General features: G+C 71.4%; 108 protein-coding genes and 1 tRNA gene (2 of these 109 running past the window's edge). 65 read left to right on the plus strand and 44 right to left on the minus strand.

Going from position 1 to position 111,778, the window contains the following annotated elements; genetic code table 11:
- Positions 1–681, minus strand: partial view of an HpcH/HpaI aldolase/citrate lyase family protein gene (locus ACLJQE_RS05215; protein WP_410637790.1) — the 5' portion only. The gene continues 171 nt to the left of window position 1, outside the view; only the first 681 of its 852 coding nucleotides appear in the window; it begins with the start codon at positions 679–681; the stop codon falls past the left edge of the window.
- Positions 678–1,748 (minus strand): HpcH/HpaI aldolase/citrate lyase family protein, encoded by a 1,071-nt coding sequence (locus tag ACLJQE_RS05220; RefSeq protein WP_410637791.1) that lies wholly within the window; start codon positions 1,746–1,748, stop codon positions 678–680. The genes ACLJQE_RS05215 and ACLJQE_RS05220 overlap by 4 nt, the downstream gene beginning before the upstream one ends.
- Before the next feature lie 422 nt (positions 1,749–2,170).
- Here ACLJQE_RS05220 and ACLJQE_RS05225 point away from each other — a divergent pair, with 422 nt between their 5' ends.
- From ACLJQE_RS05225 to ACLJQE_RS05235, 3 genes are read left to right on the plus strand one after another with little or no spacing between them, the layout of a single operon-like run.
- The gene (locus tag ACLJQE_RS05225) at positions 2,171–2,824 is read left to right on the plus strand and encodes a hypothetical protein (protein WP_410637792.1); all 654 of its coding nucleotides are present in this window, start codon (positions 2,171–2,173) and stop codon (positions 2,822–2,824) included.
- 32 nt (positions 2,825–2,856) lie between these two features.
- Positions 2,857–3,507 carry an SDR family oxidoreductase gene (locus tag ACLJQE_RS05230; protein WP_410637793.1) on the plus strand — a complete coding sequence of 217 codons (651 nt, stop codon included), beginning with the start codon at positions 2,857–2,859 and terminating at the stop codon, positions 3,505–3,507.
- Positions 3,504–4,451: a ribose-phosphate diphosphokinase gene (locus ACLJQE_RS05235; protein ID WP_410637794.1), complete on the plus strand. Its 948-nt coding sequence runs from the start codon at positions 3,504–3,506 to the stop codon at positions 4,449–4,451. Before ACLJQE_RS05230 ends, ACLJQE_RS05235 begins: the two co-directional genes overlap by 4 nt.
- Here ACLJQE_RS05235 and ACLJQE_RS05240 read toward each other — a convergent pair.
- Positions 4,448–5,743 (minus strand): D-arabinono-1,4-lactone oxidase, encoded by a 1,296-nt coding sequence (locus tag ACLJQE_RS05240; protein ID WP_410637795.1) that lies wholly within the window; start codon positions 5,741–5,743, stop codon positions 4,448–4,450. The two genes, ACLJQE_RS05235 and ACLJQE_RS05240, sit on opposite strands and share 4 nt — an antisense overlap.
- Before the next feature lie 85 nt (positions 5,744–5,828).
- Here ACLJQE_RS05240 and ACLJQE_RS05245 point away from each other — a divergent pair, with 85 nt between their 5' ends.
- Entirely contained in the window at positions 5,829–7,013 is a 1,185-nt protein-coding gene (locus ACLJQE_RS05245; RefSeq protein WP_410637796.1) for an amino acid deaminase/aldolase, read from the plus strand.
- A gap of 217 nt (positions 7,014–7,230) precedes the next feature.
- On the opposite strand, the gene ACLJQE_RS05250 is transcribed toward ACLJQE_RS05245, so the two are convergent.
- Complete coding sequence (locus ACLJQE_RS05250; protein ID WP_410637797.1) at positions 7,231–7,878, minus strand: TetR/AcrR family transcriptional regulator; 648 nt, start codon at positions 7,876–7,878, stop codon at positions 7,231–7,233.
- 130 nt (positions 7,879–8,008) lie between these two features.
- Between ACLJQE_RS05250 and ACLJQE_RS05255 the strand changes: the two genes are divergently transcribed.
- The gene (locus ACLJQE_RS05255; protein WP_410637798.1) at positions 8,009–9,325 is read left to right on the plus strand and encodes a GH1 family beta-glucosidase; all 1,317 of its coding nucleotides are present in this window, start codon (positions 8,009–8,011) and stop codon (positions 9,323–9,325) included.
- Positions 9,318–10,577 (plus strand): MFS transporter, encoded by a 1,260-nt coding sequence (locus ACLJQE_RS05260; RefSeq protein ID WP_410637799.1) that lies wholly within the window; start codon positions 9,318–9,320, stop codon positions 10,575–10,577. The genes ACLJQE_RS05255 and ACLJQE_RS05260 overlap by 8 nt, the downstream gene beginning before the upstream one ends.
- A 410-nt stretch (positions 10,578–10,987) precedes the next feature.
- Here the strand turns inward: ACLJQE_RS05260 and ACLJQE_RS05265 are convergent, their stop codons facing one another.
- Entirely contained in the window at positions 10,988–11,395 is a 408-nt protein-coding gene (locus ACLJQE_RS05265; RefSeq protein ID WP_410637800.1) for a hypothetical protein, read from the minus strand.
- A 12-nt stretch (positions 11,396–11,407) separates the two neighbouring features.
- Entirely contained in the window at positions 11,408–11,746 is a 339-nt protein-coding gene (locus ACLJQE_RS05270; protein ID WP_410637801.1) for a hypothetical protein, read from the minus strand.
- 318 nt (positions 11,747–12,064) lie between these two features.
- Between ACLJQE_RS05270 and ACLJQE_RS05275 the strand changes: the two genes are divergently transcribed.
- Both ACLJQE_RS05275 and ACLJQE_RS05280 read left to right on the plus strand, forming a co-directional pair.
- Positions 12,065–13,450 carry a tetratricopeptide repeat protein gene (locus ACLJQE_RS05275; RefSeq protein WP_410637802.1) on the plus strand — a complete coding sequence of 462 codons (1,386 nt, stop codon included), beginning with the start codon at positions 12,065–12,067 and terminating at the stop codon, positions 13,448–13,450.
- 22 nt (positions 13,451–13,472) lie between these two features.
- Positions 13,473–14,360, plus strand: a complete 888-nt coding sequence (locus tag ACLJQE_RS05280; protein ID WP_410638322.1) for a phosphotransferase family protein — start codon at positions 13,473–13,475, stop codon at positions 14,358–14,360.
- A 212-nt stretch (positions 14,361–14,572) separates the two neighbouring features.
- Here ACLJQE_RS05280 and ACLJQE_RS05285 read toward each other — a convergent pair whose 3' ends face one another.
- From ACLJQE_RS05285 to ACLJQE_RS05300, 4 genes are all read right to left on the minus strand, one after another.
- On the minus strand, positions 14,573–15,601 hold the full coding sequence (locus tag ACLJQE_RS05285) for a copper resistance D family protein (protein WP_410637803.1): 1,029 nt from the start codon (positions 15,599–15,601) through the stop codon (positions 14,573–14,575).
- 5 nt (positions 15,602–15,606) lie between these two features.
- Positions 15,607–16,173: a copper resistance protein CopC gene (locus ACLJQE_RS05290; protein WP_410637804.1), complete on the minus strand. Its 567-nt coding sequence runs from the start codon at positions 16,171–16,173 to the stop codon at positions 15,607–15,609.
- Positions 16,174–16,923, minus strand: coding sequence for a YcnI family protein (locus ACLJQE_RS05295; protein WP_410637805.1), 750 nt, complete (start codon positions 16,921–16,923; stop codon positions 16,174–16,176). It abuts the gene before it with no gap.
- A 127-nt stretch (positions 16,924–17,050) separates the two neighbouring features.
- Positions 17,051–17,545, minus strand: a complete 495-nt coding sequence (locus ACLJQE_RS05300; protein ID WP_410638323.1) for a hypothetical protein — start codon at positions 17,543–17,545, stop codon at positions 17,051–17,053.
- A gap of 291 nt (positions 17,546–17,836) precedes the next feature.
- Between ACLJQE_RS05300 and ACLJQE_RS05305 the strand changes: the two genes are divergently transcribed.
- Genes ACLJQE_RS05305 through ACLJQE_RS05320 form a run of 4 tightly spaced genes read left to right on the plus strand, consistent with a single transcriptional unit; the run spans position 17,837 to position 21,375 of the window.
- A complete protein-coding gene (locus ACLJQE_RS05305) occupies positions 17,837–18,484 on the plus strand; it encodes an ABC transporter permease (RefSeq protein ID WP_329053357.1) in 648 nt (215 codons plus the stop codon).
- Entirely contained in the window at positions 18,477–19,643 is a 1,167-nt protein-coding gene (locus ACLJQE_RS05310) for an ATP-binding cassette domain-containing protein (protein WP_410637806.1), read from the plus strand. Before ACLJQE_RS05305 ends, ACLJQE_RS05310 begins: the two co-directional genes overlap by 8 nt.
- On the plus strand, positions 19,640–20,419 hold the full coding sequence (locus ACLJQE_RS05315; RefSeq protein WP_410637807.1) for an ABC transporter permease: 780 nt from the start codon (positions 19,640–19,642) through the stop codon (positions 20,417–20,419). Before ACLJQE_RS05310 ends, ACLJQE_RS05315 begins: the two co-directional genes overlap by 4 nt.
- Positions 20,416–21,375 (plus strand): glycine betaine ABC transporter substrate-binding protein, encoded by a 960-nt coding sequence (locus tag ACLJQE_RS05320; protein ID WP_410637808.1) that lies wholly within the window; start codon positions 20,416–20,418, stop codon positions 21,373–21,375. Before ACLJQE_RS05315 ends, ACLJQE_RS05320 begins: the two co-directional genes overlap by 4 nt.
- Positions 21,376–21,533: 158 nt before the next feature.
- Here the strand turns inward: ACLJQE_RS05320 and ACLJQE_RS05325 are convergent, their stop codons facing one another.
- Positions 21,534–21,995, minus strand: coding sequence for a DUF6474 family protein (locus ACLJQE_RS05325; RefSeq protein WP_410637809.1), 462 nt, complete (start codon positions 21,993–21,995; stop codon positions 21,534–21,536).
- Between the two features lie 90 nt (positions 21,996–22,085).
- Here ACLJQE_RS05325 and ACLJQE_RS05330 point away from each other — a divergent pair, with 90 nt between their 5' ends.
- From ACLJQE_RS05330 to ACLJQE_RS05340, 3 genes are all read left to right on the plus strand, one after another.
- The gene (locus ACLJQE_RS05330) at positions 22,086–23,726 is read left to right on the plus strand and encodes a TM0106 family RecB-like putative nuclease (protein ID WP_410637811.1); all 1,641 of its coding nucleotides are present in this window, start codon (positions 22,086–22,088) and stop codon (positions 23,724–23,726) included.
- A gap of 94 nt (positions 23,727–23,820) precedes the next feature.
- Entirely contained in the window at positions 23,821–24,453 is a 633-nt protein-coding gene (locus ACLJQE_RS05335; protein WP_410637813.1) for a PadR family transcriptional regulator, read from the plus strand.
- A gap of 133 nt (positions 24,454–24,586) precedes the next feature.
- Positions 24,587–25,246 carry a class I SAM-dependent methyltransferase gene (locus ACLJQE_RS05340; protein WP_410637815.1) on the plus strand — a complete coding sequence of 220 codons (660 nt, stop codon included), beginning with the start codon at positions 24,587–24,589 and terminating at the stop codon, positions 25,244–25,246.
- Positions 25,247–25,324: 78 nt separating this feature from the next.
- Here ACLJQE_RS05340 and ACLJQE_RS05345 read toward each other — a convergent pair whose 3' ends face one another.
- Positions 25,325–26,083: an SDR family NAD(P)-dependent oxidoreductase gene (locus tag ACLJQE_RS05345; protein ID WP_410637817.1), complete on the minus strand. Its 759-nt coding sequence runs from the start codon at positions 26,081–26,083 to the stop codon at positions 25,325–25,327.
- A gap of 203 nt (positions 26,084–26,286) precedes the next feature.
- Between ACLJQE_RS05345 and ACLJQE_RS05350 the strand changes: the two genes are divergently transcribed.
- The 4 genes from ACLJQE_RS05350 (at position 26,287) to ACLJQE_RS05365 (ending at position 31,758) form a co-directional block, all read left to right on the plus strand.
- Complete coding sequence (locus ACLJQE_RS05350) at positions 26,287–27,591, plus strand: UDP-glucose dehydrogenase family protein (protein WP_410637819.1); 1,305 nt, start codon at positions 26,287–26,289, stop codon at positions 27,589–27,591.
- A gap of 139 nt (positions 27,592–27,730) precedes the next feature.
- Complete coding sequence (locus tag ACLJQE_RS05355; RefSeq protein ID WP_410637820.1) at positions 27,731–28,123, plus strand: VOC family protein; 393 nt, start codon at positions 27,731–27,733, stop codon at positions 28,121–28,123.
- 58 nt (positions 28,124–28,181) lie between these two features.
- Positions 28,182–29,948: a gamma-glutamyltransferase family protein gene (locus ACLJQE_RS05360; RefSeq protein WP_410637822.1), complete on the plus strand. Its 1,767-nt coding sequence runs from the start codon at positions 28,182–28,184 to the stop codon at positions 29,946–29,948.
- Between the two features lie 55 nt (positions 29,949–30,003).
- Positions 30,004–31,758 carry a hypothetical protein gene (locus ACLJQE_RS05365; protein WP_410637824.1) on the plus strand — a complete coding sequence of 585 codons (1,755 nt, stop codon included), beginning with the start codon at positions 30,004–30,006 and terminating at the stop codon, positions 31,756–31,758.
- Here the strand turns inward: ACLJQE_RS05365 and ACLJQE_RS05370 are convergent, their stop codons facing one another.
- Genes ACLJQE_RS05370 through ACLJQE_RS05380 form a run of 3 tightly spaced genes read right to left on the minus strand, consistent with a single transcriptional unit; the run spans position 31,759 to position 34,631 of the window.
- Entirely contained in the window at positions 31,759–32,637 is an 879-nt protein-coding gene (locus ACLJQE_RS05370; RefSeq protein WP_410637825.1) for a VOC family protein, read from the minus strand. It abuts the gene before it with no gap.
- Entirely contained in the window at positions 32,630–33,154 is a 525-nt protein-coding gene (locus ACLJQE_RS05375; RefSeq protein WP_410637827.1) for an RNA polymerase sigma factor, read from the minus strand. Before ACLJQE_RS05375 ends, ACLJQE_RS05370 begins: the two co-directional genes overlap by 8 nt.
- Positions 33,155–33,206: 52 nt before the next feature.
- On the minus strand, positions 33,207–34,631 hold the full coding sequence (locus tag ACLJQE_RS05380) for an MFS transporter (RefSeq protein WP_410637829.1): 1,425 nt from the start codon (positions 34,629–34,631) through the stop codon (positions 33,207–33,209).
- Positions 34,632–34,733: 102 nt separating this feature from the next.
- Between ACLJQE_RS05380 and ACLJQE_RS05385 the strand changes: the two genes are divergently transcribed.
- The 4 genes from ACLJQE_RS05385 to ACLJQE_RS05400 all read left to right on the plus strand — a co-directional run bounded on the left by ACLJQE_RS05385 (position 34,734) and on the right by ACLJQE_RS05400 (position 38,533).
- Positions 34,734–35,567 (plus strand): helix-turn-helix transcriptional regulator, encoded by an 834-nt coding sequence (locus tag ACLJQE_RS05385; RefSeq protein ID WP_410637831.1) that lies wholly within the window; start codon positions 34,734–34,736, stop codon positions 35,565–35,567.
- A gap of 94 nt (positions 35,568–35,661) precedes the next feature.
- A complete protein-coding gene (locus tag ACLJQE_RS05390) occupies positions 35,662–36,741 on the plus strand; it encodes a sensor histidine kinase (RefSeq protein WP_410637833.1) in 1,080 nt (359 codons plus the stop codon).
- Positions 36,738–37,406: a response regulator gene (locus tag ACLJQE_RS05395; RefSeq protein ID WP_410637834.1), complete on the plus strand. Its 669-nt coding sequence runs from the start codon at positions 36,738–36,740 to the stop codon at positions 37,404–37,406. Before ACLJQE_RS05390 ends, ACLJQE_RS05395 begins: the two co-directional genes overlap by 4 nt.
- Before the next feature lie 197 nt (positions 37,407–37,603).
- A complete protein-coding gene (locus ACLJQE_RS05400; RefSeq protein ID WP_410637836.1) occupies positions 37,604–38,533 on the plus strand; it encodes an FkbM family methyltransferase in 930 nt (309 codons plus the stop codon).
- Positions 38,534–38,633: 100 nt separating this feature from the next.
- On the opposite strand, the gene ACLJQE_RS05405 is transcribed toward ACLJQE_RS05400, so the two are convergent.
- From ACLJQE_RS05405 to ACLJQE_RS05430, 6 genes are all read right to left on the minus strand, one after another.
- Positions 38,634–41,018, minus strand: a complete 2,385-nt coding sequence (locus ACLJQE_RS05405) for a glycosyltransferase family 4 protein (protein ID WP_410637838.1) — start codon at positions 41,016–41,018, stop codon at positions 38,634–38,636.
- Positions 40,997–42,115 carry a hypothetical protein gene (locus tag ACLJQE_RS05410; RefSeq protein ID WP_410637839.1) on the minus strand — a complete coding sequence of 373 codons (1,119 nt, stop codon included), beginning with the start codon at positions 42,113–42,115 and terminating at the stop codon, positions 40,997–40,999. Before ACLJQE_RS05410 ends, ACLJQE_RS05405 begins: the two co-directional genes overlap by 22 nt.
- A gap of 24 nt (positions 42,116–42,139) precedes the next feature.
- On the minus strand, positions 42,140–43,408 hold the full coding sequence (locus tag ACLJQE_RS05415; protein ID WP_410637840.1) for an alginate O-acetyltransferase AlgX-related protein: 1,269 nt from the start codon (positions 43,406–43,408) through the stop codon (positions 42,140–42,142).
- The gene (locus ACLJQE_RS05420; RefSeq protein ID WP_410637841.1) at positions 43,405–45,741 is read right to left on the minus strand and encodes a glycosyltransferase; all 2,337 of its coding nucleotides are present in this window, start codon (positions 45,739–45,741) and stop codon (positions 43,405–43,407) included. The genes ACLJQE_RS05415 and ACLJQE_RS05420 overlap by 4 nt, the downstream gene beginning before the upstream one ends.
- Before the next feature lies 1 nt (position 45,742).
- Positions 45,743–46,963: a hypothetical protein gene (locus ACLJQE_RS05425; protein ID WP_410637842.1), complete on the minus strand. Its 1,221-nt coding sequence runs from the start codon at positions 46,961–46,963 to the stop codon at positions 45,743–45,745.
- 108 nt (positions 46,964–47,071) lie between these two features.
- Positions 47,072–48,220: a hypothetical protein gene (locus ACLJQE_RS05430; protein WP_410637843.1), complete on the minus strand. Its 1,149-nt coding sequence runs from the start codon at positions 48,218–48,220 to the stop codon at positions 47,072–47,074.
- Between the two features lie 284 nt (positions 48,221–48,504).
- Between ACLJQE_RS05430 and ACLJQE_RS05435 the strand changes: the two genes are divergently transcribed.
- From ACLJQE_RS05435 to ACLJQE_RS05445, 3 genes are all read left to right on the plus strand, one after another.
- Entirely contained in the window at positions 48,505–49,110 is a 606-nt protein-coding gene (locus ACLJQE_RS05435; protein ID WP_410638324.1) for a hypothetical protein, read from the plus strand.
- Between the two features lie 197 nt (positions 49,111–49,307).
- The gene (locus ACLJQE_RS05440) at positions 49,308–49,847 is read left to right on the plus strand and encodes a DUF2716 domain-containing protein (RefSeq protein ID WP_410637844.1); all 540 of its coding nucleotides are present in this window, start codon (positions 49,308–49,310) and stop codon (positions 49,845–49,847) included.
- Between the two features lie 33 nt (positions 49,848–49,880).
- Positions 49,881–50,282, plus strand: coding sequence for an immunity 7 family protein (locus tag ACLJQE_RS05445; protein WP_410637845.1), 402 nt, complete (start codon positions 49,881–49,883; stop codon positions 50,280–50,282).
- A 177-nt stretch (positions 50,283–50,459) separates the two neighbouring features.
- Here the strand turns inward: ACLJQE_RS05445 and ACLJQE_RS05450 are convergent.
- Positions 50,460–50,532: transfer RNA gene (locus ACLJQE_RS05450), tRNA-Gly, on the minus strand.
- Between the two features lie 187 nt (positions 50,533–50,719).
- Between ACLJQE_RS05450 and ACLJQE_RS05455 the strand changes: the two genes are divergently transcribed.
- The 11 genes from ACLJQE_RS05455 (at position 50,720) to ACLJQE_RS05505 (ending at position 62,312) form a co-directional block, all read left to right on the plus strand.
- Positions 50,720–52,306 (plus strand): sigma-70 family RNA polymerase sigma factor, encoded by a 1,587-nt coding sequence (locus ACLJQE_RS05455; RefSeq protein ID WP_410637846.1) that lies wholly within the window; start codon positions 50,720–50,722, stop codon positions 52,304–52,306.
- Positions 52,307–52,419: 113 nt separating this feature from the next.
- Complete coding sequence (locus ACLJQE_RS05460) at positions 52,420–52,860, plus strand: DUF983 domain-containing protein (RefSeq protein WP_206784122.1); 441 nt, start codon at positions 52,420–52,422, stop codon at positions 52,858–52,860.
- Positions 52,861–52,872: 12 nt separating this feature from the next.
- Positions 52,873–53,733, plus strand: a complete 861-nt coding sequence (locus ACLJQE_RS05465; protein WP_410637847.1) for an Fpg/Nei family DNA glycosylase — start codon at positions 52,873–52,875, stop codon at positions 53,731–53,733.
- Positions 53,734–53,832: 99 nt separating this feature from the next.
- A complete protein-coding gene (locus ACLJQE_RS05470; protein WP_410637848.1) occupies positions 53,833–55,158 on the plus strand; it encodes a histidine kinase in 1,326 nt (441 codons plus the stop codon).
- Positions 55,159–55,177: 19 nt separating this feature from the next.
- A complete protein-coding gene (locus ACLJQE_RS05475; protein ID WP_410637849.1) occupies positions 55,178–56,023 on the plus strand; it encodes a S49 family peptidase in 846 nt (281 codons plus the stop codon).
- A gap of 166 nt (positions 56,024–56,189) precedes the next feature.
- Positions 56,190–57,581, plus strand: coding sequence for a carbohydrate-binding protein (locus tag ACLJQE_RS05480; protein WP_410637850.1), 1,392 nt, complete (start codon positions 56,190–56,192; stop codon positions 57,579–57,581).
- A gap of 90 nt (positions 57,582–57,671) precedes the next feature.
- Positions 57,672–58,505, plus strand: a complete 834-nt coding sequence (locus ACLJQE_RS05485; protein ID WP_310968230.1) for a LytTR family DNA-binding domain-containing protein — start codon at positions 57,672–57,674, stop codon at positions 58,503–58,505.
- Between the two features lie 14 nt (positions 58,506–58,519).
- Positions 58,520–59,050, plus strand: a complete 531-nt coding sequence (locus tag ACLJQE_RS05490) for a hypothetical protein (protein WP_410637851.1) — start codon at positions 58,520–58,522, stop codon at positions 59,048–59,050.
- 31 nt (positions 59,051–59,081) lie between these two features.
- A complete protein-coding gene (locus ACLJQE_RS05495; RefSeq protein ID WP_410637852.1) occupies positions 59,082–60,872 on the plus strand; it encodes a cation acetate symporter in 1,791 nt (596 codons plus the stop codon).
- Positions 60,873–60,913: 41 nt separating this feature from the next.
- A complete protein-coding gene (locus tag ACLJQE_RS05500; RefSeq protein WP_410637854.1) occupies positions 60,914–61,273 on the plus strand; it encodes a rhodanese-like domain-containing protein in 360 nt (119 codons plus the stop codon).
- 1 nt (position 61,274) lies between these two features.
- Entirely contained in the window at positions 61,275–62,312 is a 1,038-nt protein-coding gene (locus tag ACLJQE_RS05505) for a DUF4328 domain-containing protein (RefSeq protein ID WP_410637855.1), read from the plus strand.
- Between the two features lie 8 nt (positions 62,313–62,320).
- Here the strand turns inward: ACLJQE_RS05505 and ACLJQE_RS05510 are convergent, their stop codons facing one another.
- The gene (locus ACLJQE_RS05510; protein ID WP_410637856.1) at positions 62,321–62,911 is read right to left on the minus strand and encodes a TetR/AcrR family transcriptional regulator; all 591 of its coding nucleotides are present in this window, start codon (positions 62,909–62,911) and stop codon (positions 62,321–62,323) included.
- Between the two features lie 97 nt (positions 62,912–63,008).
- Between ACLJQE_RS05510 and ACLJQE_RS05515 the strand changes: the two genes are divergently transcribed.
- The gene (locus ACLJQE_RS05515; protein WP_410637857.1) at positions 63,009–64,355 is read left to right on the plus strand and encodes a DHA2 family efflux MFS transporter permease subunit; all 1,347 of its coding nucleotides are present in this window, start codon (positions 63,009–63,011) and stop codon (positions 64,353–64,355) included.
- Positions 64,352–65,188, plus strand: coding sequence for a mycothiol conjugate amidase Mca (mca, locus tag ACLJQE_RS05520; RefSeq protein ID WP_410637858.1), 837 nt, complete (start codon positions 64,352–64,354; stop codon positions 65,186–65,188). The genes ACLJQE_RS05515 and mca overlap by 4 nt, the downstream gene beginning before the upstream one ends.
- Before the next feature lie 174 nt (positions 65,189–65,362).
- Here the strand turns inward: mca and ACLJQE_RS05525 are convergent, their stop codons facing one another.
- Positions 65,363–66,529 carry a cytochrome P450 gene (locus ACLJQE_RS05525; protein WP_410637859.1) on the minus strand — a complete coding sequence of 389 codons (1,167 nt, stop codon included), beginning with the start codon at positions 66,527–66,529 and terminating at the stop codon, positions 65,363–65,365.
- Positions 66,530–66,582: 53 nt separating this feature from the next.
- Here ACLJQE_RS05525 and ACLJQE_RS05530 point away from each other — a divergent pair, with 53 nt between their 5' ends.
- From ACLJQE_RS05530 to ACLJQE_RS05545, 4 genes are all read left to right on the plus strand, one after another.
- Positions 66,583–67,464 (plus strand): DUF5926 family protein, encoded by an 882-nt coding sequence (locus ACLJQE_RS05530; RefSeq protein WP_086839504.1) that lies wholly within the window; start codon positions 66,583–66,585, stop codon positions 67,462–67,464.
- Positions 67,465–67,596: 132 nt separating this feature from the next.
- Positions 67,597–67,950, plus strand: a complete 354-nt coding sequence (locus ACLJQE_RS05535; protein ID WP_410637860.1) for a DUF952 domain-containing protein — start codon at positions 67,597–67,599, stop codon at positions 67,948–67,950.
- Positions 67,951–68,161: 211 nt separating this feature from the next.
- The gene (locus ACLJQE_RS05540) at positions 68,162–68,674 is read left to right on the plus strand and encodes a SigE family RNA polymerase sigma factor (RefSeq protein WP_410637861.1); all 513 of its coding nucleotides are present in this window, start codon (positions 68,162–68,164) and stop codon (positions 68,672–68,674) included.
- Positions 68,671–69,489, plus strand: a complete 819-nt coding sequence (locus ACLJQE_RS05545) for a hypothetical protein (RefSeq protein ID WP_410637862.1) — start codon at positions 68,671–68,673, stop codon at positions 69,487–69,489. Before ACLJQE_RS05540 ends, ACLJQE_RS05545 begins: the two co-directional genes overlap by 4 nt.
- A gap of 69 nt (positions 69,490–69,558) precedes the next feature.
- On the opposite strand, the gene ACLJQE_RS05550 is transcribed toward ACLJQE_RS05545, so the two are convergent.
- From ACLJQE_RS05550 to ACLJQE_RS05560, 3 genes are all read right to left on the minus strand, one after another.
- Positions 69,559–70,113 carry a ferritin gene (locus ACLJQE_RS05550; protein ID WP_410637863.1) on the minus strand — a complete coding sequence of 185 codons (555 nt, stop codon included), beginning with the start codon at positions 70,111–70,113 and terminating at the stop codon, positions 69,559–69,561.
- A gap of 144 nt (positions 70,114–70,257) precedes the next feature.
- Complete coding sequence (locus ACLJQE_RS05555; protein ID WP_410638325.1) at positions 70,258–71,442, minus strand: arginine deiminase; 1,185 nt, start codon at positions 71,440–71,442, stop codon at positions 70,258–70,260.
- A gap of 40 nt (positions 71,443–71,482) precedes the next feature.
- On the minus strand, positions 71,483–72,295 hold the full coding sequence (locus ACLJQE_RS05560) for a CPBP family intramembrane glutamic endopeptidase (RefSeq protein WP_410637864.1): 813 nt from the start codon (positions 72,293–72,295) through the stop codon (positions 71,483–71,485).
- A 22-nt stretch (positions 72,296–72,317) separates the two neighbouring features.
- Between ACLJQE_RS05560 and ACLJQE_RS05565 the strand changes: the two genes are divergently transcribed.
- On the plus strand, positions 72,318–72,779 hold the full coding sequence (locus ACLJQE_RS05565; RefSeq protein ID WP_410637865.1) for a PPOX class F420-dependent oxidoreductase: 462 nt from the start codon (positions 72,318–72,320) through the stop codon (positions 72,777–72,779).
- Here ACLJQE_RS05565 and ACLJQE_RS05570 read toward each other — a convergent pair.
- Complete coding sequence (locus tag ACLJQE_RS05570) at positions 72,771–73,565, minus strand: DUF2470 domain-containing protein (protein WP_410637866.1); 795 nt, start codon at positions 73,563–73,565, stop codon at positions 72,771–72,773. The two genes, ACLJQE_RS05565 and ACLJQE_RS05570, sit on opposite strands and share 9 nt — an antisense overlap.
- 151 nt (positions 73,566–73,716) lie before the next feature.
- Between ACLJQE_RS05570 and ACLJQE_RS05575 the strand changes: the two genes are divergently transcribed.
- The gene (locus ACLJQE_RS05575) at positions 73,717–74,745 is read left to right on the plus strand and encodes a hypothetical protein (RefSeq protein ID WP_410637867.1); all 1,029 of its coding nucleotides are present in this window, start codon (positions 73,717–73,719) and stop codon (positions 74,743–74,745) included.
- Here the strand turns inward: ACLJQE_RS05575 and ACLJQE_RS05580 are convergent.
- On the minus strand, positions 74,712–75,638 hold the full coding sequence (locus ACLJQE_RS05580) for a LysR family transcriptional regulator (protein ID WP_410637868.1): 927 nt from the start codon (positions 75,636–75,638) through the stop codon (positions 74,712–74,714). The genes ACLJQE_RS05575 and ACLJQE_RS05580 overlap by 34 nt on opposite strands.
- 93 nt (positions 75,639–75,731) lie before the next feature.
- Between ACLJQE_RS05580 and ACLJQE_RS05585 the strand changes: the two genes are divergently transcribed.
- Complete coding sequence (locus tag ACLJQE_RS05585; RefSeq protein WP_410637869.1) at positions 75,732–76,946, plus strand: MFS transporter; 1,215 nt, start codon at positions 75,732–75,734, stop codon at positions 76,944–76,946.
- On the opposite strand, the gene ACLJQE_RS05590 is transcribed toward ACLJQE_RS05585, so the two are convergent.
- The 3 genes from ACLJQE_RS05590 to ACLJQE_RS05600 all read right to left on the minus strand — a co-directional run bounded on the left by ACLJQE_RS05590 (position 76,943) and on the right by ACLJQE_RS05600 (position 81,104).
- Positions 76,943–77,680 carry a hypothetical protein gene (locus ACLJQE_RS05590; protein WP_410637871.1) on the minus strand — a complete coding sequence of 246 codons (738 nt, stop codon included), beginning with the start codon at positions 77,678–77,680 and terminating at the stop codon, positions 76,943–76,945. The two genes, ACLJQE_RS05585 and ACLJQE_RS05590, sit on opposite strands and share 4 nt — an antisense overlap.
- Complete coding sequence (locus tag ACLJQE_RS05595; protein WP_410637872.1) at positions 77,680–79,488, minus strand: substrate-binding and VWA domain-containing protein; 1,809 nt, start codon at positions 79,486–79,488, stop codon at positions 77,680–77,682. Before ACLJQE_RS05595 ends, ACLJQE_RS05590 begins: the two co-directional genes overlap by 1 nt.
- Before the next feature lie 149 nt (positions 79,489–79,637).
- Entirely contained in the window at positions 79,638–81,104 is a 1,467-nt protein-coding gene (locus ACLJQE_RS05600) for a hypothetical protein (protein WP_410637874.1), read from the minus strand.
- A 323-nt stretch (positions 81,105–81,427) separates the two neighbouring features.
- Between ACLJQE_RS05600 and ACLJQE_RS05605 the strand changes: the two genes are divergently transcribed.
- Positions 81,428–81,793 carry a hypothetical protein gene (locus ACLJQE_RS05605; protein WP_410637875.1) on the plus strand — a complete coding sequence of 122 codons (366 nt, stop codon included), beginning with the start codon at positions 81,428–81,430 and terminating at the stop codon, positions 81,791–81,793.
- Between the two features lie 53 nt (positions 81,794–81,846).
- Here the strand turns inward: ACLJQE_RS05605 and ACLJQE_RS05610 are convergent, their stop codons facing one another.
- A complete protein-coding gene (locus ACLJQE_RS05610; protein WP_410637876.1) occupies positions 81,847–83,019 on the minus strand; it encodes a homogentisate 1,2-dioxygenase in 1,173 nt (390 codons plus the stop codon).
- An 85-nt stretch (positions 83,020–83,104) separates the two neighbouring features.
- On the opposite strand from ACLJQE_RS05610, the gene ACLJQE_RS05615 reads away from it, so the two are divergent.
- Together ACLJQE_RS05615 and ACLJQE_RS05620 are read left to right on the plus strand one after the other, a co-directional pair.
- The gene (locus tag ACLJQE_RS05615) at positions 83,105–83,959 is read left to right on the plus strand and encodes a hypothetical protein (RefSeq protein ID WP_410638326.1); all 855 of its coding nucleotides are present in this window, start codon (positions 83,105–83,107) and stop codon (positions 83,957–83,959) included.
- Complete coding sequence (locus ACLJQE_RS05620) at positions 83,956–84,597, plus strand: IclR family transcriptional regulator (RefSeq protein ID WP_410637878.1); 642 nt, start codon at positions 83,956–83,958, stop codon at positions 84,595–84,597. Before ACLJQE_RS05615 ends, ACLJQE_RS05620 begins: the two co-directional genes overlap by 4 nt.
- Here ACLJQE_RS05620 and ACLJQE_RS05625 read toward each other — a convergent pair.
- Both ACLJQE_RS05625 and ACLJQE_RS05630 read right to left on the minus strand, forming a co-directional pair.
- Entirely contained in the window at positions 84,594–85,244 is a 651-nt protein-coding gene (locus ACLJQE_RS05625) for a DUF998 domain-containing protein (RefSeq protein WP_410637880.1), read from the minus strand. The genes ACLJQE_RS05620 and ACLJQE_RS05625 overlap by 4 nt on opposite strands.
- Positions 85,245–85,300: 56 nt before the next feature.
- Positions 85,301–85,888, minus strand: a complete 588-nt coding sequence (locus tag ACLJQE_RS05630; protein WP_410638327.1) for a TMEM165/GDT1 family protein — start codon at positions 85,886–85,888, stop codon at positions 85,301–85,303.
- A gap of 184 nt (positions 85,889–86,072) precedes the next feature.
- Between ACLJQE_RS05630 and ACLJQE_RS05635 the strand changes: the two genes are divergently transcribed.
- The 5 genes from ACLJQE_RS05635 to ACLJQE_RS05655 all read left to right on the plus strand — a co-directional run bounded on the left by ACLJQE_RS05635 (position 86,073) and on the right by ACLJQE_RS05655 (position 94,434).
- Entirely contained in the window at positions 86,073–87,032 is a 960-nt protein-coding gene (locus ACLJQE_RS05635; RefSeq protein ID WP_410637881.1) for a S41 family peptidase, read from the plus strand.
- Positions 87,033–87,103: 71 nt separating this feature from the next.
- On the plus strand, positions 87,104–88,579 hold the full coding sequence (locus ACLJQE_RS05640; RefSeq protein WP_410637882.1) for a cytochrome ubiquinol oxidase subunit I: 1,476 nt from the start codon (positions 87,104–87,106) through the stop codon (positions 88,577–88,579).
- A gap of 229 nt (positions 88,580–88,808) precedes the next feature.
- Entirely contained in the window at positions 88,809–89,816 is a 1,008-nt protein-coding gene (cydB, locus tag ACLJQE_RS05645; RefSeq protein ID WP_410637883.1) for a cytochrome d ubiquinol oxidase subunit II, read from the plus strand.
- 59 nt (positions 89,817–89,875) lie between these two features.
- Entirely contained in the window at positions 89,876–93,043 is a 3,168-nt protein-coding gene (cydD, locus tag ACLJQE_RS05650) for a thiol reductant ABC exporter subunit CydD (RefSeq protein ID WP_410637884.1), read from the plus strand.
- A 59-nt stretch (positions 93,044–93,102) separates the two neighbouring features.
- Positions 93,103–94,434 (plus strand): GAF domain-containing protein, encoded by a 1,332-nt coding sequence (locus tag ACLJQE_RS05655; RefSeq protein WP_410637885.1) that lies wholly within the window; start codon positions 93,103–93,105, stop codon positions 94,432–94,434.
- Between the two features lie 194 nt (positions 94,435–94,628).
- On the opposite strand, the gene ACLJQE_RS05660 is transcribed toward ACLJQE_RS05655, so the two are convergent.
- On the minus strand, positions 94,629–95,255 hold the full coding sequence (locus tag ACLJQE_RS05660) for a response regulator (protein ID WP_410637886.1): 627 nt from the start codon (positions 95,253–95,255) through the stop codon (positions 94,629–94,631).
- A gap of 286 nt (positions 95,256–95,541) precedes the next feature.
- Between ACLJQE_RS05660 and ACLJQE_RS05665 the strand changes: the two genes are divergently transcribed.
- Positions 95,542–96,006, plus strand: coding sequence for an excalibur calcium-binding domain-containing protein (locus tag ACLJQE_RS05665; protein ID WP_410637887.1), 465 nt, complete (start codon positions 95,542–95,544; stop codon positions 96,004–96,006).
- Positions 96,003–96,653 (plus strand): class F sortase, encoded by a 651-nt coding sequence (locus ACLJQE_RS05670; protein WP_410637888.1) that lies wholly within the window; start codon positions 96,003–96,005, stop codon positions 96,651–96,653. Before ACLJQE_RS05665 ends, ACLJQE_RS05670 begins: the two co-directional genes overlap by 4 nt.
- On the opposite strand, the gene ACLJQE_RS05675 is transcribed toward ACLJQE_RS05670, so the two are convergent.
- Both ACLJQE_RS05675 and ACLJQE_RS05680 read right to left on the minus strand, forming a co-directional pair.
- A complete protein-coding gene (locus ACLJQE_RS05675; protein ID WP_410637889.1) occupies positions 96,623–98,902 on the minus strand; it encodes a helicase-associated domain-containing protein in 2,280 nt (759 codons plus the stop codon). The genes ACLJQE_RS05670 and ACLJQE_RS05675 overlap by 31 nt on opposite strands.
- A gap of 14 nt (positions 98,903–98,916) precedes the next feature.
- Positions 98,917–99,726, minus strand: a complete 810-nt coding sequence (locus ACLJQE_RS05680) for an excalibur calcium-binding domain-containing protein (protein WP_410637890.1) — start codon at positions 99,724–99,726, stop codon at positions 98,917–98,919.
- Positions 99,727–99,916: 190 nt separating this feature from the next.
- Here ACLJQE_RS05680 and ACLJQE_RS05685 point away from each other — a divergent pair, with 190 nt between their 5' ends.
- Genes ACLJQE_RS05685 through ACLJQE_RS05695 form a run of 3 tightly spaced genes read left to right on the plus strand, consistent with a single transcriptional unit; the run spans position 99,917 to position 102,234 of the window.
- Complete coding sequence (locus ACLJQE_RS05685; RefSeq protein ID WP_410637891.1) at positions 99,917–101,314, plus strand: exonuclease domain-containing protein; 1,398 nt, start codon at positions 99,917–99,919, stop codon at positions 101,312–101,314.
- 10 nt (positions 101,315–101,324) lie between these two features.
- Positions 101,325–101,876 (plus strand): AAA family ATPase, encoded by a 552-nt coding sequence (locus ACLJQE_RS05690; RefSeq protein WP_410637892.1) that lies wholly within the window; start codon positions 101,325–101,327, stop codon positions 101,874–101,876.
- A gap of 22 nt (positions 101,877–101,898) precedes the next feature.
- Positions 101,899–102,234, plus strand: coding sequence for a DUF3024 domain-containing protein (locus ACLJQE_RS05695; RefSeq protein ID WP_410637893.1), 336 nt, complete (start codon positions 101,899–101,901; stop codon positions 102,232–102,234).
- On the opposite strand, the gene ACLJQE_RS05700 is transcribed toward ACLJQE_RS05695, so the two are convergent.
- Positions 102,231–102,548 carry a nucleotide pyrophosphohydrolase gene (locus tag ACLJQE_RS05700; protein ID WP_410637894.1) on the minus strand — a complete coding sequence of 106 codons (318 nt, stop codon included), beginning with the start codon at positions 102,546–102,548 and terminating at the stop codon, positions 102,231–102,233. The genes ACLJQE_RS05695 and ACLJQE_RS05700 overlap by 4 nt on opposite strands.
- A 134-nt stretch (positions 102,549–102,682) precedes the next feature.
- Between ACLJQE_RS05700 and ACLJQE_RS05705 the strand changes: the two genes are divergently transcribed.
- The 3 genes from ACLJQE_RS05705 to ACLJQE_RS05715 all read left to right on the plus strand — a co-directional run bounded on the left by ACLJQE_RS05705 (position 102,683) and on the right by ACLJQE_RS05715 (position 106,692).
- On the plus strand, positions 102,683–103,603 hold the full coding sequence (locus ACLJQE_RS05705) for a nitrate- and nitrite sensing domain-containing protein (RefSeq protein WP_410637895.1): 921 nt from the start codon (positions 102,683–102,685) through the stop codon (positions 103,601–103,603).
- 88 nt (positions 103,604–103,691) lie between these two features.
- Positions 103,692–105,017, plus strand: coding sequence for a DUF6880 family protein (locus tag ACLJQE_RS05710; protein WP_410637897.1), 1,326 nt, complete (start codon positions 103,692–103,694; stop codon positions 105,015–105,017).
- A 166-nt stretch (positions 105,018–105,183) separates the two neighbouring features.
- Positions 105,184–106,692 (plus strand): hypothetical protein, encoded by a 1,509-nt coding sequence (locus tag ACLJQE_RS05715; protein WP_410637898.1) that lies wholly within the window; start codon positions 105,184–105,186, stop codon positions 106,690–106,692.
- A gap of 3 nt (positions 106,693–106,695) precedes the next feature.
- Here ACLJQE_RS05715 and ACLJQE_RS05720 read toward each other — a convergent pair whose 3' ends face one another.
- From ACLJQE_RS05720 to ACLJQE_RS05730, 3 genes are all read right to left on the minus strand, one after another.
- On the minus strand, positions 106,696–106,851 hold the full coding sequence (locus ACLJQE_RS05720) for a hypothetical protein (protein ID WP_410637899.1): 156 nt from the start codon (positions 106,849–106,851) through the stop codon (positions 106,696–106,698).
- Between the two features lie 226 nt (positions 106,852–107,077).
- The gene (gene coaA / locus ACLJQE_RS05725; protein ID WP_410637900.1) at positions 107,078–108,010 is read right to left on the minus strand and encodes a type I pantothenate kinase; all 933 of its coding nucleotides are present in this window, start codon (positions 108,008–108,010) and stop codon (positions 107,078–107,080) included.
- A 115-nt stretch (positions 108,011–108,125) separates the two neighbouring features.
- On the minus strand, positions 108,126–108,746 hold the full coding sequence (locus ACLJQE_RS05730) for a macro domain-containing protein (protein WP_410637902.1): 621 nt from the start codon (positions 108,744–108,746) through the stop codon (positions 108,126–108,128).
- A gap of 98 nt (positions 108,747–108,844) precedes the next feature.
- Between ACLJQE_RS05730 and pheA the strand changes: the two genes are divergently transcribed.
- The 3 genes from pheA to ACLJQE_RS05745 all read left to right on the plus strand — a co-directional run bounded on the left by pheA (position 108,845) and on the right by ACLJQE_RS05745 (position 111,121).
- The gene (gene pheA, locus ACLJQE_RS05735; protein WP_410637903.1) at positions 108,845–109,753 is read left to right on the plus strand and encodes a prephenate dehydratase; all 909 of its coding nucleotides are present in this window, start codon (positions 108,845–108,847) and stop codon (positions 109,751–109,753) included.
- Positions 109,750–110,367, plus strand: coding sequence for a histidine phosphatase family protein (locus ACLJQE_RS05740; protein ID WP_410637905.1), 618 nt, complete (start codon positions 109,750–109,752; stop codon positions 110,365–110,367). Before pheA ends, ACLJQE_RS05740 begins: the two co-directional genes overlap by 4 nt.
- A 115-nt stretch (positions 110,368–110,482) precedes the next feature.
- A complete protein-coding gene (locus ACLJQE_RS05745) occupies positions 110,483–111,121 on the plus strand; it encodes a DUF4232 domain-containing protein (protein WP_410638328.1) in 639 nt (212 codons plus the stop codon).
- Between the two features lie 13 nt (positions 111,122–111,134).
- Here ACLJQE_RS05745 and ACLJQE_RS05750 read toward each other — a convergent pair whose 3' ends face one another.
- Both ACLJQE_RS05750 and ACLJQE_RS05755 read right to left on the minus strand, forming a co-directional pair.
- Positions 111,135–111,605 (minus strand): hypothetical protein, encoded by a 471-nt coding sequence (locus ACLJQE_RS05750; RefSeq protein ID WP_410637906.1) that lies wholly within the window; start codon positions 111,603–111,605, stop codon positions 111,135–111,137.
- Between the two features lie 39 nt (positions 111,606–111,644).
- Positions 111,645–111,778, minus strand: the final stretch of a protein-coding gene (locus ACLJQE_RS05755) for an MFS transporter (protein ID WP_410637907.1). It continues 1,114 nt past the right edge of the window; the window shows 134 of its 1,248 coding nt (coding positions 1,115–1,248); its start codon lies beyond the right edge, outside the window; its stop codon occupies positions 111,645–111,647.

A 111,778-nucleotide genomic window follows, 5' to 3' on the forward strand; every position in this document is an offset into this window, starting at 1 on the left:
GATCCGGTTGCACGGCTCCACCTGCGCCGGGTGGATCAGCGTCTTGCCGTCGAAGCCGTACTGACGGCCCTGCTCGCACTCGGCCTCGAAACCTTCAAGGTCCTTCACGTCGTTGTAGACGCCGTCCAGGATGACCTTGCCGGTCGCCCGTGCGGCCAGCAGGCACAGCGAGAGGCCGCCGAGCAGCGGGCCACGGCCGGGCACGAACTCCGCGTGCAGCTCCTTGGCCAGGTCGTTCGTGCCCATCACCAGCACGGTGAGCCGCTCAGACGCTGCCGCGATCTCTTCGGCGTGCAGCATCGCGACCGGCGTCTCGACCATCGCCCAGATCTTCGTGTGGTCCGGCGCCCCGCCGAGCTCCAGCGCGCGCTCGATGTTGTGCACCTCGGCCGCCGAGTTCACCTTCGGCACGACCACCGCGGCCGGGCCCGCGGCCGCGGCCGCGCGCAGGTCGGCGTCGTGCCACTCGGTGTCGAGGCCGTTGACCCGGATCGTCACCTCGCGGGCGCCGTACGAACCGACCGCGGCACACACCCGCTCGCGCGCGGCTTCCTTGGCGTCGGGGGAGACGGCGTCCTCGAGGTCGAGGATCAGCGCGTCCGCCGGGATCGTCTTGGCCTTCTCCAGCGCGCGCTCGTTCGCGCCGGGCATGTAGAGGACAGAGCGCCGGGGCGTGGTCATCCGAGGGCCTCCTTGGTGGCGGCGTCGTAGGCCGCGGCGAGTTCGGGGTCGTCGGCCGCCAGTGCGTCAGCCAGTTCGGCGACCACGCGGCACTGCTTCACCGACGCGTCGTCCTGCATCTTGCCGTCGATCATCACCGCGCCCGTGCCGTCACCCATCTCGGCGATCACCCGGCGCGCCCAGGCCACATCGGACGGCGACGGCGAGAACACCTTCTTCGCGATGTCGATCTGCACCGGGTGCAGGCTCCACGCGCCCACGCAGCCGAGCAGGAACGCGTTGCGGAACTGGTCCTCGCACGCGACGACGTCGCGGATGTCCCCGAACGGCCCGTAGTACGGCAGGATCCCGTGCATCGCGCAGGCGTCGACCATCCGCGCCACCGTGTAGTGCCAGAGGTCCTGCTGGTAGGTCGTCCGGCCCTCGGTCAGGTCGTCGCCCGTCGGATCGGTCCGCACCAGGTAGCCCGGGTGGCCGCCGCCGACGCGGGTCGTCTTCATCCGGCGGCTCGCGGCCAGGTCGGCCGGGCCGAGCGAGATGCCCTGCATGCGCGGGCTCGCGCCGGCGATCTGCTCCACATTGGCCACCCCGCTCGCCGTTTCGAGGATGGCGTGCACCAGCAACGGCTTCGTCAGCCCGGCGCGCGCCTCGAGCTGGGCCAGCAGCCGGTCGACGTAGTGGATGTCCTGCGCGCCTTCGACCTTCGGCACCATGATGACGTCGAGCTTGTCGCCGATTTCGGTGACGAGCGTGATCAGGTCGTCGAGCACCCACGGCGAGTCCAGGCTGTTGACGCGCGTCCACAGCTGCGTCTTCCCGAAGTCGTTCGCCTTGGCGATCGCGACCAGGCCGGCCCGCGCGGCCTCCTTGCGGTCGGCGCGGACGGCGTCCTCGAGGTTCCCGAGCAGGACGTCGACCTTCTTCGCGATGTCCGGCACCTTCGCCGCCATCTTCTCGTTGCCGGGGTCGAAGAAGTGGATCATCCGGGACGGCGTCACCGGGATCTCCCGCACGGGTACGGGCGCGCCCAGGGCGAGCGGGGCGAAGAAGTCCTTCGGGGAGCGCATCGGTCCTCCACGGCGGCGGCTAAGTGACTGGTGGGTAACTTTAGTCCCGCGCGCCCGGCGCCGCTGCGGTGCAAGTCACCGCCGGGTGGGTGACGGCGGACATCCGCAGCTCAGCGGCCCGCGTCCACTGTGGATCCGGCCGTGGTTGCGCCGAACGGGCTAGCCGGACGGGTTTGGCCGATTCTGCCCCGGGTAATCGCCCGTAGCCGGACCGTAATGCCACTCACCCCCGCGATCACTCGGTTGGCCGCACCGTTCGACCGAAGTCCGATGACCGCCTACCGACCGGTCATCGATCGCTGGGCGCCGTCGATCGCAGCCACTCGCACTACCCGGCGACGCCGCGCCGCCGCGCTGTTAGACAAGTGAGGTGCCGGTTTCCCCCGGTCACGAAGCGGTGCAGGTTAGAAGGAGGCGGACTCGTGGCGGCTACACCTCAGAACACCGAGCGCTCGACGGTCGCCGGTGGCGCGAAGCGCAGCCGGTCGATGCCGAGCCGCGTGGTGCCGCCGATCGAGCTCCCCGCGAGCGTCGACGAGCTCGCCCGCGCCGCGGCCGCCCAGCTGGGCTGGAACGGCATCGTCCTGCCCGAGACCACCATCCTCGGCCGCAAGGTCTGCGTGGTCGCCAAGCTTCGCACCGACGTGCACGCCGAACGCATCGCGATGGGTGCCGGCCCGGTGGCCGACCGCGCCACCGTCGACACCTGGACCTGGCCGGAGCTGGCCGGAACCGCCCCCGCCCCGGCCGCCGAGATCGTCGGCGTCCTGGCCGTCGCGCGCCACTGGCGCACCGCGATGGCCTCCGCGGTTCCGTTCGCCCGCTACGGCGAGGCCGCGATGGTGCTCCCGTCGCCGGTCATCCTCACCGAGGACTACGTCGGCAACTGCCTGCCGCGTGCCCGCGCGTACGGCCTCGCCGTCGTGACCGCCGACCCGAACGCGGTCGTCGACCTCGACCTCGAGGGCCGCACCGAGCGCGTCGTGCTGGCCGAGGACCCGGTCTCCCGCCTGGTCAACGAGCTGGTCTACGACCACCTGCTGCGCACCGCCGAGGTCCCCGCGTCGCTCGACTGACGGGCTTGATCCCACCGGGATAGGGTCGGCTCATGCGCGTCGTCATTGCAGGTGGACACGGTCAGATCGCCCTTCGGCTGGAGCGGCTGCTCGCCGCGCGCGGTGACGAAGCGGTCGGGATCATCCGCAACCCCGCCCACGTGGCGGACGTCGAAGCCGCCGGCGCCCAGGCCGTCGTGCTCGACCTGGAGAACTCCGACGTGGACGCCGTCGCCGAAGCCTTGAAGGGTGCCGACGCCGCGGTGTTCTCGGCCGGCGCGGGCCCGGGCAGCGGCACCGCCCGCAAGGACACTGTGGACCGTGGCGCGGCGGCGTTGTTCGCCGAAGCGGCCGAGCGCGCGGGCGTCCGACGGCACGTCCAGGTCGGTTCGATGGGCGCCGACAACCCGGACAACCCCGACGTCAGCGCGGAATTCCGGCACTACCTGCACGCCAAGCGCGCCGCGGAGGACGACCTCAAGGCCCGCGACCTCGACTGGACGATCCTCCGGCCGGGACAGCTCACCGACGATCCCGGCACCGGCCTGGTCCTGCTGGCCGAGAAGACCGGCCGCGGCCCGGTGCCGCGCGCCGACGTCGCCGCCGTGCTCGCCGGCCTGCTCGAGACGCCCGCTTCGATCCACCGCACCCTCGAGCTGATCTCCGGTGAAGCCGCGATCGGCGAGGCGATCTCCGCACTGTGAACGAAACATCGAGAGAGATCGCCGTCTTCAGCGGCAGTGCGCACCCCGAGCTGGCCGAAGAGATCTGCGCGCACCTCGGCGTGCCGCTGCGGCCGGTCGAGATCCAGCGGTTCGCCAACGACTGCCTCGAGGTGCAGCTGCAGGCGAACTGCCGCGAGCGGGACGTCTTCATCATCCAGCCGCTGGTGAAGCCGGTGCAGGAGCACCTCGTCGAACTGCTGCTGATGCTCGACGCGGCGCGCGGCGCGTCGGCGTCCCGCATCACCGCCGTGATGCCGCACTACTCCTACGCGCGCTCGGACAAGAAGGACGCGCCGCGCATCTCCATCGGCGGCCGGCTGGTCGCCGACCTGCTGGTGACGGCCGGGGCGAGCCGGGTGCTCGCGATGACCCTGCACTCGCCGCAGGTGCACGGCTTCTTCAGCGTCCCGGTGGATCACCTGCACGCACTGCAGGAGCTGGCCAAGCACTTCCGGCAGTACGACCTTTCGCGCACCACCGTCGTCTCGCCCGACCTGGGCAACGCGAAGGAGGCGTCGCACTTCGCGCGGCTCCTCGGCGCCCAGGTCGCGGCCGGTGCGAAGGAGCGCTTCCCCGACGACCGCGTCCAGATCACCTCCGTGATCGGCGAGATCACCGGCCGGGACGTGATCGTGCTCGACGACGAGATCGCCAAGGGCAGCACGGTGCTCGAACTGCTGGACCGGCTGGCCGAGCTGCAGCCGCGCTCGATCCGCGTCGCGTGCACGCACGGGCTGTTCGCCGCGAAGGCCATCGAGCGCATCGGCAGCCGGCCGGAGGTGCTGGAAATCGTCTGCACCAACACGGTCCCGGTGCCCGAGGACGAGCGCACCGAGAAGCTGAAGATCCTTTCGATCGCGCCGGCGATGGCCGAAGCGATCCGCCGGATCCACAACGGCGAATCGGTGTCGGCGCTGTTCTAAGCCGGCCCCAGCACCCGGTCCAGATGGGTGTTGCGGAAGACACCACTTGGATCGGTTTCCTTGCGCACGCGCAGGAAGTCGTCGAAGTGCGGGTAGCGCGAGCGGAGGACACCGGCGTCGAGGTCGTGCATCTTGCCCCAGTGCGGGCGGCCGCCGACGGCGCCGGCGATCTTCTCGAACGCGCCGAAGTACTCGCGGTACGGCATGCCGGTGAACTGGTGGATGGCGATGTAGGCGGAGTCGCGGCCCTGCGCGGTCGACAGCCAGATGTCGTCGGCCGCGGCGACCCGCACCTCGACCGGGAACATCACCGGGTGCTTCAGCGTCGGCACCACGGCGCGTAGTTCGGCGAGCACGTCCAGCACTGATTCACGTGGAACAGCGTATTCCGTCTCGGTGAACCGAACGTTGCGCGCGGTGACGAAAACGCGGTGCGAGACGTCGCTGTACTCACGCGCGCTCAGGACGTTGGAGGCGAAGCGGCCGAGTGACGGCCCGAGCTTCGGCATCAGCCGTCCGGCCCGGCACAGGCCGCCGAAGGCGACGTTCTCCATGACCCGGTAGTCGACGAACTCGCGGACCTTGCTCAGCGGCTGCGCCGACTCGGTCCGGTTGTTGCGCTTGACCAGGGCGTTCTTGCCGTAGGGGAACCAGTAGAACTCGAAGTGCTCGTTCTCGTCGGCGAAGTCGTGGAAGCCTTCGAGGACCTGTTCCAGCGGCTCCGGCCGTTCCTGCGCGCGCAGGATGAAGGACGGTTCGCACTTGAGCGTCACCGTGGTGATGACGCCGAGCGCGCCGAGCCCGACGCGGGCGGCGGCGAAGAGGTCGGGCTTTTCGCCGGCCGAGCAGGTGACGATGGAGCCGTCGGCGAGGACGAGTTCGAGCGCGACGACCTGAGTGGCGAGCCCGCCGATCTTCGCGCCGGTTCCGTGGGTGCCGGTGGAAATCGCGCCGGCGACGGTCTGCGCGTCGATGTCCCCGAGGTTGGTCATGGCCAGCCCGAGCGCGTCGAGGGCGGCGTTGAGCTCCCGGAGCGTCGTGCCCGCGCGGACGGTGACGTGCCCGGTCTCCAGGTCGGCCCGTTCGATCCCGGTCCAGTGCCGCAGGTCGAGCGCGTCGGAGTCGGGGGCGGCGATGGCGGTGAAGGAGTGCCCGCTGCCCAGCGGGCGCACGGTGCGCCCGGCCGCGGCGATGCGCTCGATCGTCGCCGCGATTTCCGCCGGGTTGCGCGGCAGGTGAACGTGCTGCGGCGACGCGGACGCCGTGCCCGCCCAGTTGGTCCACCGGGTCATGCGTGCGCACCCTTCAGCCGTGAGTGCCGAAACAGTAAGTGAATAGTATTCGCGTTTCAAGCCCTCATGTCGTACTTTAGACCTCGTGACCAGTGCGACGGTGTACGACTTGGCGACCAAGGACCTCGATCCACCCTTGGCCGTGGTCGACTTGGCGGCGTTCGACGCGAACGCCGCCGACCTCCGCCGTCGCGCGGCGGGCAAGCCGATCCGCATCGTCAGCAAGTCGGTCCGCTGCCGCGCGCTGCTGGAGCGGGCGCTGACGATGCCGGGCTTCGAGGGCCTGATGTGCTATTCGCTGGCGGAAGCGGTCTGGCACGTGGAGCAGGGCACGACCGATGACATCGTCGTCGCCTACCCGACGGCCGACCACGAAGCCCTCCGCAGCCTGGCCACTTCCGAAAAGGCACGCGCCGCGATCGCGATCATGGTGGATTCGCCGGAGCACCTCGACCTGGTGGACGCCGCCCTCGGCCACGGCCACCCGGAGATCCGGGTGTGCCTGGAGCTGGACGCGTCGTGGCGCCCGGCGCCGGGAATCCACGTCGGCACCCGGCGCTCGCCGCTGTTCACCCCGAAGCAGGCATCGGCGTTCGCCCGCGAAATCGTCGCCCGCCCGGGCTTCCGCTTGGTGGGCGTGATGGCGTACGAAGGTCAGATAGCGGGCCTCGGCGACGCGGCCGGCCACCGCCTGAACCGGGCACTGGTGGGCTGGATGCAACGCCGATCGGCGGCCGAGCTGACCCGCCGCCGCGGCGAAGCGGTCCGAGCGGTCCAGGCGGTGACGCCCCTGGAGTTCGTCAACGGAGGCGGAACGGGCAGCCTCGAGTCCACGGGCGCCGACGCGGTCGTAACGGAAATAGCGGCGGGCTCAGGCTTGATCGGCCCAACACTCTTCGACGGGTACACCCGTTTCAAGCCCCGCCCGGCGGCGTTGTTCGCCCTGCCGGTGGTCCGCCGCCCCACCCGCAAGATCGCCACCCTCTTTTCGGGCGGCTACATCGCCTCGGGCCCCACCGGCCCGTCCCGCCAGCCGAAGCCGTACCTGCCAACGGGTTTGAAGTTCCTCGGCTTCGAGGGAGCGGGCGAGGTCCAGACCCCGGTAACGGGCCGAGCAGCCCGAACCCTGAAACCGGGTGACCGGGTATGGCTGCGCCACGCAAAGGCAGGCGAGCTGGCCGAAAGATTCACCCACTACCACCTGGTCCTGGGCGACCGAGTGGAGCGAACAGTCCCGACCTACCGCGGCGAGCACCAAAACTTCGGCTGACCAGCCACTGTGTGCCCCCGGGGAGACTCCCGGACAGCCCCCCACCCTCCCGGGGGCGTCCCCAAGTCCAGTCTATCGGCCCCCACCGACAACCCACCCCGAAACCACCACGTTGTCCACAGGTGTGCATACCTGTGGACAACTTCTGTGGACAGCGTGGACAGCTTCAGCGTGCGGGGCGGTCACCCCGGCGGACGCGATTGACCCGGCCGAGCCTCTAAGACCGCTCCCCGAACCGAGCCGCCAAGTACCCCTTCACCACGTACTTCGCCTCGGCCACGATCTTCTCGTCCCCGCTCGGCTCCCGCCGGAACGCCAGCTTCATCAGCGCGTCAGCCACTTCGTTCGCGATCGTGATCGCGAACCGCAGGTCCTCGACCGGCCGGTCCACCTGCATGGCCACCAGGTCCGTCAGGGAATCGACGATCACCGCGTTGTTGTCGCGGGTCTCGTCCAGCAGCTGGCGGTCGATGATGTCGCCGAAGTGGACCTTCGAAAATCCCGGTACCGTCCGGTGCATCTCCAGGTAGATGTCGAGGATCGAGTCCACGACGTCCCACCAGTGCTCCGGGCCCAGCTGCTTCAGCCGCTCGTTCACCGCGCCCACGAAGCGTTCCAGATTCCGCGCGGTGAGCGCCTGGACGACCGCGCGCTTGTCCGGGAAGAACTGGTACAGCGAACCGACGGCGACGCCGGCTCGCTTGGCGATCAACGTCGTCGTCAGCGCGTCGTAGCCGAGTTCGTCGATCAACGCCGCGCTCGCGTCGAGCATTTGCTCGACTCGCTTCGCGCTTCGTTGCTGGACCGGCTGACGGCGTAAGGGGGTGGCTTCTGCCGGCACCTTCGCGGCCTGGATGTCGGACACGGCACTCCTCCTCGTCTGATCTGGGACTTTATCGTGCCGACGGGCTTCCCCACGGACGAGTGAAGACCTAGTATATGAGAACTTTTCATGTTCACCCGTATGGGTGCCCTGACGAAGGGGTCAGCAGCCGGTGCAGAACCCGATCTTCCCGCCCGACTTCCTCTGGGGTGTTTCGACATCGGCGTTCCAGATCGAAGGTGCCACCAGCGAAGGTGGGCGCGGACCGTCCATCTGGGACACGTTCACCGCGACCGAGGGCAAGATCGCCCGCGGTGAACAAGCCAACGTAGCCGCCGACCACTACCACCGCTACCCCGAAGACATCGCGTTGATGGCGGAACTCGGCGTCGGGGCCTACCGGATGTCCATTGCCTGGCCGCGCATCCAGCCCGACGGGAAGGGCGCGCCCAACCCCGAAGGCCTCGGCTTCTACGACAAGCTCATCGACGCCGTCTGCGAGGCCGGCATCGCTCCCGCCGTCACGCTCTACCACTGGGACACCCCGCAGGCCGTCGAAGACGAGGGCGGCTGGCTCTCCCGGGCGACCGCTGAGCGCTTCGCCGAGTACGCCCGGATCCTCGGCGACCGCTTCGCCGATCGGGTGAAAATGTGGATTCCGCTCAACGAGCCGATGGTCATGTCCATCTTCGGCTACGGGATCGGCGAGTACGCGCCCGGCAAGGTCCTGCTGCTGGACGCCATTCCCACCGCGCACCACCAGAACCTCGCGCACGGCCTCGCCGTCCAGGCCCTCCGCGCGGCGGGGGCGACGAACATCGGCACGGCCAACAACCACTCGCCGATCTGGCCCGCGGACGACGACGCCGGAGACGCGGCCGTGTGGCTCGACGCCCTGCTCAACCGGATGTACGCCGATCCGATGCTGCTCGGCAGCTACCCCGAAGAGCTGCACCAGCACCTGCCCGCCGGGTTCGCCGACGACCTGCCCACCATCGCGCAGCCGCTCGACTTCTACGGCATCAACTACTACGAGCCGCAAGGGGTCGCGATGCCCGGCCCCGGCAATCCGCTGCCCTTCGAGCTGCGCGACGTCGAGGGCTACCCGATGACGACCAACGACTCGCCGATCGTCCCGCACGCCCTGCGCGAACTGCTGCTGGACTTCCACCACCGCTACCGCGAACAGCTGCCGCCGATCCAGATCACCGAAAACGGCTGCAGCTTCGCCGACGAAGTCGCCGAAGACGGCGGTGTCCACGACCCCGAACGGATCGACTTCCTGCACAGTCACCTCGTCGCGCTGCGCGAGGCGATGGACGCCGGCGTCGACGTCCGCGGCTACTTCTGCTGGTCCCTGATGGACAATTTCGAGTGGTCCAAGGGCTACGCGCCGCGCTTCGGCCTGGTGCACGTCGACTACGAGACCCTGCGGCGGACGCCGAAGGACTCGTTCCACTGGTACCGGAAGCTGGTGCGGAATGAGTGAAGCGACCCAGGCGCTCCCGGAAGCGCTGGCCGAACCCGTCGTACGGGTGCGGCCCGGCTGGATGAGCCTGCTGTTCTTCGCGAACATCGCGCTCTGGCTGGGCATCTACGCGCCGATCCAGGTGCTGCTGCCGCAGCAGGCCGAGCTGCTCGACCAGGTGAACAAGGAGCTCGTGCTCGGCCTGGTCATGGGGGTCGGCGCGGTCGTGGCGCTGATCGTCAACCCGGCGGTCGGGCTGCTGTCGGACCGGACGTGCTCGCGGTTCGGCCGTCGCCACCCGTGGACGGTGGCCGGCGCGGTGGTCGCCGCCGTCGGGCTGCTGGTGCTGGCGTTCGCTCCGGACGTCGCGCTGATGATCACCGGCTGGTGCCTGGTCCAGGCCGGGCTCAACGGCATGCTCGCGACCCTGATGTCCGCCATCGCCGACCGCGTCCCGGTCGGGCAGCGCGCGCAGGTCGGCGGGCTGGTCGGGATCGCGCAGATGCTCGGCACCGTGCTGGGCGCGGTCGTGGTCGTCGTCATGCTCGGCATCGCCGGGCTGCCGCTGGCCTACTCGGCCTGCGCCGGGATCGTCCTGGTCGGCGCCGCGTTCTTCGTCCTGCGGACGCCGGACGCGCGCCTGCCGGTCGAGTTCCGCCCGTCGTCCCAGGCCGGCGAGGTCATCCGGAACCTGTGGGTTTCGCCGCGGCGGTTCCCGGACTTCGCGTGGGCGTGGTCGTGCCACTTCATGATCAACCTCGGCAACGCGTTCGGCACGCTCTACCTGCTGTTCTTCCTCAAGGACGCCGTGCACTACCCGGACCCGGACACCGGGCTGCTCATCATGATGGCGTTCTACGGCGTCGCGCTCGTGATCGGCGCGCTGCTCGCGGGCCACTTCTCCGACAAGTCCGGACGGCGCAAGCCGTACGTCCTGGTGGCCTCCGGAGTGATGGCGCTGGCCGCTTTGCTGCTGGTCGTCTGGCCGAGCTGGCCGGTCGCGCTCGTGGCGTCCCCGCTGCTCGGCGTCGGGTTCGGCGCGTACATGGCGGTCGCGCTGGCGATGCTGACGCAGGTGCTGCCGACGGCGCAGGACCGCGCCAAGGACCTGGGTGTCATCAACATCGCGAACTCGCTGCCGCAGGTGGTCGCACCGCTGGTGACGCCGCTGGTGCTCGCCCACCTCGGCGGTTACCCCGGGCTCTTCGCGGCTTCGGCGGTCGCGACGCTCTCGGCCGCGGTGCTCGTGCTGCGCGTGAAGGCGGTTCGCTAGCGCCCCAATGTGGCCTTCGGTGCGTTCAACGCACCGAAGGCCACATTGGGTGCGTTCAACGCACCCAAGGCCACATTGGGGCGGACGTGGAACCGCGGGCCGGTGCCGGTCGGGGGAGGGGAGTGCAACGGCACCGGCCCGCGGAATTCGGGGGCCGCTCTGAGGCGGGGTGACAGCAGGATCAGACCCTTGATCCACGCTGTCTTCGATGATCAATCTAGCGGGCGATTACCGCCTGGGCTAGGCCTAACGCGGATATTTTTCGATTAATCGCGGTGGGGACCGGGGGGTGTTGGCCGAGGACTGGTTCGCGCTGCTCGGGGGTGCGGGCGAAACAGTCCTCGGCCGAGGCGAGTGCAGACGCGGGTCCGATGGGGCGATCGGCCGGCCGCGGCTCGCCTGTCCAGGGGTCAGGCCGTGACCGCTCGGCGCGGGTTCACCAGCGCGTGGCGACCGGTGGTCTCGGCCGCGGTGGGCGCGGGGTGCGTCGGGACCGGGCTCTTGCGGCGGCCCAGCAGGCGGCTGTCCGAGGACTGCTGCGGGGCCAGGCCGCCGGCCACCAGGTGTTCGTGCGCGACCTGCCAGACGGAGCACGGCGCCTTGCAGCGGTGCCACCGGGTCGAGCAGGTCGGGCAGTCACCGCGTTCGTCGGGCTCGTGCATCTTCAGCATCGCGCGCCACGCCTCGGTCAACCGGGGCAGTTCGGAGCGCGCGACCGAGACGAGCGATTGGGCGTCGGCGCGGTTCGCCAGGTCGGTCAGCATGTCGAGGCGCTCCCAGACCGCATTGCGGAGGACCTGCCCGAGTACCTGATCCATGTCAGCTCACCGTTACCTTTCCGCCATCTTGGCGGCTTCGTTGAGCGCGGCGCGCAGCTGGCCGAGCTGGCCGGACGTCAGCCGCGCGGTCTCGCCGGGAGGCGAGACCAGTACCACCTGGTTGTCTTCCACGAACACCGTCACGGCCCGCTCGCGGCTGATGAGGTCGCCGCACTGCACGCGCCACACGAGCTGACCGCCCTCGTAGTGCCGGACGCTCGCGGTGCGGGGGTCCACCGCGGCGGCGGGGGTGACGGGGCGGACGGCAGGGACGGGAGAGACCGTCGCCGGCCGCACGGCGCGGGTTGCCGTGCCGGCATGTCCCCCTGCGAACGAGTCCACGAACTCCACGCCCTTCTCCGCTCTGTCGAAAGTGTCCGAAGATGCCTTCTGCAACATCGCCTTGTCACAACGCTGCGGTTTTCGTAGCTCTCCGTGATCGCTACCGGTGTGCGGCCGGTGACGAAGATCTGACAACTACAGTGAGGTGAAACCGAGTGCGATAGAAGGTGGGATCGGCGTCATAGCGGTGACTGGGGCCGGTTCCACGGTAAGCGGTCAGCGGACTTCGCCCCGACCGATCAGGGCGCCAGTTCGGCTGTTCACACGGTTCCACAGGTTTGCCTACGCTGTTTCACAGACGCCCGACCGGACAGTGGAGGGGGCGCGATGGACGCCAGTAACGGTGGCAGTGCCGACGCCCGGCAGAGCCACGCAGTTCCCGCTGACGCGTGGGAGCAGCCGGAGATGAGAGCGGCTCTCGCGTCCCGCGAGATCAGCTCCGTCTACCGGCTCCTGCGCAAGCACGGTGTCTCGCAGCGCCAGATCGCCGCGATGACCGGCCAGTCCCAGTCCGAGGTGTCGGAGATCCTCAAGGGTCGCCAGGTCATGGCCTACGACGTGCTCACGAGGATCGCCGACGGCCTGGGTGTCCCCCGTGGATACATGGGCCTCGCCTACGACGAGGCCACGGCGATACGGGTCGTCGGCTCCGCCGACGGCCGGCAGGCTGAGGAGGACGAGTCCGTGAAGCGACGGAGGTTCCTCGCGCACGCTGCCCAGGTCACGATGGGTGCGGCGGTGTTCGGCCCGGAATCGGGCACGTGGTCGGCGGGACCGGCGCGGACGCCGGCTCCGGGGCGCATCGGGATGACCGACGTGCGCCAGGTGGAGGCCGCGACGCGCGCGCTCCGGGCGCTGGACTACCAGTACGGCGGCGGGTTCTGCCGCGACGCCGTGGTGGCGCAGCTGTCCTGGGGACAGCAGATGCTGGAGTCGAACGGCACCGAGATGGTGAAGAACCGGCTCTACGTCGCCCTCGCCGACCTCCACTCGCTGGCCGGCTGGACCTCCTTCGACACCGGGCTGATGGACTCCGCCCGCGGCCACTTCGCGAACGCGCTGGACCTGGCCAAGCAGGGGGATAACCACCCGCTCGTGGCCAACGTGCTCTACCGCATGGGCCGCGTCTACCTGCACCAGGACGCCCCGAACGATGCGCTGAAGCTGTTCCAGCTGGGGCAGATCGCCGCCCAGGAAAGTGGTTCCGAGCTCGCCGTCTCCGTGCTGTGCGCGAACGAGGCCTGGGCCTACGCGATGATGGGCAACGAAGAGCAGGCGGTGAAGCTGCTCGGCCGGAGCAAGGACGAGTTCGAGCGCGCCAACCTGGCCGAAGCCGAGTCGTGGGTCAAGTTCTTCACCGAAACCGACGTCTACGCCATGGTCGGGACCGTGCACACGGTGCTCGCGCAGAAGAACGCCGAGCACACCAAGTACGCGATCCCCGCGCTGAACAAGGCCGTCGAGACCTACGACGACGAAATGGCCCGCTCCAAGACGTTCATGTTGAGCGCGCTCGCCACCAACCACCTGCTCGACGGCGACCTCGACCACGGCGCCAAGGTCGGCGGCAAGGCCATCGACTGCGCCGAGGGCATCAAGTCCGAGCGGGTCAAGGACCGGATGCGGCCCCTGCAGGAGGAGGCCGAGCGCCGCCGGAACAACGCCGACGCCCGTGACCTCGCCGACCGCCTCCACGCTTTCTACGCCGCCTGACCCCGAAGGCGCCGGCGCGGTTTTGGACGGCCGGTTCACCTCGGGGAAACTGCGCGGCGTACTGGCCGAGACGTGCGCGCTGCTGGGGTTCGACCCGGCGGGCGCGCGACTGCTGCGGTTCACCAACAACGCGGTGTACGCCCTGGTCGCGGCGCCGCTCGTGGTCCGGATCGTCGGTTCGACGCAGCTGCGGCACCGGGTCGGCACGGTCGTGCGCGTGGCACGGCACTTCGAAGCACACGGCGTCCCCGCCATCCGCCTGCTCGGCGACGTCGAGCAGCCGCTGGAAGTCGGCGGGCACCTGGTGACCGTGTGGCACCAGGTGCCGAGCATCGGCCGGCCGGCGACGTCGGCCGACCTGGCCCGGCTGCTGCGCCAGGTGCACGCGCTGCCCCCGCCTGCCGGGCTCGCCGAGTGGGCGCCGTTCGCCGCGGTGCGGGCCAGGGTGTCCGACGCCGAGGAAATCAGCGACGCCGACCGGGAGTTCCTGCTCGACCGCTGCGCCGAGCTCGAAGCCGGGCTGGCCGAGCTGGAGTTCCCGCTGCCCAGGGGCCTGGTCCACGGCGACGCGTACCCCGGCAACGTCATCCCCGGCCCGGACGGCCCGGTGCTCTGCGACTTCGATTCCTCCTGCGTCGGCCCGCCGGAATGGGACCTGACGCCGCTGGCGGTCGGCCGCGAGCGGTTCGGCGACCCGCCGGTGCGCTACCGGACGTTCGTCGCGGCGTACGGCTTCGACGTGACGTCCTGGCCCGGGTTCGCGGTCCTCCGGGGCATCCGCGAGCTGAAGCTGACGACCAGCGTGCTGCCGATCCTGCGCAGCCGGCCGCAGGTCCGGCCGGAGCTGTACCGGCGCTTGGACGACTTCCGGAACGCGCGGACCGACACGCGGTGGACGCGTTACCGCTGACCGCCATCTGTCACTTCGTGTGATCGAAGACACAGTGCTGCACGTGCATTCGACGACGGCAAATGACCGTTCGTCGCATCCGAACGGCGGTCCGCTCTGGGTAGAAAGTTCTGCCCCACCAGTCACCTCCAATGGGTCACCGGTCATCCCAATGCGCAATTTGCAGCTACTCGCGGTGACTGTGCGCCGGGGTCTACCTGCGGCGACGAGCGTCAGGAGGCGACGACCGGCGCCCGCGTCAGCACGACGGCGAACCCGAACGCCAGTCCCATCACGGTCAGCTCGAGCGTGGCCCACGCGGCGAGCGCCGTGCGGTCGTGCCGGACGATCCGCGGCATCAGGCGCCAGCGGACGTTCGCGCCGAGGAGGGCGATGACGCCGGTGCAGGCGAGCTTCAGGACGAGCAGCTGCCCGTACGGCGTCGTGAAGATGGCCGGCCAGAAGCCGATGGTCGGGTTGAGCGAGATCTCGACCAGGCCGTTGAACAGCCCGGTCGCCGCCGAGAGGACCAGGCAGAGCGTCGCGAGCTTCGAGAACCGGGGCAGCGCGTGCGCCAGCAGTGTCCGGTTCGCCGCGAGGAGCACGGCCATCGCGCCGAGGCCGCCGGTCCAGGCCACGGCGCTCATGACGTGCAGCTCCATCGAGATCATCGTGTAGTCGTGGTAGTTCCAGTTCGACGCGTGCCCGGTGACCGGCAGCGGCAGCAGCGCGAACAGCCCCAGCCCGACGCGGACCTCGGCGGGCACCTTCTCGCCGAAGCGCAGCGCCAGCGCGCCGATCCCGGCGTGCACCAGCGCGAGCACGGCGACGATGACGAGCGCCTTCCCGGCGCCGACGTCGGCGATGTACTGGCCGAGGTCGGACGGCGAAAGCATCGACGAGCCCGGCTTGTACTCCGCGGTCTGCAGGATCAGCGCGACGACCGCGGCGGTGGCCCAGACGAGCGCGGCCGCGACGCCGGCTGGGCGCGCCAGCCGCATGACCGGCTCGGTCAGCTTGGGCCGGTCGTAGCCGACGAGCACGGAGAGCAGCGCGAGCCCGATCGTGGTGACCGCGGCGAGGTCGAGCAGGACCCGGACGACCGGGATGCCGGCCGAGACCACCGCGTCGGGTTGCACCACGCCGGGGACCGGGGCGGTGGCGGTGAGCGCGACGCCGATGAGGGCGCCGAGCAGGCCCGCCGTCACGACGCACAGCAGTGTCGAGTAGCGGACCTTCGTGGTGGTCTCGGCCTGAGTCATCTGAGTTACTGCTTCTTCTCTGCTGTGTTTTCCTGACTGACCTTGCCGCCCGAGCGCAGGGCCACGGTCAGCCCGATCGCCAGCAGCACGACGGCACCGGCGATCCAGACCCAGATCGGCACCCCGGTCGACGACGACTGCGGTGCCGCCGAAGCGGCGCCGCCCGGCGATCTCGCCGCGTCGACGGTCGCCGGCGTGCCGGTGCCCGCGGTCGTCAGGGTGAAGGTGAGCTCACCGGTCACCGGGTGGCCGTCCGCGGACAGCACCCGGTAGCCGACGGTGTACTTGCCGGCCGGTCCGAGCGGCCGCAGGGGCGCGCTGATGACGTTGTTCACCACGCTGATCGGTCCCTCGGCCCACTGGCCGCCGCCGGGTCCGGTCACCGCGATCTGGTTGACGTCCGCGCCCTGCACGTACTGGTCGAAGGTCAGGCCGATCTTCGGCGGGCCGGCGGCGACGGACGAACCGTTCGCCGGGTCCGAAGAGATCAGCACGTTGTGCGCCAGCGCCGGGGTGGCCGTGCCGAGCACGGCCACCGCGGTCAACGCCAGCGCGACGAGCGCCCTGCGCATTTAGCTGTTGCCTCCCGGCTTGGCGGTGGCCTTGCGGGCCCGGATGGTCGCGCCGGCTCCGACGCCGAGGCCGATGGCGCCGACCAGCAGGCCCGCTCCGCCGAGCCAGCGGGCCGTGTTGTCCGACGTCGCCGCCGCGGCTTCGGTGTGCTCTCCGGTGGTGGACGCGGTCATCCCGTGGGCGTCACCCTCGGACTTCGCGGCCAGCTTGACGACCGGCGCCGGGTGTTCCGGCTCCTCGCCGCCCGCCGGCGTCGGCTGGTTCCAGTCGACGACCTTGCCGTCGCTGTAGGTCTGGTGGGCCGGGAACTCCACCTGGTCCACGTTGCTCGGCAGCGGGCCGAAGCTCACCGAGAACTCCTGGTAGTCGGTGGCCTTGAGCTCGCTGCCCGGCTGCGCGGTCCAGGTCACCGCGGTGACGGCCTCGGTGATCTGCGTCCCGTTGTCCTTGGTGATCGGGGCGGGCAGCTTCGACTTCGTCACCTGGGCGGTCCAGCCGGGGACCGGCTTGGTCCGCACCGAGCCGATGCCGTAGTCCGCCTTGAAGTCGACGGCGACCTTCGTGGTGGTGACGGGGTCCTTCTCCTCGCTCGGCACGCGGAACACGATCGCCGCGTAGCCGCCCTTCGTGGGCTGCGGGCCGTAGACGTTGGCGGTGACGTGCGCGGACGCGGCGCCCGCGCCGAGGAGACCGGCGACACCGACGGTGGCGGCGAGGAAACCGGCGCGTTTGAAGACGTGCTGGGACATGGGGTTCACTCCTGATGAACGCAAGAAAAGGGGACGGCCCGGTTCGGGGACAGGGCACTTTCACGTGAAAGTGCCCCCAGTCGCCCGGCGGGGGTGACTGCCGGCCGTTTCGGGGATGAGCTGGGGTTCAGGAGTGGCCGGGCGGGCCGCGCCGCCCGCGGATCCGGCGCAGGTCGACGCCGACGAGGTGGTCCGGACCGGCCACGCGGGCCGGGACGAGCGCGGGTGCCGCGGACGGCACCGGAAGTGGCGTGAGCAGCCGCGGCAGGAACGCCCGCAGCACGGCCAGCACCGTGAGGAGCATCGTGTCCGCGTGGGCGAGCAGCAGTGCGGTGAGCACGGTCGCGACGCTGTGCGCGGCGGTCATGCCGAGCCCGGTGGTGCCGGACACCGCATACGTGTCGTGGTGGTCGGCGAGCGTGGTGAGCAGCAGGTGCATCACCAGCTGGGCGATCCCCAGCAGGGCGATCGTGGCGACCGGCCCGCGCGCCTTGCGGGCGAGCGCGGCCGCGGTCCAGCCGAACAGGCCGGTGAGCAGCACGGTCATCGCCGGATCCGGCAGGCCGCCGTCGGCGATCCGGTGTGCCGTCACGGAAAGTGCACCGGCACTCACGGCGAGCAATGCTCCGCGGGTAGCCCCCAGCGCGGCGGGACGCCGTGCCGGATCGCTCATGAAGAGCAGCCTAAGGGAACTGCCTCGCCGTGAGCGTGTGATCCCGTGAAGTGAGCACACACCAGCTTCACGTCCCACGCCGCGACCCGGTTCAGGTGATTTGTTGCCGATCTCCGGCGGGTAGGCCACGGTGGGCCGCAGACGGGGGTTTGGGCCGGCCGTGTCGTGGGTACTGAGCCGTCGGTCAGGAACTAGCCCGTTCGGGTGAAGGCCGGTGCGAAGGGCGGGAGAGCCACACGGATGAACCTCTTCGACTACATCTCAGACCGGGCGAGCAAACTGTGGCTGGAGGCCTACCTCCACACCAGCATGGTGGTGCAGTGCACGATCCTCGCCGCGGTCCTCGGCGTGCTGATCGGGGTCGCGGTGTACCGCAGCCCGATCGGTTCGGCGGTGGCCACGGCGCTGGCGAGCACGATCCTGACGGTCCCGTCGTTCGCCCTCCTGGGTCTGCTGATCCCCATTTCCGGGCTCGGTCCGACGACGGCCGTCATCGCGCTGGTGCTCTACGGCCTGCTGCCGATCGTGCGGAACACCATCGTCGGGCTCGACGGCGTCGACCCGGCGATCACCGACGCCGCCCGCGGCATCGGGATGAGCCGCTTCGGCGTGCTCACCCGGGTCGAGCTGCGGCTGGCGTGGCCGGCGATCCTCACCGGCATGCGGGTGGCCACGCAGATGCTGATGGGCATCGCCGTGATCGCCGCCTACGCGAAGGGGCCCGGCTTCGGCGCCGAGGTCTTCTCCGGGCTCACTAACGCGGGGAGCACGAACTCCCTGAACCAAGCCGTCACCGGCACGGTCGGGGTGGTCATCCTCGCCCTGCTGCTCGACGGCGTCTACGTCCTGATCAAGCGCTTCACCATTTCTAGGGGTGTCCGTGGCTGAGAACGAGGAAGTCTCCGGCGTCGAGATCGAGCTGGAGCACGTGACCAAGCGGTACCCCGGCACCCGCGAGCCTGCCGTCGACGACTTCTCGATGGTCGTGCCCGCCGGCAAGATCGTCGTCTTCGTCGGCCCGTCCGGCTGCGGCAAGACCACGACCATGCGGATGATCAACCGGCTGATCGAGCCGACGTCCGGCCGGATCACCATCGGCGGCGACGACGCGCTGAAGCTCGACGTCGACACCCTCCGCCGTCGCATCGGCTACGCCATCCAGCAGGCCGGGCTGTTCCCGCACTTCACCGTCGCGCAGAACATCGCGGTGGTGCCGGGCCTGCTCGGCTGGGACAAGAAGAAGGTCAACGACCGGGTCGAGGAGATGATGGACCTGGTCGGGCTCGACCCGGCCGACTTCCGGGACCGCTTCCCGCGCCAGCTTTCCGGCGGGCAGCAGCAGCGCGTCGGCGTCGCGCGGGCGCTCGCCGCGGACCCGCCGGTGCTGCTGATGGACGAGCCGTTCGGCGCGGTCGACCCGATCACCCGCGGCAACCTGCAGGACGAGCTGCTGCGGCTGCAGGGCGAACTGCAGAAGACGATCGTGTTCGTCACGCACGACTTCGACGAGGCCGTGAAGCTCGGCGACAAGATCGCGGTGCTCGGCAACCAGTCGTCGATCCTGCAGTACGACACGCCCGAAGCGATCCTGGCGAACCCGGCGGACGACACGGTCGCGGGCTTCGTGGGCGCGGGCGCGTCGCTGAAGCAGCTGACGTTGCTGCGTGTCCGCGACGTCGAACTCCAGCAGGACGCGCTCACGGTGACCGTCGACGAAACGCCCGCGTCGGTGCGGGAGAAGCTCCAGGCGTCGCGCAAGCACTTCGCGCTCGTGCTGGACGCGCGCCGCCGTCCGACGCGGTGGGTGCACGCCCGCGAGCTCACTTCGGCGACGTCGCTGACCAACCTCGGCAAGCCGCTGCGCGACATCGTCAGCCTGCAGTCGACGCTGCAGGACGCGCTCGAGGCGATGCTCGCCGAGGGCGGGTCGGTGCCGGTCACCGGCGCGCGCGGCGAGTACGCGGGCACCATCCAGCTGGACACCGTGATCGCGACCATCCAGCAACTGCGCGAGGAGCACACGAACGACGAAGAGGTGCCGGCATGACGGCCGCCGTCGACACCGGCTTCAGCACCGAGTCCGGCTCGAAACGCGCGGAACGCGTCCGGCTGTTCGCCCAGCCGATCGTGGTGCTGGTGATCGTCGCGGTGACGCTGACCGCCGTGTTCTCCAGCGGCCTGACCGCGACGGAGAAGGAAACGCTCAACGCGTCTTCACTGCTCACGGCGTTGTGGGACCACCTGCTGATGACGCTGGTGGTGACGGCGATCGTCGTACTGGTCGCGGTGCCGCTCGGGGTCCTCGTGACGCGGAGGTGGGCACGCTTCCTGGCCCCGATCTTCCTGGCCATCGCGAACATCGGCCAGGCCGCGCCCGCGCTGGGCGTGCTGGTGCTGTGGTTCATCATCACCGGCGCGACCGGCGGGATCTGGGTGGCGGCGCTGCCGCTGGCGTTCTACTCGCTGCTGCCGGTGCTGCGGAACACGATGGTCGGCATCCAGCAGGTCGACCCGGCGCTGATCGACGCGGGCCGCGGCATCGGGATGTCGTCGGCCGCGGTGCTGTGGCGGGTCGAGCTCCCGCTGGCCGTCCCGCTGATCCTGGCCGGCCTGCGCACGTCGCTGGTGCTGGCGGTCGGCACGGCGACGTTCGGCATGTTCGTCAACGCCGGCGGCTTCGGGCTGCTCATCGACACCGGCTACAAGCTGAACCTGACCCCGGTGCTGGTGACCGGCTCGGTGCTGGCCGTCGCGCTGGCGCTGCTGGTCGACTGGGTGGGCGCGGTCGCCGAACAGTTCTTCGGACCGAAGGGGCTGCGATGAAACTCCGGCGACTGTCCGTCGTGGCGCTGCTGGTACTGACGCTGTCGTCCTGCGGGCTGACGGTCAACCAGGCGGTGCCGTACGACATCCGGCCGGGCTCGATCCAGCCGATCCCGTCCCTGCAGGGGGTGAAGGTGACGGTGGGGTCCAAGGACTTCACCGAGAACATCATCCTGGCGTACATGGCCGAGATGGCCCTGACGGCGGCCGGCGCGGAGGTCGTCGACCTGTCCGACATCAAGGGGTCGAATTCGTCGCGCCAGGCCCTGCTGTCCGGCCAGACCGACGTCACGTGGGAGTACACGGGCACCGGCTGGATCAACTACCAGGGCAACGAGCTCCCGGTCCCGGGCGGCGAGAAGGCCCAGTACGAGGCGACGGCCAAGGCGGACGAGGAGAAGTTCGGCGTCACGTGGCTGAACTATTCGCCGCTGAACGACCAATACGCCTTCGCGGTGACGGAGGCGTACGGCGCGCAGAACAACCTGAAGACGACGTCCGATTTGGCGGCGTTCATCAAGCAGAAGCCGGACCAGGCGGTGTTCTGCCTGGAGACGGAGTTCACCAGCCGCCAGGACGGCTTCCCGGCGGCGGTGAAGGCGTACGGCTTCCAGAACCCGACGGTGAAGAACTTCGGCATCGGCACGATCTATTCGGCGGTGGCGAGCGGAACCTGCCCGGTGGGCGAGGTCTTCACCACGGACGGCCGCATTTCAGGCCTCAACCTGAGGGTGCTGGAGGACGACAAGAAAGCGTTCCCCCAGTACAACGCGGTGGCCACGCTGCGCACGGAGTTCCTCAAGTCCCACCCGGACCTCCGCGGACCGCTGGAGAAGGTGAGCGCGGCAATCGACAACGAGCAGATGATCGAACTCTGCAAACAGGTCGACGTCGACGGCAAGGACGCGGGCAAGGTCGCCCACGACTGGATGGTCAATAAGGGCTTCATCCAGTAACCGAACGGCCGGGCAGCAATGCTGCTGCCCGGCCGTTTGTCAAATCAGCCATCCACAGGCCCGGAGTTGTCCACAGATTTCCGGGGCACCGGTTTTTGACCCCCACCGCCGATAGACTGGACCAGGGGACGCCCCCCGGGACAGGGTGGGGGCTGCGGTCAAATGCCCAGCCGGTGCAGCAATTGCCCCTCCAGGCGTTCCAGTTCGCCGGCCACCGCGCGGTGCACCGACTTCCGGCGTGCCGACGGCATCCGCTCCGCGGCGCGGATCGAGGCCGACAGCTGCTCCAACGTCCCCAGCGCCCCCTGCGCGAACTCCTGGTCCGCCTTCGACGCCTTCTCGGACTTCCGCAGGTCCTGGCAGCCCTCCGCCACGCCCGCGATCCGGGCGTGCAGGGCCGCGCCCCGGCCGGTGTACTCGCCCAGCCGGTCGACCGAAACCCCCAGCTTGCGCGCCTGGTAGCGGTCGTACGCCTCGCGGGCCGAGCCCGCCGCGCGCACCGCCAGCGGCGCGAGCACCGGGAGCACTGCTGGGCCGAGCACCTTCGCCACCGCGACCGCGTTCTTCGCCCTCTTAGGGGTGAACCTGGCTTCACCCTCGACCTTGGCCTTGCGCGCCATGGCACCTCCTGCGACGTGTCGAGGTCGAACTTACTGGTCGCCCGGGTGGCGGGCATGTCGGCTCGGCGGTGGGAATCTAGAGTGATCTCCATGAACACCGAGGTGGTACTCGACGCGGGCGCGGTCAGCCGCTGCCGTCGCCGCGTGCACCTCGAACACGATCCCGCCATGCGCGAGGTGCCGCTTTCGCCGCCCGACCCCACCGCGCAGCAGCGGATCGACGACGCCGCCGCGCACCGCGAGGACATCGTCGGCAGGCTGATGGCCGCCAACCCCGGCCACTGGGTGAAGATCGCCCGCGACCTCCCGGCGCACGAGCGCGTCGAGCGGACCGAACAGGCCTTCGCCGAGAAAGCGCGGTACATCTGGGGTGCACTCCTGCCGGTCGACGCGGCCGGGCACCGGCGCGGCGGCATCGACCTCCTCGTCCGCACCGGCCGCGGCTACGTCCCGGTGCTCGTCGTGCGGCACCGCATCACCGACCGCGGCGCCGGGGCGATCGTCACCGAACTGACCGATCTCGACCCGGGACACCGGACAGCCGACGAGAGCCGCAAGGTCCGGTCGCAGCCGCGCGACCAGCTCCGGCTCGTGCACGTCCGCCGCATGCTGCAGACGCTCGGGCAGGCCGACGAGAGCCTCACCCTCGGCGGCGTCATCGGCCTCGACGCCGACGTCGTCCTCTGGCACGACCTCACCGCGGGCACCTGGCCGGGCGGGCGCAACGCGCTCACCGAGTACCAGGCCCGGTTCGCCGACCGGCTCGCCATCGCGACCGCCGCCGCGAACGGCGAGGAGCCACTCGCCGAGCCGTCGCGCGTGCTGGAGTGCCGTCGCTGCCCGTGGTGGCCGACGTGCGAGGTCGTGCTCACCGAAACCCGCGACGTCAGCCTCGTCGTCCGCGGCGAGGACGCGGTCGAGCTGCGCCGCGCCGGGGTGTCCACTGTGGACAAGCTGGCCGCGCTCGACCCGGCGGGCGAGTCGCCGGCGGTGAACTGGACCGGCGTCAGCTTCGCGGACGCCGTCGTGCTCGCCCGGGCCTGGCTGGCCGAACTGACGCTGGTGCGCCGCGTCGACCGGGTCGAGGTGCCGCGTGCCGACGTCGAGGTCGACGTCGACATGGAGAGCTTCGGCGACGCCGGCGCGTACCTCTGGGGCTGCCTGCTCAGCGGCGCCGACATCGGCGTCCCGCGGGGCTACCGCGCCTTCGCGACGTGGGACCCGCTGCCCACCGACGACGAGGCCCGATCCTTCGCGGAGTTCTGGGCCTGGCTCACCGACGTCCGCGAGCGCACCGAAGCGGCGGGCCTGACCTTCCGCGCCTACTGCTACAACGCGCTCGCCGAGAACCGCTGGCTCTTCGGCTCCGTCGAGCGCTTCGGCGACCACCCCGGCGTCCCGGCGAAGAAGGACATCCAGTCCTTTGTGGATTCCGAGCAGTGGGTGGACCTCTTCCGCAGCGTCACCGACCAGTTCCTGTGCTCCCACGGCAAGGGCCTGAAGGTGATCGCGCCGGTGGCCGGCTTCTCCTGGCGCGACCCGGAGGCGGGCGGCGAGGCGTCGATGCGCTGGTACCGCGACGCCGTGGGCATGGACGGCGAGAAGCCGGACGACGACCAGCGCGAACGGCTCCTGCGCTACAACGAAGACGACGTCCTCGCGACGCGGGCGCTGCGCGAGTGGATCGACGCGCGGGCCCAGGACGAAATCCCGTACATGTTCGACCTCTGAGGTGCTTTGCCGACTAAGACACTTGCCGGTTGACGCGTCCTGCGTAATACTCGTCCACGAGTACTCGTGGACGAGGAAGCAGGGGGAGCTCGGGGTGAAGCGGCGGAAGGTCGGCAATCTGCTCGGCCTGGCCGTGTTGTCCGTAGTGCTGGACCGCCCCATGCACCCGTACGAGATGGCGGCCGTGCTCAAGGAGCGCGGCAAGGACGCCGACCTGCCGATCAAGTGGGGCTCGCTCTACACCGTCGTCGCCAACCTGGAGAAACACGGCTTCATCGAGGCCGTCGAGAGCGTCAAGGACGGCGGACGGCCCGAGCGGACCGTCTACCGGATCACCCCGGCCGGCCGTGAGGAGTTCGAGGACTGGGTCCGCGAGCTCGTCGGCACGGTCGACCCGGAACCCCCGCGGTTCCGGTCCGGGCTTTCGATGATGGGCGTCCTCGGCCCCGACCAGACGATCAGCCGGCTCCGGCAGCGGCTCGACCGGCTCGACGAACGGGCCGGGAAGCAGCGGGCCGTGCTCGACCAGCTGCGTCCGCTCATGCCGCGGATCTTCCTGATGGAGGTCGAGTACGACATCGCGATGACGGAGGCCGAGGCGCGCTGGGTGCGCGGCTTCCTCGGCGAACTGACCAGCGGCACCCTGCCGGGCATCGAAGCCTGGCGGCGCTGGTACGAGACCGGCGAACCTCCCGCTGACCTGGGGGAGTTCGTGGAAGAGAGATAAGCACGGACCCCGGGGGTGCTGGCACACCGCCCGGGGTCCTCGACCCCGAACCGAGCACGCCCGGTCACGAGGTGGCACCGCAAGGATAAACCGGGTGCGCTCTTCGGTTCGGCTCAACGGACAGGAGAGATCCATGGAGACGACCCGCAAGCACAAACTGCCCGAAATGGAAGGTTTCCAGGCTCGCTGGTACGCCAAGAACCGTGGCACCGAAGCCCAGCTCGCGCAGTACCGGCGGCAAGCGGCCGAAGTGACCGCCGGGCTGGCCGACGGCGCCGAAATCCTGGAGGTGGCGCCCGGGCCCGGCTTCTTCGCCGTGGAGCTGGCGAAGCGCGGCTACCGCGTCACCGGGCTCGACATCAGCCACACCATGGTCGAGATCGCCGCCGGAGAAGCTCGCAAGGCCGGGGTGACGGCGGACTTCCGGCAGGGGGACGTGACGGAGGCGCCCTTCGCGGCCGAGTCGTTCGACTTCGTGATCTGCCAGGCCGCGTTCAAGAACTTCCGGCAGCCGGTGACGGCGCTCAACGAGATGCACCGCGTGCTGCGCCCGGGCGGCTTCGCGGTGATCCACGACCTCAACCACGAGGCCACGAGCGCGGACATCGAGCGCGAGGTCGCCGGCATGAACGTCGGCGCGCTCAGCGGCTTCACCGTCCGGCAGACACTCGGGTGGCTGCGGCGCCGCGCGTTCACGCCGGCGCAGTTCGAGGCGCTGGCCGCGGAAAGCACCTTCGGCGGCTGCTCGGTCACCGCCAACGGCATCGCCCTGGAGGTCCGTCTCACCCGCTGAGACGAGCTTTCCCTAGGAAAGATGCGTCCGAAGGCCCCTCGGACGCATCTTTCCTGGAGAAAGTGCCGACCTCGGGGGTCAGCGCGGGGCCATGCGGAGGGAGCCGTCCATGCGGACGACCTCGCCGTTCAGGTAGTCGTGGTCGATCAGGGACAGCGCGAGCTGCGCGTACTCGTCCGGCCGCGCGAGGCGCTTCGGGAACGGGACGCCGGCGGCGAGCGACGCGCGGAAGTCGTCGCTGACCGTGGCGAGCATCGGGGTGTCGACGATGCCCGGCGCGATGGTCAGCACGCGGATGCCGTGCGAGGCCAGGTCGCGGGCCGCGGGGAGGGTCATGCCGACGACGCCGCCCTTCGACGACGAGTAGGCGACCTGCCCGATCTGGCCGTCGAACGCCGCGATGGAGGCGGTGTTGACGATGACGCCGCGGGCGTCGTCTTCGAGCGGCTCGGTCTTGGCGATCGCCTCGGCCGCGATGGTCAGCACGTTGAACGTGCCGACCAGGTTGATCTGGATGACCTTCGCGTACAGCGCGAGGTCGTGGCGGCCCTTCTTCGACAGGATCCGCCCGGACGGCCCGATGCCGGCGCAGTTCACCACGGTCCGCAGCGGCACGCCGGAGCCGGCCGCGGTCGCGACGGCGGCCTCGACCTGCGCGACGTCGGTGACGTCGGCCTCGACGTAGGTGATGCCCTCGATCTGCTCGGCCTTCTCGATCGACGCTGCCAGGTCGAGCGCGAACACCCGCGCGCCCTTGGCCGCGAGGGCCTTCGCGGTGGCTCCGCCGAGGCCGGACGCGCCCCCGGTGACGAGCGCCGCGGTGCCGTTGATCTGCATCTGTGCCGTTCCCTTCGCTGCTCCGATTCGCGACAAGGTTAACGCTCGTTCGCTGTGACATCCGGGGCCCTGCCCCGGGCCGGGGGCTTCGCCACCCGGACCCCCCGAAAAGCGGCATGGCGGTTCGTGTCTTCGCTCACCGCTTCCAGGCCCGTCTGTTTCCGTTAGCGCGGTGGCCAACTCCGGCTGTCACTTTCAAGAGCATGACGCCAGCTCGGATCGTGGTGGTAGGAACCGGATACGTCGGCTTGACCACGGGGGCCTGCCTGGCCAGTCTGGGGCACTTCGTCACCTGCGTGGACGTCGACCGCGCGAAGGTCTCCCGGCTGAGCGCCGGCCGCGTCGACATCCTCGAACCCGGGCTCGCCGACCTGGTGCACCGCGGGCTCGCGGCCGGGCGCCTCCAGTTCGTCGTCGGCGCGCGGGACGCGGTCCGGCACGCGCAGGCGGTGTTCCTGTGCGTGCCGACGCCGATGGGGGCCGGCGGTTCCGCCGACCTGCGCGCGGTCGAGGCCGTGACGGCCGAGATCGGGGACGTCCTGCCCCGCGGCTGCGCGCTGGTCACCAAGTCGACCGTGCCGGTCGGCACGTCGAAGCGGATCCAGGCACTGGTCGGCCGGACCGACGTGCCGGTCGTGTCGAACCCCGAGTTCCTCCGCGAAGGCACCGCGGTCGCGGACTTCCTCGGCCCGGACCGGATCGTCGTGGGCTCGGACGACCTCGCCGCCGCGCGCTGGGTCGGCGAGCTGTACGCCGAGCTCGACGCGCCCCTCGTCGTCGCCGACGCGGCGAGCGCGGAGCTGGTGAAGTACGCCGCGAACTGCTACCTCGCGCTGAAGCTGTCCTACGTCAACTCGATCGCCGAGCTGTGCGAACGGCTCGGTGCGGACATCGACCTCGTCACCGAGGGCATGGGCCACGACCGGCGCATCGGCCGGACGTTCCTCAAGCCCGGCCCCGGCTGGGGTGGCTCCTGCCTGCCGAAGGACACCAGCGCGCTGGTGAAGGTGGCCGAGTCGGTGAACTACGACTTCACCATGCTGACCTCCGCCATCGACGAGAACCTGGCCCAGCGCGACCGGATCGTCGCGAAGATCGCCGGCGCGGTCGGCGGGACGCTGGCCGGCGCCCGGATCGGCGTGCTGGGCCTGGCGTTCAAGGCGGGCACCAACGACCTGCGCGACTCGCCCGCGCTCGCCGTCTCGTCGGTGCTGGGCGCGCTGGGCGCCGAGCTGATCGCCTACGACCCGGCCGTCGACGGCGAGATCGCCGGGATGACCGTCGTCGACGACCCCTACCTGGTCGCCAAGGACGCGGACGCCGTCGTCGTGCTGACCGAGTGGGCCGAGTTCAAGCACCTCGACTGGGCGGCGATGGCCGAGCTCATGGAGGGCATCGACGTCGTCGACACGCGCAACCTGCTCGACCCGCGGGTGATCGTGGACGCGGGGCTGTCCTGGCAGGGCGTTGGACGGCCGCGCGCGGCGGCGCGAATCAAGGTGTCCTGAAAAACCACTGCGTGAGTGCGGCCCGCCCGCTAGGGTGATCGGCACGGCATCGCGTGTCGGTCACCGGCTGGGTGAGGCATGGAGGTGGCGGGAGTGCCCCGGAGGCATTTCAACCGTGTCAGTATCCGTTTCCGTTGAATTGAACCACCTGATCGTCCCGTCCCGGAACAACCGGGAATCCGCCGAATTCCTGGCGAACCTGCTCGGCCTCGAGGTCGGGGAGGAATGGGGTCCGTTCATCCCCGTCGAGACCCGCAACGGCGTCCGGCTGGACTTCGCGACCATCCCCGAGCAGGACCTGCGCCTGCAGCACTACTGCTTCCTGATCCCGGAGGACGACTTCGACGCCGTCTTCGCGCGGCTCGTCGAAACGGGCGTGACCTACCACGCCGACCCGATGGGGAAGCAGATCGGCGAAATCAACCACAACCACGGCGGCCGTGGCGTCTATTTCCTCGATCCCGGCGGCAACGGGATGGAAATCATCACGCAGCCGTACGAGCCGGAGCGGCGACGACCCGCATCCTGGTAGCCCCAGGAGGGCACTTTCACGTGAAAGTGCCCTCCTTAGCAATGCGTACTATCGAGGCATGTTCACGACGAGGCCGGAGCTGACCGGCACCTTCGGGATGGTGGCATCGACGCACTGGCTGGCTTCGGCCACCGGGATGGCGGTGCTGGAGGACGGCGGCAACGCGTTCGACGCGGCGGTCGCCGCCGGCTTCGTCCTGCAGGTCGCCGAGCCGCACCTGTGCGGCCCGGCGGGGCAGGTCCCCGGCCTCTTCGTGACGGCGGACGACCCGGTCCCGCGGGCGCTGGCGGGCCAGGGCCCGTCGCCCGCGGGGGCCACGCCCGAGCACTTCGCGTCGCTCGGGCTGGACCTGATCCCGGGCAGCGGCCTGCTCCCGGCGACCGTCCCGGGTGCCTGGGACGCCTGGCTCCTGCTGCTTCGCGACTACGGCACGAAGCCGCTTCGCGAGGTGCTGAAGTACGCGATCGGCTACGCCCGCAACGGCGTTCCGCTGGTGTCACGCGTCGGCGACACGATCCACGCCGTCTCCCGCCTGTTCACCGAACACTGGCCGACGTCGGCGGCGCTCTGGATGCCGGACGGCAAACCGGCGTCGGGCCTGCACCGGAACCCGGCACTGGCCGACACGTGGGAGCGGCTGCTGCGCGAGGCGGAGTCGGTCCCGGGGCGCGAAGCGCAGCTCGACGCCGGACGGCGTGCCTGGTCACAGGGGTTCGTCGCGGAGGCGATCGAGGAGTTCAGCCGGCAGGCCTTCCGCGACGACTCCGGCCGCGACCACGCGGGCCTGCTGACGGGTGACGACCTGGCGTCGTGGTCGGCCTCGTACGAGGACCCGGCAGTCGCCGACGTCGGCGACTGGCGACTGGTCAAGATGGGCGGCTGGACGCAGGGCCCGGCCCTGCTGCAGCAGGCGCTCCTGCTGCACGGCTTCCGCGACGAGCTGTCCTATGTGGATGGAATTCCGTCGGAACGCACGGTGCACCTGGCGACCGAAGCGGCGAAGCTGGCCTTCGCGGATCGCGAGGCCTGGTACGGCGACACCGACGTCCCCTTGGACGTGCTGCTTTCGCCGTCCTACACCGACGCCCGGCGTGCCCTGATCACCGACACGGCCTCACCCGACCTGCGACCGGGCGACGCCCGCGGCCCGGCCCGCCTCCCGGCCATCCTGGACTCCCTGCAGGGCGTCGAAGCGGGCGGCGGCGCAACGGGCGAGCCGACGGTCGGCCCCCAGGGCCAGACCCGCGGCGACACGGTCCACCTCGACGTCGTCGACGCGGCGGGCAACCTGGTCTCGCTCACGCCGTCCGGCGGCTGGCTGCAGTCGAGCCCGACGATCCCGTCCCTCGGCTTCTGCCTCGATTCCCGCGGCCAGATGTTCTGGCTGGAGCAGGGCCTGCCGAACTCCCTGGCCCCGCGCAAGCGGCCGCGCATCACGCTGTCGCCGTCGCTGGCCCTGCGTGACGGCGTCCCCACCCTGGCCTTCGGCACCCCGGGCGGCGACCAGCAGGACCAGTGGCAGCTGTGCTTCTGGCTGGCCCACGTCTACGGCGGCCTGAACCTCCAGGAATCGATCGACACCCCGGCCTGGCACACCACGGCGTTCCCCAGCTCGTTCTACCCGCGCTCGTGGAACCCGCGCGAACTGGTGGCGGAGTCCCGGCTGGGCCCGTCCACATTGGACGCCCTGCGTGCGCGCGGTCACGCGCTGGTCGACGCGGGCGACTGGGCACTGGGCCGCCTCTCGGCGGTCTCCCGCACCGGCGGCATCCTGCGAGCGGCGGCCAACGCCCGGGGAATGCAGGGGTACGCGGCAGGCCGTTAGCGCTCGGAGCAGCGCAGGTAGGCTGCCCCCAAACCGAGCACTAAGGGGGCAGGACGTGGAAGGAGCCACGGCCGAAGAGACCGTTCCGCCGTCCGCCGAGGAGGCGCCGCGGGCGTCCCGCCGCCGGTTCGACGGCCGCAAGGCGGCGCTGTGGCTCGGCCGGCTGCTCATCAGCGAAGGCCTGATCGCCTTCTACGTCGGCCTGGCGATTTCGATGGTCTTCAACCACCGGATCGTCACGCACCCGAAGTCGTTGCTCACCGGCGGGCTCGGCGATCCGCTGCTCTGGGTCTGGGAGCTCGGCTGGCAGCACCACTGGCTGACCCACGGCGGCGACTTCTGGACGTCGAACCAGTTCTACCCCGCGGTCGACAACTACGCGTTCGGCGAGACGCTGCTCGGCTACCTCCCGTTCAGCGTCTTCGCGGGCGACGGCCAGTACAACAACGTCTTCCTCTACAACGTCCTCTTCGTGTTCTGCTTCGCGCTGGCCTTCGCCGGTGCGTACCTGCTGGTCAAGCAGCTCGGCAGCAACTGGCAGGGCGCGCTGCTGGCCGGCGTCGTGTGGGCGTGGGCGCCGTGGCGGCTCAGCCAGATCGCCCACCTCAACGTCCTCTCCACCGGCGGGATCGCGCTGGCCCTGTGGGCGCTGGCCAAGGGCCACGGCTTCACCTTCCGCGGCGAGCGCGGCGAGACCAAGCCGCGCTGGGTGGTCGCCGGCTGGCTCATCGCCGCCTGGCAGGTCAGCATCGGGTGGGCGATCGGGCTGCCCTTCGTCTACCTGATGGCACTGGTCGGGATCGCGATCGCGCTCCACGCCTGGCGCCTGGGCCGCCGGATGATCATCGCGAACGTCGCCGGCGTCGTCGCGTTCCTCGGCATCGTCTGGTGGCTGGTGGTCCCGTTCCTGCGGGTCCGCTCGGAGTACGGCTTCACGCGCACCTGGCGCGAGGTCGAAGTCTTCTCGCCGCCCGTCAACGGCCTGTGGACCGCGCCGTACGAGACCTGGCTGTGGCTGGAAACGGCCTTCAACGACCAAGCCGCGCTCCCGCAGGAGGGCGCCGGCGAAATGTTGCTCTTCCCCGGTCTCGCGGTCGCCGTGCTGGGGATCGCGGGCCTGTTCTTCAGCGCCTGGACGTGGCGGGTCCGGGCGTTCCTCGGCGGGTTCATCGTCTTCACCGTGCTGCTCTCGCTCGGCACGTCGTTCCTCGGCGGCGGCCTCTACTGGCTGTTCTGGAACTTCCTGCCCGGCTGGGACGCCATGCGCACCCCGGGCCGGATGATCATCTGGGTCACCCTCGGCTTGGCGATCTCCGCGGGCGGCCTGGTCACCCGGCTCTACCGGTTCATCGACGAGCACACCCGGATGGCCACGCAGGTCATCGCGTTCTACATGATGTTCCCCGCCTTCTTCGCGTTGGTTGAAGGCATTCCGCGCTGGCAGCAGGTCGAGAACCCCGGGATCCCGCCGGACGTCAAGCAGGTGTTCACGACCACGGAGGAACCGATCGCGCTGCTGCCGATGGACCTGTGGAGCAACTTCAAGTACCAGCTGTGGTCCACCGAAGGCTTCCCGACGACGGCCAACGGCACGGCCAGCAACTACGGGCCCCAGTTCCACGACATGCAGGACTCGTCGGCCACGTTCCCGGACAAGCACAGCATCGACGTCTTCAAGCGGTACGGCATCCGCAAGGTCGTCGTCGTGAAGTCCATGGAGGGCGCGATGGGCATCCTCCAGCGGCCGACCGACGGCCTGCCGCTGACCAAGGTGGAGTCCAACGACGTCGTGGTGTTCACCCTGCGGTGATCACGGCTTCTGCCAGAGCCAGAACTCGATGCCCTGGTTGTCGGTGCAGTCGGCGGTGGTCCCGTACGGGTGGTTCTCGACCTCACCCGCCCGGCCGCCCTGCGCACGAACCCGCGCCAGGGCGGTCTCGAGGTCGTCGACCGCGTACATCAGCTTCCAGCCCACCTGCCGGTCCCCGGCCCACAACCCGCCTTCGAGACCCGGCCCCGCGAACCCCCACGCGTCGGACACCGAGCCGGGCGTGAACTGCCAGCCCAGCACCGCGCCGTAGAACGACTTCGCCGGCTCGGCCTCCGGCACCTGGAACGTGAAGTACATGGCTTCGCCGTGACGGGCCGGGCGCGGTCCCGCCGCCCGCGAAGGCGCCTGGGACACCAGCCAGCGCTGGCCGAACGGGTCGCGGAACGAACCGTTGCGGCCGTACGGCGAGTCGCTCACCGCACGGATCAGCGTCGCGCCCAGCTCCACCGCCCGCGCAACGCTGGCATCGGCGTCCGGCACCTCGACCCGCACCGACGCACCACCCTCGTGCGACGCGGTGTGGCCGATCTCCGGGTACTCCTCGGCGAGCATCAGCACCGCGTCCCCGATGGCCAGCTCCGCGTGCCCGACGCGGCCGTCGTCCATGAGGATCGGGTCACCGCGCCGGACCGCGCCGAAGACCTCGACGTAGAAGCCGATGGCGGCACGGGCGTCGGAAACAGCCAGGTACGGCGTCAGCGAGCGCAGTTCGGCAGTGGCAGCGGGGGCTTCGGTGGTGGTCACATCGGCTCCGTTCAAGATGGCGCGACGCAGGTCGTCACGCAGTTCGGCGGCGAAGTCCGGGTCGGGCGCAACCCGCTCGGAGGGACGGCGAAGCGCGTCGAAAGGCTCAGGCATCGCGACCCCCCTTCTCCTGGTAGGCGCGCCGGAACGCGGCACGGGCCCGGACGAGCAACGCCTCGGTGGCGTGCACGCTGCGCCCCAGGTGCCCGGCGACCTCGGGCACCCCGAGACCGTCGACGTACCGCAGGGTCAAGGCCGCCCGGTGGTGTGGCCCGAGCGAGCCGAGCACCTGTCTCGCCCGCAGGGCGTCGAGCTGCTCGTCCCACGGGTCCTCGACGTCCGGTGCGCTGTCGTGGACGAGCCGCAGTCCGCGTTCCTCACGTTCCAGCCGCCGCCAGTGGTCGGCGAGCTTGTGCCGCGCCACCCCGATCAGCCACCCGGTGCTCACCGAAGGCGCGTACTCCTTGCGACACGCGGCGACCGCCCCGAGGAACGTCTCGGACGTGAGTTCTTCGGCGAGCGTGCGGTCACCGCAGCGGGACAGCAGGTACCCGTAGACCTCCGGCAGGGCCGTCTCGTACAGCCCGAGCAGCGCGAAGGCCGGGTCCGGTCGCACCCGAGGTTCCGTCACACCTTCATAGTCGTCCGGCGCCCGCCTTTTCCGACGGGTGAATCCCGGATTTCTACACCCGCGGGTCCGGCAGCCGCCGTCCGGTGATCGCGACGATCGCCGCCAGCACCGCCACCACGCCGATCACCAGCGCGAACGCGTCACGGCTCCCCAGCGAGCCCGAAAGCGCCGCGTACAGACTCCCCAAAGTCGCCACGCCGAGCGCCAGCGACGTCTGCTGGTTCGTCGTCATCACGCCCGACCCGACGCCCGCCAGGTCCGTCGGGACGTGGGACAGCACGATCCGGAACAACGTCGTCATCGCGAGTGCGTTCCCCACTCCGATCGCCACCATCGACGGGGCCAGGTCGAGGATCGTCACGTGCGGCCACGTCGACAGCGTCGTGCAGAGCAGCGCCACCATGCCCGTCGCCGTGATCGCGCCGCCGATCGGGACGACCTTCTGGCCGTAGCGGGCCACCAACCGGCTGCTCAGCATCGACACCGTGAAGTACGCGACCGCCAGCGGGGTCAGCGCGCCACCCGCGCCCAGCGGCCCGAAGTGCAGACCCTCCTGCAGCGTCATCGCGAACACGAACATGAACGAGCCGAACGCGGCGAAGAACGGCACGGCCACCACCAGGCCCCACCGCACGCTCGGCAGCCGCATCACCGACGGCGGCAGCAGCGGTGTTCCGCCGCGGCGCTCCGACCGCCGTTCGACGTACACGAACGCCGCCGCGGAAACCGGCGAGGCGATCAGCAACGCGATCGTCCACGCCGGCCAGCCCAGTGCGCGGCCCTCCATCAGCGGGACCAGCAGCGACAGGAGCGTCACCGCCAGCAGCGCCGTGCCCAGCCGGTCGACGCCCAGCGGGTTGTGCGCGCGGCTCTCCGGCAGCCGTCGCGCCAGCACCAGCACCACCAGGCCGATCGGGACGTTCACCAGGAAGATCGGCCGCCAGCCGGTGCCCCACAGGTCGGCTGCCACCAGCGCGCCGCCGAGCAGCTGGCCGACCACCGTCGAGATGCCGCCCGTCGCGCCGTACAGGCCGAGCGCGCGCGACCGCTTCTCGCCCGAAGTCGTCGCCTGGATGATCGAGAGCACCTGCGGCAGCAGCAGGGCCGACGCCGCCCCCTGCGCGGCGCGGGCCACCACCAGCGTGCCGGCCGTCGGAGCGATTCCGCAGGCCAGGGACGTCAGCGTGAACAGCCAGAGGCCGGCGAAGAACAGCCGCCGCCTGCCGAACGAGTCGCCGAGGCGCCCGCCGACCACCAGCAGCACCGCGTACGCGATGCCGTAGGCCGCGACCACCAGTTCCAGGGTGGCGGTGGACGCGTGGAGGTCGGCGTCGATCGTCGGCAGCGCGACGTTGACGATGAAGAAGTCGATGATCGGCAGTGCCGCCCCCAGCAGCACCGTGACCAGGCCGGCGGGGGTCAGTCCCGGCCGGGCCGGAACGCCGGGGGTGCTCGGCGCGAGTTCAGTCGTGGTCATGGGTACTACGATCAACCCGCCGCGAAACTGGTACCAGTTGCTGTTTATCCGGGTACCAGCCACTACCTGGTACCAGGTTCGGGAGCGTGTCATCATGGCACCATGACCACCGCCGTCGAATCCGGCCTCCGCCGCCAGGAGCTGGCGAGGTTCCTGCGCAGCCGTCGTGAGCGGATCACGCCCGAGCAGGTCGGCCTGCCGATCGTGGGCCGCCGCCGGACGCCGGGACTGCGCCGGGAAGAGGTCGCGCAGCTCGCCGGCGTCGGGGTCACCTGGTACACGTGGCTCGAGCAGGGCCGTGACATCAACGCGTCCGAGCAGGTGCTGCAGGCGATCGCCCGCACCCTGCGGCTCGACCCGCACGAGCACGTCCACCTGTTCCGCCTGGCCGGGGCACCCGAGCCGGAGCGGGAGAAGGACTGCCAGGTCATCACGCCGGCGATGGAGCTCATGCTGAAGAAGCTGGAGCCGTACCCGGTCGCGATCCGCAACGCCCGCTGCGACCTGCTCGGCTACAACCGCGGCTACACCTGGCTGATGGGTGACGTCGACGCCATCCCGTTCGGCGACCGGAACACCCTGGTCCAGTGCCTGCTCAACCCCGAGTGGCGCAAGCGGATGCTCGACTGGGACGCCAACATCCCGCGCGTGATCGCGTCCTTCCGCGCGGCGATGGCCGACCACGTCGCCGAGCCGGCGTGGAAGCAGCTGGTGAAGCGCCTCAAGGCCGAGTCGCCGCTGTTCGCCGAGCTGTGGCCGCACCACGACGTCAACTCGGAGCCGATCCGCACCAAGCGGTACCTGCACCCGGACGTCGGGCTGCTGCAGTTCAACTTCACCTACCTCTACTACGGGCGCCGGTCCGAGATCACCATGTCGACCTACACCCCGGCAGACGAGGAAACGGCGGCGAAGCTGCCGCTCATGTTCGACTGACGACGTACGGCGGCAGTGCGCTTCGAGACGGACGCGCGGCCCGGCCGCGACCGGTAGTTTTCGCGGCATGAGATGGCCGCCGTGGGTGGGACGCGTGGTGCGCACCGTCGTCGTCACCGCATTCGTGCTCGGGGCGACCAGCGGTGCCTCGCGCTGGCAGCCCGGCGTGGCGCCGATGACCCCGCTCGCGGCCGCGTGGCTCGCCGCCACCGGGCTGACCCTGCTGGTCGTCCACCGCTTCCCGCTGACGCTCTCCCTGCTGACCGCCGTTTCGGCGTTCGGCTACTACGCCTCCGGCCTGCCCGACGGACCGGTCATCCTGGTGCCGACCATCGCGTTGTTCGTGCTGACCCGGCAGCGCGGGCCGCTCACCGCGGGCAGCACCGGCGCGGCCGCGCTCGCCGTCGCCTACGTCGTGCACGTCGTCCTGACCGGGTCGTTCGCGCTGTCCGCCGGGGCCGGGTTCCTCGTCGTCTGGCTGACCGCCGTCATCGGGGTGGGGACCGCCGTCCGGTACCAGCTCGACGCGCTCGCCGCCCGGCGCGAGCAGGCCGACGAGCACCGGCACCGGCTCGCCGAGCAGGAACGCCTGCGCATCGCCCGCGAGGTCCACGACGTCGTCGCGCACAGCCTCGCCATGATCAACGTCCAGGCGGGCGTCGCCGCGCACGTCGCCGACCGGCGCCCGGAGCAGGCGAAGGAGGCGCTGCTCAACATCAAGGCGGCCAGCGCGTCCGCGCTCAAGGACCTGCGCGCCACCCTGGCCGTGCTGCGCTCCGGGGAGGACAAGGCGCCCGCGCCGAGCCTCGCCCAGGCCGGCGAGCTGCTGGACCACGCCCGCGACGCCGGGCTCACGGTCGACGTCCACGGTGATCCCGGCGACCTCCCGGCCCCGGTCGACGCCGCCGCCTACCGGATCCTGCAGGAGTCGCTGACCAACGTCGTCCGGCACGCCGACCAGCCGGAACACGTCGACGTCCGGTTCGAACGGCAACCGGGGTCCGTCACGCTCCGGGTGCGTGACGACGGCCGTGGCACCGCGCAGCCGGCCCCGGGCCACGGTCTGCGCGGCATGGGCGAACGCGCCGCGGCGCTCGGCGGCCGGTGCACCGCCGGGCCGGTCGACGGCGGTTTCGAAGTGTGCGTCGAGCTACCGATCGAGGGGGAAGCATGATCCGCGTCCTGCTGGCCGACGACCAGATTCTGGTCCGCGCCGGGTTCCGCGTGCTGCTGGAGACCGAAGACGGCTTCGAGGTCGTCGGCGAGGCCGGCGACGGCGAGCAGGCGGTCGCCGGCGCGATCGAGCACCGGCCCGACATCGTCGTGATGGACGTCCGGATGCCCGGCGTCGACGGCCTCGAAGCAACCCGGCGGATCACCGCCCACCCGGACCTGGCCGAGACGAAGGTGCTGGTCTTGACCACGTTCGACGTCGACGAGTACGTCTACGAGGCCCTGCGCGCGGGCGCCAGCGGGTTCCTGCTGAAGGACACCGAACCGGTGGAGCTGCTGCGCGCGCTGCGGGTCGTCGCGAACGGGGAGGCGCTGCTGGCGCCGACCGTCACGCGCCGGCTGATCCAGGAATTCGTCGGGCGGCCGGAGAACCGGCGCATCGACACCAGCGCCGTCCGCGAGGTCACCGAGCGCGAGCGCGAGGTGCTCGGCCTGGTCGCGGGCGGGATGTCGAACGACGAAATCGCCGCCCACCTGGTGATTTCGTCGGCGACGGCACGCACCCACGTCAGCCGCATCATGACGAAGATCGGCGCACGCGACCGCGCCCAGCTGGTGGTGCTGGCCTACGAGTCCGGGCTCGTCACACCGCGTCGCCCCGCCTGACCCGGCGCACCACGCGGACCGCGCGCACCAGGAACACCACGGCGAGGACGCCGACCAGGCAGATCCAGATCACGGCGCCTCCTCTCCCGGCCGATGCTCTGCTCAGTGGGCGTCCGGGAGGGGGACGACGTTCACCGACACGGCGGAAGTCACACCTTCGGGCGAAGCGCGGCCCGCTCCCCGGCTATCCTCGGCGGGTGATCTCTTACGCGCAGAACGCGGAAGACGTCGTCCTCGCCCGCGTCTTCGCGGGGCAGGTCACGGGGCGCTACGTCGACCTCGGCGCCGGCGATCCCGTGGTCGCGTCGGTCACCAAGCACTTCTACGACCTCGGCTGGCGGGGCCTCAACGTCGAGCCGATCCCGGCCAAGGCCCGTGAGCTGCGCAGCGCCCGCCCGGACGACCTCACGCTGCAGGTCGCGGTCGGTGCGGCGCCCGGCACCGCGAAGCTGCACGTCGTCGAGGACGAGTGGGGCTGGTCGACCCTCGACGACGAACTCGCCGTCCACTACCGCGACGACTGCCGCTGGCAGGTGGGCGCGGTCGAGGTGGAGCTGACCACGCTCGCCGCGCTCCTCGACGCCCACCCCGGCCCGATCGACTTCCTGAAGATCGACGTCGAGGGCGCCGAGCGCGCGGTGATCGAGGGCGCGGACTGGACCCGCCACCGGCCGCGGGTGCTCGTCGTCGAGGCGACGGAACCCGGTTCGCCGAAGCCCACCCACGAGCAGTGGGAACCGGTGCTCCTCGACGCGGGTTACCGGTGCGCGTTGTTCGACGGCCTCAACCGCTTCTACGGCCAAGCCGGTGACGCCGACGTCCTGGCGGCGCTGGCGGCACCGGCCAACGTGTTCGACGAGTACGAGCCGTTCGGGCACGCCCGGTTGCGCGAAGAGTTCGCCGCGGCGCAGGCGAGCCGCCCCGCCGAGGTCGGCTACATCCGGCGGCTCGAGGAGACCGTGGCCGAGGCCCAGCGCGCCCGCACCGAACTCGGGCTCGAGCTGGACGAGGCCCGGCGCGAGGTGGCGCAAGCCGGCCGCGCCGCCGAGGAGAGCCGCCGCCGGGCGGCGGCACTCGAACACCGCGTGGCCGAGCTGGAAGCCCACCTCGGCCACCGCCTCCCCTGACCAGCGCCCCAATGTGGCCTTCGGTGCGTTGAGCGCACCCAATGTGGCCTTCGGTGCGTTGGACGCACCCAAGGCCACATTGGGGCGCTGGGGGCTCGGGTCAGCGGCGCACGCGGGGCACGCGGGGCCGGGGGCCGTCACTGGCCAGCTCCGCCAGCCGCCGGTTGATGACCTTCGCGACCGCTGCGGGGCTGCAGAAGCTGCGGATTGCCTCGATCGCCTTCGCGCCCATTTCGGCGCGTAGCCGCGGGCTGTCGGCCAGCTTGCGCAGCCAGCGCGCGGCCTGCTCGACGTCCGCGTCCGCCCACAGCTGCCCGGTCGTGTACCAGTCGCCGAACTCGGCGCCGAACTTGTGGTCGTGCGGGGTGATCGGCCGGGCGTGGTAGCCGACGACCGCCGCCGCGCCCGGTGGCATGAAGTCGATGTTGCCGCCGAACCCGGTCGCCACCACCGGCTTGCCCATCGCCATCGCCTCGGCCATGCCGAGCCCGTAGCCTTCGGAGCGGTGCAGCGACGTGTAGACGTCGCACGTGGCGAGCAGCGTGTCCATGTCCGCGCGGGACATCTCGCGCCGCAGCAGCGTCCCGCCGACCGAGGCGACCGCCGCGCTCAGCGAGGTGTCCAGGTCCGGGAAGCGCTGGAGGTCGTTCGCCTTCAGCACCAGGTGGGCCTTCGTGCCGCGCTCCTCCGGCGGGAACGCCCGGCGGAACGCCTCGATCACCGCCCACGGGTTCTTCCGCGCGTCGCTCGAGGACGCGCTGAACGTGAACAGCACGATCAGGCCGTCTTCGGGAAGGCCGAACTTCGCGCGGTTCCCGGTGACGTCCGGTGCCTGGGGGATGACGTTGGGCACCACGGTGATCGGGATGTCGGTCACCGTGCGGAACGAGTCCGAGACGAACTGGGAGATCAGCCAGAGCTCGTCGATGCCCGGCAGGTGCGGCAGCGCGTGCACCGGCGGTTCCGGCAGCTCCCACGCCCACACGGCGATCGTGTAGCGGTCGAGCGCGTGCTCCGGGATCAGCTGCCACTCGTTGACGTTGACGATCCACAGGTCGACGTCGAACTCCTTGCCCCGGCGCAGCGCGGTGATCTGCGGGGGCACCTCGATCGTGCGGAACGGCGCCTGGCTGTTGAACTCCGTGAAGGTCATCGCGGTGCCGCTCGCGGCGATGGCCTGCACGTACCGGCGAGCGGACTCGGACAGGCCGGTGGTGGCGCGGACGTCGGCGAAGACGTTCACGCCGTGCCGCGGCGTTTCCGGTGGCGCGACGAAGTTCTCCGCCGCCTCGATCGCGTCGGCGTACCCCTGCGCGGCGATCCGCCAGGTGGCGTTCTCCCCGGTCCACTTCCGCGCGAGCTCACCCGCCGCGCGCAGCTCCTCCGGCCAGCACATCCCGCGTTCGAGCAACCGGTACAGCTCGGCCGCCTCGCCCGGCGGCGACGTCGGCACGGTCCAGCAGAACGCCGAGTCGTAGTGCCGGTGCTGCGGCAGGTCGCTGGTGATCACCACCCGCCCGGCGCCGAACGCCCGCAGCATCGTGCCGCTGGTCTCGCCCGCGGTGGGCCACCGCAGGCTGATCACGGCGTCCGCGGCCAGGATCAGGTCGTCGAGGCGGTCCTCCGGCGGCGACAGTTCGAAGTGGACGAACTCGGCGAACCCGCTGGCCGCGACGATCTGCCGCACCTGCTCGAGCAGCACCGGGTCCCCGGCGTGGCCGGCGATCACCAGCCGCGCGTTCGGCCAGCGGCGGCGCAGTTCGGCGAAGGCCAGCACGGCGGCCGTCACCCGCCGGTGCCCGGCCAGGCTGCCGAAGACGCCGAAGACGACCTGGTCGTCGGTCCAGCCCAGCCCGGCTCGCACCGGCTCGCGGCGGGCGGGGTCGGGCAGCAGCGCGCCGTGCGGCACGGCGTGCACCGGGATCCCGGGGTACCGCGCGCGAAGGAACTCCGCGGTGTGCGGGTCGTGCACGACGACCCCGCGGCTGGTCGTGACGAGCCGGCGTTCCAGGGTCAGCGTCGCGTGGTCGAGGGTCTTGACCCCGTCGACCTCGATGGCGGGCAGGCCGTGGAGCAGCGCCGGGTCGTGCTGGTGGCCCCAGATCGGCCCGTGTGCGTACCGCACCTCTTCGCGGAAGGCCTCGGACGCCACGCTGCCGAGGATCCCGGCGTGGAAGTCCAGCAGGGACGGGTCGTGCAGCACCACGACACCCGGGGCCGCGATCGCCCGGCGGTAGATCTCGCCGTGGAAGCCGGCGTGGTTGCCGAGGTGGTAGATCGGCACGCCTTCGGACGGCTCGTCCGGGCCGAGCAGCCGGACGCGAGCGGGCACCCGGGCGCCCGGCGCGTCGGTCATCGCGGCGACGTCGAGCAGTTCGGACAGGGCCTCGGTCAGGTGGTGGCTGTAGTCCGCGATCCCGCTGGTCCGTGGCGGCAGCGGGGTCCACATGGTGGCGCGGGCGGTCATCGCCGGGCGATCAGGCACAGGCGCTCACCCAGACCGTCGGCGGCGGCCACCTCGCGGACCTCGACCTCCGGGAAACCCGCCGCCTCGGCGACGAACCGGAGGTACACCGGGTGCAGTGGCTTCTGCGTAAAGGGATCCAGCTGGAACTCCGTCACGGCGCCGGCACCCGGCGTCTCGACCAGCAACACGCCGCCGGGCTGCAACGCGGCCGCGGCGACGTCGGCGAAGCGCGCGAGGGCGTCCGGGGTGAGGCGCTCGGCGAACCGGAACGCGGTCACGGCGCCGAGCGAGCGGGACGGCAGTGCCGCCAGCGCTTCGAGGGGTTCCTGCGCGGCGACGTCGAGGCCGAGGCCCGCGCAGTGCTGCCGGACCAGCTTGTTGTCCGACGCGGCCAGGTGCGGCAGTTCGGCCGCGCGAAGCACCTCGAGCCATTCGCCGCGGCCCGGGGCGACGTCGAAGACCGGGCCGGTCGCGCCGGCTTCCCGCGCCGCCGTGATGAGCGGCAGGTGCGCCTTGCGGGCTTCGTGCACGCGGCTTTCCGGGCCGTCGAGCAGCTGCGAGAGCGCCAGTTCCAGGAACGACTCCCGGTTGGCGACGTCCGCGGCGACCTCGGTGACGGCGGTCCCGGCCCGGACGCGGTCGAGCGCGACGTCCAGCTGGGCGTGGCGGAGCCGGACGTCGACCGACGCCGACGTCAGCGCCGCGACCTGCGCCTCGAGCGCCTTCAGCCGCAATCCGATGTCGTCGCCGTGCTCGGTCGTCTCCGCCTGCTGCAACTTCAGGTCGGACAGCTGCGATTCGATCCGGCCGAGGCCCGCGTACAGCCGCTGGTTCAGGCCGGCGGTCATCGTCCGGTCCTGCTGCCGCAGCTGCTCGACCTCGTGCGCCAGCTCGGCGTGGCGGACGGCGTCGGCGGGCAGCTCGCGCTGGGCGTGGTGCACGGCGGCGAGCGCGTCCCGGATGGCCAGGTTGGCCTCGATCTGCCACTTCACCTGGCGCTTCCACAGGAACCGCAGGGCCAGCCGCCCGAGCAGGTCGGTCCGGCGCAGCGGCAGGTGCAGCTCGCGGTGTTCGTCGAGGCGGGCCAGCGCGGCGGCCAGCTGGTCAGAAGACATGCACAATCCCACAGTTCGGCGCGATCATCGGTTGAGCTCGCGGAAGATGTTCTGCTGCACGGCCGGCGTCAGCATCGACGCCGCCCCGGCGATGAGCCCGCGTTCGGCGAACTCGACCACCACGACGTCGCTGCGCCCGAGCAGCTCGCCGATCGCGGCGCCACGGTCCTGGTCGGACGTGCTGTAGTGCATGGCGGTCAGGTCGCGGAACGTGGCGGCCATGTACGGCAGGGTGCGGATGGTGAACGAGTCGCCGAGCCACGCCGTGCGGAGGCCGTAGGTGCCCGTCCCGGACGCGGTGGCGGTGTGCACCGGCGGGATGTAGTCGGCGGGCATCGTGCGGGTCAGGTCGGTCCGGCCGTCGGGCATGAGGGCGTAGTGCGTGCCGTCGGTCAGCCCGGTCCGGCCGATCAGCCGCGGCAGGTCGGCCGGCAGCTGCCAGTTCTCCTTCGGCTGGACGCGCCAGCTCCCGGTGATGCCCGGCCGCAGCCGCTCGGTGACCTCGCGGACCGCGGTGATCGCGCCTTCGTCGTTCCAGTGGGCGTCCAGCGGGCCGTAGAGCGGCTGGCCCTTGCGGTTGGCCCAGTCCTGCAGCGGGCCGCGGAGGTCGACCATGAAGTTCTCGGCGTCGACCCGGCGCCAGAAGTCGTTCTGGACGGCGTCGTGGCAGTCCTTGCCCAGGTAGTTGTCGGGCAGGTGCTGCGGCACCATGGTCGCCTTGTCCGGGGCGATGACGACGACCAGCTGACGGCCCGACGCCTCGATGCCGTCGCGGAAGCGGCGCAGCCGGTCGAAGGTCGTGTCCAGGTTCTCGGTGGGCACGCAGTGGCTGGTGACCTCGTCGCCGAGGTAGAGCCAGCCGTCCTTGCCCTCGATCACGGTGGGGAACTGCCGCGGGTCGAGCTTGGTGTCGCCCGGCACCTGCAGCGGACCCTGCTGGTGTTCCTGGTTCAGCGGCGGCGGCTCGCCGAACACGCCCCGGCTGATCGCGTCGGCGGTGTGCACCGCCTGCTCGCGCAGCACCAGGTGGTCGGTGGCCCAGCTGCCGAGCTGCGGGAAGAACGACCAGCCCTGCCCGACGCTCGGGAACGGTGTCAGCGCCCGGTTTTCGAACTCACCGGGCCGCGCGCCGAAGACGACCGACAGGTTCGGCGTCAGGAAGAAGACGGTCGCGCAGATCAGCGCCACGAGCTGCTTCCCGCCGTGGCGCGGCCGGTAGAGCGCGTGCTCGCGGGGCAGGAAGGCTTCGTAGACCGGCAGCATCGTCTGCTGCGGGCTCCCGGGCCGCGTCACGACGTCACCCGCATCCGGCGGGCCACCGGCCGCAGCAGGCGACGGGCCCGTGCGGCCAGCGGCGACCGCGGCGGCGGTTCGGGGGCCTGCCGGGCGAGCCAGGTCCGGTGGGCTTCGCCCAGCCGCTCCCGCAGCCACGCCACGGTGACGTCGGCCGGGTGCGTGCGCAGGATGTGCTCGCGGGCGGCGGCCCCGCGACGGCGGGCTCCGGCCGGATCGTCCGCGACGGCACGCATGGCTTCGGCGGCCGCGTCGAGATCCGGGTCGGCCCAGCGGCCGTCACTGCGGTAGGGCGGCCAGCCCGGACCGACGTCGGTCATCGTGAACGGCACCGGCCAGCCGGACTCCGGCCCGAAGAACTCGGCCGTGCTCGAATAGTCCGTCGCGATCACCGGCAGCCCCCTGACCATCGCCTCGGCCACCGTCAGCCCGAACCCCTCGCTCCGGTGCAGTGACACGTAGGCGTCGGTCCCGGCATACAGGGCGTCGAGGTCGGCCGTGGTGAGGTACCGCTCCACGAACTCGATCCGCGGGTCGCCGTCGATCACGCGCCGCAGCCGCTCGACGGCCGCGGTGTTCCGGTGCCCGTTGGTCGCCTTCAGCACGAGCCGGACGTCGTCGCGGCCCGGGAAGGCGCGGCGGAACGCTTCGGCCACGCCCCACGGGTTCTTCCGGCCGCCGGTCGAGTTGAAGTCGAAGACGGACAGGAACCGCGTGCCCGGACCGGGTTCCCGCGCGAGGAGACCCGGATCGGGCACCGGCACCGGAATGGTCCGGACCGGGACCGGCGAGTGCGCCGCGATCGCCCGGGTGGCGAACTCGCTGGGTGTCCAGATCTCGTCGACGAACGCGAACCCGTCGTGCATCTCGGCCGGGAAGTCCTCGAGTTCCCACGCCCACAGCCCGATCCGGTAGCGCCCGGCGGCGGCGTCCGGGTGGCTGTCGACGACCACCCTGGTGAAGTCGGAGTTCACCGTGAGCAGGCTGACCCCGAACCGCGGTGGCCCAGCGCTTTCCGGGACGGCGAGGCCGGTGCGGACCGAGCCGGCGATGGACCGCTCTTCGACGACGGAGACCATCGGGATGCCCGCCCGGACGATCATCCGCTGGATCAGCCGGGCCATCTCGCCGAGCCCGAGTTCGGCGGTGAGGAAGCCGACGACGTTGACCCCGAAGTCGCCGACCGGGGCCGGCGGCGCCGCGGCGGGCACCGGGAGCGCCCACTCAGGGAGCAGACCTTCGGCGACGCCGTGTGTCGCGCACCACTGCCGGAAGCCGGGCGCGTGCTCGCCGCGGGGATGGGGGAACACCGCCTGGAGGTCGACGCGGGCGCGCCAGACCGCGGCCGCCAGCCGGGTCATCCCGCCGGCGGCGTCGACCGGGTTCGCCGGTTCGGTCAGCCACGCCCGGAACGCGCGGCCGCCGTCTTCGCCGAACGGGTGCGGCGGCAGCTTTTCGGCCGGCTGGTCCGGCGTTTCCGCGCGCAGCCAGGCGTCGTGGTGGAGCTGCCGCATCTGCGGGGTGAGCGGCGAACCGTCCGGCAGCACGGAAAACCGGCCTTCGCCGCCGGACCGCGCCGGGCCGACGCGGTCGCCGTAGGCGTCGCACAGGCGGCGCAGGACCGGGTCCGCCGAGAGCCGCACGCGCGGCCGCGTCGCGCAGTCGGTGCTCAGCAGCCAGGGTGTCTCCGGGTCGTAGCCGCGGAAGGCGATGAACCGGCTGCCGGACGGCGGACGTTCGTGCAGGTTCCAGTAGCCGACGGCGAGCCCGGGGTCGCGCACGACCAGGTGCTCGAACGGGCCGGGGAGCAGGTCCGGCCACCGCCAGGTCGCCTCGGTCCGGTGCGGCGGCCGGCGGCGGGCCCGCTCGGCCCAGTGGTCGAGGAACGGCCGGGCGGCGGGCCCGGCGGCCAGGAAGCCGTCGTAGACGCCGGGGACGTCCTCCGGTTCGAGACCGTCTCGCGGGAGCGGGGCCAGCAGGGCCGCCGCGACGACCAGGCCGTGGTCCGCCGCGAGCGCGCTGACGTCCTCGAACGGCGCGTGGACCTCGATGTCGGCGTCCAGCAGGACCACGACGTCGAACCGCGCCAGCAGGCTGCGCACCAGCAGCGGCCGCAGGACGTCGGCCAGGTCCGCACCCTCGTGGCAGGTCACCAGCCGGAAGTACTCCTCCGGCTCGAGGCCGAGCTCGCCGGGCACGGTGTCGCCGTCGGCCACGAGCACGGTGAACTCGTGGCCGGGGTGGTGCGCGCGGTACGACGCGGCCAGCACCTCGGCGGCGGCCGAGCGGTCCCGGGAGACCACGGTGCAGGCGACGAACCGGCGACGCGCCATGTCAGCCGTTGGCGGGCAGCTCTGCCAGCTGCTTCGCGAGGATCTCGTCGAAAGACTGGGAGACGCCGGCCATGTCGGCCCCGTTCACCTGCACGCGGACCACGGTCTGCTTGTGCACGTAGTGGGCGCGGATCAGGGCGCTGCCGTCTTCCTTGACGAGCTGCACGACGTCGACACCCGGGGGCGTCGTGCCGGTGTACTTCGTGAGCTTGTACTTCGCCTGCAGCGTCCCCAGCTTGTCGACCGCGTTGGCCGCGGCCGCGGCACCGGCGGTCTTGGTGGTGACCACGACGACGGTGACGCCGGAGGGCAGGTTCGACACCGACATCCGCGCGGTGGTCGGGTTCGCCGCGGAGAGGGCGTCGTTTTCCTCGTCGGTGAGGACCTTGCGCGCCTCGAAGTCGTCGAACTTGGCGAAGTCGGTGGTTTCCTTGACGTCGCCCGGGAGCTTGGCGATCTCGAGGTCGTCCTTCGGCTTCTGGGTCGGGGGCGGCGGCGCGGTGGACGACTGCGCCACCGGCGGCGCCTGCTCGTTGCCGTTGCCGGAGAAGAGGAAGTAGCCGCCGACGCCGAGACCGGCCAGCACGACGACCGCGATCACGATCGCGATGATCTTCTTGCCGCCCTTGGCCGGGGTCGTCTCGAACGACGGTTCCGGACCCTGGCCGACCCAGCTGGTGTCGGCGGGGAAGTCCGAGCCGCCCCAGGGCGTGTTCGTGTTCTGCGCGGGCGCCGCCCACGGCATCTGCTGGTTGGGGCCGGACAGGTGCGGCGGCGGCGCGTACTGCGGCTGCTGCTGCTGGGCCGGGAACCCGCCCGAACCGTGGCCCCCCGGGTGGTAACCACCGGTGGTGGCCTGCGGCGGCACGCCCGGCACGACCTGCGTGCGCTCGGCGTCGCCGTGGCCGGCCGGCGCCCAGCCCTGCGGGGCCGGGCCCTGCGGGACGGCCTGGGTGCGTTCGCTGTCGCCGAACGCGGGGCTGACGATCTGGGTCTGGTCGCCCGCCGGCGTGGCCGGGGCCTGCGGCTGGCCGGGCGGCGGGGTCACCGGGGCGATGATGTGGGTGCTCTCCGCCTCACCGGACCCGGTCTGGCCGGCCTGGGGATCGACGTTGACGGCCGCGGAAAGGACGCTGTCTCGACGCAGCCGGTAGTCGTCGGCCGAGATCTGGCCGGCGGCCAGCTCCTCGTCCAACTGGCGTAGTTGCTCCTGCCAGGACAAAGCGGGCCCCCTTCTCGTCAACGTCGCCGGCCCAGCCAGCTCCCGCATCATTGTGCACTCAGCCCTGCTCGCCCAGGTCGGAAGGGTCGGTTCGGGAGCCGTGCCGCCTCAGCTGACCGGGAGCACCGCTTCGAGGGTGTCCACGGCCTTGTCCAGCTCACTGCTCAGGCCCGCCTGACCCCGGTCGGGCTCGGCGATCCCGATGCTCACGACGTTGTTGCCGGAGCCGTACCAAGTGGTGTTCAGGAAGGTGCCGCCGTCCTGCCCCGAGACCGTGCGCAACGCCGACTGGACCGACCGGAAGCCGCCCGCCAGCGCGTCCTGGTAGAGCTTCTCGACGACGGCCTGCGCGTTGGCCGCGCTGCCCGTCGGCACGACCAGGACCAGGTACGAGACGTCGCCGTCGGCGGCGCCGCGGTAGATCACCTTGCTCGCCCCGTTGGCGTTCAGCAGGTCCGCGGTCGACGCGGGGTAGAGCCCCAGCTCCAAGCCCTTCGCCACGGACATCGTGGAGTTGTTCGGGTTCTGCTTGCCGGGCATCTGCGGCACGCGCTCGTCCAGCGGCGGGGTGCGGGCGGCGTCCGAGGCGGACGACGGCACGGCCGGCGGGGAAGCCTGGTCCGAATCGGAGCCGAGCCACGCGGTGGCCGCGGCGATCATCGCCAGGACCACGAACACCCCCAGTGCGACGAAGAGCCAGGCCGGACGGCGGCGGCCGCCCGCGGACTCGTCCCAGCGGTGCTTGCCCGGCTCGTCCGTCGCCGGCTCCTCCGGCGGGGGCGAGGCCGGCATCCCGCCGGGCGGGGACGTCGGCGGGAACCGGCTGAGCTGCTGCCGGTCCGGCAGCGGTCCCTCGACGCGCAGGTACCGCGTCGGCGTGATGTCCGCCGGGCTCGGTGCGGTGGTCAGGTGATCCGCGACGGCGGGCACGCCGGCCCCGGTGCGCTTCCACGGCGGCGCGGGCGCCGGCGGGTGGACCGGCGGACGGTGGGGCGGCTGGTGGTTCGGCTGGTGGTTCTGGTTCGGCTGGAAGCTCGGCTGGTTCGGCGGCATTTCCTGCCGCTGCGGCGGCACCGCGGGGTTCTTGCTCTGCCACGCGGTCGCGGGACGGCGCAATGGCGAGGGAACGGGCGAGGCCACAGTCGAACCGGAAGCCTGCGCGAGCAGCTCGTCACGCTGCTTGCGGTGGGCGGCGGGCTCGATGCGCCCGGCCGCCAGGTCCGCGTCCAGCCGGCGCAGGTCGTCCTGCCAGCTCATGAGTAGACCCCCATCCACCGTTCGGGGCATCAGTCTGGCACGCGCGGCCGACCTGAGAGGTTGCTGTTCGAGGTTGATCGGCAACGTAGCGCACGGAACGCGGTTTCGGGAGTCCTCTGAGCGGGCTAGCCGATCGGCTTCGCCGTTGGTCTCGACCGGGTGACGGATGGCCCGCCGTCACCCGTCAGGCCCCGGAAACTGTCGTACATGTGTTCTAAAATTGGCGTTGTCCAGGGGAGATGCCGCCCGCAGCCGCGGGTGGCGTGATGGAGGAAGGCAGGGCCATGGCCTACATCACCCTGTCCACGTTCGTGGGCTACAGCGCGAGTTCCGGGCCGTCGCGGTCGTCGTTCGTCCGGCGGCAGCGCCGTCAGTACGAAGATCCGGCGCGGGCGGCGTTCAACTACTACCGGCGGGCGGCCAACGCGGTGCGCTCCGGGCGGGCGGCGAACCAGGACGAAGTGGCGCTGCGCGCCCTCGTCAACGCCGCCGACGAGCGGACCAAACCGCACTACGCGGCGATTGCCGAAGGCTGGCTCCGGTACCTCGGCCGCAAGTCACCGAAGCTGGTCGAGGTCGGTCGCGGCCGGTGCCGGATCGGCGAGCTCGAGATCGGCGTCAGCCCGCAGATGGGGTTGCGCAAGAGCGACGGCCGCCGGTACGCGACCTGGCTCTACTTCAAGGAGGAGCCGCTGGCGAAGGATTCGGCGCAGCTCGCGCTGTGGGTGCTGGAGCAGGCGATGCCCGACCTCCTGCCCGGCGGTGAGGCACTGGTGATCGACGTCCGCCGGGCGAAGGAGTACCAGCTCTCCGCCCGGGACCGGGCCCGGCTGCGGCCCTGGGCCCGCAGCGAGGCCTCGGCGTTCCTCACCCTCTGGGACGCGGCCTGAGCCAGGGAGGCGCCGGGCGTGCCCGGCGCCTCCCGCGCGGCCGTGGAGCAGCGCGGATCCGCGTGTGACCACTTGGCGGAACCCACCCGGACGAGTGACACAGCTCGCGGTGGCCGGACGGGGACTGGACAAACCGGAGGCCGAACACGAAGCTTTCGCGTGTTCTTCCGCGCCTGGCCGACTCGAGGTCTCAAGAAGTGAATGCTGCCTGGGAAGCCGTCTCCCGCGTCGTCGACGAGCCCGCCTGGTACTGGGTGTACGACAAGCTGGCGTTCTGGCCGAGCACCTACGCGCACGCCTGGCCGGGTTTCCGTGAGCCGGCGCCGTCGCGGACGTGGGACCTTTCGCCCGGGAACCTGGACCGTGCTTCGGCGGAGTTCCGGCTGGGCCCGTACGCGGTCGAGGAGCACCAGGTCGCGTCGATCGCGCTGGCCGCGTTCCGCGAGGTCTGCGGCCCGGACGACTGGATGTGGGCGCTGCACTGGCAGCACCAGTCCTACCGCGTCCGCCCGCACTTGATGTCCGAGGGCGCTCGCTGGCCGGTGCCGGTGTTCCCGCGCGCCGACTACCACCTGTTCCTGGCGGCGGATTTCTCGTACGGCACGCTCGGGCACCCGTGGGAGCGGACGTTGTGCGTGTTCGGCGAGAAGCTGGTGCCGTCGTTCGAGCGGCTCGGCGAAGGCGTGCTGTCGAACGTGCTGCGCCGTGACGGGAAGCCGTCCGCGCTGGCCCGCTGACCCGCTGGTTGATCTCTTGCTACCGTTCTGCGGATGTTCGAATATCACGGCTGGGTGACCATCCAGGCGACCGCGAGCGGCGACGACGACGCGGCGCTCCTGGAGCGCTTGGTCGACCGCGTGCACCGCGCAATCCGCGACGCGGCGGATTTCGACCTGATCGACCTCCGCTGGAGCGCCGGGATGCCCATGCTCCACTTCGCGGGTTTCGACAAGCACGGCGGCCAACTGGCCCCCGAGCTCCTCAACTTGTTCACCCGGGCGGGCGAATTGGCCCCGGGTTCCTACGGCCTCTTGTACACCTGGGACGACCAGGACACGGAGAACGACAACAACTTCCGCGTCTACCGAATGGCCCGAGGCCAGGTATCAGAGCGCGAGGACCCCCACCTGACCCCGGTGGCCCCAACAATCCTCGACACCTACGAGCTCTGAAAAGCAGTCTGGCTGAGCAGAGCCGAGGCACGCCCAAAGGTCTGCGGGACTGCGCCGGGGCACCCTCCCCAGGCCTGGCAGAGGCACCGTGGGGGGTCCGGGGGGCTCGGCCCCCCGGGTGAAATGGCGAAGGGGTCATGGTCGGCGCGTTCTGCCGACATGACCCCTTCAACCCCGAGCGGATGACGGGATTCGAACCCGCGACCCTCACCTTGGCAAGGTGATGCGCTACCAGCTGCGCTACATCCGCGTTGTCTTGCTGATGGAGAGAACTCTATACCCTGCCCTGAGGGGCCTGGAGACCGGGTCCCCCTCTGCCGTGACCGGTGCTTTGGCGTCACAGCTGGCGTACAAGGGGTGACGACGGCTGATTCCCTCCGTATGGTGTCTCCATTCGACCGAATGGGGAGACCTTCGGGGAGGAGGTGCCGGGCCGGATGACCGAGCTGGGCACGGCGCCGCCACCAGCGGCCTCGGAATCCGACGAGCAGGCACTGCTGCAACGGCTCCGCAACGGCGAGGATGCCGCGTTCGGGGAGCTGTTCGAGCTGCACGCCGCCGCGGTCCGCCGGCTTGCGCAGAGCCTCGCGGCCGATCGGTCCGAGGCCGAGGACATCACCGCGGAGACGTTCTTCCGCGTGTTGCAGGCGCTCCGTCGTGGCGCTGGTCCCCGTGACTACGTCCGCGCCTACCTGCTGACCGTGGCCCGCCGGGTGTCGTGGGAGTGGCACGGTGCGCGCCGGGACGTTCCGGTGTCCGATGACGAACTGACTTTCCGCGCCGGGGCGGGGGCCGACACGCACGCCCGCACGGCCGAGCACACGCTGATCACGACCGCGTTCACCAGCCTGCCGGAGCGGTGGCGGACGGTGTTGTGGCAGACCGAGGTCGAGGGTGAGCAGCCCGCGATGGTCGCTCCCCACTTCGGGTTGAGCGCGAACGCGACCGCCGCCTTGGCGCGCCGGGCTCGTCAGGGGTTGCGTGCGGCGTACCTGCAGGCCCACCTTTCGGTGAACCGCGGGCCGGATTCGTGCCGGGCGGTCGTGGAAAAGCTCGGCGGGTTCACCGCGGGCAGCGTCACCGGTGCCGAAGCCGAGCGGATCAAGGCCCACCTGCACGGCTGCCCGTCGTGCCGGGCGACGCAGGACGAACTGCGTGATGTCTGCTCGTCGCTGCGGGCGCACGCGGGGGTGCTGGTGCTGCTGGTGCCGGCCGCCGCGTCGCTGGGCGGCGGCGGGGTGCTGGCCGGGCTCGGCGCGACGGTCAAGGGCGTCCTGGTCGGTTCGAAGGTGAAGATCGGGCTGGCGCTGGCGTCGACCGCCGCGGTGGGTGCCGTCGGCGTCGCGGCCGGGCCGGTGGTGTTCGGGGCCGGGCCGGTGCTGGACGTCGGGTTGCCCGGCGGGGCGCCCGAGCTCGTCGTGGTGCCGCCGTCGGAAACGCACCACCAGCCGCCGCCGCAGGCGCAGCCGGAGCCGCGGATCGGTGTCGGCGTGCTCAACGGCCGTGGTACCAGGATCGCCGTCCCGGCACGGGCGTGGGCCGGGGAGCGGCAGGTCGCCGCGAACGAACTGCCGGACGTGGCGGCGGCCGGGGAGGTCCCGGTCGGGGCCGTGGGCGGCGCCGGTGGTCTGCCGGTTCCGCGTGCGGACGTCCTCACGTCCTCGACGTTCGTCGCGCCCGACCAGCCGGAGACGTCGCCGCGGCTGGACACGTCGAGGCCGGACATGACGATGACGACCGAGTCCGACCCGCCCGTGCCGGAGGACGCCGAAGCGCCCGAGCTGTCGCCGACCGGACGGCCCGGCGAGCCGGCGCCGTCGTCGGACCAGGCGGAGAAGCCGGCGCCGAAGGACGACGAGACCGGCGCCACCGGGACCCCGCCGGATTCATCGCCGGATTCGTCGACGGAACCGTCGACAGAGGTGACGCCGACGTCCGGGAAGCCGTGTCCCAGCACCGCGTCGTCCGTCACCGGGTCGGGCGAACCGGCGGACCCGGTGACGGTCGCGCCGTCGGGATCCTGATCAGCGGTGATCCGGTCCGGCGGGCGAGATGCCCGCTTCCTCCCTCGCGCGGGTGAGCCCGGGCGCGGTAATGTTGAGACGCTCACCCTGCGGGCGCCCCGGGAGGCAACTGAATGAACCGGCTGGTACGCGGCGAAGACGGCCGCGACTGGGTGGTCCGTGCCCAGATGGAATGGCGCGCACCGGCGACGGCCGACGACTTCGAGCACGACGTCGCGGGCAGCTACGGGCCGGGGATCGCGATGATCGTCGTCACCGCGCTGCTGGCCGTGATCCTCGTCGTGTGGACGCCGGACCAGGTCAACATCCCCGCGTGGGTGCTGCTGGCGCTGCTGCTCGTGGTGTTGTTCTTCCCCCTGCGGTGGATCCTGCGCCGTCCGTGGACCGTGGTCGCGGAGACCGAGGGCGACGTGACCGGCGACCGGCCGTCCGAACGCTGGGTCGGCACCATCCGCGGCATGTTCACCGTGCAGGGCGAGGTCAAGAAGATCTCCAAGACCATCCAGCGGCACTCGCTGCCGGACTTCGACGGGCCGCTTCACCCGGTCGAGTAGGACACTGGAGCCATGCCCGAGCTACCCGAGGTCGAAGCACTGGCTCACCACCTGCGCGAGAACGCCGTCGGCCGGACGATCTTCCGCATCGATGTCGCATCGCTGAGCGTGCTGAAGACGGCGAGGCCGCCGTGGACCGAGCTGCACGGCCGCGAGATCACCGGCGCGACCCGGCACGGCAAGCACCTCGACGTCGTGGCCGGCGACCTGCACCTGGTCGTCCACCTGGCCCGCGCGGGCTGGCTGCGCTGGTCCGACGGCCTCGCCGCGGCGCCGCTGAAGCCGGGCAAGGGCCCGATCTCGCTGCGGGTGCACCTCGAATCGGCCACCGGGCCGGGCTTCGACCTCACCGAAGCGGGCACGAAGAAGGGCCTGGCGGTGTGGATCGTCGAGGACCCGCAGGAGATCGCGAGCGTGGCGCGGCTGGGGCCGGACGCGCTCGCCGTCGACGCCGCCCGGCTGCGTGAGCTCTTCGCCGGCAAGAACACCCGGCTGAAGTGGGCGCTCACCGACCAGTCGCTGCTCGCCGGGATCGGCAACGCCTACTCCGACGAGATCATGCACCGCGCGAAGCTCTCGCCGTACGCCACGATCGGCAAGCTCGGCGAGGGGGCGCTGGAAACCCTCGCCGAGGCGATCCACGAGGTCGAGACCGACGCCGTCGAGCGGTCGGTGGGGCAGAAGGCGGCCCGCCTGAAGGGGGAGAAGCGGTCGGGTCTGCGGGTGCACGCGCGCACGGGGCTGCCGTGTCCCGTCTGCGGCGACACGATCCGCGAAATATCCTTCGCCGACAAGTCGTTCCAGTACTGCCCGACCTGCCAGACCGGCGGCAAGCCGCTCGCCGACCGCCGGATGTCGCGACTCCTGAAGTAGCCGCTTCCGGACGCTCGGTAGGGTCTCGGCAACCCTCGGTCATCGTCGTTGGACAGAAAGTGGGATCAGGCCTTGCACCCGGTCGGTCGAGCGCAGAGCATGGACGCCGTGTCCGGCTTCCCGCTTGCGCAGATCGTCCCGTGGGGTCTTGTGGTGCTGCTCGTCGCCGCGGTGATCGTGCTGCTGGTCAGGCAGCGCAGGCCGGCCAGCGTGGTGGAGGACGCCATGCTGCAGGCGGTGCACCGCATGTCGAAGGCCGCGCCGAACCTGCGCGCCGGCCTGGACGAGGACGCCGCCGACAAGATCACCACCCAGCTGCTGCAGATGCTCGACTGCGTTGCCGTCGGCATCACCGACAGCGAAGGCACGCTGCTGTCCTGGGACGGCGAGGCGAACGAGCACTACGTCGACCTCGTCGAGGCGATCGGCGCGGCGATCCGCAAGCACCGCCGTGAGGTCGTGGCGCACGACCGGATGCCGTGCAACCACCGCGGCACCTGCCGGATGAAGACCGCGGTCATCGTGCCGCTGCTGGTGGAGGGCGAGACCGAGGCGGCGCTGATCGTCGTCGGCCGGACCCGGGGCCGGCTGGTGCAGATGGCCGACGCCGTCGCCCAGTTCGTCTGCACCCAGTTCGAGCTCGCCCGGCTCGACGAGTCCAAGCACCAGCTGCAGCAGGCCGAGATCAAGGCGCTGCGGGCGCAGATCTCGCCGCACTTCGTCTACAACGCGCTCAACACGATCTCCGCGCTGATCCGCACGGACCCCGAAGAGGCGCGAGAGCTGCTTCAGGACTTCGCCGACTTCACGCGCTACTCGTTCCGGACGTCGGGCATGTTCACGTCGCTCGCCGAGGAGCTGCGCAACATCGACCGCTACCTGACCATCGAGAACGCCCGCTTCGGCGGACGGCTCGAGGTGCGGATGAAGATCGCGCCCGAGGTGCTCAGCGTCGTCGTGCCGTTCCTGATCATCCAGCCGCTGGTGGAGAACGCCGTCAAGCACGGGCTGGCCAGCAAGCCCAGCGGCGGCTGCGTCACGGTGATCGCGCAGGACTACGGCACCGAGGCGCTGATCAGCGTCGAGGACGACGGCATCGGCATGGACCCGCGGCGGCTCAACGACCTCAAGAGCGCCCACCGCACGGGCGCGCACGTCGGGCTCGGCAACATCAACCAGCGCATGCAGCAGGTGTTCGGCAGCGACTACGCGGTGATGGTCGAGACCGCGCCCGGCGCCGGCATGAAGGTGACGCTGCGGGTGCCGAAGTTCGTCCCGGGCGTCCGGCCGAACATGCCGGACTACAGCTCCGACAACGACACGGCCGACGCCGACGTCCCGGCCCAGGGCGGCCCCGCCCAGCTGAACGGCACCGAGGTCAACGGTGTCAACGGCACGCGCTCCGGCATCCTCCCCATGGGCTGAATCCCGCTAGCCTGGCTTCATGAGCGTTACGGACAAACTGGCTTCGCGGATCCCAGGGCTCGCCGACCGGGTCGAGCGCAAGGACGTCGTGGCCGTGGTGAAGCTGCACGGCGTGATCACGCCGTCGCCGTCGCCGCTGGCCAGGGGCGCGATCAACTTGACCGCGGTGGAATCGGCGCTGACCAGGGCGTTCGGCCACGAGCGGCTGAAGGCGGTCGCGTTGCTGGTGAACTCCCCGGGTGGCGCGCCGACGCAGTCGGGGCTGGTCGCCGAGCGGATCCGGCAGCTGGCCGACGAGAAGAACGTGCCGGTGCTGGCGTTCTGCGAGGACGTCGCCGCGTCGGGCGGGTACTGGCTGGCCTGCGCCGCCGACGAGATCTACGCGCACCGGACGTCGATGGTCGGCTCGATCGGCGTGATCAGCGGCGGCTTCGGGTTCACCGGCCTGCTGGAACGCTTCGGCATCGAGCGCCGCCTGCACACGGCGGGTGCGAACAAGTCGCGGCTGGACCCGTTCTCGCCGGAGAAGCCCGAAGACGTCGAGTGGCTGAAGAAGATGCACACCCAGCTCCACGAGCTGTTCGTGAACTGGGTGAAGGAGCGCCGCGGCGATCGCCTGACCGACTCGGAGGACCTGTTCACCGGCGACGTCTGGCTCGGCGCGAAGGCGGTCGAGCTCGGCCTGGCCGACGGCCTCGGCAGCCTCCGCCAGATCATCACCGAGCGCTACCCGGACGCGGAGATCTCGGTGGCCGAGCCGAAGAGGCCCCTGCTCGCCCGGCTCGGCATCGGCGCCCCGGCGGCTGCGTCGGCCGTGCTGGACGCGGTGACCCAGAAGGCAGCGTGGTCCCGCTTCGGCCTCTGACGCCTCTGATGCCGATGTCCGGTTAGGGTACTTCCGGGCAGACTTTGTGACCTGAATCACCCAAGCCGTGTAACGCCTCTGGAATCGCGTGAACGCGTCAGGTCTCCTTGTCGACGGGCTTTGTTGCGAGCGGCAACAAATCCCGGTCGACAAGGAGGTCGTCCCGATGCCCCACTCCCGCAGAATCGCCGTCGGTGCCGTGCTCGGCGCCGCGCTCATCGCCATTCCCCTCACGATGCCCGCAGCGGCCTCGATCCCGCCGCCCGAAGCGGGCTGGACCACCGTCTTCGCCGATGACTTCACCGGCGGCTCCCGCACGCTCCCGTCCGGCGCGAACTGGATCATCGACACCGGCCACGGCTACCCGGGCGGCCCCGGCAACTGGGGCACCGGCGAGATCCAGAACTACACGGCGAGCCCGGACAACGTCTCCCTCGACGGCTCCGGGAACCTCCGCATCACGCCGTTGCGCGACGGCGCGGGCAACTGGACTTCGGCGCGCATCGAGACCCAGCGCACCGACTTCAAGCCGCCGGCGGGCGGGGTCATGCGCATCGAGAGCCGGATCCAGATGCCGAACGTCACCGGCGCGGCCGCGCTCGGCTACTGGCCCGCGTTCTGGGCCCTCGGCGGCCCCTACCGCGGGAACTGGTGGAACTGGCCCGCCATCGGCGAGTTCGACATCATGGAGAACGTCAACGGGATCAACTCCGTCTGGGGCGTCCTGCACTGCGGCGTCAACCCGGGCGGCCCGTGCAACGAGACCACCGGCCTGCCGAACAACCGGGCCTGCCCGGGCAGCAGCTGCCAGTCGGCCTTCCACACCTACCGCTTCGAGTGGGACGCGAGCAGCAGCCCGCAGGTCTTCCGCTGGTTCGTCGACGGCCAGCAGTTCCACTCGGTGAGCCAGAACCAGCTCGACGCGACGACGTGGGCCAACATGACCAGCCACGCCGGCTACTTCGTGCTCCTGAACGTCGCCATCGGCGGCGCCTTCCCGAACAACCAGTCCGGCACGACCACGCCCGGGCCGGGGATCGTGCCGGGTCGCCCGATGGTCGTCGACTACGTCACGGTGAGCACCCGCGGCGGCGGGGGTGGTGGCACCACGACCCCGCCGACCACGACCACTCCACCGGGTGGCGGCGGCAGCGCATACAGCACCATCCAGGCCGAGGCGTACACCCAGCAGAACGGCCTGGCCAAGCAGACGACCACCGACACCGGCGGCGGCCAGAACATCGGCCCCGCGGGCAACGGCGACTGGGCCCTCTACCCCAACGTCGACTTCGGCAGCAGCGCGGCGACGAACTTCCAGGCGCGCGTGGCCTCCGGTGCCGCCGGCGGGGTCAGCGGGCTGGTCGAGGTGCGGCTGGACAGCCTGTCCAACGCGCCGATCGGCAGCTTCGCCGTCGCCAACACCGGCGGCTGGCAGAGCTGGCGGACGATCCCCGCGAACATCAGCTCGGTCACCGGGGTGCACAACGTGTACGTGACGTTCACGAGTGGTCAGCCCGCCGACTTCGTGAACCTCAACTGGTTCACGTTCGTGCACTGATCAGGAGGGCCCGCGGACCGCGCTGCCGTCCGCGGGTTCTCCTCACTCAATGCGGACGGGGGCTGGACATTGCACTCGGCAATGGGCAGGATGCGTTTCACTGTGAGTGCTCACGATGACACCCGGAAGCTCGTGGTCCTGGCCGTGGACGACGAGCCGAACGGTCTTGACGAACTCGTCCACTGCCTGCGCAACAGCCCGCACGTGGCGAAGGTGTTCCCGGCGATCGACGCCTCCGAGGCGCTGCGGTTGCTGTCCACCGACGACCCGCGGCTGCGCGAGCGCAAGGACCGCGGCCTGCCGATCGTCGACGCCGTCTTCGCGGACATCGACATGCCGGGGCTGTCCGGCATGGAGATGTCACGCGTGTTCGCCGCGCTGCGGCCCTCGCCCGCCCTGGTGTTCGTCACCGGGCACGCCGAAGAAGCCGTCAACGCCTTCGACCTCGGCGCCCTCGACTACGTCCTGAAGCCCTACCAGCAGGACCGCCTCGACCGCGCCATCACGCGCGTGCTGGACAAGCTGGCCGCCGCCGCGGCGCCCCCGCCCGGCGCGCTGGGCGGCGAGCCGGTCAAGAACGACGACGAGGTCATCCCGGTCGAGCTGGCCGGCACCACCAAGCTCATCCCGCGCTCCTCGGTCCGCTGGGTCGAGGCGCAGGGCGACTACGCGCGGCTGTTCACCACCGAAGGCAGCCACCTGGTCCGCATCCCGCTGGCCCAGCTCGAAGAGCGCTGGGAGAAGGCCGGGTTCGTCCGCATCCACCGGTCGTTCCTGGTCGCGCTGCCGCTGATCACCGAGCTGCGCATGGGCCAGGGCGGCTACCAGGTCGTCATCGGCAACGAGGAGAAGGTGCTGCCGGTGAGCCGGCGCCACACCCGCGCGCTGAAGGACCGGCTGGTCGGTTCGGGCCGGAACGGCTGAGCCGGGGACCGGCCATGACCGACGACTACTACGAGCGCCGCGCGAACGGGGTCCGCGAGCCGGACCCGACGCTCGGCAGGCGTGCCCGGCAGCAGCCGCTGCCGCAGCCGACCGAACGGGCCGTCGTCGAGTCCCTGCCGCCGGCACCGGAGAACGAGCCGCCGCCGAAGCCGGAACACCACGCCAAACCCAAGCGGGAGCGGGTGATCCTCGCCGACCCGCGCCGCGGCGCCGGCACCCTGCGCGCCCGGGTCGAGCTGGAGGAGCAGACCAGCTGGGGGAAGCTGCTCGTCCGCGACCACCTGGTGAAGGTGCAGCTGCGGACGGCGTTGCTGCTCTCGCTGCTCGTCGTCGGCGTCTTCGGCTCGCTGCCCGTGCTGTTCTACCTGCTGCCCGGGTTCTCCCGCGCCAGCCTGCTGGGCATTCCGGTGGCCTGGCTGATCCTCGGCGTGCTGCCGTTCCCGTTCCTGTTCGGCGTGGGGATCTGGTACAACCGGCTCGCCGAACGCAATGAACGCGCTTTCGTGGACATGATCGAAAACTAGTTTCGCACTCACTCGTGCGAGGATTCCTCCCGTGCAGCTGAACCCGTGGGCCTTGGCCGGCATCGTGCTGGTCGCCGTGGTGACGCCCTACCTCGGTCACCGCTCCTCGCGGTCGGCCACGAGCACGCACGACTTCCTGGTCGCGCGCCGCACCGTGCGGTCCCGCCGCAACGCCGCCGCGATCTCCGGCGAATACCTGTCCGCGGCGTCGTTCCTCGGCATCGCCGGAATCGTGCTCAAGGACGGCGCCGACGCGCTGTGGTTCCCGATCGGTTTCACGGCGGGTTACCTGGCGCTGATGCTGTTCGTGGCGGCGCCGCTGCGCCGGTCCGGGGCGTACACGCTGCCCGACTTCGTCGAAATGCGGCTCGGCTCGCAGGGGCTGCGCCGGTTCTCCACGGCGTTCGTCGTGTTCATCGGGATCCTGTACATGGTCCCGCAGCTGCAGGGCGCCGGCCTGACCCTGGCGACGATCGTGCCGGTGCCGGCGTGGTCCGGCGCGGTCGCGGTGATGATCGTGGTCACGTTCAACGTGATCTCCGGCGGCATGCGCGCGATCACCGTGGTCCAGGCCTTCCAGTACTGGCTCAAGCTGTTCGCGATCTCGGTGCCCGCCTTCGTGCTCTGCATGGTGTTCTTCACCGGCGGCAGCCCCGACGGGTTCCGGCCGCTCGGCGCGCCCGCACCGCCGGTGTTCGTCAGCGACACGACGGTGGACGTGCAGACCGACGTCACCCTGCACGTCACCTCGGACACCTACCTCTACGCTTACGGCCGCACCGACAACGGGCCGGCGGCCGGGCCGACGCACTGGACACCGCTGGCGCCGCACACGGTCTCCGAAGGCACCAAGCTGAAGTTCATGGCCGGCACGCCGGTCCCGGTGGTCAGCGACTCCGTCGCGGACAACGCGGACTGGCTGCACCCGGGCTCGGGCAGCCTCACCGACCTGCTGCAGACGTACTCGCTGATGTTCGCGACGTTCCTCGGCACGATGGGCCTGCCGCACGTGCTGGTGCGCTTCTACACCAACCCCGACGGCAAGGCCGCGCGCCGCACGACCGTGCACGTCCTGCTGCTGCTGGGGCTGTTCTACCTGTTCCCGACGCTGCTGGGCGCGCTGTCGCGGATGTACGTCCCCGAACTGCTGGTGACCGGCAAGACGGACGCGGCGATCCTGCAGCTGCCTTCGGCGATCCTGCCCGGGATCGGCGGCCAGATCCTCGGCGCGGTCACCGCGGCCGGGGCGTTCTCCGCGTTCCTGTCCAGCACGTCCGGTCTCCTGGTGAGCGTCGCCGGGGTGGTGTCGACCGACCTGCTGCCCGGCCGGGTGCGGGACTTCCGCGTGGCGGCCGGGCTGGTCGCGCTGTTCCCGATCGTGCTGGCGGTCGTGCTGCGGCCGGAGGACATCTCGCTGTCGATCGGGCTGACGTTCGCGCTCGCCGCGTCGACGTTCAGCCCGCTGCTGGTGCTGGGCATCTGGTGGCGCAAGCTGTCCTGGCCGGGTGCGCTGGCCGGGATGCTGGTCGGCGGCGGGCTGGTACTGGCCGCGCTGGTGGTCAACGTCGTGAGCGGCTACACCGGCGGCTGGGCGCCCTGGTTCGTCAACCAGCCCGCGCTGATCACCGTCCCGATCGCCTTTGTGTCGACGTACCTGGTCAGCCGCGTGACCGGCTACGGCCGCCCGGAGCACGTCCACGACATCATGCTGCGGCTGCACGCGCCGGATCCGCTCGGCTTCATGCGGGACAGGGCCGTCGCGCGGTTCGGCCAGGCCGAGGAGAAGACGCGTATCCCCGGGCGCGGCAGGCACCGAAAGTGATGCGCTGACCTCACGCGCGGGCAACGCCTCCGCATGGCAGCATGGAGATCGTGGTGAGCCCTGCTGAACTGCCGACCGCCGAGGTCCGCGACCTGCCCACGGACGGCCTGGTGCTGCTCGACGTCCGCGAAGACGACGAGTGGGCCGCCGGGCACGCACCCGGCGCGGTGCACATCCCGATGGGGGAGCTGCCCGCCCGCGTCGGCGAGCTGGCCCAGCTGCCCGAAGACGAGCCGATCCACGTGATCTGCCGCAGCGGCGGCCGGTCCGCGCGGGCGGCGGCGTGGCTGAACCAGAGCGGCTGGGACGCGGTGAACGTGGCCGGCGGCATGGGCGCGTGGCAGCGCGAAGGCCGTCCGATGGTCGGCGAGCACCCCGGCATCGAACCCGAAGTGATCTAGCTTGCACCCGGGGCAGCCTCCGCAGGGCCGGCCGTACCCGCCCGGGTACTGGCCGCGCCCGGCGGTGCCGCCGACGGCCCAGCAGCTGCAGGGCCGGACGCTGGCCGCGCAGCCGGAGCCGTACCCCTACCACCGCCGTCCGGCGCACCGGCCGAAGCTGCGCTGGGTGGCGACCCCGCCGCCCGGTGCTTGGCCGCGCCGCCGCGCTGCCGCGCCCGAGCCGTACCTCGGCCCGCCGTCGTACCCGGTACCGCCGCGCTGGGGATTCCCGAACCTGGTCTGGCGGCGTCCGACGTCGGTGCCCGGCACGGCCTCCGACGAACTCCGCCCGATCGACCGGGTTCCGGTGCTCAGCCGCAGCGTGGTCGTGGTCCTGTTCGCGTTCGCCGTGCTCGCGGTGGCCGCGGCGAGCGCGGAGATCTGGCGGTACGTGCTGCTCGTCCAGGGCCGGGACTCCGCGCTGTCCCGTTCGGTGGTGGCGTTCTCCGACGGCTTCGTGCTCGCCGCGGGCCTGCTGGCGTCGATCCTCGCGCTGCTGCCCGCCGGGCTGTCGCTCTGGTGGCTGCTGGTCGCGCGCCAGGCGGCGGCGGACGTGTCCGGCGACGACCCGCCGCGGCCGGTGTGGCAGGTGCTGGTCGGCGTCCTCGTGCCGGTGGCGAACCTGCCGATGGCGCTGTCGGTCGTCGGGGAGCTGGAGCACGCGGTGCTGGGCCGGTCTCGTGACGTCCGGCCGAAGCCGTCCCGCCAGGTGCTCTGGTGGTGGGGTGCCTGGCTGCTCAACTGGATCCTGCTGGGCGTGACGATCTTCTGGCGCTTCCGTGAGGACGTGCAGTCGATGGCCGACAGCGTCGTCCTGGTCGCGCTGACCGACCTTTCCGCGGCCGCGCTGGCGGTGGTGACGGCCCTGGTCGTGCGGCGGTTCTCCGCGCTGCTGGCGCCGTCGGACGCCCGGGCCGTGCGCGAGATGCGCGTGCTGAAGGTCCGGGGCGCGCCCGAGCCGGAACTACGGGCTTCGCGACCCGCCGGCGCCGCTCGCTAGTAACGGCGCTAGTAGCGGCCGAAGGCCGGTTCGAGCTGGTCAAAGGCCTGTTCCGCGATGGGCCACAGCTCGTCGACGACGGTTTTCTCGTTCTCGAGGATCCGGTCGAAGACCTCCTGGAAGAGCACCCGCAGGACCGTCGTGAGGTGGGCGGCGGCGAGCGTGGGCGTGAGGTCTTCTTCGGGGTGACGCCGGATGAGCAGGTCGATGAGCGCCGTCTCGCGTTCGCGGTGCATTTCGTGCAGCGCGTTCGTCAGTGCCGGGCTCTCCTTGATCATCCGCACGAAGCCGGGGCCGGAGAAGCCGACCAGCGCGTGCTCGGCGCCCAGCGCTTCGAAGTAGAGCTCGCGCGTGTCGTGGAAGACGCTGTCGCGGATGAGCGCGGCGGGCCAGGCCGTGAAGTCTTCGCGGATGTCGAAGACCAGGTCTTCCTTGCGGGGGAAGTGGTTCGTCACGGTCATCTTGGCGACCCGCGCCTCGGCGGCGATCTCCGCGATCGTCACGTCCTCGAAGCCGTTGCGGATGAACAGCCGCGTGGCCACGTCGGAGATGGTCTTACTGGTCTCCTGCTTCTTACGGTCCCGGAGTCCCTCACTCATGGCGTCACTCTACTGGGTCGAACCCAAGATTGTGCTTGACCCAATGACTGGGTCGGACCTAATCTGAGGTTCGACCTAATCAACCGAGGGGGTGCGCATGACGACGGCAGTCCGGCCCGATGCGGCGCTGTGGCGGCTCGGCGGTGTGCTGATCATGGGCGCGGTGCTGTCGATCCTCGACGCGACGATCGTGACGGTTGGGATCGGCTCGATCGCCCGTGACCTGGACAGCCCGCTGACCACGGTGCAGTGGGTGGCGAGCGCGTACCTGCTCGCGGCCTCCATGGCCATCCCGCTGTCGGGCTGGCTGACCGACCGGTTCGGCGGCCGCGCGGTCTGGCTGACGGCGGTGGCGATCTTCACCGCGGGCACGCTGCTGTGCGGCTTCGCGTGGTCCGCGCCCGCTTTGATCGCGTTCCGGGTGCTCCACGGCCTGGGCGGCGGGCTGATGCAGCCGGTCGGGCAGGCGGTGTTCGCGCAGGCGGCCGGTCCGGCGCTGGGCCGGATGATCGGCGTGATCACGTTGCCGGCAGCGGTGGCCCCGGTGCTGGGGCCGATGCTCGGCGGCGTGCTGGTGGCGGACTTCGGGTGGCGCTGGATGTTCTTCGGCATCGTCCCGCTGGGCGTGGCGACGTTCTTCTTCGCGCGGCGGCTCCTCCCGGCTCCCGCGCCGGGTGGCGCGCATGCTCCGTTGGACGTCCGGGGAATCGCGTTGCTTTCGCCGGGGCTCGGCGCGGTCGTCTACGGCTTGGCCGAGGGCGTGCTCGTCGCCTGGGTGGCCGGGGCCGCGCTGCTGCTGGCGTACGGCGTCCACGCTTCCCGGACGGCGTCCCCGGTGCTCGAGCTCGCGCTGTTCCGGAACAAGGGGTTCGCGGTCGCCAGCGCGAGCACGTTCCTGCTGGGAGCGTCGCTGTACAGCTCGATGCTGTTGCTTCCGCTGTACTACGAGCAGGTGGAGCACGCGAGCGCGTTGCGGGCCGGGCTGCTGCTGGCGCCCCAGGCCCTCGGCTCGGCGGCGGTCATGCTGGCGAGCGGCCGGCTCCTGGCCCGCTTCGGGCCGCGTCGCATAATGCTGGCCGGGATCGCGCTGTCCCTGCTGGGCACGATCGCGTTCACCCAGCTCGGCTCGGCACCCGACGGTGTCCTGCTGACGCTGTCCCTTCTGATCCGCGGCGTCGGCCTGGGCGCGGCGACGGCCCCCGGCATGACAACGCTGTACGGCTCGCTGGACCGGTCCCGCATTCCCCGGGCGGCGAGCGCGTTCAACGTGGTCAACCGGATCGGCGGCTCGTTGGGCACCGCCCTGCTGGCCGCGATCCTCCACCGCGAGCTCACGGCCGCGCCGGCCCCGGCGGCGTTCGGCACCACTTTCACGTGGGCGTTGGCGCTGTCGGCCCTGACCTTGATCCCCGCACTTTTCTTCCCCCAGAGGAGCACACGGTGACTTTCCGCCTCTTGAGCGTCCATGCTCACCCGGACGACGAATCCAGCAAGGGCGCGGCCACCCTGGCGCGCTACGCCGCCGAGGGCGTGGACGTCCTGGTCGCGACCTGCACGGGCGGCGAACGCGGCGACGTCCTGAACCCGGCCCTGGACACGGCCGAGACGTGGGCGAACCTCCCGGCGATCCGCCGCCGCGAGATGGCCGCGGCCGCCGAGATCCTGGGCGTTCGCCAGCGTTTCCTCGGCCTGGTCGACTCCGGCCTGCCCGCCGAGGGCGAACCGTTGCCCGAAGGCTGCTTCGCGGCCCTCCCGCTGACCGAGGCGGCGGCACCGCTGGTGGCACTGATCCGCGAGTTCCGCCCACACGTGGTGATCACGTACGACGAAACGGGCGGCTACCCCCACCCGGACCACATCCGCACCCACGAGGTGACGGTCGAAGCCTTCACCGCGGCCGCCGACCCAGCCCGCTATCCCGGCTGCGGCGCGCCGTGGCGCCCCCAAAAGCTGTACTACCAAGCAACTCTGAGCCGCGCCTGGTTCGAGGCCCTGCACGAGGCCACCCTGGCCGCCGGCCTGAAGTCCTCGATGGCCGAAGTCCTGGCCGAACTCCCGCCCGACAAACTCCCGGTCACCACCAGAATCCGCTGCGAGTCCCACTTCGCCACCCGCGACCGAGCCCTCCTCGCCCACGCCACCCAGGTAGACCCGGCCCACCCGTTTTTCGCCCACTCACGCGAAATCGAGCGCCAGACCTGGCCCCACGAGGACTACCACCTGGCCCACCCCACCCCCACCCCAGAGGACAACCTCTTCACCGGAGTAACCCCATGAACCCCCGCACCGACCCCCAATCACCCGAGATGCCCCTCCAATCACGCGAGATACCTCCCCAATCACGCGACTTCCGGCTTCAATCACGCGAGTTCGGTCCCGAATCACGCGAGATCCGCGTCCAGTCACGGGAGGACCGCCCCGGATCACGTGCAAACCCGAGGCGGGGACCCGTCACACGGTGACCCGAAGCTCCCGCAACCCGCGGATCACGAACTCCGGCCGCCGCGGCGGCGTCTCGGCCAACCGCAGCCCCGGCAGCTTCTCCGCCAGCGCGCACAGCGCGGCGGCGATCTCCACCCGAGCGAGAGGAGCACCCACGCAGTAGTGGATCCCGAGGCCGAACCCGAGGTGGGCGTTCGGCGTCCGGCCGATGTCCAGGCGGTCCGGCTCGTCGAACACCTTCGGGTCGCGAGCCGCGGCACCCAGCAGCGCGCCGATCTTCTCGCCCCGCTGAACGACATATCCGCAGATCGACACGTCCTCGGTCGCCGTCCGCTCGAACAGCTGCAGGGGTGCGTCGAACCGGATCAGCTCCTCGACACACGAATCCAGAAGGGCAGGTGAGGCCAGCAGGCGCTCCCACTGGTCCCGGTGCGTGAGCAGGGCCGTGATGCCGTTGCCGAGCACGTTGACCGTCGCTTCGTGGCCGGCCATCAGCAGCAGCACCGCGGTGGCCACCAGCTCGTCGGGGGTCAGCTCGCTGCGGAGGAGGTCGCTGATGATGTCGTCGCCCGGTGCGTCCGCGCGGGCCGAGGCGACCGAACGGACGTACTCGACGAACTCGGCTGCCGCGCGCTCGGCTGCGTCGCGTCCTTCCTCCGGCAGGTCGTACTCGTACATCTTCACGATGGCGTTGGACAGCTGGACCATCCGCGGCCCGTCGGTGCCGGGGACACCCAGCAGCTCGGCGATCACCGCGACCGGCAGCGGCTGGGCGAGGTGCTCGAGGAGGTCGGCACTGCCGTCGGTGGCGATCGCGGCCGCCAGGTCGTCGACCATGCGGGTGGCGAGCGTTGCGACCATCGGACGCAGCCGCTGCACGTGGCCGCGGCCGAACGCGCCCGCGATCAGGCGGCGCAGGCGGGTGTGCGCCGGCGGCTCGTTCTCCAGGAGCGAGTTGCGGTGCAACAGGTTGAAGGAGGCGAACCGCTCGAGCGGCTGGGCGTCCTGCCAGATCCGGCCCAGCCCGCGGTGACGCAACACCGCCGACGACGCGGCGTGCGACACCGCGACGGCGAGGCCCAGCCCTTCGTGGAAATGGACTTCGCCTCGCGAGCGAAGGGCGGCGAACGCCGGGTACGGGTCTTCGAGGAACACGGGATCGCGGGGGTCGAACACGTCGCGAGACTAACCCTTCGATAGCGTCTGAACCCGAGCCAGAGGAGGCAGCAGTGGGCAAGGGCGCGCGCAAGAAGGGTCCCAAGCAGGCGTCGGACCGCAAGCCGAAGGTGCGCGACGTCTTCGTCGGCCAGCCGTTCGAAGGGCTGGCGGCGGAGCCCGAGCTGATCGCGCTGCGCGAGTTCGTGCCGTCCGCGACGGCCCAGCTCACCCTCGCCGACGGTGGTGACGTCACCCTCGGGACCGTGCTGCCGATGGCGGCCGCCGCGTTCGTCCGCTCGGACGGCCGGCGCTACCTCGGCCTGCAGGTGCAGACCCGCTCGTCCGACATCAGCCGTGACCTCGGCCGGTCGCTGAAGTGGCTGCTGGACGCCAAGGAGGGTGACGTCCTCGGCGTGCCGGACACCACCACCCCGCCGTCCGCCGACGAGCACGCGCGCCTCCAGGACCTGCTGGCGCCGGGCGCCGAACTCGACGTCACGCTGCACACGGACTTCGGCTGGTGGCTGCCCGAGGACGCGGACGCGACCGGTGACGTCGCCGTGTCGCTCGAGCGCGCGAACGCCGCGATCATGCCCACCGAACGGCTCGGCTCTGGTGCCTACTGGGTCCTCGCCGGTGAAAAGGCGCACCTGCGCTGGGTCCGGCCGGAGCCGGAGAACCTGCTGCTCCAGGCGCTGGCCCGGCTGTCCGCGGCCGGCGAGCTCGGCCTCGGCGAAGGCTCGCGCTACGCCGGCTCGTTCCGGGCGCACGGTCTGCTCGTCCCGGTCTGGGACCTCGACCCCGAGGCCCACGCCCGCGAGTGGGCGGAGGCGAAGGACGCCCTCGGCGCCCGTCTCGAGACGGCGTTGAAGTCGCTCGACGACGAGCCGCTGAACGCGACCGAGCGCAGGGCGCGGGACGGCCTCATCGGCCGGCAGCTGACCCTGCGCTGACTCCTCGTCGGCCGGTGCCGGACCGTCGGTACGAACCGGCGGTCCTCCACCGGGCTCGATGAGCGTTCAACCAGGCATTATGTGGTGCAAGCGACACCACAGCCGCAACGCGCCGGTGGGACGATTCTCGGCGTGATACTCCACATCTGCGGGGCGGCCGAGTGGGCCGAAGTGGGCGAAGGCGGCGAGTACCGGCCGTCTTCGCTGGGGGAAGCCGGGTTCATCCACTGTTCCGACTTCGGCACGGCGCACCTGCCGGCCAACGTGCGCTACCGGGGCCGCACCGATCTGGTGCTCCTCGAGATCGACCCGGCGAAGGTCGGGTCGCCGGTGCGCTGGGAAGACGGCGTGCCGCCGCACCCGGCGGGGATCTGGTTCCCGCACGTCTACGGGCCGATCCCGCACGCGGCAGTCGTCGGCGTGCACGAATTTCGCGAGTCCGAGAGCGGCGGTTTCCGGCTGCCCGACTCGCTCGCCCACCGCTGACGTGGGCAGACCCATCTCCCGGCCGGGCGATCACGAACTCGGCCGGGAACGCGGGCAACCTGAGGGGGCTGTGATGCGTGTTGGGGAGGAAGGGGACTCGGCTTCCGGCTATCCGACCCCGATGGGAGGCGATACGGTGACCGCTGCGGCACCCGTCTTCACCGGGGAAGAGACCTGGGTGACCAGCGCAGGCCGAGGGAGGGCCGCGACGTTGGCTGGCGAATTCGTCGACTTCGGCGACTTCGTGCAGGCCACCCTGCCGGGCCTGCTCCGGTACGGCCACGCGCTCACCGGCAACCCGCACGACGCGGCGGACCTGGTGCAGACCGTGCTGGAGAAGATCGGTTCGCGGTGGACGTACGTCCACGAAAAGACCGGCGACCCGCTGGCCTACGTCCGCCGGTCGATGGCGAACGCGCACGTGAGCCGCTGGCGCCGGACGCGCCGCGAGAACCTCGTCGCGGACCTGCCGGAGACCAGCCCGCACGTGCCGGCCGACCCGTTCGAGCACGAGCCGCTGTGGCGTGCGTTACGAACGCTGCCGCCGAGACAACGGGCCGTGATGGTGCTGCGTTACTACGAAGGTCTCTCGGAAGCGGAGATCGCCGGTGCGCTCGGCATCACCCAGGGCACCGTCAAGAGCCAGGCCAGCAAGGCGATTGCTTCCCTGCGGATGAAGCTGAAGCCGGCTGACGGCGAAGGCGAAGGGAGTGATGCGGGTTGAACATCTCCGATGACGAACTGGAGCGGCGCCTGCGCGCGCTGTTCGCCGACGAACGGCTGGACCTGCCGCCGCCGCCGGAGGCCGGCACGGCCATCGTCGCCGGTGCGCGACGCCGTAGCCGTCGGCGGCACACCGTGCAGGCCGTGGCCGGGGTGGCGGCCGCCGTGGTCGCCGTCGGCGGGGGACTGACCATGATCCGGTTCCACACCGAGGAAGGCACCGCGGTGATGTCCGCCGACGGGACCGGAACCGGCGCCAAACCACCCGAGGACCTCACGGCGGGCCGTCCGCCGGAGCCGTCGACGCCGGGGCCGACCGGCACCCAGAGCATCCACGCTTCCGCACCGCCGGAAACGTCGCCGTCGCCGCGGCCGCCGTCCTCCCCGTCGCCGTCCACGCTCGCCAGTGTGATCACCGGGCCGCTGCTCGCGGCGGACGGCTTCGGCAAGCTCAAGCTCGGTATGTCCGAGGCCGACGTCGCCGAAGAGGCCGTCACGCTCAGCGAGGTGCAGGCCGGGGCGAGCTGCACCGTCTACAAGGCACAAGGCAGCGGCGTCCCCGCGTCCGCGAGCGTCGTCATTTCGAAGGCGGCCGGGCTCGTCGTCGTCACCCCGGACGTGGCCACGCACACCGCCGAGGGCATCGGCGCCGGGTCCTCGAAGGACCAGATCCTCGCCGCCTACCCCGCGGCCAAGGAAGAGTCCGGCAGCGTCGTCGCGCCGGCCGGGGCCGCCGCCGAGTACCGCTTCCGGCTCGACGAGACCGGAGTCGTGCAGGCGAGCCTGACGAGCGTCACCCAGGACTGCGCCGGCTGAGCGGCGGGCGCATGCCGAAACCCGGGCTGTCCACAGGGGGAGAGCCCGGGTTCTCGGTCCGGCCGAGCGTCAGAGCTTGCCGCCGGCCACCGGCGGCATCTGCGAGTCGGTGCCGCCGTCGCCGACGGACTCGCGGTACAGGTGGTTCTCGACCTCGAACAGGTTGCCGTTGGCGCGTTTCACGACGTTCAGCAGCGTGTTCATCTGGGAGATCTCTTCGACCTGCTCCTTGAGGAACCACTGCGTGAACTGCTCGCCGATGTAGTCCTCTTCGGCGCGCGCGGCCTTCGCCATCGCGGAGATGTCGGCGGCGACCTCCTTCTCCTGGGCGAGCGCGAGCTCGATGAGCTCGGTGACGCCGGAGAATTCGTTGCGCACCTCCCCGGCGCCGGGGATCTCGACGTGGTGGTCGCGGTCGAGCATGTACTGCACGAGCGCCATCGCGTGGTTGCGCTCCTCGACGGACTGCTTGTAGAAGTGCTTCGCCAGCTGCGGGAGGTCCTCGGCGTCGAACCACACCGCGAGCGCGATGTACTGCTGGGACGCGTTGAACTCGTTGTGGATCTGCGCCTGCAGCAGTTCGTAGAACTTTGAGCGCGGCTCTTTCTTCTTGGTGAGGGCCATGACCACCACGATACGGCAGAATTCGATTTTCGACTACTTCAGACTGGTGATCTGCCCCCTATTAGGGTTACCATTCCTAAAGAAGACGAACCTAATTTAAGTAAGCCTTCCCTAATCGCGTGTGCCGATTAGGGAAGGCTTGCATCACAGGGGATCGCGGCGGACCGGGCAGGACATGCACCGCGGTCCGCCCCGGCCGGAGCCGAGTTCGGAGCCCGCGATCGGCAGCACCTCGATGCCCGCCGCTTCCAGCCGCTCGTTCGTCTCGACGTTCCGCTCGTAGCCGACGACCACGCCGGGCGCCAGTGCGAGGGTGTTGTTGCCGTCGTCCCACTGCTCGCGTTCGGCCGTCACGGGGTCGAGGCCGGTGTCGATGACGCGCAGCCGGTCGATCTCCATCGCCTCGGCCGCGGCCACCAGGAACGGCGCCGGGCCGGCCACCTTCACCCCGCCGTCGCCGGTCGGGCGCAGCGTGAACGCCGTCAGCGAGTCGCGCGCCAGCGGGTACATCACCACCGCGTCGACGTCGACCATCGTGCACACCGTGTCCAGGTGCATGGTCGCGCGGGACTGCTCGATCGGCACCGCCAGCACGGTGTGCGCGATGCCGTCGGCGAACACCGACCGGGCGAGCGACTCCGCGCCGGCCGCGGTCGTCCGCTCGCCGACGCCGATGGCGAGCACGCCCGGCGCCAGCAGCATCACGTCGCCGCCTTCGATCGGCGCCGAATGGGCGCCGTACGCGCGGGCGGCGTGGCGGAACTGCGGGTGGTAGGCGTAGATGAGGTCGAGCACCGCGGTTTCGCGGCGCCGCGCGGGCATGGTCAGCGACGAAACCGCCACCCGATCGGCGATCCACGCCGACGAGTCGCGGGTGAACAGCAGGTTCGGCAGCGGATCGACGGCGAAGTCGTGCGGGTGGTTCATCATCCGCACCAGCGACGCGCCCTCCGCCGACGGCAGCTCCTCGAACGTCATCCCGGCCATCAGCACCTCGGCGAGGCCGGCCGCGTCGACGCCCGACAGGTGCGACCGCAGCGAGTCGGCCAGGTCGCCGCCGAGCCGCCGGTCGTCGACCGCCGCGTGCACGCCCGCCGCGTGGGCCCGGTCGTCTTCGAGCGCGGTCCGCAGCGCGTCGGCCAGCAGGAGGACGTCGACGCCGCGGCTGCGCAGCACGTCGGCGAACGCGTCGTGCTCGGCCTGGGCCCGGTCGACCCACGGGATGGAGTCGAACAGGAGCTGGTCGTTGTTGCGGGGCGTCAGCCTTTTGAGCTCGTTGCCGGGCCGGTGCAGCAGCACCGCGCGCAGGGGTCCGACTTCGCTGTCCACCCGGGGAGGTGTCGTTTCGTCGATCACCCCCCGAGCCTAGTCAGGGAAGCCAGGAAACGTGCCCCTTGAGCAGCGAATACCCGACGAACGACACAAAATCGAACAGCGTGTGCGCGGCGACGAGCGGCCACAGCCGGTTCGTCTTCTGCCACAGCCGCCCGAACACCAGGCCCATGATCAGGTTGCCGACGAACCCGCCGAACCCCTGGTACAGGTGGTACGAACCGCGCAGCACGGCGGCGCCGAGCAGGGCGCTGTTCTCCCGGACGCCGAGCTGTCGCAGCCGCGTCAGCAGGTAGCCGATCACCAGGACTTCCTCGGCGAAGGCGTTGCCGAACGCCGAGAGCGTCAGCGTGATCGGCCGCCACCACGTATCGCCCAAAGTGGACGGTTGCACGGCCAGGCTGAACCCGAGGTGGTAGGAGATGAAGTAGAGGGCCAGGCCCGGAAGGCCGATCAGCGCGGCGAGCACCACGGTCAGCAGCGCGTCACGGCCCGGCGACCGGCGGTCCAGCCCCAGCTGTGCGACCTTGATGCCCGCGCGCCACAGCAGGTACAGCCCGAGCGCGCCCCAGCCGACGAGCTGCGTCGCCGACAGCAGCTGCTTGAGCAGGTCGATCAGGCTCGCCGCGGCCTGCGGCACGTTCAGCTGGGTCTGCTGCTGGGCCAGCGGTACCGGCTGCAGCAGCGAGTCCACAAGGGACAGCAGGCTGCGGATCCCGGACAGGCCGAGCGTGATCCCGAAGACGATCAGCAGCTCGAGCTTGATCGCGCGGCGCTCGGCGGGGTCCTCGATCGTCCCGGGGAACTCGGGGCGGGCCGGGGCCAGCCACGATCGCGCGGTGAACGTCATGGACGCACGCTACCTTCGGGGTATGCCGAGGAGCATCGCCACCAACGAATCCGTCGACCGCGCCGCGCTGGTCGAATTCCTGTCGACCCGTCACCGCGCGATCCTGCTGACCACGAAGGCCGACGGCGGCCCGCAGCTTTCGCCGGTCACCTGCGGCGTCGACGCCGAGGGCAGGCTGGTCGTCTCGACCTACCCGAAGCGCGCGAAGGTCGTGAACGTCAAGCGCAACCCGAAGGTGTCGGCCTGCATCCTGTCCGACGAGTGGAACGACCAGTGGGTGCAGCTGAACGGCACCGCCGAGGTGCTGGACATCCCGGATTCGGTCGAGCCGCTCGTGGACTACTTCCGTGCCATTTCGGGCGAACACCCGGACTGGGACGAATACCGCGAGGCCATGGTCAAGCAGGGCAAGAGCATCATCCGCGTCGCGATCGAGAGCTGGGGGCCGATCGCGAAGGGCGGCTTCCCCGCCGAACTAGCCTGACCGCCCGCGCAGGAACGGGCAGCCGACCAGCCGTCGCAGCTCCGACGCGAGCTGCGACGGGTTGTCGACGGACTTCGAGAACGCCAGCCGCACGTCGTGGTCGCCCGTGTCCGACTCGACGCGCAGCCGCAGCCCGAACCGGTCGAGCCCGAGCGGACGGATCCGGCCGCCGCGCAATCCCGCCGGCAGGTGCTTCGCGAGCTGCTCGACGACGTCGGAGTGCTCGCTTTCCAGGTGCCGCAGCCACCGGGCCTCGTAGTCGTGGAACGGATCGGGCGGCGCGGCGCTGAACATGTGCGGGCGCAGCGAGTGCGTGCCCTCGGCGTCGGCGAGGACGAGCGACGCCGGGGTGAGCCGCAGCAGCGTGACGCCGTGGCCGACGTCGAGGAGCCGTTCGTCCGGCCGCGTCTCGGCGATCGCCACCGCCCGCGCGCGGGCCGAAACCGGCGAGAGCGGCCGCAGCCAGCCGGTGATCCACAGCAGCCCGCGGATCGGTTCCCGCAGGTCGACCGGGGCCTGGTCGGCGAGCTCGATCATCACGGCCAGCTCCCCGCGGTCGGTCTGCTTCGCCGCGCGGACCATCGGGTGCTCGTCCGGCAGCAGCACGCTGACGCTGCCGCTGTGGTGCACGTGGTGCAGCACCGGCACGACGCGCTCGCCGTTCAGATCCGCGCGATCGCAGGTGGGCAGCAACGACGCGGGGCCGTTGCGGGTCGCGATCGTCTTGGCGCGCTCGGCGGGGTTCGGCGCCGGCGGGCGGCGGACGGATGTGGGTGCCTCGGTCACGGCTCACCTCCTAGTTAGGTTAGCCTAACCTGAATTCGACGGTCTGGGTAGTCGTGGCGGTCACGTCGCTTCCGCTGACCGGCGCATCCGGTAACGCCGGTGCCCAGTTTGCCGAAAAGCGGTTAACAACCCGACCCCGTGGGGGTTCCGCGTGCCGATCGTCCCGGTCCCCGAGCGCGTCCGCGCGTTCGAACTCGACCCCGCCATGCCGTCCGGAGCCCTCCCGATCTTCGGCGAGTACCTCGACCGCCTGGGCCGCGGCACCGCGAACCAGCGGCTGGTCGCCGCGTTCTTCGTGGTGTTCGGCGTTGCCCAGTTCCTGGCCGGCGCCGGGGTGGCGCTGCCGGTCGCCACGTTCGCGCTGGCCGGCGCGATCGAAGCGCGGTGGCTCTACCTCGCGCACGCCAGGGTGCCCGAGACACGGCTGAAGCGGGAAGCGTTCCGGCAGGTGGACATCACCGCCGACGGCCTGGTCGCGGCCGGCCGGACGGTCGGCGTACGCCTGCCGGACGGCCGGTGGCTGCGCGTCAGGCTCGACGAAGCGCACCGGTTGCTGGTGGCCGGGCACCGGCGGGTCTGGCTGCTGGGCCGGGGACCGAAGGTGTTCGTCGGCTTCTCCGGCGTGGTGCGCGTCCGCCGCGCCGGTGTCCACGACGCGCCGCCGCCGGGTGCGGTGCCGGTGCCGCAACCGGCCGGATCCGGTTCGCCGAGGCTCGACCCCGTGCTGAGCGCGCACCGCCGCCAGCTGGCCCGCGACCTGCGGGCGACGGCGGCGTGCCTGCTGGTGCTGGCCGGGTTCGCGGTCTGGGTCGGGCTCGACTTCCCGGTGGTGGGGTGGGTGGCGTGGGCGCCCGGGGCCGGCGCGCTGCTGGGCGCGCTCGCGGCCGTGCTGCGTTCGTTCGCCCACGGCCGCCCGCTCCCGGCGGACCACTGGACGGAGCTGCGCGCAGTCCTCGACGGCCCGGTCCGCATGAGCCGCCACGGCGCGGCGAGGCTCAGCGGCCTGACCATGCTGGCCGACGGCCGCGTGGTCCCCTTCCGCCTCCCCAAGGCGGACCCCTCGATGGCCGCGAACATCGCGGCAACGGGCCGCCTGTGGATCGCGGGCGTCCCCCGTCCGGGCGCGGCCAAGACCGGCTTGCCGGGCTACCCGGTACTGGGCACGGTCTGGCTCGGCTGAGCAGCCCAGCCCGGCCGCCACGCGTCAGGGACACGCTGCCCGTTCGCGAGGTGACGCCGGAGCGCTCCGAGCCCGGGGTGCGGGTTGCCCCGTCGCCACACCAGTGAATGCGGGTACACCGGCACGGGCGCTTCGATCGGTACGCGCCGCAAGTCGTGCCCGGGCGGCCACAACACCCGGCTCCCCGCTCCGACCAGGGTCGACACCTCGGTCGATTCCGCGATCGTGTCCAGCACCACCTCGGTGCCGAAGTTCGGCCCGGCCGCGTCGATCGACAGCCCGAACGCGGCCGCGAACTCGGCGTAGTACGCGGCCCACTCGGTGCCGGGCGCCAAGCCGGGCAGCCAGATCCGGTGCCCGGCCAGCTCGGCCGGAGCCACGCGGGGCGATTCGGCCAGCGGGTGCCCGGGCCCGCACAACAGCTGGATCGGCTCGTCGAGCACCCACTGCGCGTCGAGGTCCTCGGGCAGCGCGACGACCGCGCGGAACGACGCGTCGACCGAGCCCTCCCGGATCGCGGCGACCGCGGTGTCGAAGAGCGTCGCGACCTCCAACGCGACGTCCGGGTGTGCTTCGTAGAATCCGCGCAGCAACGCGGCCGGGCCCAGCCGCCGCCCGATGACGTCGACCCGGAGCGGCCCGGTGCGCACCGACACCAGCGCCCGCAGCTCGGCGGCCAGCAGTTCGCGGGCGTGCGGCAGGAACGCCGCGCCGTCTCCGGTGAGCACGGCGCCGCGGGCGGTGCGCGTGAACAACCGCACGCCGAGCGACCGCTCCAGCGCGGCAATCCGCTTCGAGACGGCTTGCTGCGTGATCGACAGGTCGGTGGCGGCGTCCTGGAACCGGCCGGCCTCCACAGCGGCCACGAAGGTGCGTACGGCGTCGAGGTCCACGGCGACCGACTCTAGATTCACAACGCGGCGTTGTGGCTCGCCGCCGCGTCGGTTGTTTGCCGCGCGCGGCCGTTCCCGGCTTTGATCTCCCGGGTGATGGGCGGGCGGTCGCTGGGGCCGCGGTTCAGGTGGCTCTGGTCGGCTTACGCCGTGAGCGCGTTCGGGACGTGGCTCGGCTTCGGTGCCTTCCCCATGCTCGCGATCCTCGTCCTGCACGCCGGGCCCGCGGCCGTCTCGGCGCTGGCCGCGGTCGGGCCTGCCGTCGGTGCGCTCGTCGCCGTGCCGCTGGGGCCGTGGGTCGATCGCCGCCGGAAGCGGCCGGTCATGATGGGCATGGACCTCGTCCGGTTCGGCGCGCTGATCAGCGTGCCTGCCTGCTACGCCCTCGGGGTGCTGAGCTTCGCGCAGCTGCTGGCCGTCTCGGTGGTCGTCGCCGCGGCGGACATCACCTTCACCTCCGCGAGTGGCGCGTTCCTCAAGGGGCTCGTGCCGCCCGAAGACCTGCTCGTCGCGAACGGCCGGTTCGAGTCGACGAACTGGACCGCCACCGCGCTCGGGCCGCCGCTCGGCGGGGCGGCGTTCGCGCTGCTCGGGCCGGTGACGTCGGTGGTCGCGAACGCCGTCAGCTTCCTGCTCTCCGCGCTCGGGATCCGCGCGATCGGCGGGGACGAACCGCGTCCCCGCAACGCCACCCGGCTGCGCGTGCGCGACCTCGCCGACGGCTGGCGCTTCCTGCTGGCGCACCCGGGACTGCGGCCGCTGCTGCTCAACGCCATGGTGTTCAACGGCTTGGTCATGGGCACCGAGCCGCTGCTCGCCGTGCTGATGCTGAACCAGCTCGGGTTCACGCCGTGGCAGTACGGGCTCGCGTTCGCCGTCCCGTGCCTCGGCGGGCTCGCCGGCTCGCGGCTGACGCCGCGGCTCGTCGGGAAGTTCCGGCGCCACCCCGTCCTGGTGACGGCCGGCGCGATCCGGGCGTGCTGGCTGCTCGCGCTGGCCTTCATCCCGGCCGGCGCGGGCGGGCTGGGGTACGTCATGGCCGTCGAACTCGGCCTGATCGTCAGCTGCAGTGTGTTCAACCCGGTGCTGGCGACCTACCGGCTCGAGCAGCTCCCGGCGGACCGCATCGCCCGGACGCTCTCGGCGTGGTCGGTCAGCACCAAGGCGGCGATCGCCACGCTGACCGCGATCTGGGGTGTGCTGGCCGGCCTCACCAGCGCGCGCGTGGCGATCGGGATCGCCGGGGTCCTGGTGCTGGCGACGCCGTTGCTGCTGCCGCGCCGCGACCGGACGCCGGTGGCGGCCTAACCCAGCGACTTCCGCGTTGCCTGTTCGGTCTCCAGCACGCCCTGCCGGATGCCCTCCAGCTGGTCGCTCAGCTCGCGCACCGCGCCGGTGTCCACGGTGACGTCCGAGGTCGCCGCCGTCAGCTCGGCGACCCTCGCCACCAGGCTGTCCAGGCCGAGTGCGCCGGACTGGAGCTGGGCCAGCAGCTTGTCGCGGGCGCCGGACAGGCGGGCGTGCACGTCCGCCTGGGCCTGGACCGCCGTCAGTGCCTGCTCGAGGTCGCCGCGGACCTCCGGGTTCGCCGTGCGCAACTCGCGCTGCAGCCGACGTCGTTCGTGCGCGACGGTGTCCGGGTCGACCCTGGCCAGCGCCTGGCCGGTCGCCGAGGCGCGGCCTGCCAGCCGGCGCAGGGTCGAAAGCGTCTCCTGGACCACCGGCTCCATGTCCGCGACGCGCTCGGCGAGCGGGCCGGTGGCCAGGGAGGCGCTCAGCGAGCCGAACCCCTCGGCCGCGCCCTCGGCCCGGTGCAGCCAGTTCTCCTCCGCCGACCCGGGCGTGACGTCCAGTACCCGGGCTTCCCGCGGCGGGGGCTCCTTTTCCTCGCTCAGCACCGCCACGCCCGCCCACGCGGCCAGCACCGCCACCCCGATCCCGGCCGCGGCGACGACCGGCAGCTGCACGGCCCAGGCCACGCCGGCCGACGTGGCGGCGAGCAGCAGCCCCCACGGTTCGGTGAGCTCACGGGCGAACTTCATCAGAAATTGGAGATCACGGAGGTGAACACCTGGTTGATCGAGTCCGGTTTGGACGAATCGTACTGCGAACCCGCGGTCGCCTCCGCGATCTGCTTCAGCACGTCCTGGTCGGCGTCCGCGCCGTAGGCGATCGTGAACAGCCGGACCGACTCCGCGTTGCCCTCCGGGCGCAGCTGCGGGAGGAGGTGCTCGAGGTCGACGCCGCCGGAGTCTTCGTTGCGGCCGTCGGTGAGCACCACGACCGCGTTGATCGCCGTCGGGTCCAGGTGGGCCTTCATGTACTCGTACGCGGCCAGCGACGTGTCGTACAGCCCCGTTCCGGCGTGGGGCGTCAGCCCACCCAGCCGCATCGCCAGAGTCTCCTTGCCGCTGGTCCCGAGCGGCTGCACCGGGAGCAGCTCCTGGTAGTCCTTGTCGCCGTCGAGGCGGGTCGAGAACTGCCAGAGCCCGACCTGGTCCCGCGGCACGAACTGGCCGAGCGAGTCGATCGCGGCCTGCTTCGCCAGGTCGATCTTGCTCTTGCCGGCGCCCTTCACCTCCGCGCCCATCGAGCCGGAGACGTCCACGACGAGCAGCACGTTCGCCTTCTTGCGCAGGTCGGTCCACGTGGTGAGCAGCTTCGACAGCACGGTGGGCGGTGGCGGCTGCAGGAAGGTGATCTTCGCGTCCGGCTGGACCCCGTTCGCGGTGGTCGCCTGCGGGCCCGGCTTGCCGTCGAACGACCGGAAGCCCAGCGCGGCGAACCGCTGCTGCGTTTCCGGCCCCCGCAGGTAGCCGAGGAAGTCCGCGGCGATCTGCTTGCGCGTGGCATCGGCCCAGTTCAGCGTGACGAGCGGGTGGTCGGAGTTGAGCGTCCCGTCGGCCGGGTAGATCGCGACGATCGGCACCTTCGGCGGCGCGTGCTGCCCGACCTTCGCCGGGTCGTTGGTCGGGTTGCCTTGGTTGTAACCGATGAGCGAGCTCTCCTCGACGGTCACCGCCGAGATGTAGGACAGCGCGGCGCCGCGGTCGTCCGCCTTCTGCAGGTTGGTGAGGAAGGTCAGGGTGTTGTCGCCGTAGTGCACGATCGCCTGCTCGATGTTCGAGACGAACTGCTTGGCCTCGGGCTTCTCGATCGCGGCCGCGGTCAGGTCGGACGACGTGCCGGTGGCCGCGTAGTACGCGCCGATGGTGGCGTTCAGCCCGGCGGTGGAGATGTTCGGGTTCGTCTTCCCGAGCCGGAACTTGCCCCACTCCGGGTGCCCGTACTTCGCCCAGCCCGCCGGGTCGGTCGCGAGCGCCGTGAGGTCCTTCCAGCCGATCGGCTTCGCCGGCCAGCCCAGCGCCTCGGCCATCGGCTTGGGCATGGCGACGGTGAGCGGCGAGTTCGCGATCGACTGCGGGTCGCCGTCGGGCACGACCGAGCCGGTGTCACCCTTGGCGTTGACGCGCAGCAGGTTGACCCAGCCGCTCGCGGCCGGCGTCCAGACGTCCGGGCGCGGCCCGTCGGTGGCTTCGTTCCAGCCGTTCGCCAGCGCCTGCATCGCCACGCCGGACGACTTCGACCGCACGATCACGTCGACGCAGTGCCCCGCGACCGTCCGTCCGGAGTAGGCCTTCGCGGCCTCCTGGACGATGCCGACCTTTTCCGGCGAAGAAGCGATGTTGAGCGCGATCGCGTCCGTGCCCGAGCACTTCGGCGCGTCGGCCTCGTCGCTCGAGCCGCTGGTCCAGTACCGGATTCCGATGATCAAGGCGATGGCAACCACGATCGCAGCCAGGAACGGGAGAATTTTTCTCCGGCGCCGCACTGGTTGGGAATTGATCATCGAACCCTCCCCGTCTCCGCGTCTGCCGTCATTATCCGGCGGTGGACGGGTAGCCGGAGGTGCGTTGCCGAACCGTTGCCCCGGAATCCGGCGCGGGCGGGCCCGTTGACGGCAAAAATATCGTCAGCGCAGTCGTTTCGCGTCGGCAATCAAATACTCGTCGAAACCCTCGATGCTCCGCTGCGACGACGGCGGAGAATCGCCGCTGCCGTCGAAACGGCGGCGAGCAATGCGGTCAGGGTGGTCGCCACGGAAAGCCGTCGCCGCCGCCGGTCCGCGGTTTCTCCGGCGGCCCGCAGTGCGACGCTCGCCCGGAGGAACCGGTGCTCCGGGGTGTTCGGCCGGGCATCGGCCCGCTTCGCCCACTTCAGCGCTTCGTCGAGTTGGCGACCCCGGTAAAGGACGGCCGGCTCCCGGTCCGAGGTTTCCCACAACCCGGTCGCCTCGGTGAGCCGTCGGTGGACGCGCAGGGCGTCCCGGTCCGCGGCCAGCCAGCCCTGCAGCCGCGGCCAGCCGTCGAGCACCGCGTCGTGCGCGAGTTCGAGCCCCGTCCGGCCGGCGGTGACCAGCCGGGACCGGACGAACTGCGCCACCACCGGCGTCGGGTCGAGTTCGGCGTGCGGGACGTGCCGCCGGGTGTCGGGGGTGCCGTCGCCGAAGCCGACCAGGCGCAGGAACAGGCTCCTGGCCTCGGCCTGCTCCGGCGGAGCGAGCCGGCCGTATACCGCTTCGGCCGCCCCGGCCAGTGCCGCGGTGATGCCGCCGGTGGCCTCGTACGCGGCGAGGGTGAGCGTGGCGCCCTGGCCGGCCTGCCAGGTCCGGCGCAGTGCGTCCGTGGCGAACGGCAGCGCGGCCGGCTGCCGTGCGACTTCGGCCATCAGGGTCGCGACCAGTGCGTTCTCCAGGCCGCGGCCGGCTTCCGCGGCGGGCCGGACCAGCGCGGCGCGGACCTGCCCGGCGGTCAGCGGCTCCAGCGGGATCAGCGCGTTCCGCATCACCTCGGCCAGCGCGGGATGCCGCGCGCAGGCGTCCTCGAAGTCTGCGCGCAGGCCGAGAACCACCCGCGCCGGGGCCTGCGCCGCCCGCAGCAACGCGGCGAAGAACCACGCCCGTTCCGGCGCCTCGGCGGTGAAGACTTCCTCGAACTGGTCGACGACCAGCAGGAACTCGGCGTCCGGCGGCAGTGCCTGCCGGATCCGCAGGTGCAGGTGCCCCGGGTCGGCGGCGAATTCCGCGCGCAGCCGGACCGACGGCGTCCCGGTGAGCGCCGCCAGCCGCGCCGCGCACTCCTCCAGGGGACGCCGTCCCGGCCGCAGGAACACCACCGGCCGGCGGACCTGGGGGACCAGGCCCGCCCGCAGCAGCGACGTCACGCCGCTGCCGGACGGGCCCGAGACGGCCAGGAACCGTTCCCCGGCGAGCCGGCCGCGCACCAGGTCGACGACGTCTTCCCGGCCGAAGAACCGGCCGGCGTCCCCGGCGCCGAACGCGGCCAGGCCCGGGTACGGCGGCTCCGCGGCGGACCCGGGAGCCGCCCGTCTCCGCCGGCTCAATTCCGCCGCGACTTCGTGCCACCGCCGGTCCCACTCGGCGACCGGCCCGTCGCAGGCGCGCACATAAGCCAAGGCAACCGCGCGCGTCGGCAGTTTCCGGCCACCGGCGGCATCGGACAATGTCCCCGCCGAGTAATGCGCTCGTTTTCCCAGTTGCCGATATGGCGGCCGGCCCGCCTTCTCCCGCAATCGCCGCAAATCTGCGGCGAACTGTGACAGAACCTCGTCGTCCGTATCGAGCGGACGTTCCCCACGCGGCATTACGCCACCCCCCTTGGCGTAATCCATTGTTCGGAGGTTGTCGTTCGCTGTCCACCGAACCGGACAGAACAACCCCAACGCACTAGACCGGGAAGTGGTCAATGCAGCACGACACTGGAGGGATCATGAAAACCACGAAGATGAAGCGGGCCGGGGTCGCGGCGCTGGGCGCCGCCGCGCTGGCCGGTGCCTTCGCGCTGGCGGGGGCCGGACCGGCGGCGGCCGACGAGGCGCCCAAGGGCGTGACCCACCACGCGATCGGGTCGGGCGAGGCCATGACCGACCACGTCCAGACGTGGGTGACCACCCACTACGACAGCGACGACTGGCGGGCCAACGTCCGGGTCGACTACGGCCGCAGCGGTGCCTGGACGGTGTGCTCGGACGGCACCGAGAAGCACGGGCCGCTGCAGGGTCCGGGGTACTGGATCTTCGCCGGCAACTGCTACGGCAACGGCACGATCCGCACCTACGGCTGGTACGACGGCTGATCCGCACGTGACCGAGAACGGGCCCTTCCCCGCGGGGAAGGGCCCGTTCGCCGTCAGCTCTTCGGACCGCGGCGCGACCACGTCCAGGCGTACCCGGGGTCTTCCGAAGCGTCGGCGGCTTCGCCGAGCTCCAGCGGGGCGAACGTGTCGACCATGACGGCGGTCTCGTCGAAGAACTCCGCGCCGATCGACGCCTCCGCCGCGCCCGGCTGCGGGCCGTGCGTGAAGCCGGACGGGTGCAGCGAGAGCGAGCCGATCCCGATCCCGGAGCCCTTCCGGGCCTCGTAGTTGCCGCGGACGTAGAACATCAGCTCGTCGGAGTCGACGTTCGCGTGGTTGTACGGCACCGGGATCGCGCCCTCGCGGTAGTCGACCTTCCGCGGGCAGAAGGAGCAGACGACGAAGTTCGGGCCCTCGAACGTCTGGTGCACGGGCGGCGGCTGGTGCACGCGGCCGGTGATCGGCTCGAAGTCGTCGATGTTGAACACCCACGGGTAGAGGCAGCCGTCCCAGCCGACGACGTCGAAGGGGTGCGTCGCGTAGGTGTAGCGCGTCAGCCCGGCCCGGTGCCGCACGAGCACCTCGACGTCCTCGCCGTCCTCCAGCAGCGGCTCGGACGGCCCGCGGATGTCGCGCTCGCAGTACGGCGAGTGCTCCAGGAACTGCCCCTTCGCCGACAGGTAGCGCTTCGGCGGCCCGATGTGGCCGCGCGCCTCGAGCGTGAAGAGGCTGACCTCACCGTGGGGGACGACCCGGTAGGTGCACGACGTCGGGATGACGACGTAGTCGCCGTCACCGACCTCCAGGCGGCCGTAGATCGTCTCGAAGGTCGCGGTGCCGCCGTGGACGTAGAACAGCTCGTCGCCGGCCGCGTTGCGGTACAGCGGGCTGGGCGCGGTCGCCGTGACGAACCCGATGGTGACGTCGTTGTTGCCGAACAGCCGGCGCCGGTCGGTCACCGCGTCGGCTTCGCCGCCGAACTTGAGGTCCCGGGTCTGGAACGCCCGCGGCTTGAGCGGGTGGTTCGGGGTGAGCGATCCGCGGTCCTCCTCGACCGCGACGGCGTCGACGATCGCCGTCGGGAGGCCGCGGTGGTAGAGCAGCGCGGAGTCGGCGGAGAAGCCCTCGACGCCCATCAGCTCCTCGGCGTAGAGGCCGCCGTCCGGCTTCCGGAACGCGGTGTGCCGCTTGTGCGGGATCTCGCCTACTCGCCGGTAGTAAGGCATCGACGTCCCCTTCTGACGTGTCCGTTGTGCGAACGATTTTGTCCTGATGTCGTACGCTACTAGCGTGTCAGTCGTGTCAAGCGCTGTGGAACTCACTCCCCCCGGCCCCCGTGGAATTCCTCCTCTGTTCGCGAGGCTCGTCGACGACTCGGCGCTGTTCCCTCCGGGCGACGCGGGCATGCCCGAAGCGCTTCGTGCGCACTTCGCGAGCCGGGAGTCCGAACACGCCGGTGTACTGGGCGTTTTCCTCTGCCAGGCGTCGCGGCTACCGGAGCTGATCACCGAGCTGATCAAGATCAAGCCGAAGCAGCCACTGCCGCTTTCGCTGATCATCGACACCGGTCTCGGCGGCGTCCCGAAGGCGATCTCGATCGTCGAGTCGCGCAGCGAGCTGCTCGCGCTCCGGATGGTCGAGATGCCCGCGCCGTCGGACGTCGACGAGGTGTGGCTCGAGCGCGTCTCGGAGTTCGTCCCCGAGGACGTCATCCGGGTGGTCGAGCCGCGGCGCGGGGTCGGCTGGCTCGACGGCGTCCGCAAGGTGATCGAGCACGGCAGCTGGCCGAAGATCCGCTGCGGCGGCCAGGCGGGCGAGAACTTCCCCAGCGTCGACGAGGTGGCGGACTTCCTCGCCGTCGTCAGCGGGTCGGCCGGGGCGTCGTTCAAGGCGACGAACAGCCTGCACCGCGCGGTCCGGCACACCGACCCGGGCACCGGGTTCGTGCACCACGGCTTCCTGAACCTGCTCGTGGCCTCCGCGCGCAGCCTCGCCGGCGGCGACGTCCGGGCGGCCCTGGAGTCGACCGACGCCCAGGCACTGGCCGACGAGGCCCGTGCGCTGTCCGAGCCGGCCGCGAAGGCCGTGCGGGCGCTCTTCGCCTCCTATGCGGCGGCTTCGTTCGCGGAGCCGGTCGCCGACATGGGCGAACTCGGCTTGCTGTGACCAGCCGGGAGGGGTCGCTGACGCTCGACCGGGGCCTGGCGCTGCTGCAGGCCGTGGCCGACGCCGGTGGCGACGCGGCGACCATCTCCGAGCTGGCGGTGGCCATCGGGGCCAGCCGCGCGGCCGTCTACCGGCTCCTCGTGCCGCTGTCGGAGCGCGGGCTGGTCTGGCGCGACGGCACCAAGGTCCGGCTCGGCGTCGGGCTGCTCCGGCTGGCCGGGCAGGTGCTGCCGCAGCTGCGGGACGCGGCCGGCCCGGTGCTGCGCGAGCTGGCCGAGAAGGTCGGCGCGACCGCGCACCTGTCGGTCGCGCAGGGGACGCAAGCGCTTGCGGTGGCCGTCGTCGAGCCGTCGTGGACCAATTTCCACGTCGCTTACCGGGTGGGCAGCCGCCACTCGCTGACCGCCGGCGCGGCCGGCAAGGCGATGAGCCTGCGGCCGGGCGGCGACGGCTGGGTGACGTCGACGGGCGAGCTCGAGGCGGGCGCGTCCGGCGTCGCGGCGCCGGTTCGCGGGGTGCCGGGGCTGCGGGCGAGCGTCGGCGTCGTCTCGATGGAGCCGCTGAAGGCCTCCGAAGCCGGCCCTCAGGTCGTCGCGGCCGCGACCCGGCTGGCCGGCATCCTCAAGGCGGACGGCTAGCGCAGCGGCCGGACCATCGTCAGCAGCAGGGCGACGTCGACGGTGAACAGCAGGCGTTCGAAGAGGCCCAGCGTGACGTCCTGCTGGGCCGGGCCGAGGACGAGCGTCAGGACGAACCCGCCGAGCACCACGCCGACGCTGGCGAAGCTCGCGGTGGCCAGGCGCCGGATCGTCGTCCGGCGGGGTTCCCACGGGCAGCGCTCGCGGCCCTTCTTCGTCAGCACGAACGCGGCCGCGGGCAGCGCGACGAACGCCGTGAGGGCGGCGATGTTGTGGACCTGTCCGGCGAGCGAACGCGCCTGGCCGTCCGGGTCGACCGGCACGAGGCCGCACACCAGCAACCCGGCCGACCAGACGCCGAGCAGCACGCAGACGGCGGTGGTGCCCGGGCGGTGGGCCTTGGCGATCCCGGCGAGCAACGCCACCGAGCCGAGGGACAGCGCCAGGCACATGACGCTGAACAGGGGAGCGGCCGACGAGGTGCCGAGCTTGCCGTAGACGTACTCCGACAGCGTCTGCCAGATCGGGCTGACCTGGCCGGACAGCCGCAGGTGCAGGGCGATCGAGATGGCCACGGCGAGGCCGATACCGCCGAGTGCGGCCCGGCCGTGCAGCGGCGAGACCGCGTGCGTCTTCGGCGAGTTCACCTGGTGCTCTCCCTTTCGTTTCCGAAAGGTTACCGGGCGAACCTGTGAGGCCGTGGTCAGAAGGCCAGCTGCACCAGGGCGAACGTCGCGAACCCGGCGAACCCGAACCCGGCGCAGCGCTGGATCAGCTTCGGCCGGATCCGGCTGCGGATCTTCGCGCCGATGAACACGGCGAGCCCGGCGACCACGACGAGCGCGGTGAAGGCGCCGACACCGACCGCGAACGGGTTGCCGATGCGGGCGGCCAGGCTCGCCGTCGCGAGCTGGGAGGCGTCGCCCCACTCGGCGGCGAAGAGCACGCCGAAGGACGTCATCGCCGAGCGCGTGAAGGACAGTGGCGAGGGGCCGGTGCGCGAAGCGTCTTCGCCTGCTTCGTCGGCTTTGCTGAATCCTTCGCGAAGGAGCATGAAAGCGCCGAGGCCGAACATCGCGGCGACGACGAGCGAAAGAACCACGTCCGGCAACAGCGTCAACACGCTGCCGAACGCAACCGCTATGACGCATTGCACGGCGAACGCGACGCACACCCCGGCGAAAACCGGCCAGCCGCGGAAACGGGTGGTCAGCACCAGGGTTGCGACCAGCGTCTTGTCCGGCAGTTCCACAGCGAGGACCAGGCCGAACGCGCTGATCAGCGCCACCATCGCGGGAGTCATGAGTATTTTCGCCCCTTTCACTGCAACGATAAAGGGGTGCCTCGGAAAGCCGCAAGCTGATGGCTCGCGCGAAATTGCCTGATCGGCGGCCATGAATTTGGCATCACGGGGTGTCACACAATTTTTTTCGGCGCGCCGAATTTTCGGTTGTGGCCTGCGGTAGGTTCACGGCATGGGGTCACGGACGCGTGCTGCGCAGGTCGAAGAGGTCATCCGCCGGTTGGAAGCGCACTACGTCTTCCCGGACGTCGCTGCGAAGCTCGCGAAGGTGCTCCGCGCTCGCCTCGATGAAGGCGCGTACGAGGACCTCGGCGACGCGGAATTCGCGACGGTCGTCACAGCGGACCTCCAGTCGGTGAACGACGACAAACACCTGCGCCTGCGTCACCACGCCGACCCGGTGGCCGAGGGCGGCGACGCGGAGTTCGCCTCCGAGGACTTCCGGCGCGCGGCCGAGCTGGAGAACTTCGGGATCGCGTCGGTGCGCCGGCTCCCCGGCAACGTCGGCTACCTCGACACGACCATGCTCTACCCGCCCGACCTCGCCGCGCCGGCGATCTCGGCGGCGATGACCCTGGTCGCGGCGGCCGACGCGCTGCTGCTCGACGTGCGGCACAACCGCGGCGGCGCCCCGGACACGAGCGCGTTCCTGCAGAGCTACCTCGTCGACGAGCGGACCCACTACCTCGACGTCTACGAGCGCGACGGCGACCGCGTGACCCAGATGTGGACGCTGCCGTACGTCCCGGGCCCGAAGTTCGGCGGGACCAAGCCGATCTGGGTGCTCACCGGCCCGGCGACGTTCTCCGGTGGCGAGGACCTCGCCTTCTCCCTGCAGCGGCAGGAGCGCGCGAAGACCGTCGGCGAGCCGACGCGGGGCGGCGCCCACCCGCGCGAGCAGTACAAAGTGGACACCTACCTGGACGTGACGGTGTCGATCGCCCGCTCGTACGACCCGAAGTCGGGGGAGAACTGGGAGGGCACCGGCGTGCCGCCGAACATCCCGGTCCCCGCGGACAAGGCCTTCGACACCGCGTACGCGCTGGCCCTCCGGCACGTCCTCGAGCTGGGGGATCCGGGCCCGCGGCGGCTCGTCGCGGACGAGGCGCGGAAGGCGCTCGACCAGCTGTAGGACGTTGGTCCCGCCACGAACGGGACCAGTTGATCTGGCCGTGTCACCAGGTCCGGAGCACGCTGGACCACGTGGAGGTCCTTGAGCTAGCGCGGTGGCAGTTCGGCATCACCACCGTCTACCACTTCCTGATGGTCCCGCTGACCATCGGGCTGTCGATCCTGGTCGCGGCGATGCAGACCCGCTGGGTCCGCACCGGCGAGCTGCGGCACCTGAAGATGACGAAGTTCTGGGGCAAGCTGCTGCTGGTCAACTTCGCGATGGGCGTCGTGACCGGGATCGTGCAGGAGTTCCAGTTCGGGATGAACTGGAGCGCCTACTCCCGCTTCGTCGGCGACGTCTTCGGCGCGCCGCTGGCGATGGAAGGGCTCGTCGCGTTCTTCGTCGAGTCGACGTTCCTCGGCCTGTGGATCTTCGGCTGGGACCGGCTGCCGAAGAAGGTCCACCTGGCCTGCGCGTGGGCGTTTTCGCTGGCCACGATGGCGTCGGCGTACTTCATCCTGGCCGCGAACTCGTGGATGCAGCACCCGGTGGGTGTGACGTTCGAGAACGGCAAGCCGACCATGAACTCGATCTGGGCGGTGCTGACGAACAACACGGCGCTGGCCGCGATCCCGCACACCCTGGCCGGCGCGTTCTCGGTGGCGGCGGCCTTCCTGGTGGGCGTCGCGGGCTGGCACCTGTGGCGACGCGGCGACCACGAGGACGTCTGGCGGTCTTCGCTGCGCCTCGGCGCCTGGGTCGGCGTGGCCGCGTTCGCGGTGCTGGCCGTCACCGGCGACGCGCAGGGCAAGCTGATGTTCGAGCAGCAGCCGATGAAGATGGCGTCGGCGGAAGCGCTGTGCCACACGGAACAGCCCGCGAGTTTCTCGATTATCGCGATCGGCGACGTCTCGGGCGCGAACTGCGAAGACGTGAAGACGTTCAACGTCCCCGCGTTGCTGTCGTTCCTGGCGCACAACGACCTCACGACCGAGGTCAAGGGCGTCGAGAACCTCGTTTCGGAGTACCAGGCCAAGTACGGCACCAACTACCCGGACGACCCGGCCCTCGGCTCGCTGGCGGGCAAGCCGATCGACTACGTGCCGAACCTCCCGGTGACGTACTGGGGCTTCCGCATGATGATCGGCTTCGGCGCGATCTCGGCGGGCATCGGCGTCCTGGCCCTCTGGCTGACCCGCAAGGGCCGCATCCCGGGCCGCCGCTGGTTCCCCTGGCTGGTCCTGGGCGGCATCGCGACGCCGTTCCTGGGCAACAGCGCGGGCTGGATCTTCACCGAGATGGGCCGTCAGCCGTTCGTGGTGGTCCCGAACCCGTCGGGCGTCGACGGCGTCTGGATGTTCACCGCCCAGGCCGTCTCCCACGTGACGACGGGCGAGGTGTGGACCTCCCTGATCGCCCTGACGACGGTCTACGCGGCCCTCGGCGTGGTCGAGGTGTACCTGATGCGCAAGTACATCCGCGGCGGCGTCGACGCGGTGATGCCCCCGAACAAGCCAAAGGACTCCGACAAACCGGGCGAGGACACCCTCGCCTTCGCGTACTGAGGCGGACGAAGATGGCAAAACCCCAGCTCAGCGGCTATGCAGCGGCACCTCGCCCACCCAAAGCAGCCCCCACCCGTCCCGGGGGGCGTCCCCAAACCCAGTGTATCGGCTCGGTCACTCTGCCGAGTTACCCACAGCAAATCTGTGGACAACTCGACCCGTTGTGGATAACTCACCGCGATCGGGTCGTGGCCGGCGACCGGCGTCGGCTGGATGTGGTAGGTGCCCGATGACCCTCGAAATCGCCTGGTTCGCCATCATCGCCTTCTTCTGGCTCGGCTACCTCTTCCTCGAAGGCTTCGACTTCGGCGTCGGCATGCTGCTGCCCGTGCTCGCCAAGGACAACACCGAGCGCCGCGTCATGGTCAACACCATCGGGCCGGTCTGGGACGGCAACGAGGTCTGGCTCATCGTCGCCGGCGGGGCCATGTTCGCCGCCTTCCCGGCCTGGTACGCCGGGCTGTTCTCGGGCGCCTACCTGCCGCTCCTGCTCGTGCTGCTGGCCCTCATCGGCCGCGGTGTCGCCTTCGAGTACCGCGGCAAGGTCGACTCCGACCGCTGGCGGCGCACCTGGGACCGCGTCATCATGATCGGCTCGTGGATCCCGCCGCTCGGCGTCGGCCTGATCCTCGCCACCACCGTCCTCGGCCTGCCCCTCGACGCCGACGGCAACCGCGCCGGCTCCGCGTTCGCCGCCGTCCGCTGGGACACCCTGCTCGGCGCGATCGCCATCGCCGCCTTCTCGATCACCCACGGCGCCGCCTTCCTCGCCCTCAAAACCAGCGGTGACCTGCGAGAACGCGCGAACAAGCTGGCGATCAAGCTGCTGCCCGTCGCGATGGTGCCGATGGTCGCGTTCCTCTCGGTCGTCCAGTGGCGCGCCGGCACGCTGTGGACGCTGCTCGCGTTCGGGATCGGCGCCGCCGCCGCGGTCGTCGCCTGGCTGCGGCTGCGCGCCGGCCGCGACGGGCAGGCGTTCGCCGCGCTCGGCGTCGTCATCGCCGGGGCCGCCGTCACGATGTTCGGCTCGCTGTTCCCGAACGTGCTGCCGTCGACCCTCGACGCCGCCAACACCCTGACCATCGCGGGTGCCGCGTCGAGCCCGTACACGCTGACCGTGATCACCTGGGTCGCCGTCTTCGGCGCCCCCGCCGTGCTGATCTACCAGGGCTGGACGTACTGGGTGTTCCGCAAGCGCATCGGCACCCAGCACATCCCGGCGGTCCACGCACCATGACGAAGCCCCGGTTGCCACAGCTTCCCGGGCGCGCAACCCTTCTCGCTTCGGAGTCCACAGTGGACTTGGCGCGGCCGGGAAAGGGCCCGCTCGGCGCACTGCCGGCCCTCGTGCCTGCCGTGCGCCGGGCGCTGGCCCTGGTGGGCTTCCTGTCGTTCGTCAACGCCGCCGCGCTGGTGGCACAGGCCTTCCTGCTCGCCGACGTCCTCGCGGCGATCGTCGGAGCGGGTTCCGGGGGACGCACCGCCCAGCTGGCCGCGCTGCTCGCGCTCGTCGCGACGCGCGCGCTGACCGGCTGGGCGGTGCGCACGGTCTCCGCCCGCGCCGCCGCGACCGCGCAACGCGAGCTGCGTGCCAAGGCCGTCGACCACGCGTGGCGCCTGGGCCCCGAGTGGATCGCCCAGCGCGGCCACGGCGAGCTCACCGCGCTCACCACCCGCGGCCTCGACGCGCTCGACGCCTACTTCCGCGAATACCTGCCCGCACTGGTGACGGCGGCCGTCGTCCCCCTCGGCGCCGGCGCGGCCATCCTGTTCGCCGACTGGCCGTCCGGCGTCATCGTGGCGCTGACCGTGCCGCTGCTGCCGATGTTCGCCATCCTCGTCGGCAAGTACACCGCCGACCGCGTCGCCGGTGCGACCGACGCAACGCACCGGATGTCCGGGCGGTTACTGGAACTCGTGCGCGTGCTGCCGGTGCTGACCGCGTTCCGCCGCGCCGCCGCGCAGGCCGAGACCGTCCGGCAGCTGTCCGAACGCCACCGCCGCGCGACGCTCAAGACGTTGAAAGTCGCCTTTTCCTCGGCGTTCGTACTCGAACTCGTCGCGACGCTGTCGGTGGCGCTCGTCGCGGTGGTGGTCGGCGTCCGGCTCGCCGGCGGTCACCTGCCGCTGGCCATCGGGCTCGGCGTGCTGCTCCTCGCGCCGGAGTGCTACCAGCCGCTGCGCGCGGTCGGCGCGGCGTTCCACGCCAGCGAGGACGGCGTCGAAGCGGTCCGGCGCGTCGCCGGCCTGCTGGCGCTCCCGGCACGTCCCCAAGGAACCGCGATCCCGGCGCCGGGCGAGCTGCGCGTGTCTTCCCTCCGGGTGGCGCGACGCGGCGGCTTCGCGCCGGACGGCGAGTCGTTCACGGTCCGGCCCGGGGAGACGGTCTGGCTCCGCGCCCCGAGCGGCGGCGGCAAGTCGACGACGCTTTCGGCCTTGCTCGGCTTCGTCCCGGCACACGACGGCACCATCACGGTCGGCGCCACGGACCTCGCCGACGCCGATCTCACGCGCTGGCGCGAACAGGTCGCGTGGGTGCCGCAGTCGCCGGTGTTCACCGGCGGCACGGTCCGCGAGGAGGTGGGCTCCGACGCGGGGCTCGCCGAACTCGGCCTGGCCGGGCTCGCCGACCGGCCGGTTTCTCAGCTGTCGCTGGGCCAGCGACAGCGCGTCGCCGTCGCCAGGGCACTGCAGCGGGTGCGCGACGGCGCCTGGCTGCTGCTGCTCGACGAGCCGACGGCCCACCTCGACGAAGCCGGCGCGCGCCTGGTGCTCGACGCGGTGCAGCGCGCCGTCGACAACGGCGCCGCGGCGATCATCGCGGCCCACGCGCGCACCGCGGCGGTCGACCTGCCGCCCGAGGCCCCGGCCGTTGCCAACACGTCCACAGTGGACGACCAGGGCGCGCCGCTGCGGTGGCGCGCGCTCCTCGACGGACGGTTGTTCGGCGGCGCCGCGCTGGGCGCGCTCGCGCTGCTGGCCGGGGTGGCGCTGACGGCGACGTCGGGCTGGCTCATCGCCAAGGCGTCCCAGCAGCCGCCGATCCTGACCCTGACGGTCGCGGTCGTCGGCGTCCGCGCGTTCGGGCTCGGCCGCGCGGGGCTGCGGTACGTCGAACGGCTGGTCACGCACGACGCCGCGTTCCGCATTGCCGGCCGGGTCCGGGTGCGGCTGTGGAATTCGCTGGTCCGGCTCGGGCCGGCGCGCAGCCTGCGTGCGGGCGAGGGACAGCGTCGGCTGGTCGGCGACGTCGACACCGTGCGCGACCTGCTGCCGCGGGTGGTGTCGCCGCCGCTGGTGGTGGCCCTGGTCGCGGCCGGGGCGATCGCCGTGCAGACGTGGGTGCTGCCCGCCGCCGGGTTGACGCTCGCGGCGGCGGTGGCGCTGGGTTCGTGCGCACCGTGGGTCGCCCTGCGCGCCGAGCGCCGGGCGACGTCGGCGCTGGCGACCGGACGCCGTGAGGTGGCCACGCGAGTCTTGGTGGGGTTCGAAGCCGCGGCCGAACTGCTCGCGTTCGGAAGGGACGGCGAGCACCGCCGCGCCCTCGCGGACGCCGACACCCGCTTGGTGACCCAAGCACGCCGGCAGGCGTTCGGCGCGGGCGCGGCGGAAGCACTGGTCACGCTGGCCTGCGGCGCGGCGGCGGTCGTCAGCACGGCGCTCGCCGCGGCAGCGGTGGCAGGCGGGCAGCTCGACCCGGTCCTGGCGCCGCTGCTCGCACTGGTGCCGTTCGCGCTGGCGGAGGTCCTGTCGCTGCTCCCGCCGGCGGCTCAGCACTGGGACACGCTGCAGCGTGCGCGCCGCCGTCTCGCCGACGTGCCGGAGGAGCCGTCGCCGGTACCGGGGACGACGGTGGCGCTGCGGGGAGCGGACCTCGGCTGGCCGGGCGGACCGGTGGTGCTGCACGACGTCGACGTCGAGCTGGCGCCGGGCACGTACGCGGCGGTGGTCGGCCCGAGCGGAGCGGGCAAGTCGACGCTCGTCGCCGCGCTGCTGGGCTTCCTCGCGCCGCGGCGTGGTGAGGTCGCGGTCCCGGAGGGCGTGGCATGGGCACCCCAGGAGCCGATGCTCGCCGCGACGACGGTCGCCGAGAACCTGCGGCTGGCCCGTCCGGCCGCGACCGAGGAGGAGCTGCGCGAGGTGTTGCACAGCGCGGCGTTGACGGACATCCCGCCGGAGACGCTGCTCGGCAGCGGCGGCACCGGACTGTCCGGCGGCCAAGCGCAGCGGGTGGCGCTGGCGCGGGCGCTGCTCGGGGCGCCGTCGGCGGGACTCGTGCTGCTGGACGAGCCCACCGCGCACCTCGACGAGGCGACGGCCCAGGCGGTGCGCGCGCACCTGCGGGTGGCGCTGGCGGGCCGGACGGTGGTGCACGTGACCCACCGGGCGGACGAAGCCGACGGAGCGGACGTGGTCCTCGAGGTCCGCGACGGCCGGGTCGTCACCCGGGTACCGGTCCCGTGATCGATTCCCGCTGTGTCCTTGCCGCGCCACCACCGCGCCGCGCGATAATGACGGAACTCATGGATCCGACGCTTGCCGCGCGGGCACTGTCCGCAGCCACAGAGATCACGAGCACCGCCCTGTCCGGCGACGACCCGGGAGCGGTGCTGGACACGGTCGTCGCCCGAGCAGCCGAACTCGCCGACGCCGACCTGGGCCTGGCCATGGTCAGCACCGAGGACGGCCGCGTGGTGGTGGAAGCCGCCCACTACGCCACAGCCCACCCGGCCGGCAAGGACGCCCGACCCGGCAGCTCGGACTCCACCTCGCTTGCGGGCGAGGCTCGCTCCGGCGGTTCGGTCCGGCCCGGCAGCTCGGACTCCACCTCGCCCGCCGGCGAGGTCCACCCCGGCGGGGCCGCCCCGCCGTCCGGCAGCCCGGAGCCGACAATGCCCCCGGAGCCGCCGGCTGCTGGTGAGTTGCTCCGCGGTCTCACCCTCCCCGCCGACTCTGCGGCTGGGCAGGTGGCTCGTGGTGGTGAGCCCGTCTCCAGCGAGGACTTCACCACCGACCCACGAACCGCGCCCTATGTGCCCGCCGAACTGCACGGCTACGGGCCCTTCGCGGCTGCGCCGTTCGGGTCCGGGGGTCGGGTTCTCGGGTCGCTCACCGTCTACCGGAAGCGGGGGCGGGAACCGTTCTCCGCCGGGACCGTCGAGATGCTCGTCGCCTTCGCCGCGCAGGCCGGTGTTGTCCTCGCGCTTGCCGAGGGAGCCAACGCCCGCCACCGGGTTGCCCTCTACGAAGAGCGGGAGCGCATCGCCCGCGAGCTGCACGACGTCATCGTCCAGCGGCTCTACGGTGCCGGGATGCAACTGGACCGCGTCCGGCGCAACATGCGCAAGCGGTTCGCCCAGGCCGACGGGGCCCGGCTGTCCGACGCCATCGACCAGCTCGACCAGACCATCGAGGAAATCCGCGGCACCGTGCGCGCGCTGCGGTCACCGGAGCCTCGCCACGACACCGGCGCGCCCACCGATCTCGCCGAGTCGGCGCGCGGCGAGGTCCGCATCGCCGGCGAGCTGCTCGGCTACCCGCCGACCCTGGAGCTGTCCGGTGAATTCGCCGACGTCCCCGCGGAACGCGCCGACCACATCCGGGCCGCCCTGCGCGAAGCACTGTCCAATGTGGTCAGGCATTCCGGCGCGAGCGAAACCCGCGTGACGCTGACCCGGGACTCCGGCGGCGTCAAACTTCGCGTCCGGGACAACGGTTCCGGCGTTCCCCAAGGCGTCGCCACCCGTGGCCTGCGTCATCTCGCCGAACGCGCGGACGCCGCGGGCGGGAAGTTCTTCCTGAACTCCTCACCCAGCCTCGGCACGCTCGTCGCGTTCGACCTGCCACTCGACTGACCGTCCTGCTGCGGCTCATCCTTCTCGGGTCATCCATCCTCCCCTCCACGCCCACGTCGTTGATCTTACCGCCCCCTCGAACATATATTCGACTCACGTTCGAGTGAATCTGGACCGGAAAATGCCCTGATCGACATGGCAGACCGTGACGAGCGGAAGAAAGGTCGCAGCGAACGGCGGATTGCGGACGAGGGCTACTTCTCGCGCCGCGCGATCCAGGCGGCCGCCTGCGTCCGGCGCTGCATGCCGAGCTTCGCCAGCACCGACGTGACGTAGTTCTTGACCGTCTTCTCCGCGAGGAACAACCGCTCCGCGATTTCGCGGTTCGACAAGCCCTGGCCGATCAGTTCGAGCACGTCGCGTTCGCGCTCGGTGAGCGTCGACAGCTCGTCCGTCGGCGGGTGCCGCATCTTGTCCAGCACCCGGGCGGTGCTCACCGGGTCCAGCAGCGACCGGCCGGCCGCCACCTCGCGGACCGCGTTGACCACGTCCTGCCCGCGCACCTGCTTCAGCAGGTAGCCCGCGGCACCGGCCATGATCGCGCCGACCATCGCCTCTTCGTCGTCGAACGCGGTGAGCATCAGGCAGGCCGGCGGGTTCGGCTTCGACCGCAGTTCGCGGCAGAGCGTGATGCCGTCGCCGTCCCCGAGCCGGACGTCGACCACCGCGACCTCCGGCTCGACGTGCATCGCCACCGCCAATGCCTCTTCGACGCTGCTCGCCTCGGCGACGACCTCGATGTCGGGCTCGTCGCCGAGGAGGTCGCGAAGCCCGCGGCGGACCAGTTCGTGGTCGTCCACGAGCAGTACCTGGATCGGCATACCCCGAGGTTACGGGGTATGCGGACGCCGCGGCGGCGGCCGGTCGGCAGCGTCACACGTGAATTACCTCAAAGGTGTGACCGCGGACCCCGTAACATTCCGCCTGGTACGTATTCCCGGGCCGCAAACCCGCAGGTCGAAGCGGAATCGGCGAAGAATCACCAATCGCGTCGCTCTTGGTGGAGCGCTGGCGTTTCCGGAATTCCGGAATGGTCCGTAACGGCACCGCCGACACGGCGATAGTAACCACGCAATCGCCGCAGATTCCCGTTCGGAAGGAATTCCGTTGTCACTCTTTCGCCGTGCCTTGACGACGACCGCCGTCGTCGCCGGACTCGCTTTCCTCGGCCCTGTCCCCTTCGCCTCCGCGCAGCTCGCGGCTCCTCTCGCCGGCGACAAGAACTGCTCGGACTTCCAGTACCAGGAAGACGCCCAAGCCGTTTACGACCAAGATCCGACCGACCCCCACGGCCTGGACGGCGACGACAACGACGGAATCGCCTGCGAAACCCTCAAACATCGCCCGAAGCAGCCGAGCACGACCACGTCGACGGCGAAAAAGCCGACGAAGACGACCACCAAGAAGCCCGCCACGGGCAACCAGGTGAAGGTCAAGCCGGTCGGCGGCGTCGCGACCGGCGGCGGTGAGCCGGACGACGACGTCCCCGGTTTCCTCGTGCTCAGCGGCACGCTGCTCGCCGCGACGGTGTCCGGCGGCATGGTGCTCTACCTGCGCCGGCGCCCGAGTTGAGGCAGCCGCGCCTGTGGCCCGCGGTCACGGCGGTCGCCGCCGCGCTCGGCGTGGTCCTGGCCGTGGCCCTCGTCCTCGTCCTGTCGCCGAGGCCGCCGCAGGAGATCGCCCCGCCGGGCCCGGCCGCCACGAACCCGGCGAGCACCGCGAGCGTCGCGCACACCACGGCAACGACCGCCGACGGCCTCCCCGCGGCGGAACCGGCGTCCCTGACCATCCCGGCGATCGGCGTGCGCGCCGAGGGGATCACGGACCTCGGGCTGGCGCCGGACGGCGTACTGGAAGTGCCGGGCGACGCCACGACGGTGGGCTGGTTCACCGGCGCGCCGTCGCCCGGGGAGATCGGCCCGGCGGTGCTGGCCGCGCACGTCGACTACAAGCACGTGCCCGGCGCCTTCTCCCGCTTGAAGGAGCTGCGCCCCGGTGAGCAGGCCATGGTCGGCCGCGTGGACGGCCGGACCGCCGTCTTCACCGTGTACCGCGTCGACCGCTACCCGAAGGCCACGTTCCCGACCGACCAGGTCTACGGCGACACGCCGGCGCCCGAGCTGCGGCTCATCACCTGCGGCGGGGCGTTCGACCGGGACAGCGGCAACTACCTCGACAACGTCGTCGCCTACGCGAGGCTCACCGCGGTCGAGGCCTGAGCCAGCTCGACGTGGGCCAGCTCGAGCCGCCGGTAGGTGCGCTCGTCGAGGGACCAGACGTCCAGGACGTCGCCGTCGAGCTCGGGGTAGGCGATGACGAGGTGCTCGCCGCGGTAGGCGATGTCGACCGGGAGCCCGGCTTCGAGCTGCCAGCAGAGTTGTTGCTGCTTCGCCGTGAGCCGGCCCGCGTAGCGGTCGCTCATCGCCCGCGCGAGCTGCCCGCGCAGCAGGGCCGGGCCGCTCGCCGGGGCGGCCAGCAGCCGCTCGGCGTGGCCGGCGGGATCGGGTGCCAGTTCGCCGGGTTCGGGCTCGTGGATGGCCACCGTCGGCTCGGCCTGGTCACGTGCGGGCAGCACGATGCTGCCGTCCGCCGCGTGCCGGGTCGGTGCGTAACCCGCTTGGCGCAACGCCTCCAACGTGCCCGTCGCGTCCACAGTGGACGTCAGCACGGTCGGGGCCACCGCGCGGAGGCCGAGTTTGGCGAGCTTGCGGTGCGCGGCGAGCTCGGCCAGCACGGCGGGCTCGCCGACGACGACGCTCGCGACGTCGATCACCTGCGCCTCGCCGTGGCGCCGCGCGACGTCGTTGACCAGGTACACCAGCGGCTGCGGCAGGTCGCCCGCGGCGACGGCGCGCAGGTCGTCGAGCAGCCCGGCGGTCGTCGCGCCCTGGTCGAGCGCCCGCCGCACGGACGCCGGGGAAAACCGCCAGCTCGTTGCGGTGCCCTGGGCTTCGCGGTCGGCGACGCGGTCCAGCAGCGCGGCGAGCCGGGCGTCGGGCGAGCCGGGCACGATCGCCGTCAGGTCGGTGCCGAACAACGCGGTCGTGCGCGCCCGGGAGACCAGTTCGCCGGTGACTTCGACGAGCCGCTCCGGGGCGAGCAGGGCGCGTCCGGCCGCGGTCACGGCGCCGTGCGCGACGACGCCGAGCAGTTCGCCTTCGTCGAGCGCGACCCGGACGTACCCGGCGAAGTCGTCGGTCGGCAGCATCGGCGCGTGCCACTCCGCGAGCCGGATCAGCGCGTCGACGTCGGTGACGGCGTCGCCGGGAGCGAGCCGCGCCAGCACCCGCACGACCAGCCGCCGGACCAGCGCGTCGACGTCGGTCTCGAACTCCGGTGGTACCGGGTCCCACCAGGTGGTCAGGAGCAGGCGGTACAGCACCGCCGGCTCCGGCCGGGCGAGGTCCGGGTGGGGCGCGAGCGTGGGCGCGGGTGCCTTCTGGCCGCGGCGCGGCGGCGGTGGCTCGTCGGCCAGCAGCAGCCCGGCCTGCGCGGCGAGGTCGATGGCCAGCTCGATCTCCGCCGGTGTGCCCCCGGTGTCCTTGGCGAGCTTCTTGACCAGCCGGGCCCCGATCGTGCCGTCCTTGAGCAGCGGCAACGGCTCCGCGGCGGCGAGGTCGAGGATCGCCGACGCGCGGTCGAGCAACCGCAGCGCGGCCGCCGACGACGCCGCTTCGGCGGCCTCGGCCCCGGTGTGGGTGACGTCGAATTGCGGTTCCTCGGGCGTGAACGGCAGCTGGTGGTCCGGGCCGCGCAGCGCGAGCGACACCTCGATCGGCATGGCCACGGTGCCGAAGTAGGTCCCGAACAGGAAGCCGTGGTCGAACGCCCAGCCCGCCGGGGCCAGGCCCTCGACCTCGGGAACGCCGTCGGCCATGTCCTGCAACAGCTTCCGCGTCTCCTCGGGCGCGGTGGCGAAGAGCGTGCGGACGCCCTCGCCGTCACGGAAGAACCGCACGAGCCCGTCCAGGAGCTCTGGCTTGCGAGCGGTGTCCGGCAGCCCGAGGGTCCGCGACAGCTTCGCCAGCCGGCTCGTGCCGAGCTCCCCGAGCAGGTTGGCGACCGGATGGCCGAGTCCTTCGGAGGCGAAGCTGTTGCGGTGCAGCAGTTCCGGCAGCCGGACGCGGTCCTCGTCCCGCCAGAGCAGGGCGCGCTCGGCCAGTTCGTCCACAGAGGACTCGACGGTGGCGGTGTCCGTGCCGAGCAGCCGGGCGACTTCCCCGACGGGCGCGGGCCGCTGCCCGAGCGCGTGACACAGCTGGACGGCCCGCACGACCTGGACCAGCGGCGTCGGCAACGCGAGCAGCGCGGCATCGACGGACCCGGGCGACGCGAGCCGCGCGGCGACTACGTCGAGCCGTCGCGGCCACGGCTCCGCCAGCACGTCCGGCCGGTGGGCCAGCACCTTCGCGAGGTCGTCCTTGTCCAGGCCCGCGAGCCTGCCGAGCAGTTCGTCGGCGGTGGTCATCGGCCCAGGCTAGATCACCGTTCGCAGGCGACGCCGTCGCCGTCGCGGTCGAGCGCGGACCGGTAGCCCGGTTCGCCGCGGTACAGCGGTGCCGCGCCGGCGGCCTTCGCGGCCGAACAGTTCGCGTAGTAGGCGCTAGGGGCCGCTTCGGTGGTCTCCACGGGCGGCGGCGGGGGTGCCGCCTTGGTGGCCGGTGCCGGCTTCGGCGCCGTGGTGGGCGCCGGGGTGGGCGTTGCCACCGGCGCGGGCTTCGGCGCCGCGGCGGGCGCGTCGATGGTCCCGTTGCACGGCGGCCCCCACAGCCCGCTGACGGCCGCCTTCGCCGCGGATTCGGTGGCGGCGAGTGCGGGCAATGCGGCGGAGGCCGCGTATTTGAGGTAGCCCTGCTGAATCGCCAGCGTCGCGTAGTCCTGCCCGTCGGCCAGCGTCAAGGCGACGCCTTGCGCGGTTTCCACGCCGAGGGTGACGGCTTTGCCGGAAAGGGTCGAGGTGGCCCAGCCGAGCGATTCCGCCGCGTAGCAGCCGGTGCTCGCTACCGGGGCGAGCACGCCGAGGACGTGCACGGTTTTGCTGGTGCCGTCACTGCCGTTCACCACGACGGTCGCGCCGTCCGGCACGCTGCCGACGGTGTAGGTGACGGCCACCGGCGTGGGCGTGGGAGACGTGGTCGTGCTGGTGGGAGGCGGTGTGGAGGACGCCGGAGCGCCGGCGTTCGTGAGCTTCGGCTCGGGTGCCTCGCCGAAGATCGCGCCGAGCACGAACAGGACCGCGAACCCGGCCAGGACGATCTTCAGCCAGTTCGGAAAACGCTTCTTCGGCGGCATGGGGGATTTCCTCGTCCTCGAGCGACGTGCTGACGGTGTACTCGGGAAATCTCCCGACCTCGTTACACGGGAACCAGTGATCGACCACCAGTCGTTATCCGGCGGAATGTTGCCGTCACGATCACGTCACGAACCACGCGTGCCCGCCGAAAAGCTGTCACAACGGCCGATCGGAAAACGACCAGCGTAGGTGATCGAATCCCTCCCGCTGCTCGGCGCCGGCGGCCACCCCGCCACCGGCCTCGACTTCACCGCACTGGAAATCCGGACCACCGGCCTGCGGCCGGGGCACGTCGTGGAGCTGGCCGCGGTGCGCGTCCACGCCGACGGGTCGGTCGCCGGTGAGCTGTCGACGCTGGTGGATCCCGGGCCCGGGATCCCGCCCGGCCCGGCGCTCGTGCACGGCATCACGCGCGGCGAACTCGACGGCGCGCCGTCGTTCGGCGCCGTGCTGGGTTCGCTGCTGAACTTCTGCCGCGGCAGCGTCGTCGTGACCCACGACCTGCCGTTTGCCGCCGCCTTCCTGGGCCACGAGGCCACGCGGCTCGGCACCGGGCTGCCGGTGCTGCCGGGCGTGGGCACCGTGGAAGCCGCGCGGACGGCCGTCCCGCTGCCCAACTACCGGCTCGCCACCGTGGCGCACGCCCTCGGCGTGCCGTCGCGGCCCGGCCTGTCGGCCCTGTCCGGCGCGCGAACGGTCGCACAGCTGGTCGTCGTCCTCTTCGGGCGGCACGGCTGCACCTTCGCGGCACCTCCGGTCCTTCCGGCGCTGCCGCGGTTCGCCACCGGCCCGCTGCGCCCGCGTGCGGAGCCGGAGCCGGCCGAGCCGGGGTGGATGGCCGAGGCCGCCGAACGCGTGGTGACCGGCGAGCGCGGCGACGCCTACCTGGACCTGCTCGCGGAAGTCGTCGCCGACCAGCACCTTTCGGCGGACGAGGTGTCGGCACTGGCCGCGCTGGCGGCCGAGGCCGGGTGGCCGGCCGACCGGGTGCGCTCGACGCACCTGCGGTTCGTGACCGCGCTGCGGGAGATCGCGGAACGGGACGGCGTGGTGACCGCGGCGGAGGCACGCGAGCTGCGGCAGGTGGCGACCGCGCTCGGCGTCGCCGACGCCGGCGCCCTGCGGCCTGCCCCGGGCGGGAAGCCGACCCGCGTGCTGGTGCTCGGCACCACCGTGGCGGCGGACCGGCTGCGGGCCCGGGTCCTCGCCGAGGGCGTCCAGCTGGCCAAGAAGCTGACCGCGAGCGTCACCCACCTCGTGGCCGACCCGTCCGTGCCCGCGGACGAACCCCGGCTGACGCGCGCCGCCGAGCTGGGCACCGTCCTGCTCGACGTCGGCACCGCACCGGCCGCCCTCGGCTTCGAGCCGCCGCCCGCGCCGGCCGCCGCGCCGGCCGCCGTGGCGTCCGCCGCGCCGTCGAAGCTCGTCGGCGGGCGGATCCTGATGGGGGCCGGCCTGCTGCTGATGTTCGTCGTCGTCGTCGCGATGTTCGGGGGGACGCCGGTGGCCGCCGGGATCTTCTTCGCCGTGTTCGGGGTGGGGGCGCTGCTCGGCGGGTGGTGGCTCGCCGAGCCCGCGCCGCGCTAGCCTCGGTGCGGTGCCACGACTGATCCACTTGAACGGGCCGTCCGGCATCGGGAAGTCGACGATCGCGCGGGCCTACACCGAGCAGCACCCCGGCGTGCTGAACCTCGACACCGACCGGGTGGTCTGCTTGATCGGTGGCTGGCGGGACACCTTCTTCGAGACCTTCGAGGCCGCGCAGCTGCTCGCGCTCGCCATGGCCGGGGCGCACCTGCGGACCGGGCACGACGTCGTCATGCCGCAGCTGGTCACCCGGGTCGCCGACGTCCGGCCGTTCGAGGTCGCCGCCGGGGAGTGCGGGGCCGAATACCGGGAAATCCTGCTCACCGCCGACAAAGCCGTTGCCTGCGGGCGGTTCGCCGAGCGGTCCGCGAACGGGGACGCCACGACCAAGGGCGTCGACGACGTCCTGCGGGACCACGGCGGCACCGCCGTGGTCGAACGCGTCCACGACCAGCTCGCCGCCTACCTGCCGCTGCGGCCTGGCTGCGTCGTCGTGCGGACCGACGGGTGCGCGCCCGCGGAAACCTACGACGCCGTGCTCGCCCACCTGCGCGCCGGCTGAGCGGGTCCGGTTCACTGGACTCATGCCAATTCCGGAGCTCGCGCTGCGGCAGATCGAACGGTGGTGCACGCAGCGCATCCCCGAGCACCTCCAGGACCGGATCCGGGTCGAGTGCCGGACCCGGGGCCGCGCGGTGACCATCGTCGAACGCCGTGCGCCGTGGTCGCCGCAGGCCGGGCCCGACTGGACCGAGCAGAAGATCGCGCAGCTGCGGTTCGACGAGTTCGGGATCTGGACGGTGTGGTGGGCCGACCGCAACGGTCGGTGGCTGAGCTACCCGGACGCGCCGGTCGCCAGCACGCCGCCCGCGCTGCTCGACGAGATCGACCGCAACCCCGGCGGGGTGTTCTGGGGCTAGGCGGGCGGTGGGAAGCGGACCTCGTTGCGGTCGATCTTCGCGTGGGCCGCGGCGGCCAGGTCGACGCCGAGGCGGTCGGCTAGCTGCAGCAGGTACAGCGTGACGTCCGCGATCTCGTCCAGCACCTTCGCTTCCAACGCCGGGTCCTCGCGCCAGGCGTCGGATTCCTCGGGCGTGAGCCACTGGAACAGCGAGGTCAGCTCGCCGACCTCGCCGGAAAGCGCCATCACGAGGTTCTTCGGGGTGTGGTACGGCTCCCAAGCGCGGGCGGCGGCGAAGCCGCGCAGCCGCTGGGTCACGTCGTCGAAGGTCACGGGCGCGATTCTTCCCGGTCGTCACCCTGCGCTAACAGCCGTATGGCGGATTGGCGTTGACCGGTAAATCTCTCACTCAATAGGTTGAACTTCGTCGGGATGCTTGCGGGGACCAAGGCTGGGAAAGGAACGTCTTGAAGTACCTGCGATCCGTCCGCGGCCGCATGCTGGGCATCGCGTTCATCCCCGGCGGCGCGCTCGTCGCCGTGGCTGTCGTGATCGCGATTCTCCTGATCCACCAAGCGGTTCGGACCCGGGACACGGCCGTGGAAACGGCGGCCGCCGCCGACCGGACGGCCCGCGCGGTGGTCGCCTTGCAAGGCGAGCGGAGCGCGGCGATGGCCGCGCCCGAGCAGCGGAGCGCCGCGTACGCGACGTACACCCAGCGGATCGAGTCCGCCATCGCCGGCCTGCGCGACTACGCGCGCCACGCCCCGGACGCCGAATCCGCCTACCAGCAGACGACCGCCGTCGAGCTGCTTTCCGTCGCCGAAGGCATGGACCGCTCCGATTCCCTCGCGCTGGCCGGGCTGGACAACGTGACGCGGGGGTCGTTCACCTCCGCCGTCGCCTCCTACCGGGCCGATCTGGCCCGGGTCGTCCCCCAGCTCACCGAGAGTGGCCGGATGGCGTACGAATCGCTCACGCGCAGCGCCGAATGGAGCAGGCTGGCCGCCGCCGAGAACGCTTTCACCGCCGGGGAACCGCTTCCGGTCGCCGAGCACACCTGGCGCAGTGCCGCCTATTCCGTGTCCGCTCAGCTGGGCCTGCTGTACACGCAGCAGAGCCAGTACGCCGTACAGCTGACGCTCGACGACGGCCGCCGCACCCTCGCCGGTGCCCTCGCGGCGGGGACGTCGCTCCTGCTGTTCGCCGGGCTCCTGATGGTGGTGGTGCGGCGGCTGGTGGCGCGGGTGCCGGTGCCGGTCGTCCCGATCATGGTGCCGACCGTCCACCCGGCCATCCCGCGGCCCCGCCACGCACGGTCACGACGGCCCGGGCTCCCGGATCCGTGGCCCCTGAAAGCCGTGTTCGACGACTTGCGCCGTCCGTGAGCCGCTCACGCAAAGTCACGGATTACTCCGAAAAGAGCACGCGGTTGGCCCACACGCGTGTCCGCGGCCGTCGGGCAGACTGGTGCGCGTGAGTCCCCACTCGGATCTTCGCCCCTACCTGCGCACTTTGGACGCGGAGACGCTGGCGGACCTGCTGCACGCCCAAGCCGAGCGCGATCCCGAGCTGCGGCATTCGCTCGAACTGCGTGCCGCTACCCAATCCGGTGACGTCAGCGAGGCGCACCGGCTGCTCGACACCGCGGTGACCGACGGGAACGTCGAGTACACCGCGAAGATCGGCGCGGTGCTCGACACGCTGCAGCGGATGCTCGACGCCGGCAGTCCGGCCGACCTGGCCCCGCTCGCCCGCCGCACGGTCGACGACATCAGCGAGGTGCTGGAGCAGTCCGGTGACCACGCCGGTGATCTGGCCGACCGGCTGGACCGGGCCGTGGAGCTGTACGCCCGCGCGTGCGCCGCCCGGCCGCCGGACCCGGAGAAGCTGGCCGACTGGATCCTCGAAGTCGAGTTCGACGGTCCCGGCCGCCCGGTCATCGACCTCGCCGAGTTCGCGGCGGCGCTGGGCGAGGCCGGGCTCGCGCGGATCAAGTCCACTGTGGACGACGTGCTGGCGGTGAACGAGCGGGGACACCGCCACGACGTGGCCGAACGCCTGCGCGAGCAGCTGGCCGAGGTGCTCGGCGACGTCGACGAGCTGGTGGCGATCCTGTCGGCCAAGCCGCCGCGCGTGGACGTCAGCCTCAAGATCGTCCGGGTGCTGCGGGCCGCCGGACGGCACAGCGAGGCCATCGCGCACGCCGCCCGCGCGCTCACCCACGACAAGCGGCCACCGCCATCGGCGCCCGAGGACGACACGGCCCGCCGTCGCAAGGACTTCGACGCGAAGCCGGATCGCGAAACGTACGCCGCGCTGCGCGAGGCCGCGCAGGCCGCGGGGAAGTGGACGGTCCAGCGCCGGGAAGCGCTCGCTCGCCTGCGCGAACGTGCCGCCGAGGGCGTCGAGCCGGCCGACGAGCTCGTCCGCGTCCTGCTCGACGACGGCCGTCCCGACGAAGCCTGGCGGGCCTGCGTGCGGTTCGGCGCATCCGGCGAGCTCAAGCTCGAGCTGGCGGAACAGCGGGCGGCCGAGCACCCGGCCGAGACGATCCCGGTCTTCCGCGAACACGTCGACCAGCTCATCGAACACAAGGACCCGCAGGCTTACCAGGAGGCCGCCCGCCGGCTGAAGCTGTTGCGCACGTTGCACAAGCGAGCCGGGACGCCGGACGAATTCACCGCCTACCTGGCCGGGCTGGTGGAAAACCACCGGCGGAAAACCCGGCTGATCACGGAAATCCGGGCCGCCCGGATCGCCCTCCCCAAAGCCGTAACCTCACAACGCACCCCTCGTTGACCGAGGTGAACCGGTGTTACACGTGCACCGGGACACCGTGAGCGCGCCAAGTCGTCGCGGTGGCCCAGTTCCGTCGTCCGGCTCGGCGCCTCCCCGTCGAGCACGTGGCGGGACCCGCGCCAGGGCCACCGCGACCGGCTCGCGGTGAGGTGACAGCATGAGAACCATGAGCCCGGTCAGTCGCGCCCGCAAGAAGCAGCCGCAGCCCGTCACGCACAGCGTGACCGGCCTGTTCAAGGACGTCCTGAACGACTTCTCGGCGCTGGGCGCCGACCCCGCGCCGGTCGACGTCGAACTGCTCGCCTCCGAGGTGCTCGGCCAGTTCCACGACGTGCCCGTCGAGGACGGCGAAGAGCCGCTCGGCCTGGAGCTCATCGCCTTCGCGCAGCGCAAGATCACGCCCGGCGCCGCCGCGTTGCTGGCCGCGCTGAAGGTCGTCGCGGAGACCGACGTCGAGCGCAAGGCCGCCGACACCGGCCTGCAGGTCGTCCTCGGCCGCGGCATCCCCGAGCCCGCCTTCGCCGCCGGGCTGGGCCGGATCACCGCCGGCGAGTGCTGGCGGACCGGGGACGTCTACGGTGACGAGTCGTCCCTGCTCTGCATCTTCACCCACGGCGACCAGGCGTACGGCCTGCTCGCGCTGCTCGACTTCACCGAGGCCGGCCGGGTGCGCGACCTCGTCGTGATCGACCAGCCGGCCGATGTCCTCGCCGAGATGCGGGAGCAGTCCGACGCCGACCCGGAGCTGGTCCTCTTCGAGGCCGTCGACCCCGCCGAAGCCCACCGCCTGATCGCGGACGGCCTCGCCGCCACCGACCACCTCGACGAAGCCGACGTCAGCGAGGACTACGCCCGCTTCCACGCCGTCGCGCTCCTCTGGTGCCGTGCGCTGCCGGAGCCCGCGCTGGTGCCCGAGGTGGCCGAGTGGTCCGAAGCCGAGCGCGCCGCCGTCGTCGAGCAGTTCGTCGCGGCGAGCGGCGAGGACGCCGGTGCCGCCCGCGTGCTCGGTGGCCTGCTGCTCGAACACGGCCTGCGCACCGACCCCGGCAACCCGCTGCGGGTGGGGCCGGAGAAGATCGCGCGGTTCCTCGAGGGCCTGCTCGGCGAGGAGTACGACCTCGACGCCGACCACGAAGACGCCGTGGAGCCGGTCGTGCTGGCCTGGGTGCAGTGGACGGGGGAGCGAGCCGGGCTGACCGAGACCGCGATCGCCGCCCTCGACGAGGCCGTCGCCGACTACCTGAGCGAGTACAACGACGAGGACGACTCCCCGCTGGAGCGCTACTTCGCCGACACCGACGACCTGTCGCCGACCGAACTGGCCGACGCGCTGGAGCGCCGGATGTTCGCCGTGCCGTCGCCGACCACGGAGATCGACGAGGAAGAGGTCGACCTCGACCCGACCGACCCCGACCAGCGCCGCGCGCTGGTCATCGCCGAGGCCGACGAGGACGAGGAAGAGCAGCGTCTGATCCTGCGCGCGACGATCGTCGACCAGCTGTGGGACAACGAGCCCGCCGAGGCCTGGCAGGCCGCCGAGCGGCTGCGGGACGGCGAGCTGGATCGCGACGAAATCTTCGAGCAGCTGATCGACGCGCTGGAAAACAGCCTCATCGACGCGGAAAACCTCGAATACGACGCCGACGCCTACCTGGAGGCGCTGGCCGGGCTCTGATCGTTAGGGGAGGGGGCCTGCCGGTTCGGCGGGCTTCCCCTTGCGACGGCGTTCCTGCAGCCGGTCGTCGAAGTCGACCACGAACGTTCCGGCGGCCATCGCGATCAGCAAGGCCAAACCGAGCACCGCACCGACCCACGTGAGGATCATCGTGACCATCGTGGGCCTCCTCCCCTGCTCAGAGCGGTTTTCCTGACTCCTTCAGGGTCGCTTTCACAGCGCACGCCCGGTATCGGCCAACCGGTTACGGCTGAACGGCACACCTCGGCCGATCGGCCGAAATCCGGCGCGGAGAGTCGCGGGCCTGCGACAACTCGTGGCCACCCGCTCGCTCAACGTGCGAATGCGCGGCATGTGGGTGACGGACCGGGTGACGACCGGCGGATCAGAGCTTGCGCAGACGGACGCGGTTGATGGTGTGGTCGCAGTCCTTGCGCAGCACCAGCGTCGCCCGCGGCCGGGTCGGCTTGATGTTCTCCATCAGGTTCGGCTCGTTGATCGAGTGCCACAGGTGCCGCGCTTCGGCGCGGGCCTCGTCGTCGGGCAGGCCGGCGAAGTGGTGGAAGTGCGACGCCGGGTCCGCGAACGCCGTGTGCCGCAGTTCGAGGAACCGCTCGACGTACCAGCGCTGGATGTCGTCGGTGTGCGCGTCGACGTAGATCGAGAAGTCGAACAGGTCGGAGACCATCAGCCGCGGCCCCGGCTGCAGCACGTTCAGGCCCTCGACGATCAGGATGTCCGGCCGCTGCACCACCTGCTCCTGGCCGGGCAGGATGTCGTAGGCCAGGTGCGAGTACACCGGCGCGGCGACGCGCTCGGCGCCCGACTTGACCTCCGTGACGAACCGCAGCAGCGCGCGGCGGTCGTAGCTCTCCGGGAAGCCCTTGCGGTGCATGATCCCGCGCCGCATCAGCTCGGCGCGCGGGTGCAGGAAGCCGTCGGTGGTGACCAGGTCGACGCGGGGGTGGTCCGGCCAGCGGGCGAGCAGCGTGCGCAGGATGCGGGCGGTGGTCGACTTGCCGACCGCCACGCTCCCGGCGATGCCGATCACGAACGGGACCTTCGTGCCGCGGGAATCGTCACCGAGGAACGTCGTGGTCGCTTCGTAGAGCCGCTGGCGCGCGGCCACCTGGAGGTTGATCAGGCGGGACAACGGCAGGTAGACGTCGGCCACCTCGGCCAGGTCGACCTGCTCGCCGAGGCCGCGCAGCCGCAGCAGCTCGGCCGCCGTCAACGGCAACGGCGTCGAACTTCGCAGTTCTTTCCACTGTTCCCGGTGCAGCTCGACATACGGGCTGAGTTCGCGGACCCGGGTCATCGCACACTCCTCCGGCTGTCGCCTGCACTGGCGTACGTTTCACCTGCTTGATTAACGGTAGGGCTTACGGCTGGTGAAAGCGCTGTGACGTAGTCCACCCCCTATCAGGGGTTGATCACCGAGAGTCACGGTTTCCGAAGACTTCGTCCCAGGCCGCGGCGACCTGCCGGGCGCAGGTTTCGGGGGCGACGCCGCCGACGCCGGTGCCGAGCCCCGGCATCGCGATCGTGTCGACGAACTCCCGCACCGGGCCGTCGTCGAGCCGGCCGTCGCGCCAGGTCAGGAACACCGCGCGGGCGGCGAGGTACGGGTGGACGGTGTCGGCGGGCAGCCGTTCGCCGGGCTCCCGCATGGTCGGTGCGCTGATCAACCAGGCCGGTTCGGCTTCGCCGGTGGGCACCACGACGGCGTCGCCGATCGGCAGCTCGCCGCCGTGGAAGGCCAGGACGGCGCTGCGGACGCTCTGCTCCACGCCGGGGAACGCGCGTGCGTAGACGGCGTCGATCCCGCCGCGCATCCAGCCGTAGGAGTTGGCCGGGCTGACCACGGCCTGTGCGACGACGTCGAGCACCGACCCGCGGTGCACCCGGACCCGGCCTGCCAGGTTCTGCGCGGCGGCGGTCCAGGCGTCGGCGAGTGGTTCATCGACGGCGCACAGCACCAGTTCCGGTGCGCGAGGGGCGACCGGCGGCTTGGCGCCCTCACGTCCGGTGTGCGTGCCCGATTCGGCGGTCACGCCCTCAGCATCGCAAAAAATGCCACCCGGCGTAACCGGTTCCCGTACCGGCTGTCCGAGTGAATGTCGCCACGGTCAGGCCACGTAGCCTGGGTGCTGTGTCACGGATCGCATACTTCGGCCCCCGAGGGACCTTCACCGAACAGGCCGCGCGGGTGCTCGCCGCCGGCGAAGAACTGATCCCGGTCGAGACCATCCGGCTGGCGATGACCGCCGTCCGCGAAGGCGAGGCGGACGCGGCGTGCGTCCCCATCGAGAACTCCGTCGAAGGCGTGGTGCCCGCCACGCTCGACGGGCTCAGCGAGGCGGCTCCGCTGGTCGCCGTCGCCGAGACCATCCTCCCGATCCACTTCAGCGTGCTGACCCGGCCCGGTGGCGGGGAGATCCGGACCGTCGCCAGCCACCCGCACGCGCTGGCCCAGGTCCGCGAGTGGCTCGAAGCGAACTTGCCGGGCGCGCACGCGGTGGCGTCGTCGTCGACGTCCGCCGCCGCGGTCGGGGTGCTGGAGGGCGACTTCGACGCGGCGGTCTGCGCGCCGGTCGCGGCCGAGCACTACGCCCTCGACGTGCTGGCCACCGAGGTCGCCGACGTCGACGACGCGGCAACGCGGTTCCTGCTGGTCCGCCCGCCGGGCGAGCTCCCGGAGCCGACGGGGGCCGACCGGACGTCCGTGGTCGCCGCGGCCGCGAACCGGACCGGGACGCTCGCCGAGCTGCTCACCGAGCTGGCCAACCGCGGCATCAACCTGACCCGGCTCGACGCCCGCCCGACGCGCAGCAACTTCGGCGAGTACCGCTTCTTCATCGACTTCGAGGGGCACGTCGCCGAGCCGCGGGTCCTCGACGCGCTGACGGCGTTGCGCCGGCACTGCCGCAACCTCCGGTTCCTCGGCTCGCACCCGCGGGCCGACGGCGTTCCCACCACGATCGAGCCGGGTTTCGGCAACGACGACTTCGTCGAAGCGGCCGTGTGGGCCGACGCGGTCCGCAAGGGGGACCTGGCGTGAGGCTGCTGCTCATCCGCCACGGGCAGACCGACGGGAACGTCCGTGGCGCGCTGGACACCGCCCTGCCCGGCCCGCCGCTGACCGAGCTCGGCCGCCGGCAGGCCGATTCCCTCGCGGCGCGGCTGGCGGAGGAGCCGCTGGTCGCGGTGTACGCGTCGCAGGCCACGCGCGCCCAGCAGACGGCGGCGCCGCTGGCCGCCCGGTTCTCCCTGGACGTGCAGGTCGTGGACGGGGTGCACGAGGTCGTCGCCGGCGACCTCGAAGGGGCGACGGACCACGCGTCGATCCGGACCTACATGGACACGGTCCGGCGCTGGACGCTCGGCGAGCTGGCGCCGTCGCTGCCCGGCGGCGAGAGCGGCACGAGCGTGCGCACCCGGATGCTGGACGCGGTCGGCCGGCTGCGCGCCAAGCACGAGCAGGCCGACCCCGACGGCGTGATCGCACTGGTCAGCCACGGCGGCGCGATCCGGCTGGGCGCGGAGTGGCTGGCCCCGAACGTGCACCCGGACGTCGCCAACGCGGCCCTGATCCCGAACACGGGTCTCGTGGAGCTGGTGGCCCGGCCGGACGGCCAGTGGCGGTGCCTGACCTGGGTCGACACGCCACTCTGAAGTCACGAACGTGTGATCCCGTCACGTTTAGAACACGTTTGGTGGGGAATTTACGAAAGCAGCCAACCCGCTCGCGACCCGGTACGTCTACCCAGTAGCACACACCAGGGAGGCGATTGACATGAAGCTTTCACGGTTGTTCCCGGTCATCGCGGCTTCGGCGGGCGTTCTCGCGCTCTCCGCCTGCGGCGGTGGCGGCACCACGAACGCGGCGAGCAGCTCGACGCCGTCGACCTCGACGTCGCCGACCGCCACCACCACGGTCACGACCGCCACGTCGAGCCCGGCTTCGCCGCCGGCCGCGCCGCCGGTCGCCCAGCCCGTGGACAACGGGCTGTGCAAGTCCGGCGACGTCAAGCTCTCGCTCGGCCAGGGCGACTCGGGCGCCGGCTCGACGTACCGGCCGCTGCTCATCACGAACGCCAGCTCGGAGCCCTGCACGATCCAGGGGTTCCCCGGGGTGTCCTATGTGGCCGGTGCGGACGGGCACCAGGTCGGCAAGGACGCCTTCCGCGAAGGCACCAAGGGCAACGCCGTCAAGCTGAACCCCGGCCAGACCGCGGCCGCCGACATCCAGTTCGTCAACGTGCGCAACTTCGACCCGGCGACCTGCCAGCCGACGCCGGTCAAGGGCCTGCGCATCTACCTGCCGCAGGAGACCGCGTCGAACTTCGTGCCCAGTGACGGCACCGGCTGCGCGGGCACGAAGATCCCCGGCAACCAGCTGGCCGTGAAGACCGTCCACCCGGCCTAGCCCGGACGGCTGTTCAGATCCGGCCGCAGATTTCCTTGGCCTCGGTCAGGTGCCGCTGGCCGGAGATGTCGTTGAAGTGCAGGCTGAGCACCATCCGGCTGACGCCGTCGATGTGGTCGGCCAGCGGCTGGTAGTTCGCGTTGACCTGGGCGGCGGCCGCGGACAGCTCGCGCGCCGCGATCATCCGGCGCAGCCGCTCCGCGCTGAGGCTGGGTGTGAGCGAGGGCCGCGCGTCGCGGCTCGTGTCGGGCAGCTCGCCCACGCGGTCGAGCGCCTGGCACGCCGCGACGGCGTCTTCGAGCGCGCCGGCGTGCACCCCGGACAGTCCCCACAGGAGTCCGAGCACGCTGCCACCCAGCACGAACCCGGCCACCGCGGACAGCACGAGCGGCCGTCGTGACGGCGGGGGTGACGTGGACCCGGCCGAAGACTCGTCGAAGTCGGGATCGGCGTCGGTGCCGGTCCCCGGGTCCGCGGTGCGCATGACTGCCTCCTCACCACCTGGGTGAGGAGCTATTTCAGCTCACATTCCCGGATCGTGGTGCGTCAGCGCCGCGGCTGAGTCCGATTTGTCACCGAGCCGGCTGCGCCGCAGCGCGCCGAACGCGAACGCGGCGATCACCAGCATCGCCACGCCGGACACGGTGAACGTCCGCG

It is taken from the genome of Amycolatopsis sp. lyj-346, from assembly GCF_046548975.1.
Lineage (GTDB): Bacteria > Actinomycetota > Actinomycetes > Mycobacteriales > Pseudonocardiaceae > Amycolatopsis.

Excerpts from the sequence above, each read along its gene's own strand:
- ACLJQE_RS05465 (WP_410637847.1), top strand. The coding sequence starts at position 52,873 with ATGCCCGAGCTACCCGAGGTCGAAGCACTGGCTCACCACCTGCGCGAG.
- ACLJQE_RS05430 (WP_410637843.1), bottom strand. The coding sequence starts at position 48,220 with ATGAGCTGGCAGGACGACCTGCGCCGGCTGGACGCGGACCTGGCGGCC.
- ACLJQE_RS05680 (WP_410637890.1), bottom strand. The coding sequence starts at position 99,726 with ATGCCGCCGAAGAAGCGTTTTCCGAACTGGCTGAAGATCGTCCTGGCC.
- ACLJQE_RS05265 (WP_410637800.1), bottom strand. The coding sequence starts at position 11,395 with ATGGATCAGGTACTCGGGCAGGTCCTCCGCAATGCGGTCTGGGAGCGC.
- ACLJQE_RS05660 (WP_410637886.1), bottom strand. The coding sequence starts at position 95,255 with ATGCCGATCCAGGTACTGCTCGTGGACGACCACGAACTGGTCCGCCGC.
- ACLJQE_RS05480 (WP_410637850.1), top strand. The coding sequence starts at position 56,190 with ATGCCCCACTCCCGCAGAATCGCCGTCGGTGCCGTGCTCGGCGCCGCG.
- ACLJQE_RS05325 (WP_410637809.1), bottom strand. The coding sequence starts at position 21,995 with ATGGCGCGCAAGGCCAAGGTCGAGGGTGAAGCCAGGTTCACCCCTAAG.
- ACLJQE_RS05360 (WP_410637822.1), top strand. The coding sequence starts at position 28,182 with ATGTTCACGACGAGGCCGGAGCTGACCGGCACCTTCGGGATGGTGGCA.
- ACLJQE_RS05550 (WP_410637863.1), bottom strand. The coding sequence starts at position 70,113 with ATGGCCCTCACCAAGAAGAAAGAGCCGCGCTCAAAGTTCTACGAACTG.
- ACLJQE_RS05490 (WP_410637851.1), top strand. The coding sequence starts at position 58,520 with ATGACCGACGACTACTACGAGCGCCGCGCGAACGGGGTCCGCGAGCCG.
- ACLJQE_RS05295 (WP_410637805.1), bottom strand. The coding sequence starts at position 16,923 with ATGTCCCAGCACGTCTTCAAACGCGCCGGTTTCCTCGCCGCCACCGTC.
- ACLJQE_RS05385 (WP_410637831.1), top strand. The coding sequence starts at position 34,734 with ATGACCACCGCCGTCGAATCCGGCCTCCGCCGCCAGGAGCTGGCGAGG.
- ACLJQE_RS05320 (WP_410637808.1), top strand. The coding sequence starts at position 20,416 with ATGAAACTCCGGCGACTGTCCGTCGTGGCGCTGCTGGTACTGACGCTG.
- ACLJQE_RS05510 (WP_410637856.1), bottom strand. The coding sequence starts at position 62,911 with ATGAGTGAGGGACTCCGGGACCGTAAGAAGCAGGAGACCAGTAAGACC.
- ACLJQE_RS05675 (WP_410637889.1), bottom strand. The coding sequence starts at position 98,902 with ATGACCACCGCCGACGAACTGCTCGGCAGGCTCGCGGGCCTGGACAAG.
- ACLJQE_RS05635 (WP_410637881.1), top strand. The coding sequence starts at position 86,073 with ATGGGGTCACGGACGCGTGCTGCGCAGGTCGAAGAGGTCATCCGCCGG.
- ACLJQE_RS05445 (WP_410637845.1), top strand. The coding sequence starts at position 49,881 with ATGTTCGAATATCACGGCTGGGTGACCATCCAGGCGACCGCGAGCGGC.
- ACLJQE_RS05240 (WP_410637795.1), bottom strand. The coding sequence starts at position 5,743 with ATGACCCGGTGGACCAACTGGGCGGGCACGGCGTCCGCGTCGCCGCAG.
- coaA (WP_410637900.1), bottom strand. The coding sequence starts at position 108,010 with ATGACCCGGGTCCGCGAACTCAGCCCGTATGTCGAGCTGCACCGGGAA.
- ACLJQE_RS05610 (WP_410637876.1), bottom strand. The coding sequence starts at position 83,019 with ATGCCTTACTACCGGCGAGTAGGCGAGATCCCGCACAAGCGGCACACC.
- ACLJQE_RS05395 (WP_410637834.1), top strand. The coding sequence starts at position 36,738 with ATGATCCGCGTCCTGCTGGCCGACGACCAGATTCTGGTCCGCGCCGGG.
- ACLJQE_RS05260 (WP_410637799.1), top strand. The coding sequence starts at position 9,318 with ATGAGTGAAGCGACCCAGGCGCTCCCGGAAGCGCTGGCCGAACCCGTC.
- ACLJQE_RS05485 (WP_310968230.1), top strand. The coding sequence starts at position 57,672 with ATGCGTTTCACTGTGAGTGCTCACGATGACACCCGGAAGCTCGTGGTC.
- ACLJQE_RS05715 (WP_410637898.1), top strand. The coding sequence starts at position 105,184 with ATGAGCCCGGTCAGTCGCGCCCGCAAGAAGCAGCCGCAGCCCGTCACG.
- ACLJQE_RS05350 (WP_410637819.1), top strand. The coding sequence starts at position 26,287 with ATGACGCCAGCTCGGATCGTGGTGGTAGGAACCGGATACGTCGGCTTG.
- ACLJQE_RS05290 (WP_410637804.1), bottom strand. The coding sequence starts at position 16,173 with ATGCGCAGGGCGCTCGTCGCGCTGGCGTTGACCGCGGTGGCCGTGCTC.
- ACLJQE_RS05305 (WP_329053357.1), top strand. The coding sequence starts at position 17,837 with ATGAACCTCTTCGACTACATCTCAGACCGGGCGAGCAAACTGTGGCTG.
- ACLJQE_RS05340 (WP_410637815.1), top strand. The coding sequence starts at position 24,587 with ATGGAGACGACCCGCAAGCACAAACTGCCCGAAATGGAAGGTTTCCAG.
- ACLJQE_RS05370 (WP_410637825.1), bottom strand. The coding sequence starts at position 32,637 with ATGCCTGAGCCTTTCGACGCGCTTCGCCGTCCCTCCGAGCGGGTTGCG.
- ACLJQE_RS05695 (WP_410637893.1), top strand. The coding sequence starts at position 101,899 with ATGCCAATTCCGGAGCTCGCGCTGCGGCAGATCGAACGGTGGTGCACG.
- ACLJQE_RS05315 (WP_410637807.1), top strand. The coding sequence starts at position 19,640 with ATGACGGCCGCCGTCGACACCGGCTTCAGCACCGAGTCCGGCTCGAAA.
- ACLJQE_RS05220 (WP_410637791.1), bottom strand. The coding sequence starts at position 1,748 with ATGCGCTCCCCGAAGGACTTCTTCGCCCCGCTCGCCCTGGGCGCGCCC.
- ACLJQE_RS05500 (WP_410637854.1), top strand. The coding sequence starts at position 60,914 with ATGGAGATCGTGGTGAGCCCTGCTGAACTGCCGACCGCCGAGGTCCGC.
- ACLJQE_RS05275 (WP_410637802.1), top strand. The coding sequence starts at position 12,065 with ATGGACGCCAGTAACGGTGGCAGTGCCGACGCCCGGCAGAGCCACGCA.
- ACLJQE_RS05475 (WP_410637849.1), top strand. The coding sequence starts at position 55,178 with ATGAGCGTTACGGACAAACTGGCTTCGCGGATCCCAGGGCTCGCCGAC.
- ACLJQE_RS05420 (WP_410637841.1), bottom strand. The coding sequence starts at position 45,741 with ATGGCGCGTCGCCGGTTCGTCGCCTGCACCGTGGTCTCCCGGGACCGC.
- ACLJQE_RS05330 (WP_410637811.1), top strand. The coding sequence starts at position 22,086 with ATGAACACCGAGGTGGTACTCGACGCGGGCGCGGTCAGCCGCTGCCGT.
- ACLJQE_RS05720 (WP_410637899.1), bottom strand. The coding sequence starts at position 106,851 with ATGGTCACGATGATCCTCACGTGGGTCGGTGCGGTGCTCGGTTTGGCC.
- ACLJQE_RS05285 (WP_410637803.1), bottom strand. The coding sequence starts at position 15,601 with ATGACTCAGGCCGAGACCACCACGAAGGTCCGCTACTCGACACTGCTG.
- ACLJQE_RS05595 (WP_410637872.1), bottom strand. The coding sequence starts at position 79,488 with ATGATCAATTCCCAACCAGTGCGGCGCCGGAGAAAAATTCTCCCGTTC.
- ACLJQE_RS05565 (WP_410637865.1), top strand. The coding sequence starts at position 72,318 with ATGCCGAGGAGCATCGCCACCAACGAATCCGTCGACCGCGCCGCGCTG.
- ACLJQE_RS05630 (WP_410638327.1), bottom strand. The coding sequence starts at position 85,888 with ATGGTGGCGCTGATCAGCGCGTTCGGCCTGGTCCTCGCTGTGGAACTG.
- ACLJQE_RS05560 (WP_410637864.1), bottom strand. The coding sequence starts at position 72,295 with ATGACGTTCACCGCGCGATCGTGGCTGGCCCCGGCCCGCCCCGAGTTC.
- ACLJQE_RS05460 (WP_206784122.1), top strand. The coding sequence starts at position 52,420 with ATGAACCGGCTGGTACGCGGCGAAGACGGCCGCGACTGGGTGGTCCGT.
- ACLJQE_RS05515 (WP_410637857.1), top strand. The coding sequence starts at position 63,009 with ATGACGACGGCAGTCCGGCCCGATGCGGCGCTGTGGCGGCTCGGCGGT.
- ACLJQE_RS05410 (WP_410637839.1), bottom strand. The coding sequence starts at position 42,115 with ATGTCTTCTGACCAGCTGGCCGCCGCGCTGGCCCGCCTCGACGAACAC.
- ACLJQE_RS05655 (WP_410637885.1), top strand. The coding sequence starts at position 93,103 with ATGGATCCGACGCTTGCCGCGCGGGCACTGTCCGCAGCCACAGAGATC.
- ACLJQE_RS05470 (WP_410637848.1), top strand. The coding sequence starts at position 53,833 with ATGGACGCCGTGTCCGGCTTCCCGCTTGCGCAGATCGTCCCGTGGGGT.
- ACLJQE_RS05455 (WP_410637846.1), top strand. The coding sequence starts at position 50,720 with ATGACCGAGCTGGGCACGGCGCCGCCACCAGCGGCCTCGGAATCCGAC.
- ACLJQE_RS05605 (WP_410637875.1), top strand. The coding sequence starts at position 81,428 with ATGAAAACCACGAAGATGAAGCGGGCCGGGGTCGCGGCGCTGGGCGCC.
- ACLJQE_RS05345 (WP_410637817.1), bottom strand. The coding sequence starts at position 26,083 with ATGCAGATCAACGGCACCGCGGCGCTCGTCACCGGGGGCGCGTCCGGC.
- ACLJQE_RS05590 (WP_410637871.1), bottom strand. The coding sequence starts at position 77,680 with ATGAAGTTCGCCCGTGAGCTCACCGAACCGTGGGGGCTGCTGCTCGCC.
- cydB (WP_410637883.1), top strand. The coding sequence starts at position 88,809 with ATGACCCTCGAAATCGCCTGGTTCGCCATCATCGCCTTCTTCTGGCTC.
- ACLJQE_RS05750 (WP_410637906.1), bottom strand. The coding sequence starts at position 111,605 with ATGCGCACCGCGGACCCGGGGACCGGCACCGACGCCGATCCCGACTTC.
- ACLJQE_RS05230 (WP_410637793.1), top strand. The coding sequence starts at position 2,857 with ATGCGCGTCGTCATTGCAGGTGGACACGGTCAGATCGCCCTTCGGCTG.
- ACLJQE_RS05380 (WP_410637829.1), bottom strand. The coding sequence starts at position 34,631 with ATGACCACGACTGAACTCGCGCCGAGCACCCCCGGCGTTCCGGCCCGG.
- ACLJQE_RS05435 (WP_410638324.1), top strand. The coding sequence starts at position 48,505 with ATGGCCTACATCACCCTGTCCACGTTCGTGGGCTACAGCGCGAGTTCC.